Annotated in this window: 83 protein-coding genes, 1 pseudogene and 1 riboswitch; of the genes and pseudogenes, 56 read left to right on the forward strand and 28 right to left on the reverse strand. The window is 71.5% G+C overall.

All coding sequences use genetic code 11. The features are described 5' to 3' along the window. The 5 genes and pseudogenes from ACLVWQ_RS24645 to ACLVWQ_RS24665 form a co-directional block, all read left to right on the forward strand. Nucleotides 1-2,278 (forward strand): annotated as a pseudogene (locus ACLVWQ_RS24645) (hypothetical protein); the annotation flags it as partial. After that, nucleotides 2,275-4,095: a vWA domain-containing protein gene (locus tag ACLVWQ_RS24650; protein ID WP_414111342.1), complete on the forward strand. Its 1,821-nt coding sequence runs from the start codon at nt 2,275-2,277 to the stop codon at nt 4,093-4,095. The pseudogene ACLVWQ_RS24645 and the gene ACLVWQ_RS24650, both read left to right, overlap by 4 nt. 58 nt (nt 4,096-4,153) lie before the next feature. Then, nucleotides 4,154-4,834, forward strand: a complete 681-nt coding sequence (locus ACLVWQ_RS24655) for a vWA domain-containing protein (protein WP_414111343.1) — start codon at nt 4,154-4,156, stop codon at nt 4,832-4,834. A 1-nt stretch (nt 4,835) separates the two neighbouring features. Next, a complete protein-coding gene (locus ACLVWQ_RS24660; protein WP_414111344.1) occupies nt 4,836-6,179 on the forward strand; it encodes a protein phosphatase 2C domain-containing protein in 1,344 nt (447 codons plus the stop codon). Then, nucleotides 6,176-7,858: a hypothetical protein gene (locus ACLVWQ_RS24665; RefSeq protein WP_414111345.1), complete on the forward strand. Its 1,683-nt coding sequence runs from the start codon at nt 6,176-6,178 to the stop codon at nt 7,856-7,858. The genes ACLVWQ_RS24660 and ACLVWQ_RS24665 overlap by 4 nt, the downstream gene beginning before the upstream one ends. A gap of 17 nt (nt 7,859-7,875) precedes the next feature. Here ACLVWQ_RS24665 and ACLVWQ_RS24670 read toward each other — a convergent pair whose 3' ends face one another. The 5 genes from ACLVWQ_RS24670 to leuA all read right to left on the reverse strand — a co-directional run bounded on the left by ACLVWQ_RS24670 (nt 7,876) and on the right by leuA (nt 12,533). Continuing rightward, the gene (locus ACLVWQ_RS24670; RefSeq protein WP_414111346.1) at nt 7,876-8,577 is read right to left on the reverse strand and encodes a Crp/Fnr family transcriptional regulator; all 702 of its coding nucleotides are present in this window, start codon (nt 8,575-8,577) and stop codon (nt 7,876-7,878) included. Beyond that, nucleotides 8,562-9,056 carry a Pycsar system effector family protein gene (locus ACLVWQ_RS24675; RefSeq protein ID WP_414111347.1) on the reverse strand — a complete coding sequence of 165 codons (495 nt, stop codon included), beginning with the start codon at nt 9,054-9,056 and terminating at the stop codon, nt 8,562-8,564. The genes ACLVWQ_RS24670 and ACLVWQ_RS24675 overlap by 16 nt, the downstream gene beginning before the upstream one ends. 105 nt (nt 9,057-9,161) lie before the next feature. Then, nucleotides 9,162-9,719 (reverse strand): glycoside hydrolase family 25 protein, encoded by a 558-nt coding sequence (locus tag ACLVWQ_RS24680; protein ID WP_414111349.1) that lies wholly within the window; start codon nt 9,717-9,719, stop codon nt 9,162-9,164. Between the two features lie 97 nt (nt 9,720-9,816). Further along, entirely contained in the window at nt 9,817-10,695 is an 879-nt protein-coding gene (locus tag ACLVWQ_RS24685) for an ABC transporter ATP-binding protein (RefSeq protein ID WP_414111350.1), read from the reverse strand. A 2-nt stretch (nt 10,696-10,697) separates the two neighbouring features. Beyond that, the gene (gene leuA, locus ACLVWQ_RS24690) at nt 10,698-12,533 is read right to left on the reverse strand and encodes a 2-isopropylmalate synthase (RefSeq protein ID WP_414111351.1); all 1,836 of its coding nucleotides are present in this window, start codon (nt 12,531-12,533) and stop codon (nt 10,698-10,700) included. A 187-nt stretch (nt 12,534-12,720) separates the two neighbouring features. Here leuA and ACLVWQ_RS24695 point away from each other — a divergent pair, with 187 nt between their 5' ends. Beyond that, nucleotides 12,721-13,410 carry a FadR/GntR family transcriptional regulator gene (locus ACLVWQ_RS24695; RefSeq protein ID WP_414111352.1) on the forward strand — a complete coding sequence of 230 codons (690 nt, stop codon included), beginning with the start codon at nt 12,721-12,723 and terminating at the stop codon, nt 13,408-13,410. Nucleotides 13,411-13,481: 71 nt separating this feature from the next. Here ACLVWQ_RS24695 and ACLVWQ_RS24700 read toward each other — a convergent pair whose 3' ends face one another. Beyond that, the gene (locus tag ACLVWQ_RS24700) at nt 13,482-14,585 is read right to left on the reverse strand and encodes a winged helix DNA-binding domain-containing protein (RefSeq protein WP_414111353.1); all 1,104 of its coding nucleotides are present in this window, start codon (nt 14,583-14,585) and stop codon (nt 13,482-13,484) included. Between the two features lie 181 nt (nt 14,586-14,766). On the opposite strand from ACLVWQ_RS24700, the gene ACLVWQ_RS24705 reads away from it, so the two are divergent. Next, on the forward strand, nt 14,767-17,220 hold the full coding sequence (locus ACLVWQ_RS24705; protein WP_414111354.1) for a tetratricopeptide repeat protein: 2,454 nt from the start codon (nt 14,767-14,769) through the stop codon (nt 17,218-17,220). 10 nt (nt 17,221-17,230) lie between these two features. Here ACLVWQ_RS24705 and ACLVWQ_RS24710 read toward each other — a convergent pair whose 3' ends face one another. The 5 genes from ACLVWQ_RS24710 to gcvT all read right to left on the reverse strand — a co-directional run bounded on the left by ACLVWQ_RS24710 (nt 17,231) and on the right by gcvT (nt 24,085). Beyond that, nucleotides 17,231-19,048, reverse strand: a complete 1,818-nt coding sequence (locus ACLVWQ_RS24710) for a hypothetical protein (RefSeq protein WP_414111355.1) — start codon at nt 19,046-19,048, stop codon at nt 17,231-17,233. Between the two features lie 98 nt (nt 19,049-19,146). Next, the gene (locus ACLVWQ_RS24715; protein WP_414111356.1) at nt 19,147-20,529 is read right to left on the reverse strand and encodes an L-serine ammonia-lyase; all 1,383 of its coding nucleotides are present in this window, start codon (nt 20,527-20,529) and stop codon (nt 19,147-19,149) included. A 100-nt stretch (nt 20,530-20,629) separates the two neighbouring features. Further along, on the reverse strand, nt 20,630-21,892 hold the full coding sequence (glyA, locus tag ACLVWQ_RS24720; RefSeq protein WP_414111357.1) for a serine hydroxymethyltransferase: 1,263 nt from the start codon (nt 21,890-21,892) through the stop codon (nt 20,630-20,632). 47 nt (nt 21,893-21,939) lie between these two features. Beyond that, nucleotides 21,940-22,317, reverse strand: a complete 378-nt coding sequence (gcvH, locus tag ACLVWQ_RS24725) for a glycine cleavage system protein GcvH (protein ID WP_414111358.1) — start codon at nt 22,315-22,317, stop codon at nt 21,940-21,942. Between the two features lie 640 nt (nt 22,318-22,957). Next, the gene (gene gcvT, locus ACLVWQ_RS24730) at nt 22,958-24,085 is read right to left on the reverse strand and encodes a glycine cleavage system aminomethyltransferase GcvT (protein WP_414111359.1); all 1,128 of its coding nucleotides are present in this window, start codon (nt 24,083-24,085) and stop codon (nt 22,958-22,960) included. A 171-nt stretch (nt 24,086-24,256) separates the two neighbouring features. Continuing rightward, a riboswitch (glycine riboswitch) is annotated at nt 24,257-24,377 on the reverse strand. A 233-nt stretch (nt 24,378-24,610) separates the two neighbouring features. Here gcvT and ACLVWQ_RS24735 point away from each other — a divergent pair. From ACLVWQ_RS24735 to ACLVWQ_RS24780, 10 genes are all read left to right on the forward strand, one after another. Further along, nucleotides 24,611-25,279 (forward strand): AAA family ATPase, encoded by a 669-nt coding sequence (locus ACLVWQ_RS24735; protein ID WP_414111360.1) that lies wholly within the window; start codon nt 24,611-24,613, stop codon nt 25,277-25,279. Nucleotides 25,280-25,371: 92 nt separating this feature from the next. Then, nucleotides 25,372-26,193, forward strand: a complete 822-nt coding sequence (locus ACLVWQ_RS24740; protein ID WP_414111361.1) for an enhanced serine sensitivity protein SseB — start codon at nt 25,372-25,374, stop codon at nt 26,191-26,193. Between the two features lie 309 nt (nt 26,194-26,502). Beyond that, nucleotides 26,503-27,294 carry an enhanced serine sensitivity protein SseB C-terminal domain-containing protein gene (locus tag ACLVWQ_RS24745; RefSeq protein WP_414111362.1) on the forward strand — a complete coding sequence of 264 codons (792 nt, stop codon included), beginning with the start codon at nt 26,503-26,505 and terminating at the stop codon, nt 27,292-27,294. Nucleotides 27,295-27,655: 361 nt separating this feature from the next. Further along, complete coding sequence (locus ACLVWQ_RS24750) at nt 27,656-28,669, forward strand: ABC transporter permease (protein ID WP_414111363.1); 1,014 nt, start codon at nt 27,656-27,658, stop codon at nt 28,667-28,669. 60 nt (nt 28,670-28,729) lie between these two features. Then, entirely contained in the window at nt 28,730-30,520 is a 1,791-nt protein-coding gene (locus ACLVWQ_RS24755) for an ABC transporter substrate-binding protein (protein ID WP_414111364.1), read from the forward strand. 119 nt (nt 30,521-30,639) lie between these two features. Continuing rightward, complete coding sequence (locus tag ACLVWQ_RS24760; RefSeq protein ID WP_414111365.1) at nt 30,640-31,644, forward strand: ABC transporter permease; 1,005 nt, start codon at nt 30,640-30,642, stop codon at nt 31,642-31,644. Then, a complete protein-coding gene (locus tag ACLVWQ_RS24765) occupies nt 31,641-32,738 on the forward strand; it encodes an ABC transporter ATP-binding protein (RefSeq protein ID WP_414111366.1) in 1,098 nt (365 codons plus the stop codon). The genes ACLVWQ_RS24760 and ACLVWQ_RS24765 overlap by 4 nt, the downstream gene beginning before the upstream one ends. 23 nt (nt 32,739-32,761) lie before the next feature. Beyond that, nucleotides 32,762-34,009 carry an ABC transporter ATP-binding protein gene (locus ACLVWQ_RS24770; protein WP_414111367.1) on the forward strand — a complete coding sequence of 416 codons (1,248 nt, stop codon included), beginning with the start codon at nt 32,762-32,764 and terminating at the stop codon, nt 34,007-34,009. Between the two features lie 140 nt (nt 34,010-34,149). Continuing rightward, the gene (locus ACLVWQ_RS24775) at nt 34,150-34,812 is read left to right on the forward strand and encodes a trimeric intracellular cation channel family protein (RefSeq protein WP_414111368.1); all 663 of its coding nucleotides are present in this window, start codon (nt 34,150-34,152) and stop codon (nt 34,810-34,812) included. A 109-nt stretch (nt 34,813-34,921) separates the two neighbouring features. Further along, on the forward strand, nt 34,922-35,800 hold the full coding sequence (locus ACLVWQ_RS24780) for a thioesterase family protein (RefSeq protein ID WP_414111369.1): 879 nt from the start codon (nt 34,922-34,924) through the stop codon (nt 35,798-35,800). Nucleotides 35,801-35,953: 153 nt separating this feature from the next. Here ACLVWQ_RS24780 and ACLVWQ_RS24785 read toward each other — a convergent pair whose 3' ends face one another. Then, nucleotides 35,954-36,160: a hypothetical protein gene (locus ACLVWQ_RS24785; RefSeq protein ID WP_414111370.1), complete on the reverse strand. Its 207-nt coding sequence runs from the start codon at nt 36,158-36,160 to the stop codon at nt 35,954-35,956. 246 nt (nt 36,161-36,406) lie between these two features. After that, nucleotides 36,407-37,084, reverse strand: a complete 678-nt coding sequence (locus ACLVWQ_RS24790) for a TetR family transcriptional regulator (protein WP_414111371.1) — start codon at nt 37,082-37,084, stop codon at nt 36,407-36,409. A 145-nt stretch (nt 37,085-37,229) separates the two neighbouring features. On the opposite strand from ACLVWQ_RS24790, the gene ACLVWQ_RS24795 reads away from it, so the two are divergent. Genes ACLVWQ_RS24795 through ACLVWQ_RS24805 form a run of 3 tightly spaced genes read left to right on the forward strand, consistent with a single transcriptional unit; the run spans nt 37,230 to nt 38,994 of the window. Continuing rightward, nucleotides 37,230-37,394: a hypothetical protein gene (locus ACLVWQ_RS24795; RefSeq protein WP_414111372.1), complete on the forward strand. Its 165-nt coding sequence runs from the start codon at nt 37,230-37,232 to the stop codon at nt 37,392-37,394. A gap of 43 nt (nt 37,395-37,437) precedes the next feature. Then, nucleotides 37,438-37,764, forward strand: a complete 327-nt coding sequence (locus ACLVWQ_RS24800) for a DUF4190 domain-containing protein (protein ID WP_414111373.1) — start codon at nt 37,438-37,440, stop codon at nt 37,762-37,764. A gap of 60 nt (nt 37,765-37,824) precedes the next feature. Then, the gene (locus tag ACLVWQ_RS24805) at nt 37,825-38,994 is read left to right on the forward strand and encodes a cysteine desulfurase family protein (protein ID WP_414111374.1); all 1,170 of its coding nucleotides are present in this window, start codon (nt 37,825-37,827) and stop codon (nt 38,992-38,994) included. Nucleotides 38,995-39,094: 100 nt separating this feature from the next. Here the strand turns inward: ACLVWQ_RS24805 and ACLVWQ_RS24810 are convergent, their stop codons facing one another. Continuing rightward, complete coding sequence (locus tag ACLVWQ_RS24810; RefSeq protein WP_414111375.1) at nt 39,095-39,868, reverse strand: N-acetylmuramoyl-L-alanine amidase; 774 nt, start codon at nt 39,866-39,868, stop codon at nt 39,095-39,097. A gap of 69 nt (nt 39,869-39,937) precedes the next feature. Here ACLVWQ_RS24810 and mnmA point away from each other — a divergent pair, with 69 nt between their 5' ends. Then, a complete protein-coding gene (gene mnmA, locus ACLVWQ_RS24815) occupies nt 39,938-41,077 on the forward strand; it encodes a tRNA 2-thiouridine(34) synthase MnmA (RefSeq protein WP_414111376.1) in 1,140 nt (379 codons plus the stop codon). A gap of 33 nt (nt 41,078-41,110) precedes the next feature. Continuing rightward, entirely contained in the window at nt 41,111-41,515 is a 405-nt protein-coding gene (locus ACLVWQ_RS24820; RefSeq protein WP_414111570.1) for an ATP-binding protein, read from the forward strand. Nucleotides 41,516-41,525: 10 nt separating this feature from the next. On the opposite strand, the gene ACLVWQ_RS24825 is transcribed toward ACLVWQ_RS24820, so the two are convergent. Then, complete coding sequence (locus tag ACLVWQ_RS24825; RefSeq protein WP_414111377.1) at nt 41,526-42,959, reverse strand: hydrolase; 1,434 nt, start codon at nt 42,957-42,959, stop codon at nt 41,526-41,528. A 198-nt stretch (nt 42,960-43,157) separates the two neighbouring features. Further along, nucleotides 43,158-43,490, reverse strand: coding sequence for a DUF427 domain-containing protein (locus ACLVWQ_RS24830; protein ID WP_414111378.1), 333 nt, complete (start codon nt 43,488-43,490; stop codon nt 43,158-43,160). Nucleotides 43,491-43,621: 131 nt separating this feature from the next. Here ACLVWQ_RS24830 and ACLVWQ_RS24835 point away from each other — a divergent pair, with 131 nt between their 5' ends. The 9 genes from ACLVWQ_RS24835 to gatB all read left to right on the forward strand — a co-directional run bounded on the left by ACLVWQ_RS24835 (nt 43,622) and on the right by gatB (nt 55,115). Next, a complete protein-coding gene (locus ACLVWQ_RS24835; RefSeq protein ID WP_414111379.1) occupies nt 43,622-44,161 on the forward strand; it encodes a TIGR00730 family Rossman fold protein in 540 nt (179 codons plus the stop codon). A 73-nt stretch (nt 44,162-44,234) separates the two neighbouring features. Then, on the forward strand, nt 44,235-44,924 hold the full coding sequence (locus tag ACLVWQ_RS24840) for an SDR family oxidoreductase (protein ID WP_414111380.1): 690 nt from the start codon (nt 44,235-44,237) through the stop codon (nt 44,922-44,924). Nucleotides 44,925-45,072: 148 nt separating this feature from the next. Then, nucleotides 45,073-46,041 (forward strand): methionine synthase, encoded by a 969-nt coding sequence (locus tag ACLVWQ_RS24845; RefSeq protein WP_414111571.1) that lies wholly within the window; start codon nt 45,073-45,075, stop codon nt 46,039-46,041. 14 nt (nt 46,042-46,055) lie between these two features. Further along, a complete protein-coding gene (ligA, locus tag ACLVWQ_RS24850) occupies nt 46,056-48,290 on the forward strand; it encodes an NAD-dependent DNA ligase LigA (protein WP_414111572.1) in 2,235 nt (744 codons plus the stop codon). A gap of 261 nt (nt 48,291-48,551) precedes the next feature. Beyond that, entirely contained in the window at nt 48,552-50,882 is a 2,331-nt protein-coding gene (locus ACLVWQ_RS24855) for a putative bifunctional diguanylate cyclase/phosphodiesterase (protein WP_414111381.1), read from the forward strand. A gap of 667 nt (nt 50,883-51,549) precedes the next feature. After that, nucleotides 51,550-51,846: an Asp-tRNA(Asn)/Glu-tRNA(Gln) amidotransferase subunit GatC gene (gene gatC / locus ACLVWQ_RS24860; RefSeq protein ID WP_015036350.1), complete on the forward strand. Its 297-nt coding sequence runs from the start codon at nt 51,550-51,552 to the stop codon at nt 51,844-51,846. Between the two features lie 5 nt (nt 51,847-51,851). Then, nucleotides 51,852-53,345: an Asp-tRNA(Asn)/Glu-tRNA(Gln) amidotransferase subunit GatA gene (gatA, locus tag ACLVWQ_RS24865; protein WP_414111382.1), complete on the forward strand. Its 1,494-nt coding sequence runs from the start codon at nt 51,852-51,854 to the stop codon at nt 53,343-53,345. A gap of 5 nt (nt 53,346-53,350) precedes the next feature. After that, nucleotides 53,351-53,584, forward strand: coding sequence for a hypothetical protein (locus tag ACLVWQ_RS24870; protein WP_055518688.1), 234 nt, complete (start codon nt 53,351-53,353; stop codon nt 53,582-53,584). A gap of 16 nt (nt 53,585-53,600) precedes the next feature. After that, the gene (gene gatB / locus ACLVWQ_RS24875) at nt 53,601-55,115 is read left to right on the forward strand and encodes an Asp-tRNA(Asn)/Glu-tRNA(Gln) amidotransferase subunit GatB (RefSeq protein ID WP_414111383.1); all 1,515 of its coding nucleotides are present in this window, start codon (nt 53,601-53,603) and stop codon (nt 55,113-55,115) included. Nucleotides 55,116-55,318: 203 nt separating this feature from the next. Here the strand turns inward: gatB and ACLVWQ_RS24880 are convergent, their stop codons facing one another. Continuing rightward, entirely contained in the window at nt 55,319-55,924 is a 606-nt protein-coding gene (locus ACLVWQ_RS24880) for an NADPH-dependent FMN reductase (RefSeq protein WP_414111384.1), read from the reverse strand. 94 nt (nt 55,925-56,018) lie between these two features. Here ACLVWQ_RS24880 and ACLVWQ_RS24885 point away from each other — a divergent pair, with 94 nt between their 5' ends. From ACLVWQ_RS24885 to ACLVWQ_RS24910, 6 genes are all read left to right on the forward strand, one after another. Beyond that, entirely contained in the window at nt 56,019-56,642 is a 624-nt protein-coding gene (locus tag ACLVWQ_RS24885; RefSeq protein WP_414111385.1) for a TetR/AcrR family transcriptional regulator, read from the forward strand. Nucleotides 56,643-56,843: 201 nt separating this feature from the next. Beyond that, entirely contained in the window at nt 56,844-57,407 is a 564-nt protein-coding gene (locus ACLVWQ_RS24890) for a GNAT family N-acetyltransferase (RefSeq protein WP_414111386.1), read from the forward strand. A 125-nt stretch (nt 57,408-57,532) separates the two neighbouring features. Then, nucleotides 57,533-58,207, forward strand: coding sequence for a hypothetical protein (locus ACLVWQ_RS24895; protein WP_414111387.1), 675 nt, complete (start codon nt 57,533-57,535; stop codon nt 58,205-58,207). 225 nt (nt 58,208-58,432) lie between these two features. After that, nucleotides 58,433-58,627 (forward strand): hypothetical protein, encoded by a 195-nt coding sequence (locus ACLVWQ_RS24900; RefSeq protein ID WP_414111388.1) that lies wholly within the window; start codon nt 58,433-58,435, stop codon nt 58,625-58,627. A 125-nt stretch (nt 58,628-58,752) separates the two neighbouring features. Continuing rightward, nucleotides 58,753-61,824 carry a helix-turn-helix transcriptional regulator gene (locus ACLVWQ_RS24905; RefSeq protein WP_414111389.1) on the forward strand — a complete coding sequence of 1,024 codons (3,072 nt, stop codon included), beginning with the start codon at nt 58,753-58,755 and terminating at the stop codon, nt 61,822-61,824. A 48-nt stretch (nt 61,825-61,872) separates the two neighbouring features. Continuing rightward, nucleotides 61,873-62,160: a DUF6191 domain-containing protein gene (locus ACLVWQ_RS24910; RefSeq protein WP_414111573.1), complete on the forward strand. Its 288-nt coding sequence runs from the start codon at nt 61,873-61,875 to the stop codon at nt 62,158-62,160. A 204-nt stretch (nt 62,161-62,364) separates the two neighbouring features. On the opposite strand, the gene ACLVWQ_RS24915 is transcribed toward ACLVWQ_RS24910, so the two are convergent. Next, nucleotides 62,365-63,516, reverse strand: coding sequence for a PQQ-dependent sugar dehydrogenase (locus ACLVWQ_RS24915; RefSeq protein WP_414111390.1), 1,152 nt, complete (start codon nt 63,514-63,516; stop codon nt 62,365-62,367). 126 nt (nt 63,517-63,642) lie between these two features. After that, the gene (locus ACLVWQ_RS24920; protein WP_414111391.1) at nt 63,643-64,701 is read right to left on the reverse strand and encodes an aldo/keto reductase; all 1,059 of its coding nucleotides are present in this window, start codon (nt 64,699-64,701) and stop codon (nt 63,643-63,645) included. 89 nt (nt 64,702-64,790) lie between these two features. Here ACLVWQ_RS24920 and ACLVWQ_RS24925 point away from each other — a divergent pair, with 89 nt between their 5' ends. From ACLVWQ_RS24925 to serA, 6 genes are all read left to right on the forward strand, one after another. Further along, the gene (locus ACLVWQ_RS24925) at nt 64,791-65,732 is read left to right on the forward strand and encodes a 2-hydroxyacid dehydrogenase (RefSeq protein ID WP_414111392.1); all 942 of its coding nucleotides are present in this window, start codon (nt 64,791-64,793) and stop codon (nt 65,730-65,732) included. Between the two features lie 294 nt (nt 65,733-66,026). Beyond that, entirely contained in the window at nt 66,027-69,110 is a 3,084-nt protein-coding gene (locus ACLVWQ_RS24930; protein ID WP_414111574.1) for a putative bifunctional diguanylate cyclase/phosphodiesterase, read from the forward strand. Nucleotides 69,111-69,349: 239 nt separating this feature from the next. Further along, complete coding sequence (locus ACLVWQ_RS24935; protein ID WP_414111393.1) at nt 69,350-71,230, forward strand: acetolactate synthase large subunit; 1,881 nt, start codon at nt 69,350-69,352, stop codon at nt 71,228-71,230. Between the two features lie 42 nt (nt 71,231-71,272). Then, on the forward strand, nt 71,273-71,800 hold the full coding sequence (ilvN, locus tag ACLVWQ_RS24940; protein WP_414111394.1) for an acetolactate synthase small subunit: 528 nt from the start codon (nt 71,273-71,275) through the stop codon (nt 71,798-71,800). A 149-nt stretch (nt 71,801-71,949) separates the two neighbouring features. After that, entirely contained in the window at nt 71,950-72,948 is a 999-nt protein-coding gene (gene ilvC / locus ACLVWQ_RS24945; protein WP_414111395.1) for a ketol-acid reductoisomerase, read from the forward strand. Nucleotides 72,949-73,275: 327 nt separating this feature from the next. Continuing rightward, a complete protein-coding gene (gene serA, locus ACLVWQ_RS24950; RefSeq protein ID WP_414111396.1) occupies nt 73,276-74,865 on the forward strand; it encodes a phosphoglycerate dehydrogenase in 1,590 nt (529 codons plus the stop codon). Nucleotides 74,866-74,969: 104 nt separating this feature from the next. On the opposite strand, the gene ACLVWQ_RS24955 is transcribed toward serA, so the two are convergent. After that, nucleotides 74,970-76,553 (reverse strand): MFS transporter, encoded by a 1,584-nt coding sequence (locus ACLVWQ_RS24955; protein WP_414111575.1) that lies wholly within the window; start codon nt 76,551-76,553, stop codon nt 74,970-74,972. 128 nt (nt 76,554-76,681) lie between these two features. On the opposite strand from ACLVWQ_RS24955, the gene ACLVWQ_RS24960 reads away from it, so the two are divergent. Beyond that, a complete protein-coding gene (locus ACLVWQ_RS24960; protein ID WP_414111397.1) occupies nt 76,682-77,299 on the forward strand; it encodes a TetR/AcrR family transcriptional regulator in 618 nt (205 codons plus the stop codon). A gap of 7 nt (nt 77,300-77,306) precedes the next feature. Here the strand turns inward: ACLVWQ_RS24960 and ACLVWQ_RS24965 are convergent, their stop codons facing one another. Beyond that, nucleotides 77,307-78,857, reverse strand: coding sequence for an FAD-dependent oxidoreductase (locus tag ACLVWQ_RS24965; protein ID WP_414111398.1), 1,551 nt, complete (start codon nt 78,855-78,857; stop codon nt 77,307-77,309). 35 nt (nt 78,858-78,892) lie between these two features. Continuing rightward, the gene (locus ACLVWQ_RS24970; protein ID WP_414111399.1) at nt 78,893-80,119 is read right to left on the reverse strand and encodes an SGNH/GDSL hydrolase family protein; all 1,227 of its coding nucleotides are present in this window, start codon (nt 80,117-80,119) and stop codon (nt 78,893-78,895) included. Nucleotides 80,120-80,390: 271 nt separating this feature from the next. Here ACLVWQ_RS24970 and ACLVWQ_RS24975 point away from each other — a divergent pair, with 271 nt between their 5' ends. The 3 genes from ACLVWQ_RS24975 to ACLVWQ_RS24985 all read left to right on the forward strand — a co-directional run bounded on the left by ACLVWQ_RS24975 (nt 80,391) and on the right by ACLVWQ_RS24985 (nt 93,736). Next, nucleotides 80,391-83,714 carry an AfsR/SARP family transcriptional regulator gene (locus ACLVWQ_RS24975; RefSeq protein ID WP_414111400.1) on the forward strand — a complete coding sequence of 1,108 codons (3,324 nt, stop codon included), beginning with the start codon at nt 80,391-80,393 and terminating at the stop codon, nt 83,712-83,714. A gap of 254 nt (nt 83,715-83,968) precedes the next feature. Continuing rightward, entirely contained in the window at nt 83,969-93,016 is a 9,048-nt protein-coding gene (locus ACLVWQ_RS24980) for a SpvB/TcaC N-terminal domain-containing protein (protein ID WP_414111401.1), read from the forward strand. 93 nt (nt 93,017-93,109) lie between these two features. Continuing rightward, the gene (locus tag ACLVWQ_RS24985; RefSeq protein WP_414111402.1) at nt 93,110-93,736 is read left to right on the forward strand and encodes a hypothetical protein; all 627 of its coding nucleotides are present in this window, start codon (nt 93,110-93,112) and stop codon (nt 93,734-93,736) included. A gap of 29 nt (nt 93,737-93,765) precedes the next feature. On the opposite strand, the gene ACLVWQ_RS24990 is transcribed toward ACLVWQ_RS24985, so the two are convergent. Continuing rightward, complete coding sequence (locus tag ACLVWQ_RS24990) at nt 93,766-95,106, reverse strand: PucR family transcriptional regulator (protein WP_414111403.1); 1,341 nt, start codon at nt 95,104-95,106, stop codon at nt 93,766-93,768. Nucleotides 95,107-95,268: 162 nt separating this feature from the next. On the opposite strand from ACLVWQ_RS24990, the gene ACLVWQ_RS24995 reads away from it, so the two are divergent. Together ACLVWQ_RS24995 and pruA are read left to right on the forward strand one after the other, a co-directional pair. Beyond that, nucleotides 95,269-96,195: a proline dehydrogenase family protein gene (locus tag ACLVWQ_RS24995; RefSeq protein WP_414111404.1), complete on the forward strand. Its 927-nt coding sequence runs from the start codon at nt 95,269-95,271 to the stop codon at nt 96,193-96,195. Between the two features lie 45 nt (nt 96,196-96,240). Next, nucleotides 96,241-97,881, forward strand: a complete 1,641-nt coding sequence (gene pruA, locus ACLVWQ_RS25000; RefSeq protein WP_414111405.1) for an L-glutamate gamma-semialdehyde dehydrogenase — start codon at nt 96,241-96,243, stop codon at nt 97,879-97,881. Between the two features lie 114 nt (nt 97,882-97,995). Here pruA and ACLVWQ_RS25005 read toward each other — a convergent pair whose 3' ends face one another. Beyond that, nucleotides 97,996-98,997: an NADP-dependent oxidoreductase gene (locus ACLVWQ_RS25005; RefSeq protein WP_414111406.1), complete on the reverse strand. Its 1,002-nt coding sequence runs from the start codon at nt 98,995-98,997 to the stop codon at nt 97,996-97,998. A 104-nt stretch (nt 98,998-99,101) separates the two neighbouring features. Between ACLVWQ_RS25005 and ACLVWQ_RS25010 the strand changes: the two genes are divergently transcribed. Both ACLVWQ_RS25010 and ACLVWQ_RS25015 read left to right on the forward strand, forming a co-directional pair. Beyond that, complete coding sequence (locus ACLVWQ_RS25010; RefSeq protein ID WP_414111407.1) at nt 99,102-100,022, forward strand: LysR family transcriptional regulator; 921 nt, start codon at nt 99,102-99,104, stop codon at nt 100,020-100,022. 232 nt (nt 100,023-100,254) lie between these two features. Beyond that, entirely contained in the window at nt 100,255-100,383 is a 129-nt protein-coding gene (locus ACLVWQ_RS25015; protein WP_269252186.1) for a hypothetical protein, read from the forward strand. A gap of 49 nt (nt 100,384-100,432) precedes the next feature. Here ACLVWQ_RS25015 and ACLVWQ_RS25020 read toward each other — a convergent pair whose 3' ends face one another. Beyond that, complete coding sequence (locus ACLVWQ_RS25020) at nt 100,433-102,007, reverse strand: purple acid phosphatase family protein (protein WP_414111408.1); 1,575 nt, start codon at nt 102,005-102,007, stop codon at nt 100,433-100,435. A gap of 164 nt (nt 102,008-102,171) precedes the next feature. Between ACLVWQ_RS25020 and ACLVWQ_RS25025 the strand changes: the two genes are divergently transcribed. The 3 genes from ACLVWQ_RS25025 (at nt 102,172) to cimA (ending at nt 106,785) form a co-directional block, all read left to right on the forward strand. Then, nucleotides 102,172-103,212, forward strand: a complete 1,041-nt coding sequence (locus tag ACLVWQ_RS25025; RefSeq protein WP_414111409.1) for a 3-isopropylmalate dehydrogenase — start codon at nt 102,172-102,174, stop codon at nt 103,210-103,212. A gap of 277 nt (nt 103,213-103,489) precedes the next feature. Next, nucleotides 103,490-104,596, forward strand: a complete 1,107-nt coding sequence (locus tag ACLVWQ_RS25030; protein WP_414111410.1) for a branched-chain amino acid aminotransferase — start codon at nt 103,490-103,492, stop codon at nt 104,594-104,596. A 584-nt stretch (nt 104,597-105,180) separates the two neighbouring features. Continuing rightward, a complete protein-coding gene (cimA, locus tag ACLVWQ_RS25035; protein WP_414111411.1) occupies nt 105,181-106,785 on the forward strand; it encodes a citramalate synthase in 1,605 nt (534 codons plus the stop codon). 172 nt (nt 106,786-106,957) lie between these two features. On the opposite strand, the gene ACLVWQ_RS25040 is transcribed toward cimA, so the two are convergent. Further along, nucleotides 106,958-108,481 carry a glycoside hydrolase family 30 protein gene (locus ACLVWQ_RS25040; RefSeq protein WP_414111412.1) on the reverse strand — a complete coding sequence of 508 codons (1,524 nt, stop codon included), beginning with the start codon at nt 108,479-108,481 and terminating at the stop codon, nt 106,958-106,960. A 300-nt stretch (nt 108,482-108,781) separates the two neighbouring features. Between ACLVWQ_RS25040 and ACLVWQ_RS25045 the strand changes: the two genes are divergently transcribed. Continuing rightward, nucleotides 108,782-111,805, forward strand: coding sequence for a glycoside hydrolase family 3 N-terminal domain-containing protein (locus tag ACLVWQ_RS25045; RefSeq protein ID WP_414111413.1), 3,024 nt, complete (start codon nt 108,782-108,784; stop codon nt 111,803-111,805). 486 nt (nt 111,806-112,291) lie between these two features. Then, the gene (locus ACLVWQ_RS25050) at nt 112,292-113,695 is read left to right on the forward strand and encodes a hypothetical protein (RefSeq protein ID WP_414111414.1); all 1,404 of its coding nucleotides are present in this window, start codon (nt 112,292-112,294) and stop codon (nt 113,693-113,695) included. 115 nt (nt 113,696-113,810) lie between these two features. Here the strand turns inward: ACLVWQ_RS25050 and ACLVWQ_RS25055 are convergent, their stop codons facing one another. Beyond that, complete coding sequence (locus tag ACLVWQ_RS25055) at nt 113,811-114,593, reverse strand: S1 family peptidase (RefSeq protein ID WP_414111415.1); 783 nt, start codon at nt 114,591-114,593, stop codon at nt 113,811-113,813. A gap of 237 nt (nt 114,594-114,830) precedes the next feature. Then, nucleotides 114,831-115,343, reverse strand: a complete 513-nt coding sequence (locus ACLVWQ_RS25060) for an N-acetyltransferase (RefSeq protein ID WP_414111416.1) — start codon at nt 115,341-115,343, stop codon at nt 114,831-114,833.

The raw sequence follows: 115,343 nt of genomic DNA on the forward strand, positions 1-115,343 counted from the left end.
CGCCCCGGCTCCGACCTCGCCCGCGCCCGCGCCCGCCGCACAGGGCGCGGGCGGCGGACCCGGCGGGGGAGGCGCGCCCCCGCCCGGTGGCGGCGACGTACCCCCACCGGCCGGCGGGGGCGGCGCCCAGCAGGCCCAGGCGCCCGGCGGCGACAACGTCGGAGCGGGGGCGAACGCCAAGGGCGCCACCGCCCGTTCCGGGCAGGGCAGTCTGCGCGCCGGGCTGCTGCGCGAGGCCTGGACCCACATTGGCGGCGACCGGGTCCACGGCGACAAGGTCGTCGTCCAGGCCTCGGGAGAACGCGCCGTCGTCCTGCGCACCCTGTCCGCAGGGCTCGTGGAGACCGTGCGGCACGCCTTCAGGAAACCGCCGCGCTGGGACGACATCCAGACCGACGCCTGGCGGCACCGCCGCTCCGTCGTCCTGCGCGGCCCCGGCGGCGCCGGCAAGACGGCGGCGGCCGTACGGCTGCTGATCGCCCGTGACGCCAAGACCTGGTACCGGCTCGACTCCGTCGACGACCTGGCGCGCCTCACCGAGCTGAAGCAGATCGGCAGCGGAGCAGGGCTCATCCTGGACCGGCCCCGTGACCTCGGCGAGCTGCGCGGCCCGCTGCTCGAAGGCCTGGAGGACCTGCTGTACCGGGCCGACGCCCACCTGGTCCTGATCGCCGGGACCGAGGACGAACTGGGCCGCGGCGTCGGCGAGTGGGTCCAGCGCGTCATCCGTCCCGAAGCGCTGGACGCCGTACTGGAAGCCCATCTGCGGCACCGGCTGGGCGAGCCCGAGGCCGAGCGCGTGCTCGACATGGCCGGGGTGGCCGAACTGGCCCGGGAACTCCTGGAGGAGGCCGCCTGCCGTGACGCGGCCCGGCTCGCGGAAGTCCTCGCGCAGGAGTACGGCCCGGCCGGTCTCGAACCGCCCCAGGTACTGGATCTCGACCTGGACCGGGTACGGGCCCGGATGGACCAGACCGGCGGCGAGGGCCCGGAGGAGTGGTTCGAGGGACTCGGCGACACCGTGCTGCGTACCCAGGCCGTCGCCCTCGCCGTGCTCGGCGGCCTGCCGCAGGAGGAAGTGGCGCTGGCCGCGAGCACGCTCCTCGACTGGTTCCGCAGCGAGCGCGGCGTCCTCACGCCCAGCGTCGAACAGGGGCCCGTCCCGCTGCGCCAGGACCCCTTCGCGCACTCCCGCAGACTGCTCGCCGAGAAACTGCGCTCCCGGACCGTCAGCTCCGTGACCCAGGGCAGTTACGGCTGGCTGCCGTGCACCGTCGCCGAGTACCGCAACCCCGACTACCCGTCCCGCGTCATCCGGCACGTCTGGTCGGAGTACCGGATCCAGCAGGAACTCATCGGCTGGCTGGCCGAGTTGGTCGACTCGCCCGCCCAGCAGGTCCGCAGTTTCGCCGGGACGGCGCTCGGCCTGATCGCCACCGAGTCGTTCGAGTTCATCGCCCACCAGGTCTTCGCGGGCTGGATCCAGCACGAGGACAGCGGCTCACCGCGCCGGGAGGCCGTCGCCTACGCCCTGAAGGTCTGCGCCCGGGACCCCGCCCTGCGCGCGGGCGTCCGCGCGCTGGTCAACAGGTGGTACCTGAGCGGATCGTGGCAGCCGCAGGCCGCGGCCGCGCGGGCGTACGGACTGTGCCTGGGCGGCACCGATCTCGGCACCGCCGTCGAGGCCCTCACCCGGCTCGGCACGGTCGACCACATCCAGGTGGCCATCGCCATCGGTGACGGCTTCGTCGACATGCTGGCCGAGGACGTCACCCAGCACGCACCCGTGGTGCTGCGCGCCGTCGCCGAGATGGCGCACGAACCGCGGAGCCGGGCCTGCGGCCATCTAGTCCTCCTGATCCTCGCCGACTCCCTGGTGACCGACGAGGTGGTCGCGGGCGCGGTGCGGCGCAGCCGGCCCACGCTCCTGCAGCTGTCCACGACCGGGCCCCCGGACGGTGAACTGCGGCGGCTGCTCGGCTACCTGTGGGCCGAGGTCGTCGGCGGTGAGCTCTTCTCGGAGGAGGCCGCCGGCGTGCTCCACGGCTGGGCCGCCCAGGCCGAGTCGGACCCGCTGCTCCTCGACGACCTGGTCCGCGTGCTCGTCGAGGACATCGCCGCCCGCGGGCCCCGCGTGAACCTGCTCCTGCAGCGCTACGTCGCCCTCTGGAACGAGCGCGACTCCTTCCGTCCCCTGCCCCGCGCCGCGGCGGTCCTGGGCAACGCCCTGCGCCAGGGCCCGCGCGGTCTCCCCGCACAGCCAGGAGGTGCCCGGTGAACCAGCCGGTGTCGTTGATCGTCAGCCAGACGTCCGTGCCCCGCCTCACGGTGGGTCCGACCAAGGCGAAGGAACCGCACCTGGCCGTCGTGTACGCCACCGCCGCGGGCGACGTGGCGTGCTTCGACGGGCGGCCGCTGCGGACCGGGCAGCAGTTCTTCTCCAAGTACCGCATGCGCTACGAGGTCGACATGCGCCAGCAGCACCGCACCGCGGTCCTCGGCCAGCACCCGCTGATCTCCCGGGACGGAGTGCACGCCTTCGAGGTGACCCTCTCGTTCACCTTCCGCGTCGACGGCTGGCAGGGCGCCGAGAAATGGGTGAGCTCCGGCCTGCGGGACCCGCTCCCCGTGGTGCACGGCCACCTCAACAGCCGCTTCCACGCGGCCGGGCAGAACTTCGGCATCGACGACTCCTTCGGCCTCCAGCGCCACCTCAACCAGCTCAGCGCCGCGCCGGAGTCCCTGTCCGCCGGCCTGGTGATCGACAACTGCCGGGTCCTGGTGCGCCCCGACGCCAAGTCGCTGGCCTACCTGGAGACGCTGATCGAGGCGGAGTGGGAGGAGAACATCGGCGCCGCCAAGCACCGGCCGAACACCGGCGGCGCCCACCGGGAGGGCGAGCTCAAGGCGATCGGACAGACCTACGAGATCCAGGCCACCCAGCGTCAGGCCGCCGCGTTCCCCGACCTGATCTCGACCAGCGAGGGGCTGATCCGGCACTACCTGAACACCCATCCGGACGACGCCGCCGGGGCGTTCGAGATGAGCCGCCGGCTGGAGGAGGCCCGCAACGCCACCGCCGAACTGCAGAACCAGCGGGCACTCGGCCTGTTCCAGGTGATGGCGGAGAAGGGGCTCATCCAGGCCGGAGACCTCGATCTGCTGCGCCAGCAGCTCACCGGGCAGGTCGGCATGGCCACCGGCGGTCACGTCACGCTCTCGACGGCCGCTGCGTCCCAGCTGCCCGGCGCCCGGCCCTGGGACGCCGCGGCACAGCTCCCGCCCGCGCCGCCGGCCCGGCAGACCCCGGCCACGCCCGCCGCACCGGCCTCGCCCGCCGCACCGCCCACCGTCACGGCACCGGCCATGCCGACCGCGCCGACCGTCTCGGGGGCGCCGGGCACACCGGCACCGGCACCCGGCACCGCGGCGTTCTCCGGCGTCGCCCTCATCTACCTGGTCATCGACGAGTCGCTGGACGGCGACTGCGTGGACGAACTCAACCGCGGTCTCGCCGCGCTGCACTCGGCGCTCTCCGGCGCACCCGCCGTCTCGGCCGCACTGCGGCTGTGCGTCCTGGGCATGGCGGCGGGCACCGAGATGAGGCTGCCCCTGGACACCGTGCTGCCCAGCACCCGCACCCCGATCCTCGCCGGACGCCAGGGACTGTCGTACGAGGAGGCGTTCCGCATGCTGCAGGCGCTGCTCCGGCAGGACGTGGCGCTGGTCAAGACGCAGCGGACACAGGTGCTGCGGCCGATCGTCTTCTTCCTCACCGGCGGCGTCCCCGACGAGGGCGCCGGCTGGCACGACGCCTATCGGGACCTGGTCGACCAGGGCGGCAACCCGGTGGCACCGCATCTCGTCGCGCTCGGTCTCGGCCGGGCCGAGGCACGCGCGGTCCGGACCGTGGCCACCCGCCCCGAGTTCGGATTCATGGCCGCACCGCACCAGGACACGGCCTCCGCCGCGCACAGCTGCGCGGGTTTCCTGCGGGACACGATCGTCGCCTACGGGCAGCGACTGAGCTCAGGCGACCCACAGTTCTCGCTCGTTCCACCGGACGGTTTCCGGTCGGCGGAGGACGCGTTCTGACACGCGTGGCACCCACGACAGCAAGCGCACGACAAAAACAGGACAAGGACACAAGACGATGGTGGAAAGCAACAGGGGGCACTTGCTCCCCATCTACGTCCTCGCCGACGAGTCGGGTTCGATGACCAGTCACATCGACGACCTGAACGCCGGACTGAGGTCCCTGCACCAGGCGCTGCTCGGGGAACCGATGGTGGCGGCCAAGGTGCGGTTCTCCGTGCTGGGCTTCGCGGACGACGTGATCGAGCGGGTGCACCTGGTGGACCTGCGCAGCGCCGCGGAGTTCCCGCAGCTCAGCACCCGCGGCATGACCAGTTACGCGGCGGCCTTCGAGGACCTGATCACCCGGATCCCCGTCGACGTCGACAGCCTCAAGGCCGAGGGGTACCAGGTGCACAGGCCCGCCGTGTTCTTGCTCAGCGACGGGCTGCCGAACCCGTACGAGGACTGGCAGGACCCGCACCGGCGGCTCACCGACCGCGCGCAGACCCGGGTGGCGCCGAACATCATCGCCTGTGGGATCTCGGACGCCGACGCGGAGATCATCAGCCAGGTCGCCACCCAGCCGGAGTTCGGCTTCGTCGCCAACGAGGGCGTCGACGTCGGGCCGGCCATCGCGAAGTTCTGCGCGGCCCTCACCACGAGCGTGATCGCTTCCGGGCGTTCGCTCAACTCGGCCTCCCCTCATCTGGTGGTGGAGAGGCCGGACAACTTCACCCTCGCGATCGATGTGATCTGACATGCGGTGGCTGTTCGGTCGCCCCGCCGAGGACCGGCAGGGGTGGCAGGAGAAGAGGAAGGACCGTCCGCGGCCGGACGACCGGCAGCAGCCGGAGAGGCCGGCGCCCGCGCACGAGCCGCCGGAGCCCGAACCCGAACCCGAGCCGGAGCCGGAGTCGGCACCGACGCCGGACCCGGCCTCGGACTCGACGCCGGACTCGACCCCGGACCCGGCCGGGGAGCGGACGCCGGGCGTCGATCCCCGGTACGAGGTCATGAGCGCCGGGAGCACACGGCCCGAGGCACCCGCGGGAGCGGAAGGAGCCGAGCGCGCGGCGGGCCCCGAGGGCCCCGAGGGCCCCGAGGGCCCCGCGGGTGCCGCGGGTGCCGTGGATCCCGAGGTAGAACGGCCGGCCGTCACGAGGGTCCCGGAGTCTGCCGCCCCCCGCGGGCCGGAGCTGGTGACGAGCGACCTCGGCCGGCTGTGGCAGCCCCTGAAAGTAGGTGAACCGGTGGCGTTCTTCGAGCCGAAGCCCCCCTCGGGGCTGTCCTACCGGCCGGACACCGTGTGCGACGGCTGGTCCACGAAGGAACTGCACCTGCGCCTCGCCTCGGTACGCGGCTACCAGCACCGGGCCGACGGCAGCCCCCGCGAGGACGACGTGGCGGCGGCCTGGGACCGGAGCACCGGAACCGTGGTGTTCGCCGTCGCCGACGGGGTCTCCGCCGCCGAGCAGCCGCACATCGGGTCCCAGCTGGCGTGCCGCAGCGCGGTCGAGACGATGCTGGAACAGGTGCGGGCGGGCGACGGTTTCGTGGCCGACTGGGTCCATCTGCTGAAGACGGTCCACTGGCAACTGGTGGAGCAGACGCGCCGCATCCTCCACGAGCCCGGGGCGGGACTGGAGCAGGCGGCGAAACTGCTCGCCACCACGCTGGTGGCGGGTACCGCGACGCCCACCGGACAGGGTGTGTTCATCAACCTGGTCTCGATCGGGGACTCCGGGGCCTGGCTGATCAAGCACGAGAACTTCTACCAGATGGTGGGCGGCAAGATGCCGGGCGCGGACGGTCTGGTCTCCAGCGCGGTGGACCCGCTGCCGTTCTTCCCCGGGGTGATCCGCCCGCTCTCCTTCGGCCTGGAGGAGGGCACCGTCCTGTTCGTCGGCACGGACGGCTTCGGCGATCCGCTCGGGGACGGGAGGGGGGCGGTGGCCGCGTGGTTCCGCGCCCGGCTGCAACGGCCCGTACCGCCGCTGGGCCTCGCCCATCTGCTGGACTTCTCACGGGAGACGTTCGACGACGACCGGACGCTCGTCGTCCTGTGGCCGCGGAGGACCGAGCCACCCGGAGGCCGGCCATGACGGTTCCGGTCAGCTACGCCCGGCCCGATCAGCTGGGGGACTATCAGGCACACCAGTTGGGCCGGGGCGGCCAGGGCACGGTCTACCGGGTGCCCGATCCGCCGGGCAGGTTCACCGGTGCGGACATCGTCTACAAGGAGTTCCACGAACCGCAGAAGACCGACAGCGACGTGCTCTACGACATGCTCGTCTTCCGTGAGGAGCTGAGCCGGTCCCATCGCCACGACTGGGCCTTCATGGACGCGCGGCTGACCTGGCCGCTCGCGATGATCTACATGGGCAGCCGGCCCACCCGGCTGAAGCCGTCGCTCAACTCCGGTATGCAGGTGACCGGCTTCCTGATGCCCCGGATCAAGCCGGAGTACCAGATCAGCAACGCGGTACTGGGCTGCACGAAGGCGCAGGACATGGCCTTCCTGCTCAACGAGGACGCCTTCACCACCCGGATCGGCCTGCCGGTCGGCGACGAGGACCGGCTCGGCCTGCTGTTCGACCTGGCGGGGCTGCTCACCCGGCTGCACCGGCACGGGGTGATCGTCGGTGACCTCTCACCGAAGAACGTCCTGTTCACGCTCGTCCCGAAGCCCAACTGCCTGCTCATCGACTGCGATTCGATGCGGCTGCGGGGCAGGGACGTGCTGGCGCAGGTCGAGACGGACGCCTGGGAGGTGCCCGAGGCGGCGAAGGCCACGGCCGCCTCGGACTCGTACAAGTTCGGCCTGATCGCGACCAGGGTCTTCAACCGGGATCAGCACAGTACGGATCTCAGCGGGCTGCGCGCCGTCTCGTCCGGTCTGGCGAACCTCGCGGAGCGCGCCAGGAACACGGACCCGCGGAGCCGGCCCGCGCTGGAGGAGTGGCCGCGGGTGCTCAAACAGGCCCTGGCCGAGCGGAAACAGAAGGCCCCGTTCGGCCGGCCGTACGTCCCGCCCCCGGGCCGGCCCGTCGGGCAGCAGTTCCCGGCACCGCCCCCGAGGCCCCGGCCGGCGGCGGCCGCGGGCCGGACCACCGCGCCCGGGTCCACCCCGGCCGACGCCGTGCCGATGCCGCCCGCTGCGCCGCCCGCTGCGCCGTCGGCGGCCCCGCCCTCGTGGGGCGGACGCGTGCTGACGGTGCTGCTGGTGATCATCGTGCTGGCGGTCGTCATCGGCCTGCTGGCCGCGATGACCTCGGACGACTCGGCCGACGGCTCGTCGTCGGTGGACTCGACGGTGGACTCGACGGTCAGGAGCGACACCGGCACCCGGGGACGGGCCACGGCGCCCGGTGCGAGCGTCGACTACTCCCAGGTCGCCGACGAGCCGGAGGCCGACGAGGTGGCCACCCTGTTCGCCCGCTTCTACGGAGCCGTCAACCAGCGGAACTACGACAAGGCGATGACGTACTACGACCCCGCGTCGAACGTGGTCGACACCGGCTCCGCCGCGAGCCGCGAGGGCTGGACGCGTTCCATGCGTACGACCGAGGAGTCGGACATCGTCCTCGGCGCACTGTCGGTCTCCGGCCCGCACACCCTCGCCACGGTGCACTTCACCAGCCACCAGGACGCCGGCTACGGACCGGCTTCGAACCCCGACGACACCTGCGACGCGTGGACGGTGACCTACCACCTGACCCGCACGAAGGGGTACCGCATCCTCAAGGCGCCCGCGGAGGGGGTGAGCCACACCCCCTGCTGACGCCGCGCCCGCGCCGCTCAGTCGCCGAAGGCCTGTGTCTTCAGCTGGTCCACGGAGCGGATCAGCAGCGACTGGCGGCCCGTCACTATCCAGCCCCGGCCCCGCCATTGCTCCAGTACGCGGCTGACCGTGCGTCTGGAGCTGAGGACCAGGCCGGCCAGGTCGTCCTGGGACAGGGGCAGCGCGATGCGCCGGCCGGAGCCGTCCGGCTCGCTGTACCCGCAGCGTTCGGCGAGGTCGAGGAGGAGCGCGGCCAGCCGGGCGGGGACGGGCTCGGTGATGCCGGTCCGCTGGAGATCGGCCTCGCGCAGCCGCTGGGAGAGCGTCTGCTGCAGCGCCGCCGCGACCCGGACGTTGCCGTGGGCGATGGCGTGGAAGCGCGGGGCCGGCAGGTACAGCAGCTCGACCCGGGTGGCCGTGTGCAGTGAGGCGGACCGGCGCCGCCCTTCGAGTCCTGCCTGCTCGCCGAGGAGTTCGCCGGGGCCGCGCAGGGCGAGCAGGGCGCGGTAACCGGCGTGCGACTGGGCGACCACCTTGACCCAGCCGTGCAGCAGCACGATCAGGTGGTCGGAGTCCTCGCCCTGGGCCAGGAACTGCGCGGCGGCGGGGAGCGAGGAGTGCGTCGCCGCCCGGCGCAGCGTGTCCTGGTCCGAGGGGTCCAGTACTTCCCAGAAGGTGGTGGGGCGGCGGACCGTCACGGTGCTCAGCCCAGCAGCCACGCGAGGACGACGGACAGGGCGCCGACGACGGCGAGCGTCAGCGACTGCCGCACCCGCCGGTGCTTGACCCAGGCGACCTGGCTCATGGTCACCAGCTGCTGGGTCAGACTCTCCAGCGGTGAGACCTGGCCCAGCCGTTCGGCGAGGTGGTGCGGGTCCCAGTGGCGCAGATCGCCGAAGTAGATGAAGTGGTGCTCCCTGTTGAGCCCGGGTTCGCTGCGCAGTCGTGGGACGACCACGGACACGGAGGCGAGGGCGGCGAGTCCGAGCAGCGCCGAGCCCAGCCACAGCAGGACCTTGGACAAGGTGTGGTCGAGTTCGCCCAGCCGGTGGCCGGGGCCGGACACCGCGATCAGCGCGCCCAGGGTCGCCGACTCCAGGGTGAGCGCGAAGACCGCCTTGGAGTCCACCTTGCCCGTCCAGTCGGTGAGCACCGCGTGGATCCGCCACGCGGTTTCCACCGGATCGGTCTCTGCCATGGAGCCCCCCGGCATCGGCTTCTCTGTACGACCGCGCAGGGGCTCAGTGTGGCACCGGGGCCTCGGTGCCGGACCCACTCCGTCAGAAGCGCGTCCTTACGTGGATCAGGCGTCCTCGGCCCATTCGCGCAGGGCGGCCTTGCTGGAGAAATCGGCGACGTTCTTGTCCAGCGGGTCGTCCGTGTACTGGTGGAAGCGCCACTTGGCCTGGATGCGGGGTTCGCCGGCCGTGACGTAGTCGGCGATCCAGAGGGCGTCACCGGCGTACGAGGTCGTGTCCACGTTCAGCCAGTAGTTCCGGTTGCAGTACAGGATCACCCGGTTGTTCGGCCGGAGTTCCCTGACCTTGCGGATGAAGCGGTCCTTCTCGGCGTTGCTCGCGTGGGTGCCCTCGCCGGTGGTCTCCCAGTCGACGGCGAGGATGTCGCCGGCCTTCTCCGGGGCCTTGCTGACGAAGTACTCGGCCTGAGCGGTGAGGTTGCCGGGCCACAGGAAGTGGTAGAACCCGACCACACAACCGGCGTCCCTGGCCCGCTTCGTCTGCGCGCTCAGCTTCGGATTGACGTACGTACGGCCTTCGGTGGCCTTGACGAGGACGAAGGACAGGCCTTCGGTGCTGTACGAGGACGACTGATAGGCACTTACGTCGATGCCGCGCAGCATGTGTGACTCCTTGGTGCGTGGGGGGCCTGAAGTACGGATGGTCCTTCCTGATGGCTGTGGGGGCAACCTACTGTGACGTTCCCCCACTTGGTCCGCCCTACCCTCGCGCGGGGTGTTGTGCGGAATCGCAAGGAATCGCGACACGACCCACACCACCACTCGCACGCCCCCCGGCGCCCGGTCCCGCCGGACGCCCGGTCCGCACGCTCCACCGTCCGTCGGCGCGCGAGAGACGGATCGGATGACCGAAGCACTCACTGGCCTGATCGCTGGTCAGGACCTCGTCGGCCGGACCGGAGGCGAGGCACCGCCCGTCCCGCAGGAGCAGCACGTGGGTGGTGCCCGGCGGCAGCTCCTCCAGGTGATGGGTGACGAGCACCGACGCGAGATCCGGATACGTGTGCTGCAGGCCGTCGATCCGCTCGATGAGCTGCTCGCGGCCGGCCACGTCCAGGCCGGTCGCGGGCTCGTCCAGCAACAGCAGGCGCGGACTGGGCATCAGGGCACGGGCGATGAGCGTACGGCCCCGTTCCCCCTGGGACAGGGTCGGCCACCGTGCCGAGTGGCGTTCGCCCAGGCCGAGCAGGGCGATGAGTTCCTCGGCCCGAGCGACCTGCTCGGCCGCCGGGCGCCAACGGGGGAGCGGCTCGGTGGTGTTGGTCAGCCCGGTCAGTACGACCTGGCGAACCGTCAGCGGCGAACGGAGCGGATGCCTCGGGTCGACGTGCCCGACCAGGGAGCGCAGCTCCCGCAGGTCGACCCGGCCCAGCTCGTGGCCCAGCACCTCCACGGTCCCGCGAGTGGGATGCGTGAGCGCGCCGAGCAGACCGAGGAGGCTGGTCTTCCCCGCGCCGTTGGCGCCGAGCAGCGCCCAGTGTTCGCCGGCCCGGACGGTCAGGGACACCTCTCGGAGGATCGGGTTGCCGTCGCGGACGAGGTCCACGTCGTGCGCGTGGAGCACCGGAGTCCCGTTCATGGTCACGCCCGCCCGGCCCGGTTGACGGCCGCCAAGACCGCGTGCACCGACGCGGTCAGGACGGAGGTGTCCCGGCCCGCTCCCCAGCGGGTGACGCCGCTCACCCGGCACTCGGCGTAGGCGACGGCCCGGCTGTCCGGACCGGCGGCGGTGGGGTGTTCGCGGTGGCTGAGGATGTCCACGGGGACGCCGACGGTACGCAGCGCGTCGGTGAGGGCCGACAGCGGCCCGTGACCGGTTCCCACACAGGAGCGCGCCCGCCCGTCGACGCGCAGCGTGCAGGTGAACGTGTGTGTGGTGGGCTCCGTGTGCTCACCGGAGCCGGTCGCCTCGGCGACCCCGGTGGTCCAGGACTCCAGCGTGAGCGGCCCGTCCTCGGCCGGGGCGGCGTAGGTGCTGCGGAAGAGATCCCACAGCTCCTCGTGGGAGAGCTCCCGCCCACTCGCGTCGGTGACCTGCTGGACGGTGCGGGAGAAGTCGGGACGCATGCCCTGCGGCAGGTCCAGGCCGTGGTGGGTGAGGAGCAGGTGGGCGATGCCTCCCTTGCCGGACTGGGAGTTGATACGGATGACCTCCTCGTAGGTGCGGCCGAGGTCGGCCGGGTCGATCGGCAGGTACGGCACCGTCCACGGAGCCAGACCGGCGGGAACCCCCAGTTCGGCGGCGGTCCTGGCGTGTTGGGCCAGGCCCTTGGCGATGGCGTCCTGGTGGGTGCCGGAGAACGCCGTGTGGACGAGGTCGCCGACGTAGGGGTGCCGCGGATGCACCGGCAGCCGGTTGCAGTGCTCCACCACCTCGCGCACCACGTCGATGTCGGAGAAGTCGATCATCGGGTTCACGCCCTGCGCGTACAGGTTGAGGGCCAAGGTGACCAGGTCGACGTTCCCGGTGCGCTCGCCGTTGCCGAACAGGCAGCCCTCCACGCGCTGCGCCCCGGCCAGGACGGCCAGTTCGGCGCAGGCGACGCCGGTGCCGCGGTCGTTGTGCGGATGCACGGAGAGGATCACGGAGTCACGGCGGGCCAGCCGGCGGTCCATGTACTCGATCTGGTCCGCGTACACGTTGGGGGTGGCGATCTCCACCGTGGCCGGCAGGTTGTGGATCACCGGCCGGTCCGGGCTCGCGTCCCACAGCTCGGTCAGGCCGTCGCACACCTCCAGGACGAAGTCCGGCTCCGTGAGGTTGAAGACCTCGGGTGAGAACTCGAACCGGATGTCGGCGCCGGGGTGTTCCTCGGCCCGCCGCACCAGGTGGGTCGCGGCGTCCCGGATCAGCGCGTGGACCTCCGCACGGGACCGCCCCAGGACCACGTTCCGCCAGGTGGGAGCGGTGGCGGTGTAGAGGTGGACGACAACACGGTCCAGTCCTTCGACGGAGGCGACGGTCCGGTCGATCAGATCCCGGCGGGCCGCCGTGAAGACCGAGACGGTCACGTCCTCGGGCACCGCGCCGCTGTGCGCCAGATGCCGTACGAAGTCGAAGTCGGTCCGGCTGGCGGAGGGATAGCCGACCTCGATCTCCTTGAACCCCATGGTGACCATGAGGTCGAACATGCGGCGCTTGCGCTCGGTGTCCATCGGCTCGGCCAGCGCCTGATTGCCGTCCCGCAGGTCGACCGGGACCCAGAGCGGGGCCCGCTGGAGCCGCCGGGCCGGCCAGGTCCGGTCCGTCAGGGGCAGCGGGACCCGGGTGTGGGCGGGCCGGTAGCGATGGTGCGGCATCGCGCTCGGACGCTGGGGGTTCCAGAGCGGGGCATCCGCGGGGAGGGCACCGGACGGGGTGCGCAGGGTGGGAAACGCCGAGGGGACGGCGGGGGTCGTCGCAGGGGACGCAGCCATGGCGCGGGACTTCTTTCGGTCGGCCGTCGGACGACCGGCGCAGCACGGCCTCCGCTGCGGGGGGCCGGTCGTGTCAGGCCCCGCAGCGGCAGGCAAGGAGAAGGGACTCGCGCGGCGGCATGCCGGGTACAGTAACGGCAATCGAACTCCTCAGACAACCTGAGGTGTGTGGAGAGGCGGGCATCACATGTCACTGAGTGCTCTGCGACCGTCACCACTGGTCGAGCAGGCGACCGAGCGGCTGCGTGAGCAGATCGCCGACGGCGCCTGGGGCGTCGGGACGAAGCTTCCCGGTGAGACCTCCCTGGCCGCGTCGCTCGGCGTGGGGCGCTCCACGGTCCGGGAGGCGCTCCGCGCACTCGCCGGGGCGGGGCTGGTGCGGCCCCGCCAGGGCTCCGGTGTCTTCGTCATCGCCACGAGCCCCCAGGAGGACTGGTCCGCTCGGCTGCGTCGGGCCGCCCTCACCGATGTGTACGAGGTCCGGGTGCTCATCGAGGTCGAGGCCGCGCAGTTGGCCGCCCGGCGCCGTACCGACGACGACCTGCTCGCCCTCGGCTCGGCCCTGGCGGGGCGCCGCACCGCCGCGGAGGCGGGTGACGCCGAGTTCGTCGACGCCGACATCGCGCTGCACACGGCGGTGGTCGCCGCCGCGCACAATCCGGTGCTCACGGGCCTGTTCACCGAGTTCGTCCCCGTGCTGCGGCAAGGGCTGTGCGACCTGGTCGAGTTGCTCGACCTGCGTGCGGGTGACCCGAACCACGGTGACCACGGTCACGCCGCGCTCGTGGACGCCGTGATCCAGGGGGACGCGGAGGCGGCGGGGCGCACGCTCAGGGAGGAACTGGAGCGCACGCTCGACCAGCTGCGCTCTCTCTGACGCACCGATCGGACATGCCGGACGGACCCTGGGCGGGCCCGGCGGGGCGGCCGGGCGGCCAGGCGGCGGGATCAGGTTCGGAGCGTGAGAGTCACCGGGTGGCCGGGTTCGTCGGTGATGAAGGACAGGAGGCGTTCGGCCTCCGCGGCGGTGGCCTCCTTGTCGTGTGCGGTCGGCTCGGTGAAGAACTCGACGGTGAGCCGTGAGACGGAACGTTCGCGTTTCAGGCTCCACACGCCCCGGACGAAACCGTCCACCAGCACCGTCGGCAGGACTCGGGCACCCGGGCGGAACACCTTGGGGCGGTCCTCGTCCGAGATGACCCGGGTGCGGTCGTGGTGGGACAGGACGAGGTTGTCCCACTCGGGGAGCAGGCGGACCGGCGCCGGAGTGTCCGCGTCGGGCCGCGGGGCCCCGGGAAGGTCGAAGAGTTCCGTGCCGTCCTCGGTGCGCAGGACGTCCAGTTCGGGGCGCAGCCGCTTGAGGACCGCGGCCAGGCCGGTCAGCCCCGACCAGGTCTGGACGTCCTTGGCGGTCGCCGGTCCGAAGGCGGCCAGACAGCGGCGTACGAGTGCGTCGGGCCGCTGCTCGCCGTGGGGGGCGGAGCCCAGCCGGTCGTCCGCGTTCACGTACGTGGCACGGGACCCGGAGCCCCAGGTGCCACCGGGCGGCTTCTGCACCACCGGCAGCAGGCAGCGCAGTGTGATGTACGCCAGCGCCGACGCGTCGCGGTCCGGGTGGCCCTTGACGAGGGTGTCGCCCAGTTCGCCGTATCCGTAGGGGCGTTCGGCGAGGAGGGCGCGTGCCTCGTCGGCCAGGGCCGCCAGGTCGAGACCTTGAGCCCGCTTGCCCATGAAGCCGCGCATCGTCTTGACCAGGGCCGGTTCCAGCGCGGGCCGCAGCCTCAGGTAGTCGCGGGCCGTCGTCACCTGGAGCGTGGCGCGCAGCAGGCTGGCCCGCACCGCTTGGCGCGTGTCCATCAGCGCGGTGAGGTCGGCCTTGGCGAAGTTCTCCAGCCGGGACCAGAGGCCGACGTACGGGGCGTTGGGGGCCTGGGCCTGGAGCGCGACCAACTGCTCGATGGCGTCGGGAAGGGGGCGGTCGTCGCGGCGGAGCAGCAACTGCCGCTCCAGCAGAGCACGGTTGAGCGCACGGGTGCTGACGGTGTCGCTCATTCGTGTCCTCGTCCTTGTCCCTGTCCTCGTCCCGCGGGTCCGGAACGGCACCAGGGTAGGCGGCACGGACGGGAGCGGGCGGTCGTGTTCCGGCATGTCGGTCGGATCGCGTCGATACCATTGCGGCAATGGCGAGTTGGGCAGATCCATGGGGGAGTCCAGGGTGGAGCCGTTGATGGGCATGGTCCTCTCAGCTGTCGGTACGGTCGCCTCCGGCGCGCTGTCCGGAGCCGGTGGGGAGATGGGCAGGCGGACGTCCGAGAGGCTGTACGACCTGCTGCGCCGCGGCCGGACCGGGGACGGGGCGGCCGGCGCCGGGGGCGGAACGAGTGGTTCGGCGCGGGCCGTCCTGCCCGCGCTGCCCGTCACCGAGTCCGAGCGGGCGGCGGTCGCGCTGCTGCTGACCGAAGGCGCCCGCAGCTCCCCCGAGTTCGCGCGTGACGTGACGGAGTGGGTCCGCGAGGCCTCGTGGCTGGCGCCGCGCGCTGTCCCCGCGGTGGCGCAAGGTGCCTCCCGTCCGCGGATGCTGCCGCCGGCGACGGCGGTCTTCACCGACCGCGCGGACGTGCTCGCGTGGGTCACGGCGCTGTTGTCGGACGACGCGTCGCCGGACAACGCGTCGCCGGAGGCCGAGAGCCGCGTACCGGGTGCGCCGACGACCGCGGTCCTCACGGGGCCCGGTGGCATCGGCAAGACCGCAGCCGCCGTCCAGTGCGCGTTCGAGCTGGGGGAGCGGTTCCCCGACGGCGTCCTGTTCGCCGACCTGAACGGCGCGTCGGCCGGCACCGCGCTCCCGCCGTCCGACGTGCTCGCGCGGTTCCTCGAACGCCTCGGGGTGCCGCCCGGCAGGGTGCCGGGCGACGAGGCCCGGCAGCGGGATCTGTACCGCGACTGCACGGCCGACCGGCGCATGATCGTCGTCCTGGACAACGCGCACGACGACGCCCAGGTCATTCCCTTGCTGCCGGCCTCGCCGGGGTGCCTCGTCCTGGTGACGAGCCGTCATCGGCTCGGCCGCCTGGTGGCCGGGTACGGGGCGCGGCCGTTCGCCCTGGGCCCCCTGTCGACCGAGGACTCCGTCAGTCTGATCAGGCGGGTCGTCGGAGGAGACCGCCCGGCGGCGCCGGACGCGGTCGTCCGGGCCGTCGCGGAGGGCACCGGCGGGATTCCCCTCGCGGTGTGCACCACGGGCGCCGGCCTGGCCGTCCGGGAACACCTGACCTGGGAGCGCGTCGCGCGACAGCTCTCCGACCGGCTCCGCGGTCCCGACCAGGAAGGCTCCGCCATGGGGGAGGGAACCCTCGAAGGGCCTGGGGCGACCGCCGACCCCGTCCGTCTCGCCCAGGAGGTCGCCTACGGCGAGCTGACACCCGCCTGCGCCGCCTTCTACCGCGCGATCGCGGTGTGGGCCTGGCCGACCGTGACCGTGCTGTGTGCCGCGCACGCCGCCGGTGTCGGCGAGGACGAAGCCCGGGAGCTGCTGGAGCAGTTGGCCCGCGTGCATCTGCTGGAGGAGGTCGGGGAGGAGCGCTACCGCTTCCACGATCTGACCCGTGCGCACGCCCGCGAGCTCGCGGTCACCGAGGACGGCCACGTCCGGATGGCGGCCGCGGTCCGCCGGGTGGCGGTCGCACATCTGCGCTTCGCGGCGCGCGCCGACCTCAGGGTCATGCCGCTGCGCTGGCGGCTCGGCCCCGCCTACCGGGGGATCGCTCTCCCGCGGGACCGCGACCGGGCGGACGGCAAGCACGCGCTGGCGGAACTGCGCGCCGAGCGGGAGAACCTCGCGGCGGTGATCCGGGCCGCCGCTCACCACGGCCTGGACGACCTCGTGTGGCAGTTGTGCGAAGCCATGTGGGGCCTGCATCTGCTGCTCGGCTTCCACGCCCAGTGGATCGACACGCACCTGCTCGGGGTGGAGGCCGCGCGGCGCGGCGCGGCGGAGTTCGGCGACCCGCGCGCCGTCGGCCGTATGGCGGTGCAACTCGCCTTCGGCCACATGGAACTCGGCCGGGCGGCCGACGCGGAGGCCGCCCTCGTGCGGGCCAGGGCCGCGGATCAGGCCTGCGGTCACCACCGGGGCGAGGCGACCGCCGTCGAGGTGCTGGGGCTGTTGCGCCTCAGGCAGTGGGAGTTCGGGGCGGCCCAGCGGTGCTTCGAGGAGGCGCAGGAGATCCTGGGCCGTATCGGCCCGGGTGAGGACGGGTGGGAGGACGTGCCGCGGGCCACGGCGCTGCTGGAGCACCACATCGGCCGCGCCCGGACGAAGCAGGGGCAGTCCACCGCCGCCGTGGCCCGGCTCAACGACGCCCTGGCGCAGTTCCGCCGGCTGCCGGGCGGCGACCCCTACAACGAGGGCCGGGTCTACATGAGCCTGGGCGACGCGCACCTGGCCGCGGGTGACGTGGAACTCGCGCGGGTGTGCCTGGACGAGGCGGTCGAGGCCATGACCGAGGCCGGCGCGGGTCTGCAGCTCGCCGACGCCGTCCTGGCGAGGGCCCGGTGCCATCGCAGCGCCGGCCTCCCGGCACAGGAGGCGGAGGATCTCCGCACCGCCGAGGCGTGCTTCGAGGAGAACCGCGACAGCACCGGCCTCGAACAGGTGCGGGCCCGGCTGGCCGAACTGGCGGCCTGAGAGACCGCCTTCACGGCGTGGACGTGGGCGGGGACACGGACGTGGGCGGGGCCGACGCGGACAGCGGCTCGACCGTGACGCGGTGCACGGCCGCACCGGTGCGCACGCCGATCTCGGGGACGGCCTGTGCCAGGGTCCGGCCGCTCGCCGTCCAGGCGTACAGCGCGGAGGCGTAGACGGCCGGATCGCACAGGTCGGGCCGCCCGTCGGGGCCCGCGGCGGCGGACAGGCGTACGAGCTCGCCCTCTCGGGTGCGTACGACACAGCGGTCCGGCCCGTCGACATAGGCGACCAGCCCGCAGTACGGGTAGCGGTCGAGCGCCTCCGCGGCCCAGACGGCCGGCGGCCCGAGCCGTGGATCGTCCGGGGCCGCATGCCGTACGACGACGTCGGCCACGCTCAGCCGGCCGCTCTCCCGGGTCTCCTCGTCGACCACCGTGTGCGCGCTGTCGGCCCGCACCGCGGGGCCCTCCGACGGGTCGGGCCCGTCGCCGACGACGGCGTACCGGACGAGGGCGAGTTCCGGCGGCTCGGTGCCGAGGTGCCGGGCGAGGACCCGGACCGGTGCCGTGACGCGGGCGGGGAGGTACGGCGGCAGCGGCAGCGGGTCGAGCAGCGCCCGGTGTTCCTCGGGCTCGGACAGCTCCATGAGGCCGTAGAACAGGCGGCGCAGAAGGAACGCCGACTCTCCCGGCGACGAACTGGTCTGCTCCGCCAGTTCCTTGTAGAGGCCCGGCTCGTACGAGGCGATGGCCCGGTCGATCTGTGCGCGCAGGCTGCCGCGGGGGAGGAGCCGGGGAGCCGTACGGCCGAGGGCGGCCACCGGGGAGAGCGGGTCGAGGTCCTGCTGGGGGAAGGCGCCGAGGAGGACGGGAACGCCGATGGACGCCGCGTAGTAGGTGACGCTGGAGTGGTCTCCCAGGACGCAGTCGGCCGCGATCAGGGCCTGTCTCCACCCGGCGAGCGGGTCGATGGCGTCGAGCCCGGCCCGCCGCGCGCCGTCCAGCCACGCATGGACCTGTCCGGGGCCGTGGCCGTGCCAGATGTTCGGATGCAGGACGGCGACCGTGCGGTACTCGTCGGCCGGCAGCTCCGTCGCCAGCCGTGACAGCAGCCAGGGCAGCAGGTCGGCACCGCCGAACAGGGAACGCGACGCCCAGGTCGAGCTGACGACGACCAGCCGCCGGCCGGGCCCCACACCCAGGGCACGGCGGAAGCGGTCGCGCTGGGGGAGGGCGGCGAGGATACGGTCGTGGCACGGATCCCCCGCGAGCACCGCGGTGGGCGCCGCCTGTGGAGAGGCGGCGCGCAGTCTCTCCAGCTGCTCGGGGTGCGAGAGGACGGTGGCGGCCGCGAGCGGACGCCCGTCCCGCAGAGTCCAGTCGGGCGACAGCCCGAAGACCGGCTGCTCGGCGTCCGGTTGTCCGAAGCCCGATCGTCCGGTGTCCGGTGCGGCCAGCCTCTTGTTGTAGCCGACGCCGTGCGACAGAATCACCAACTTGCCGCGTATCGCGCCCAGTTCACCGCCGTAACTCGCGGCCACCGCCAGGTCGAACGTCGTGTCCTTGGCCTGTTCCCACGGCAGGACGGGCAGCCCCGCCTGGGCCAGCAGCTCGGGCACCCCCGCGAGGAACGGGGACGAACCGGTGCAGGTGGCGAACATCTGCACGCGGACATCGCTGTGGAACAGCGGGATGACGTCGAGCAGGCGGGTCGCGGACGTCACGTTGTGCACGATGAACAGGACCCGGCGGCAGCCCACCCGCGTGACCCAGCGCTCCGCGTCCTCGCCCACCGGTACCCGCAACCGTGCCGCCCCGCTTGTCACCGCTGGTCTGTTCCCCTGGCTCGGTCGAGTGGGCCGCTACCGCCGTGCCGCCCGATGCTAGCGGGGCACGGGCCCCGGAAACCATCCTCCCGGTCGGTTCAGCACTCGATGATGTTCACCGCGAGCCCGCCCCGGGCCGTCTCCTTGTACTTGACGGACATGTCGGCGCCCGTCTCCTTCATCGTCTTGATGACCTTGTCGAGGGACACCTTGTGGGAGCCGTCGCCGCGCATGGCCATCTTCGCCGCCGTCACGGCCTTCACCGCGGCCATGCCGTTGCGCTCGATGCAGGGGATCTGGACGAGGCCGCCGACCGGGTCGCAGGTGAGGCCGAGGTTGTGCTCCATGCCGATCTCCGCGGCGTTCTCCACCTGTTCGGGGCTGCCGCCGAGCACCTCGGCGAGGGCGCCGGCCGCCATCGAGCAGGCCGAGCCGACCTCGCCCTGGCAGCCGACCTCGGCGCCCGAGATGGAGGCGTTCTCCTTGAAGAGCATGCCGATGGCTCCCGCGGCGAGCAGGAAGCGTACGACGCCGTCGTCCTTCTCCTCCTCGGAGGCCGCGCCCGCTATGAAGTTGACGTAGTAGTGCAGGACCGACGGGATGATGCCCGCGGCGCCGTTGGTGGGGGCGGTCACGACGCGGCCGCCCGCCGCGTTCTCCTCGTTCACCGCCATCGCGTACAGCGTGATCCACTCCATGGCGTGCGCCGCCGGGTCGCCCTCGGCGCGCAGCTGGCGGGCCGACATGGCCGCGCGGCGGCGGACCCTGAGGCCGCCGGGCAGGATGCCCTCGCGGGACATGCCGCGCGACACGCACGCCTGCATCACGCGCCAGATGCCGAGGAGCCCCTCGCGGATCTCCTCCTCGGTGCGCCAGGCCAGCTCGTTCTCCAGCATCAGGGCCGAGATGGACAGGCCCGTCTCCCGCGCCAGCCGCAGCAGCTCGTCGCCCGTGCGGAAGGGGTACTTCAGCACCGTGTCGTCCAGCTTGATGCGGTCCTCGCCCACCGCGTCCTCGTCGACGACGAAACCGCCGCCCACCGAGTAGTACGTCTTCGACAGCAGCTCGGCGCCCGAGGCGTCGTACGCCCACAGCGTCATGCCGTTCGCGTGGTACGGCAGCGTCTTGCGGCGGTGCAGCAGCAGGTCGTCGTCGAAGGAGAAGTCGATCTCGTGCTCACCGAGCAGGTCGAGCCGGCCCGACGACTTGATCTTCTCGACCCGGTCGTCGGCGCCCTCGACGTCCACCGTGCGGGGCGAGGCGCCCTCCAGGCCGAGCAGTACCGCCTTGGGCGTTCCGTGGCCGTGCCCGGTCGCGCCCAGGGAGCCGTACAGCTCGGCGCGGACCGAGGTCACGGGGGCCAGCAGTTCCTCGGTGCGCAGGCGGTGCGCGAACATACGGGCCGCGCGCATCGGGCCGACCGTGTGGGAGCTGGACGGGCCGATGCCGATCGAGAACAGGTCGAAGACCGAGATGGCCACGGTGACTCCTCAGAACAGGGTGGAGCGAGAGGGGGCTGGGGCCGGCCGTGCGGGGTGTCGCGCACACCTTCCAGTGTGCGCGACCCCGTGCGTAACGGAACTACTTGCCCAGACCGGGGTACAACGGGTGCTTGTCCGCCAGGGCGGTCACCCGGGCCTTGAGCGCCGGCGCGTCGTAGGACGGCTTGAGGGTCTCCGCGATGACGTCCGCGACCTCGGTGAAGTCCTCGGCCGTGAAGCCGCGGGTCGCCAGGGCGGGGGTGCCGATCCGCAGGCCCGAGGTGACCATCGGGGGGCGCGGGTCGTTCGGGACGGCGTTGCGGTTGACCGTGATGCCGACCTCGTGGAGCCGGTCCTCCGCCTGCTGCCCGTCCAGCTCGGACTCGCGCAGGTCGACCAGGATCAGATGGACGTCCGTGCCGCCGGAGAGCACGTTCACCCCGGCCGCGCGGGCGTCGGCGGCGGTCAGCCGCTCGGCGAGGATCCGCGCGCCGTCGACCGTACGGTGCTGGCGCTCCTTGAACTCCGCCGAGGCGGCGACCTTGAAGGAGACCGCCTTGGCCGCGATCACGTGCTCCAGGGGGCCGCCCTGGAAGCCCGGGAAGACGGACGAGTTCAGCTTCTTGGCGAAGGCCTTCTTGGCGAGGATGATCCCGCCGCGGGGCCCGCCGAGCGTCTTGTGGGTGGTGGAGGTGACCACGTCGGCGTGCTCCACCGGGTTCGGGTGGAGACCGGCCGCGACCAGGCCCGCGAAGTGCGCCATGTCGACCCACAGGTAGGCCTCGACCGCGTCCGCGATCCGGCGGAACTCGGCGAAGTCCAGCTGCCGCGGGTACGCCGACCAGCCCGCGATGATCACCTTCGGGCGGTGCTCCTTGGCGAGCCGCTCGACCTCGGCCATGTCGACGAGCCCGGCGTCGTCCACGTGGTAGGCCACCACGTCGAACTGCTTGCCGGAGAAGTTCAGCCGCATCCCGTGGGTCAGGTGGCCGCCGTGGGCCAGGTCGAGACCGAGGATGGTGTCACCGGGCTGGGCGAGCGCGAAGAGCGCGGCCTGGTTGGCGGAGGCGCCCGAGTGCGGCTGGACGTTGGCGTACTCGGCGCCGAACAGCTCCTTGACCCGGTCGATCGCGATCTGCTCGGCGACGTCGACGTGCTCGCAGCCGCCGTAGTAGCGGCGGCCCGGGTAGCCCTCGGCGTACTTGTTGGTGAGGACCGAGCCCTGGGCCTCCATGACCGCGACCGGGGCGAAGTTCTCCGAGGCGATCATCTCGAGGGTGGACTGCTGACGGTGCAGTTCGGCGTCGAGGGCGGCGGCGACGTCCGGGTCGAGTTCGTGCAGGGGAGTGTTCAGAAGCGACATCGGTGAGGAGTCCTTGGTGTCGGTCGGCGGTCGTCTGTCGTCCGGCGTCAGGAGCCGGAGAACTCGGTGTACTCGTCGGCGGAGAGCAGGTCCTTCGGCTCGTCCGCCACCCGCACCTTGAAGAGCCAGCCGCCCTCGAAGGGGGCGGTGTTCACGAGCGCGGGGTCGTCCACGACGTCCTGGTTGATCTCGGTGATCTCACCGGTGACGGGTGAGTACAGGTCGCTCACCGACTTCGTCGACTCCAGCTCGCCGCAGGTCTCGCCCGCGGTCACGGTGGCACCGACCTCCGGGAGCTGGACGTACACCACGTCGCCGAGCGCGTTGGCCGCGTGCTCCGTGATGCCGACCGTCGAGACGCCGTCCTCGGCGCCCGACAGCCACTCGTGCTCCTTGCTGTAGCGCAGCTGCTGGGGGTTGCTCATGGCCTGAATTCTCCTTCACGAGGGGGAGTGCTGATGCAACGGGAGGGGGAGTGAGCTGGGCGGATGTGCCCGGGGTCACTTCTGCCGCGCACGGAACGGAGTCGCCTCCGCCGCTCACGGCCCGATACCGCTTCCGATACCGACCGGTGCTCCGACCGGCGCCGACCGGAGGGTACCGGCCGAAGCTTCCCGGCTGACGCCGACCGACCGACGCCTTCCGACCGACGCCTTCCGGCTGACGCCGTCCGATGTCTTCGGCCGGAGCCGTGACCGACGTCTCCGGCCGACACCCTCCGGCCGGGCGTCCGCCGGAGAGCGTCGGCCGGTGTCCACCGGCCGGAGTCGGGTGACCGATCCCGGCCGGCCGACTCCGGCCGACCGGCGTCGTCCAGCTGACGTTTTCCGGCCGGCGCCCGGTCGAAGGGTGTCGGTCGGTGGTCGTCGGCCGGGGCGGCTGACGGATTCCGGCCGAGTGGTGTCTTCCGGTTGATGCCTGACGACCGATCTCGATCGACCCGTGCATTCTGGCCGACCGTCCAACCGTCCGCCCGCCCGACGGCCGCCGGCCGGCGTCGGGCGGCCCAGGCGTCCGGCCCGAGCCCGGTCCGCCGGAGCGGCGTCCGGGGCTCGTGGGCCAGCGTCAGGCCGGGCGCCGGTAGAACGGGAGGGCCACGACCTCGTACGGCTCGTGGCTGCCCCGGATGTCCACGCCCACACCGGAGGTGCCCGGCGCGGCGTGCGCGGCGTCGACGTACGCCATCGCGATCGGCTTGCCGAGCGTCGGCGAGGGCGCGCCGGAGGTGACCTCGCCGACGACCGCGCCGTCGGCCACGACGGGGTACCCCGCGCGCGGCACCCGGCGGCCCTCGGCGACCAGGCCGACCAGCACGCGCGGCGGCTGCGACTCGGCGCGGGCGGCGGCCGCGGACAGCGCCTCGCGGCCCACGAAGTCGCCCTCCTTCTCGAACTTCACGACCCGGCCGAGCCCCGCGTCGAACGGCGTGAGCGCGGTGCTCAGCTCATGCCCGTACAGCGGCATGCCCGCCTCCAGGCGCAGCGTGTCCCGGCAGGAGAGCCCGCAGGGGATGAGCCCGGCCGCGGCCCCCGCGTCGGTCAGCGCCTGCCACAGCTTCTCCGCGTCGGCCGGGGCCACGAACAGCTCGAAGCCGTCCTCGCCGGTGTAGCCGGTGCGCGCGATCAGGGCCGGGACACCGGCGACCGTGCCGGGCAGGCCCGCGTAGTACTTCAGGCCGGCCAGGTCGGCGTCGGTGAGGGACTGCAGGATGCCGGAAGACTCCGGGCCCTGCACGGCGAGCAGCGCGTACGCGTCCCGGTCGTCGCGCACCTCGGCGTCGAAGCCCTCGGCGCGCTCCACGAGGGCGTCCAGGACCACCTGGGCGTTGGAGGCGTTCGCCACGATCAGGTACTCGGTGTCGGCGAGCCGGTAGACGATCAGGTCGTCGAGGATGCCGCCGTCGGCCCGGCAGATCATGGTGTAGCGGGCGCGGCCGGTCTTCACCCCGCCGATGTTGCCGACCAGCGCGTGGTCGAGGAGCGCGGCGGCCTGCGGCCCGCTCACGGTGATCTCGCCCATGTGGGAGAGGTCGAAGAGACCGGCGCGGCCGCGCACGGCGAGGTGTTCGTCGCGCTCGGACCCGTACCGCAGGGGCATGTCCCAGCCGGCGAAGTCGGTCATCGTCGCGCCCAGCGAACGGTGCAGGGCATCGAGCGCGGTGCGGCGCGGTTCAACGGTGGCGTTGCTGCTCACGGTAGGGCTCCCAAGGCATGACGGCGAGGTCGTTCCTCCCCATCTGTCATCGGAACCTGAGAGGTTCGCCGTGACCACGGCCGGTTACGGCGGACGTGGTGGTCACTGACTTGCACCTTGGGTGGAGCCGGCGCCCTGACTGCCAGGGGACGGCCCGCTTTTCAGATGTGCCTCGCCCGCGCGGTAACGGGGCCTGAGAGATTCAAGGGAGGGACTTGCTCCTTCGGCGCCCGGGTACTCGTACTCGTACACCTACGTGTACATGTCCCCGGAACTCTCCCGCGCGGATTCAAGCGGCCGGTATGCAGTTGGCGGGCACATCATTGCACGCTCCGGCCTCACCGGGGGGCCGCGTGGTGTCCGCACGGTGTCCGGACAGGGGGCAGGGGTGTGGCAGGGGCGTCGACGGTGATCTGTGACGGGGCTGTGGCAGGACAAGAACAGAAACAGGGGGACCAGCGCATTACCTTCTCTTTACACTCGACGGGGGATGGGTCTGCCGACCCCAAGGGGAGGACGATCAGGGTGAACAGGACCACGGCGTACGCGACCACCACGGGCATCGCGCTGCCGAAGCAGCCACCCGCCCCGGCCAGGGAGACGTGCGGTCCGCTTCCGGTGCCCGTCGTCCGCGATCTGCGGTCGCGCGCGGGGCACAGTCCGCACGGTCTGCGCTTCGGACCGGCCGACGTGGTGGTCGTCACGGGCCTGCCGGGCAGCGGGAAGTCGACCCTGATGCGCCGTGCGGTGACCGGCCGGCGCGTCGACTCCCAGGACACCCGCGACCGCTGGGACGGCCGCCTCGCCCGCTTCCTGCCGTACGCGGTCTACCGGCCCCTGGTCCGCGCCGCGCACTACGCGGGCCTGCGCCGGGCCCTGCGCTCCGGTGAGGGCGTCGTCGTGCACGACTGCGGTACGCAGGCCTGGGTGCGCAGTTGGCTCGCCCGGGACGCGCGGCGCCGCGGCGGCACCCTGCATCTGCTGCTGCTCGACGTCGACCCGGGCACGGCCCTGGACGGCCAGCGCGAGCGCGGCCGGGGGGTCTCGCGGTACGCGTTCGCGCGGCACCGCGGCGCGGTGGCCCGGCTGCTGAGGTCCGTGGAGAAGGGCGACCTCCCGGAGGGCTGCGGTTCCGCGGTGCTCGTCGACCGGGCTGCCGCGGACGTCCTGCGGCGCATCGACTTCGGCGGCTGAGCCGGGCCCGGTGCGGTGGACAGGTGCGGCGGACGGGGACGCGGGCGCGTAGCCTCGTCAACCGCACACGGCGGTTCGAGCAGGCGGTAGAGATGGACTTCCCAGCACAGGACATTCCGGCGCAGGACTTCGCGGCGCGGGACTTTCCGGCACAGGCGTACCCCCACCCGCACGCCGGCTGGCCCGGCAACGAGTTGGAGGAGGTGCTCGCCGCCTCCCTGGGGCTCCCGCCGTCGGCCTCGACGGGCGCCCGGATCGTGGAGAGCGTGGCGCGCGGCTTCCTCTGGGTGCCGCTGCCCGAGGGGGGCGGCCCGCACAGCGGTCCGCTGGACCTGCCCACGATCGAGCTGGGCGGCCAGGCGTACGTGCCGGTCTTCACCTCCGAGCAGCAGTTCCGCCAGGTCGTCGGCGACCACATGGCGTACACCGTGGCGCCCGCCGTCGAGTTCGCGCGCGGTCTGCCGCCCCAGATGGGCATCGCGCTGAACCCGGACGGCACCGTCGGGATGCCGCTGCCCCCGCCCGCCGTCGCCGAGCTGTGCCGGGCCGGCCGGACCGAGCTGGACGGGCCCGCGAGCGGCGGCCGGGTCCGGCTCTTCCAGCCCGACTGGCAGGCGGACCCGCTGGACTTCCTGGCCGCGGCCTCGGAGGAGTTCGCCGCGACCGGCCTGGTGCTGAGCGCCCGGCGCTGTCTGGCGAGCATCGAGGGCGGTGACTCGGTGATGTTCGTCGGGATCGAGGTGACCCACTGGGACGAGGGCGTGCGCGCGCCGCTGCTGGACGCCCTGGGCCGGGCGCTGGGCCGGGCCCCGGCGGCCCACCCGGTGAGCCTCGTCTTCCTCGACGTGGCCCAGGACCCGGTGACGGACTGGCTCCGGTCCCAGGTCCGCCCCTTCTACACGCGCGCCCACTGAATCCCGGGCCGGCCGCTCGCCGCCGCCCCGCCGGAACCCGCCCTGCGGGACCGCGTCCCGCTGGAACGCGTCCGGAAGGGGCGCGGGGAACGGCGCGCCCAGCCGTGCACAACCCGCAGACGACCCGTCACGCAGCGTCCCGACCACCCAACACGGAACCAAGCGGAGCGCAACCGTGCTGTCGGGAACGCCGCTTAAGCTGGTTTCATGGCTCGGTCGGGGTGGTGCGATGTTCAAGCGAACGCACGCCCCGCCGAATGGGACCCGTATGACCCGTAAGTCAGGGATGTCGCGAAGGGGCGGTAGAAGGTGAGCGCGTCGGGCACGGCCGCGGCCGGGCAGGTCGAGCACATGCTGCGCCAAGTGACGCCCGGGCGTTACGACGCCTACGAGGCGCTGTTGCGCGCGCTGGCGGCTCCGTCGTCCGGCCAGGTCTGGATGCTGCTCTGGCACGGCCAGTCGGGGTCACCCGACGCCCAGTACGGGAACATGGAGGTCGACGGCTTCGGCTACGCCCCCTGTGTGACCTCGGCCCAGGAGCTCTCGGCCAGCGGCTGGAACCGTTCGTACGAGGTGGTCGACGGGCTCGACGTCGCCCGCACCCTCTACCCCGACCACTACGGCGTGTGGCTGAATCCGCATGCGCCGGGCGGCGGGGTCGGCATCCCCTGGCTCGATCTGCGCCGTATCGCCACGGGCCTGGAGCGGCAGCCCGCGGGCCCGCTGCGGCTGTCCGAACCTGGCATCGAGATTCCGCAGTTCTACGCCCTGCTCACCCAGAACGCGCACCGGACCACCGCCGTCCGCTCGCTGCGCCGCGCCTGGGTGCAGCCCGCGCTCGGGGCGCCGTATCTCGCCATCGGGCTCGACGTGTACGACACCAGTCCGCCCGCGGTGGACTCGGTGCGCGCGATGATGCAGCAGTCCATCGGTGCGGTGCCGGACGGACTGCCGGTGTCGACCGTCGCGATGTCGGACGAGTACGACCCGGTGGCCCTGTGGCTGCGCGCCAACGCCCGGCCGTTCTACGACCGGGAGGCGCACGCGGCACCCGTCCAGGCGCCCGCGGCGGGCGGTTACGGGTTCCCCGGCGCGTACTGACCGACCGAGTACTGAGATGATCCGGGTGGACCGAGTCCACTCAGTGGCATCTCGGCCCTCACCTCTGCACCGTCGCCGGGGTGGAATGTCCCGATCTACGCGGGTAAATGGGCTGCGAGGCCCCTTTCGCCCCGAGCGTCCCGTGTCCGACCCCCGTTACCCGGCGTTCGGATAACGGAACCCTCCTGACAGCATCACGGTTACGCATCCATTCACTGTCAAGTCTGGCTACAGATCACCGAGGCGTTGAAGACTCCCCGTCCAGGGGGTTTGAAACCTCTGTGTGTACGACGGACTGATCACGCCGCTACAGCGGCAAGCGTGGGCCGGCTACCGCCGGTTGAGAGGGGTCCCTGCCACGATGACGGCACCATTGCACGAGCCGACGGCCGAAGCCGCACCGAGCGCGGCTGAGGAGGCGGCGCTCGTTGCCGGATCCGCCGAGGCGAAGGCGGTACAAGGGCGTTCCCTCGGCCGCATCGCCTGGGAGCGCCTGAAGCGGGACAAGCTGGCCCTCACGGGCGGCATCGTCGTCCTCGTGCTGATCGCGATCGCCCTGCTCGCTCCAGTGATCACGAACCTGGTCGGGCAGGACCCCGAGACGCATCACGAGGACCTGATCGACCCGCTCTTCTCGACTCCCACCGGGTCCCTCGGCGGCATCAGCGGGGACCACCTCCTCGGAGTCGAGCCCGTCAGCGGCCGCGACATCTTCGCCCGGATCGTCTACGGCGCCCGGATCTCCCTGCTGGTCGGCTTCCTGTCGGCGCTGGTCGCCGTGGTGCTCGGCACGATCCTGGGCGTACTCGCCGGCTTCTTCGGCGGCTGGGTCGACGCGGCCATCAGCCGGGTCATGGACGGCCTGCTGGCCTTCCCGCAGCTGCTCTTCATCATCGCGCTGGTCTCGGTCATGCCGAACGAGATGCTGGGCCTGACGGGCACCGGCGTACGCCTGCTCGTCATGATCCTGGTGATCGGATTCTTCGGCTGGCCCTACGTCGGCCGGGTGGTCCGCGGCCAGACGCTCTCGCTGCGCGAACGCGAGTACGTGGAGGCCGCACGCAGTCTCGGCGCCGGGCGGTTCTACATCCTGTTCAAGGAGCTGCTGCCCAACCTGGTCGCGCCGATCATCGTCTACACGACGATGATGATCCCGACCAACATCCTGACCGAGGCGGCGCTGAGCTTCCTGGGCGTGGGCGTCAAGCCGCCCACCGCCTCCTGGGGGCAGATGCTCTCCTCCGCGATCGACTACTACGACTCGGATCCCATGTACATGGTGATCCCCGGTGTGGCGATCTTCATCACCGTGCTCTCCTTCAACCTCTTCGGCGACGGCGTACGCGATGCGCTCGACCCGAAGGGTTCCCGCTGAACTGCCGTACCCCCAGGGCCCGTCATCTGTCGGCGGGCCGCTACATATCGGAGGATCCGAGTGACTACCCAACGCACCACAGGGCGGCGTAAGCAGGCCGTGGCCGCCGCAGCCGTGGCTGCTGCACTGCTGTCCACGGCGGCGTGCGGCGGCGGCAACGACGACGACGGCGGCGGTTCGAAGAGCGGCGCGGCCGGCTTCGACGCGGCGAACAACAAGGTCGCCCAGGCGGACCTCGCCAAGAAGGGCGGCACGCTGAAGTTCGCGAGCGCCCAGGACGCCGACTCGTGGGACACCACGCGTGGCTACTACGGCTTCATGTGGAACTTCTCCCGCTACTACAGCCGTCAGCTGGTGACCAACTCGACGGAGCCCGGTGCCAAGGGCGCCGGAGTCACCCCGGACCTCGCCGACAGCACGGCGAAGATCTCGGACGACGGCAAGACCTACACGTACACCCTGCGTGACGGGTCCACCTGGGAGGATGGCAAGGCCATCACCTCCAAGGACGTCAAGTACGGCATCGAGCGCGTGTGGGCGCAGGACGTGCTGTCCGGCGGTCCGATCTACCTCCAGCAGATCCTCGACCCCAAGAAGACGTACAAGGGTCCGTACAAGGACAAGTCCGCGGACAAGCTGGGTCTGAAGGCGATCGAGACGCCGGACGACAAGACGATCGTCTTCAAGCTTCCCGAGGCGAACTCGGACTTCGAGGAGATGCTCGCGCTGACCTCGGCGTCCCCGGTCCGCCAGGACAAGGACACCAAGTCCAAGTACGGCCTGAAGCCGTTCTCGTCCGGCCCGTACAAGTTCGAGTCGTACACGCCGAACAAGAACATGCTGCTGGTCCGCAACCCCGAGTGGAAGCAGTCCTCGGACCCGGTCCGCAAGGCGTACCCGGACAAGATCACGATCAACTTCTTCACCAACGCCAATGACCTGGACCAGCGTCTGATCAGCGGCGACTACGACCTGGACCTCGCCCAGACCGGTCTCTCCCCGCAGGGCCGCACCACCGCCCTGAAGCAGCACAAGGCGAACCTGGACAACCCGGTCTCCGGCTACATCCGCTACGCGGTCTTCCCGCAGAGCGTGAAGCCGTTCGACAACGAGCACTGCCGCAAGGCCGTGATCTACGGTGCCGACCACGAGTCGCTGCAGACCGCGCGTGGTGGCCCGGTCGCCGGTGGCGACATCGGCACCAACATGCTGCCGCCGGCCGTCCCGGGCTCCGAGGGTCAGAAGTACGACCCGTACGAGTCGGCCACGACGAACAAGAACGGCAACGTCGCCAAGGCCAAGGAAGAGCTCAAGGCCTGCGGTCAGCCGAACGGCTTCAAGACCACCATCGCGGTGCGTAACAACAAGCCCGTCGAGGTCGCCACGGCCGAGTCCCTCCAGGCCTCGCTGAAGAAGGTCGGCATCACCGTCGACATCGACCAGTTCGACGGTGCGCAGACCACCGGCATCATCGGTAGCCCCGACAACGTGAAGAAGAAGGGCTACGGCATCATCATCATGGGCTGGGGCCCGGACTTCCCGAGCGTCCAGGGCTACGGCCTGCCGCTGTGGAACAGCGACTACATCCTTGAGAGCGGCAACAACAACTTCGCCCTGATCAAGGACAAGACGATCGACGGCCTCTTCACCAGCTACACGAAGGAGCTCGACGACTCGAAGAAGGCCGAGATCTCCAAGGAGATCAACCACAAGGTCATGGAGGGCGGTTACTACCTGCCCTTCGTCTTCGAGAAGTTCATCAACTGGCGCTCCAGCAACCTGGCGAACGTCTACACGTCCGACGGCTACAGCGGCATGTACGACTTCGTCAACCTGGGCCTGAAGAAGTAACACCGACCGGCGCGCACCCGCCATACGGCACGAAAGGCAGGTGAAGGCCGGCGCGGCGTGACCCGCGGGCCACCGGACGACCTCCGGTGGCCCGCGGCACCGCCGCCGGGCCGAGAGCAGTGCTCGCATACCTCATCAGGCGGCTCTTCGCCGCCGCAGTGATGCTGGTGGTCATCATTCTGGTGGTCTTCGGCATCTTCTTCCTCGTCCCCCGCTGGGCGGGCGTGGACCCGGCCACGATGTTCGTCGGCAAGCAGGCCGACCCTGCGGCCATCGAGGCCGTGCGGCAGAAGCTCGGTCTGGCAGATCCGATCTTCTTCCAGGTCTGGGAGTTCTTCAAAGGCCTCTTCGTAGGCCGTACGTACTCGGGTGGCGGCGACGTCACGGAGTGCGCGGCGCCCTGCTTCGGCTACTCCTTCCGCAGCGAGCAGGCCATCTGGCCGGTGCTCACCGACCGCTTCCCAGTGACCCTGGCCCTCGCGCTCGGTGCCGCCTTCCTGTGGCTGATCTTCGGTGTCGCGGCGGGCGTGCTCTCCGCGCTCAAGCGCGGCTCCCTCTGGGACCGTGGCGCGATGATCGTCGCCCTCGGCGGCGTCTCGCTCCCCATCTACTTCACCGGTCTGCTGTCGCTGGCGATCTTCTCCTACGGCAGTGGTCTCGGCTGGATCGATGCCCAGTACGTCCCACTGGAGGACAGCTTCACCGGCTGGTTCGGCGGCATGATCCTGCCCTGGATCACCCTCGCCTTCCTCTACGCCGCGATGTACGCCCGTATCACCAGAGCCACCATGCTGGAGGTCCTGGGTGAGGACTACATCAGGACGGCCCGCGCCAAGGGCCTGACCGAACCCGTCGTCATCGGCAAGCACGCGATGCGGTCCACGATGACGCCGATCCTCACCATGCTCGGCATGGACCTCGGAGCGCTGATCGGTGGCGCGATCCTCACCGAGACCACCTTCAGCCTTCCCGGCCTCGGCCAGGCCGTCCTCAAGGCGATCAGCGACAAGGACCTGCCCGTCATCCTGGGCGTCACGCTGATCACCTCGCTCGCGGTGATCATCGCGAACCTGCTGGTGGACCTGCTGTACGCCGTGATCGACCCCCGAGTGAGGCTCTCATGACCGAACTCAGCAAGAGCGGAGCCGCGCTGGGGGAGCCCGTCAAGGACTCGTCCACGCCCTCCGCCTTCCTCGAAGTCCGCGACCTGAAGGTGCACTTCCCGACCGACGACGGACTGGTCAAGTCCGTCGACGGGCTCAGCTTCTCGCTGGAGAAGGGCAAGACCCTCGGCATCGTGGGCGAGTCGGGTTCGGGCAAGTCTGTGACCTCGCTCGGCATCATGGGCCTGCACACGACCGGCCAGTACGGCAAGCGCAAGGCGCAGCTCTCCGGCGAGATCTGGCTGGACGGCACGGAACTGCTCTCCGCCGACCCCGACCACGTGCGCAAGCTGCGTGGCCGCGAGATGGCGATGATCTTCCAGGACCCGCTGTCCGCACTGCACCCGTACTACACGATCGGCCAGCAGATCGTGGAGGCGTACCAGATCCACAACAAGGTCAGCAAGAAGGTGGCCCGCAGGCGGGCCATCGAGATGCTCGACCGGGTCGGTATCCCCCAGCCGGACAAGCGGGCGGACAGCTACCCGCACGAGTTCTCCGGCGGTATGCGCCAGCGCGCGATGATCGCGATGTCGCTGGTCAACAACCCCGAGCTGTTGATCGCGGACGAGCCGACGACCGCCCTGGACGTGACCGTCCAGGCGCAGATCCTCGACCTGATCCGGGACCTGCAGAAGGAGTTCGGCTCCGCGGTCATCGTCATCACCCACGACCTGGGCGTCGTCGCCGAACTCTCCGACGACATCCTGGTGATGTACGGCGGCCGCTGCATCGAGCGGGGTCCGGCCGAGAAGGTCTTCTACGAACCTAAGCACCCCTACACCTGGGGTCTGCTGGGTTCCATGCCGCGGCTCGACCGTGAGCAGACCGAGCGGCTGATCCCGGTCAAGGGCTCCCCGCCCTCGCTGATCAACCTGCCGACGGGCTGCGCCTTCAACCCGCGCTGCTCGTACGCGGACGTCCCCAAGGACAACGTCACCCGCACGGTCCGCCCCGAGCTGGCCGAGGTCGGCAGTCAGCACTGGGCCGCCTGCCACATGACGCAGGAGCAGCGGGACCGGATCTGGACCGAAGAGATTGCGCCGAAGCTGTGAGTGACAAAGCAGAGGACAAACCAGTGGCCAACCCCGCACAGCGTGACGGCGCGGCCTCGGGTGCGACCCTCGTCAAGGACGCCGCTCCCGGCGAGACGCTCCTGAAGGTGACCGGGCTGCAGAAGCACTTCCCGATCCGCAAGGGCCTGCTCCAGCGGCAGGTCGGCGCGGTGCGGGCGGTGGACGGCCTCGACTTCGAGGTCAAGTCCGGCGAGACCCTGGGTGTCGTGGGCGAGTCCGGCTGCGGCAAGTCGACGATGGGCCGGCTGATCACGCGGCTGCTCGAACCGACCGCGGGCACCGTGGAGTTCGAGGGCAAGGACATCACGCACCTCGGGGTCGGCGCGATGCGCCCGATGCGCCGTGACGTCCAGATGATCTTCCAGGACCCGTACTCGTCGCTGAACCCGCGCCACACCATCGGCACGATCGTCAGCGCCCCCTTCAAGCTCCAGGGCGTGTCGCCCGAGGGCGGCATCAAGAAGGAGGTCCAGCGGCTGTTGTCGGTGGTCGGCCTCAACCCCGAGCACTACAACCGCTACCCGCACGAGTTCTCCGGCGGCCAGCGCCAGCGCATCGGCATCGCCCGCGCGCTCGCGCTCAACCCGAAGATGGTCGTGGCCGACGAGCCGGTCTCCGCGCTCGACGTGTCGATCCAGGCGCAGGTGGTGAACCTGCTGGACGACCTCCAGCAGGAGCTCGGCCTCACGTACGTGATCATCGCGCACGACCTGTCCGTCGTACGCCATGTCTCGGACCGTATCGCCGTGATGTACCTCGGCAAGATCGTGGAGCTGGCCGACCGGGAGTCGCTGTACAAGGCGCCGATGCACCCGTACACCAAGGCTCTGATGTCGGCCGTGCCGATCCCGGACCCGAGGCGCAAGTCGGCCAAGAGCGAGCGCATCCTGCTCCAGGGCGACGTGCCCTCGCCGATCTCGCCGCCGAGCGGCTGCCGCTTCCACACGCGGTGCTGGAAGGCCACGCAGATCTGCACGACCACCGAGCCGCCGCTCCTGGAGCTGAAGCCCGGTCAGCAGGTGGCCTGCCACCACCCGGAGAACTTCGCGGACCAGGCCCCGCAGGACACCGTGCTGCTGACCGTCGCCAAGCAGGCGGCGGAGCTGGTGGCCGACGAGGTCCTCGCGGAGTCCGCGGCGACGTCGGCGGCGGTCGCGGCGGAGGTGCAGACGGCCCCGGCCGACGTGACTCCGGACGCCACGGAGCCGGTGACCTCCTCCGAGGGTGAGACCCCCGCCGAGGAGAAGTAGCGGCACCACGAGCGAGCAGCGCCGGGACGTAGGTCGGCATCTACGTCAGCACCTATGTCATCAGCGCTAAGACGCAAGTAACACCGAGCCCCTGCCTTGCAATGTGAGGTGGGGGCTCCGTGCTGGGTGAGAATGTAGAGGTGCTTCAGCAACTCTTCACCCCCTCCGTTCAGCACACGCTGGAACTGGTCGGCATCTTCTTCTTCGCGATCTCCGGCGCGCTGCTGGCCGTGCGCAAGAACTTCGACGTCTTCGGCATGGCCGTCCTCGCGGAGGTCACCGCCCTGGGCGGCGGGCTCTTCCGGGACCTGGTCATCGGGGCCGTGCCGCCGGCGGCCTTCACCGACCTCGGGTACTTCCTCACCCCGCTCCTCGCCACCCTGCTCGTCTTCTTCCTCCACCCGGAGGTGGAGCGGATCCAGCTCGGCGTGAACGTCTTCGACGCGGCGGGCCTGGGTCTCTTCTGCGTCGCGGGCACCACCAAGGCGTACGAGTACGGTCTCGGCCTCACCGCGTCCGTGACCCTCGGTCTGGCCACGGCCGTCGGCGGCGGTGTGGTGCGGGACGTCCTGGCCAACGAGGTGCCGTCGCTGCTGCGCTGGGACCGCGACCTGTACGCGGTGCCCGCCCTCGTCGGCGCCACGATGGTCGTCCTGTGCATCCGCTACGAGGCGCTGAACCCCTTCACCTCGGCGATCGCCGCCCTCACCGCCTTCGTGCTGCGGCTGCTCGCGATGCGGTACCACTGGCGCGCGCCCCGGGCGTGGCACCGGCGCTCGACGGCGGTGGAGGTACCGGAGTGAGCGGCAGGTGGCAGGTCGTAGGTGGTGGCAGGTAGGCGCCGGCCGGTGGTTCATGTGATCGAAACAGAAAAAGCTACTGCTTAGTAATCGACTGTTGTACCGTTCAGGCATGCCAGAAGCAGCTTCCCTGCACGCGACACGGACCGCGACACAGGCCACGATCGGCGACAGCGAGTTCGACCGCGACACCGCGGTCACCCGGCGCGAGCCCGGCGTCTACGACACCGACCTGTCCGCCGGGTGGACGATCCTGGGCGCCGTCAACGGCGGCTACCTCCTCGCCGTCCTGGGCCGCGCGCTCGGCGACGCCCTGCCGCACTCCGACCCGTTCACGATCTCCGCGCACTACCTGACGGCGTCCAGGCCCGGCCCCGCGGTGGTGCGCACCGGCGTCGTACGTGACGGACGCTCGCTGTCCACCGGCCAGGCGTCCCTGTTCCAGTACGACGACGAGGGCCGCGAGGTCGAGCGGATCCGCGTACTCGCCTCGTACGGCGACCTCGACGCCCTGCCCGACGACGTCCGTACGACCGCGACGCCGCCCGCGATCCCGTCGATCGACCAGTGCTTCGGACCCGAGGACAGCCCCACCCCCAGCCCCATCCCCGGCGGTTCCGCCATCGCCGAGCGGCTGCTGCTCAAGCTCGACCCCGACACGCTCGGCTGGGCGCTGGGGGCGCCGTCCGGCAGGGGCGAGATGCGGTCCTGGTTCGGCCTCGCCGACGGCCGTGACGCGGACCCCCTCTCGCTGCTCCTCGCGGTGGACGCGCTGCCGCCGACCGCCTTCGAGCTCGGCCTGTCCGGCTGGGTGCCCACCGTCGAGCTGACCGTGCATGTGCGGGCCCGTCCGGCGCCGGGTCTCCTGCGGGTCGCCATCACCACCCGCAACCTCGCCGGCGGCTTCCTGGAGGAGGACGCCGAGGTCTGGGACAGCGCGGACCGGCTCGTCGCGCAGTCGCGGCAACTGGCCCGCGCGCGGCTCGGCTGAGCCTGTCTTTGCCTCAATCACAGCTGGGGCACAGCGGGGGCCCAAGCGGGGCCCAAGGGCGGTTGGTTTCATGCGCTTCTCAGGTTGTTCGGCGCACGAAGCCGGCTCATCGCCCGGCTCAGCAGACGGAGTTGCCCTCATGAAGCGTGTACGTCACATCCCCGCTGTCGCCCTGCTGGCCCTGTCGCCGCTGCTGCTGACGGCCTGCGGCTCGGGGGACTCCTCGTCGGGCGGTGGCAGCGGCAGCGGCAACGGCACGTCGGGGCAGCAGAGTTGCGGGCGTCCGTCGGGCGCGCCGAGCGGGAACCCTTCGGGGCGGCCGAGCGGGGCACCGTCGGGGATGCCGTCGGGCGCCGCCACGGGCAAGGCTCCCTCGGGGGCGCCGTCCGGAAGTCCGTCCGGAATGCCGTCGGGGATGCCGTCAGGGGCGCCCAGCGGCGGCCCCGGTGGCCAAGGTGGCGGTCCGGGCGGCGGAGGTTGTGGCCCTGGCGGCCGGCAGGGTTAGGCGAGGGTACGAGGGGCGCGTACGAGGCTGTCGTACGCGCCCCTCGCGCTTCGCGCCGGTGAGGGGACGGCGGGCGCGGCGGTCGGGCGGCCGACGGGGTGTCAGTCCAGCCAGTGGCGGCGGCCGATGCCGATGAGCAGCATCCGGCGCGTGGCCGCCAGTGCTACCCGGTCCTCTTCCTCCGGGCCCGCCTCCAGGAAGGTGCTGGCGGTCATCAGCATCTGGTCGACGTACAGCCCGGCGAGCATCAGCAGATCGTCGTCGCTCCAGCCGGCCGACTCGGGCCGCTTGGCCAGTTCGACCCGCACCTCGTCGGCGAACAGGGCCATCTGTTCCGCGATGGCCGCCCGGACCTTCTGCACACCGCCGTTGCGCTCGCGGGCGATGAAGCGGACGTGCGCCGGATACTCGCGCACGTGACGGGCGATCAGGGCGACGGCATGGTCGATGCGTCGCTCGCCCCCGTCCTTGCCCCCGCCTCCGCCCCCGCCCCCGCCTTCACCCTCGCGCTCACTCTCGTCCTCGGCGGACGCGGACACCGTCTCCGAGATCATCGGGTGCAGGCTGCCCAACGCCTCCTCGACGAGGGCGACGCCGAGATCCGCGGTCGAGTGGAAGTGCCGGTAGAAGGCGGTCGGGGCGACTCCGACGGCCCGGGTGACCTCGCGCAGTCCCAGGCTGCTGAGGCTCTGCTCCTCCAGCAGGCCCAACGCGGCGTCCAGGAACGCCTGTCGGGTCTTCTGCTTCTGGGCCTGCCGGACGCCGGGACTGTGACTCATGCCATGCAGTTAACAACTGTTCTCCGTAATTGGAAAGCCGCCGAACGCGCTAGACTGTGGAGTCAGTGAACAACTGTTACCACAATCGTTCACTGAATCGTCGAGTCCCTGAAACATTCGGGGACGCTTCCACGAGAGGCATCGCATGTTGTTCCTCGTCGCAGCACTCCTGTTGCTGGGCGTCGTGCTGGGCACCGTGGCCCACGCACCGCTCCCCTTCACCGTCGTCGCCGCCGCGGTCATCGGCGTCTGGCTGCTCGTCTTCGCGATCCGCGAGCGGCACGGCCGCCGCCGCGAGACCTCCAACTGAGACCTGACCCGTCCACGTACGACCTCACGTCGGGAGCAGACACATGGAACTCACCACCACCAGCACGGGCACGACCACTACGGCCACCACCAGTACGGCCGCCACCGGCACGGCCGGCACCCCGCGCCGCCGGAGCGCCGCCCGTGACGCCGACGGCATGGCCGTCGCGTCGTTCATCCTCGGCCTCGTCGGCCTGCTCGCCCTCAACATCGTCCTGGGCCCGGTGTCCATCGTGCTCGCCACGACGGCCCTCCTGAAGGGCACCACCCGCCGCGGGCGCGCCTTCCTCGGACTCGGCCTGGGCATCGCCGATCTGCTGGTCCTGGCGGCCTTCATGGCGGCGGACAGCACCGTGTCCTGGAGCTTCTGAGACCACCGGGGACCCGCCCTGCCGAGCGACCCACCGGCGGGCTCTAGAATCGGGCCCACCATGGCATACCTCGACCACGCCGCGACCACTCCCATGCTTCCGGAGGCGGCCAGGGCGATGACCGCCCAGTTCGCCGTCACCGGGAACGCCTCGTCCCTGCACGCCGCGGGCCGCCGCGCCCGCCGGACGGTCGAGGAATCCCGCGAGAACCTGGCGGACGCCCTGGGCGCCCGGCCCAGCGAGGTGGTCTTCACCTCCGGCGGCACCGAGGCCGACAACCTCGCCGTGAAGGGCCTGTACTGGTCCCGCCGCGACGCCGACCCGGCCCGCACCCGGGTCCTGGCGAGCCCCGTCGAACACCACGCCGTCCTCGACGCCGTCCACTGGCTCGGCGAGCACGAGGGCGCCACGGTCGAGTACCTCCCCGTGGACCGGTACGGCCGCGTCCACCCCGAGGCCCTGCGCGAGGCCGTCGCCCGCAACCCCGACGACGTCGCCCTGGTGACCGTCATGTGGGCGAACAACGAGATCGGCACGGTCATGCCGGTCCGCGAACTGGCGGACGTGGCAGGCGAGTTCGGTATCCCGCTGCACGCCGACGCGGTCCAGGCCTTCGGCCAGATCCCGGTCGACTTCGGCGCCTCCGGGCTCGCCGCGATGACCGTCTCGGCCCACAAGATCGGCGGCCCGTACGGCATCGGAGCGCTGCTGCTCGGCCGTGAGTACACCCCCGTACCCGTCCTGCACGGCGGTGGCCAGGAGCGGCATGTGCGCTCCGGCACCCTGGACGTGCCCGCCGTCGCCGCGTTCGCCGTGGCGGGCCGGACCGCCGTCGAACAGCGGGAGTGGTTCGCCCGGGAGATCGGCGGGCTGCGCGACGACCTGGTCGCCGCGGTGCGCGAGGCCGCGCCCGACGCGATCCTCGGCGGTGACCCGGCGGCCGGGGGCCGCCTTCCGGCCAACGCCCACTTCACGTTCCCCGGCTGCGAGGGCGACTCGCTGCTCCTGCTGCTCGACGCGCAGGGCATCGAGTGCTCCACCGGCTCCGCGTGCACGGCGGGCGTGGCCCAGCCCAGTCATGTCCTGCTCGCCACCGGCACCGCCCCCGACCTGGCGCGCGGCACCCTGCGCTTCTCCCTCGGCCACACCTCGACGGAGGCGGACGTGGCGGCGGTCGCGAAGGCGATCGGCCCGGCGGTGGAACGAGCGAGGACGGCGGGGCTCAGCTAGCGGCCGGGGACGCCACCCGCTGGGGGCGGGGCGCCGCAGGCGCTACGACGCCGCCCGTGGCCCGTCCTGGTCCGTCCCTAATCCGTCCCTGGTCCGTCGGCTACGCGCCGCGCGTGGACGGGCCTGTGGTCGCTTCGGAGGTCGGCTCGGTGGAGGCCCCCGAGGACGGCTCGGCCGTCTTCCGCTTCCGGGCGGCTTCCCGCGCCGCGTCCTTCGCGGCCTTGCGCACCAGGGGTATGTACCGGTCCCAGTCCCAGTGCGGACCGGGATCGGTGTGATCCGTGCCCGGCACCTCGACATGGCCGATGATGTGCTTCCGGTCGACGGGCACGTCGTACCGCGCGCAGATCCGGGCGGTGAGGCGGGCCGAGGCCGCGTACATCGCGTCCGTGAAGTCCTGCGGGCGGTCGACGTAGCCGGCGTGCTCGATGCCGACGCTGCGCTCGTTGTAATCGCGGTTGCCCGCGTGGAAGGCCACGTCCAGCTCGCGGATCATCTGGGTGATACGGCCGTCCTGCCCGACGATGTAGTGCGCGGCGGCGCCGTGGCCGGGGTCCTGGAAGACCTGCACGGCGCTCTTGAAGCTGCCCTGCGTGACATGGATGATCACGCGGTCTATGCGGAAGTCGTCGGGCCGGTCCGCGCGCCGCCAGTTCGCCGAGGACGCCGCCACCCAGCGCGCACCCCGGAAGTCGACCGCACCCTCTTCGCGCGGCTTGTCCACGCCGGGCGCGCGCCACCACAGGCGCCCGAGCTCGTCCCGGGCCAGCACGGCGGTGCCCACGGCGGCCGCGGCGCCGCCGATGAGCAGCGCGCGGCGCCCGATGCGCCGGTCGGAGTCGCCACCGTGGGTACCGCCCGAGTCGTTCGTCATCTCCCCCATGTGATCGAGAACGGATACCCGCGGGCTTCGGTTCCCGCCGACCCGTACCCTGGAACGGTTATGACTGAGATCTCACAGCAGCGCCCCCGCCCCCTCCGCGTACTGGCAGCCATGTCCGGTGGCGTGGATTCCGCCGTCGCCGCGGCCCGTGCCGCGGAAGCCGGGCACGACGTGACCGGTGTGCACCTCGCCCTCTCGGCGAACCCGCAATCGTTCCGTACGGGCGCGCGCGGCTGTTGCACCATCGAGGACTCCCGCGACGCCCGCCGTGCCGCGGACGTCATCGGCATCCCGTTCTACGTGTGGGATCTGGCCGAGCGCTTCCGCGAGGACGTGGTGGACGACTTCGTGGCGGAGTACGAGGCGGGGCGCACCCCGAACCCCTGCCTGCGCTGCAACGAGAAGATCAAGTTCGCTGCCCTGCTGGACAAGGCGCTCGCTCTCGGCTTCGACGCGGTCTGCACGGGCCACTACGCCAAGGTGCTGGTGAACGAGGACGGCACGCGCGAGCTGCACCGCGCCTCCGACATGGCCAAGGACCAGTCGTACGTCCTCGGTGTGCTGGACGACCGCCAGCTCGCCCACGCGATGTTCCCCCTCGGTGACACGCTCACGACGAAGGACGAGATCCGCGCCGAGGCCGAGCGCCGGGACCTGGCCGTCGCCAAGAAGCCGGACTCGCACGACATCTGCTTCATCGCCGACGGCGACACCCAGGGCTTCCTGTCGAAGCGGCTCGGCAAGGCGGAGGGCGACATCGTCGACGAGTCGGGCGCTGTCGTCGGCAGCCACGAGGGCGCGTACGGCTTCACGATCGGCCAGCGCAAGGGCCTGCGCATCGGCACCCCGGCCCCGGACGGCAAGCCGAGGTACGTCCTGGACATCTCGCCGGTGGACAACAGGGTGACGGTGGGCCCGGTCGCCGCACTGGACGTCTCCGCCCTGACGGCCATCAAGCCCCGCTGGTGCGGAGCGCCCCCGGCGGGCCCCGGCACCTACACGGCCCAGCTCCGCGCCCACGGCGGCGAGACCGAGGTCAGGGCAGAACTGGTCGACGGCACCCTGGAGGTCACCTTCACGGAGCCGGTCCGCGGGGTGGCCCCCGGCCAGGCGATCGTGCTGTACGACGCCACGCGGGTGGTGGGCTCGGCGACGATCGCGACGACACGACGGGCGGCGGAGGTCGCCAACGCGCGCTGACCGACGCCTTCTTGGCCGCTCCGGCGCCGTTCGCTGCGCTGGCTCACGGCGCGCTGGCTCACGGCGCACGGGCTCACCGAACTCGACGACCGAGGCGAGCTGTTGACGTCGGAGCTCGCGACCAACTCCGTACGGCACGCCAAGGGGCCCGCCTCCGTACGGCTCCAGTGGCTGCACCCCGTACCGCGGGTCAGCGTCTGGGACATGGGGCCAGATCTGCCCGCGCTGCCCCGCTGCCCGCTGAAAGCGCAGGTCGAGACGGCCGAGGAGCACGCCTACGGAGGGCGGGGGATGGTGATCCTCAGTACGGTCGCCGACCGCTGGGGCGGCTGCGCAGAATCGGACCACGAAACCGGTCCGCAGCCGCACCCCCAGCCAGGCGACCGTGCTCCACGAGGGCGACACGCAGACGGCGGGAAGGCGTGCGGCCGTCCGTGAACGGTTCAGGTCACACCTTGAGTTCGAACGCTTCGATCCAGGAGTCGTTCTTGTGGGCGCCGGCGTAGGTGAAGTCATACCCGGCGCCTGGCTCGTCGCATTGCAGGCCGAGCCAGGCGTCGTTGTGGACGTGGGCGTTCTGGCAGACGCTGCCGGCGCCCCCGTCGACGCTGATGCTGAACCCCAGCAGGTTCGGGGCGTCCTTCTTGGTGCTGCCGACGTAGTTGTCGACGCCGTCGGCGGCGCTCGAGAACGGATCGGGGTAGTGCCCCTCGCCGTTGGCCGACCCGGGGTCGGGGAGGAAGGCGCGACTGGTTGTGCCCTTGGTGCCTGATACGGCGATGTTGACGGCCTTGAGCGGCGTCTCCTGGCCCACCGTGCCGGCCATTTCGCCGTCGCACACCGCGTCCGTCCAGCCCTTGCCCGACACGAAGGCCCGGTAGCAGATGTGCCGCCCGCCCGGGTCCTGCGTGGCGAGCTTCTTGACGGCGGTCGCCGCGGTCTTCTCCGGAGCCTTGGTCTCCTTCTCCTCGGAACCGCCGCCCCCTGCCCCGCCTCCGCCCGCGGCCTTCGTCCCGTCCGCGGCCGGGACCGAGGGGGCTGCGGCTTCGGCGGAGGGCGCCTTCGGTGCCTCGGGGGACAGTGAGGGGGAGGGCGCCAGGGTGCTGATGCCCGCCTCGTCCAGCTTCTCCGTGGCAGCGCTGCGGACCTGCGGCTTGTAGGCGATCCACAGCATCACGAACGTGATCGCCAGGGCCATGAAGATGCCGAGGAAGGTCGCCAGCCAGCGCGGCAGGAACCCCCGCTGCACATAGGTGCCTTCGACGTCCAGGGGTGTCACTCCGGACCGCTGGACGGCCAGGGTGTAGGGCCGCTGCTCCTTCGACCCGAACCAGATGATCTGCCGCGGCTTCAGCGTCGTCTTCACGAACGCCGCACGGCCCGGCTCGATCTGCACACTGGCCGGATGGATGTCGTACGACAGTTGGTCGCCGTTGTCGCTTCCGCTGACGGAGGCGGTGATCTTCGTGTTGCCGAGGTTGTCCACCGCCAGCTTCGGACGCCCACGAAAACGCCCCTTCACGGTCGGCGGCACCAACTCCGCCCGCACCTCCGTGAACGGAGTGATGGTGAGGTTGCCCTCCGGAACCGTCGTCGCCTCCGGATGCTCGGTCGGCGTGATCCGCACCGCGAACGCGTTGGGGCCCGCCGTCGCGTCCGGTGTCCGCGGCGGAGCGAACGTCAGGCCGACCGACCCCGTCGTCCCCGGATACAACCGCAGCGACTGCGGCTCCACCACCGTCCAGGGCGCAAGGGACCCGACCGCCTCGAAGCGGTACTCGTCCACCACGTCACCGGTGTTACGCAGACGCAGCCGCACGGTCGTACTGCCACCCGGGTCCACAGTGGCGGAGGCGGGTTCCAGAGAAGTCCAAAGGCTCACTCCCGGACGTTAAACGCAGCAGAGGTACAAGGTCAGTAAGCCCCGGGGCACGATGGGTGCCCGAAGAGGCGGGACCGGCTGCCCCGGCAACGGTTCCCCGATCGTCATGGACACCGCGGTGTCCGGGAACGGGCCGACGGGACGCGGCACGATCACGAGTACCGCGCCGTACGCTCCCTCCGGCCCGCCCAGGTGGGATCAGCCCGCGGTGACGGTCTCCACCTCGTAGAAGCAGAAGTGGTCCTTGATCTCCGCGACCTCCGGCTTCGGGTCCGGGTACGCCCAGACCAGGTCCGGGGCGTCCGGGAGCGACCAGTACGACGCGTCGCCCTTGAACGGGCAGTGCGTGCTGGTGTCCGACGCGGTCAGGAGGTCTACGCGTACGTCCTCCACGGGGAGGTAGTAGCGCACGGGCAGGCCCGTCTCGTGCAGCAACAGGGGGCGCCTGCTCTCCGCGAGCACCTGCCCTCCGTGTACGACGCGTACGTGCTCGGTGCCCTGCTCTACGGTGATGCGGTGGCCTGCGGTCACGGCTTCTCGCCCTCCTTCGACGGATGGTCTCTGTCGGTACAGCGCGGGGCGTCGGTCCGTTCTTCCCTCGGCAGCCCGTCCATTTGCCGATCTTCGCCGTCCTCGCGCGGCGGCTGTCCTAGCGTGGAGCCATGAACATCTGTGTCTTCCTCTCCGCCGCCGACCTCGACGAGCGTTACACCCGGCCCGCCCGCGAGTTCGCCGAGCTGCTCGGCAAGGGCGGGCACACGCTCGTGTGGGGCGGTTCCGACGTCGGGCTGATGAAGGTCGTCGCCGACGGGGTCCAGGAGGCGGGCGGGCGGCTCGTGGGTGTCTCCGTCGAGTTCCTCGTCGGCAAGGCGCGCAAGGGCGCCGACGCGATGGTCGTCGCCCGCGACCTCGCCGAGCGCAAGGCGCTGCTCCTGGAGAAGGCCGACGCCGTCGTCGTCATGGTCGGCGGGACCGGCACGCTCGACGAGGCGACCGACATCCTGGAGCTGAAGAAGCACGGGCACACGGACAAGCCCGTCGTCCTGCTCAACACCGCCGGTTTCTACGACGGGCTCAAGGAGCAGTTCCTGCGGATGGAGGCCGAGGGTTTCCTGCCCGTGCCGCTCACCGATCTGGTCTTCTTCGCGGAGGAGCCCGTGGGGGCCCTTGCCCATCTGGAGGAGAGCCGCGGCACGCGGTGAGCACCCAGAGAGCACCCGGTGAGCGCGAGGGGCGGGGTCGAACGCGGCGCGCAGGTGCTGGGAACATGGCGGCATGCCTACTCATGTGATCACCGGAGCCGGCTCCGGCATCGGCGCGGCCGTCGCCCGCCGCCTCCACGCGCGCGGGGACGAACTCGTGCTCCACGCGCGCGACGCGGGGCGCGCGAAGGAGCTGGCCGCCGAGTTCCCCGGCGCCGGGACCCTCGTCGGCGACCTCGCGGACCCGGGCCGGCTCTCCTGGGCGTTCTCCCACCAGGCGCTGCCCGACCGAGTGGACTCGCTCCTGCACATCGCGGGCGTCGTCGACCTAGGCCGGGTCGGTGACCTCACCCCCAAGCTCTGGCGCCATCAGCTCGACGTCAATCTGCTCTCGCCCGCCGAGCTGACCCGCCACCTCCTGCCGCAACTGCGGCTCGCCCAGGGGCATGTGCTCTTCGTCAACTCCGGCGCCGGGCTCAACGCCAGCGCCGAGTGGTCCGCGTACGCGGCGTCCAAGCACGGGCTCAAGGCCCTCGCCGACTCCCTGCGCCACGAGGAGCACGCGAACGGCGTCCGCGTCACCTCGGTCTACCCGGGCCGCACCGCCAGCGCCATGCAGGCCAAGGTCCACCACCAGGAGGGCAAGGAGTACGACCCCTCGCAGTGGATCGACCCCGAGTCCGTCGCGACGACCATCGTCATGGCGCTCGACCTGCCGAAGGACGCCGAGGTCAACGACCTCACCGTGCGCCCCGGCCGCTGATCGGCCGCTGATCGGCCACTCATCGGCGGCTCATCGGCCGCTGACCGGGCACCGGCCGTGGCGCGGCCCAGGGCCGCCGATTCCGTAGGCTGCCCGGGTGAGCGAAAACAGCGAGTTCAGGCCCGGCCCCGCCACCGGCATCGGGTCGATGCCGGGCGGGGACGCCCGGGAGGCCGCCAAGTCCGTGACCGGGACCTTCGAAGGCCCCGAGACGGGCATGCCGTACCTGGCGGAACTGCCCGCCCGCGGCCCCGGCGCGGACATGATCGGCCGCACCGCCGGGATGCTCGCCGAGATGTACGCGCGCGTGGAGCCCAGCGGCTGGCGGCTCGGGGACCGGCCGGGCCGGGACACCAAGCGGGCCAGGTCCTGGCTCGGCGAGGACCTCGACGCCCTGGAGGAGTTCACCCAGGGCTACGAGGGACCGCTGAAGGTCCAGGCGGTCGGCCCCTGGACCCTCGCGGCCGCCCTCGAACTGCGCAACGGCGAGGTGGCGCTCTCCGACGCCGGAGCCTGCCGGGACCTCGCCGGATCGCTCGCCGAGGGACTGCGCGAGCACCTCGCCGACGTACGGCGCCGCGTACCCGGCGCGCAGATCGTCCTGCAGCTCGACGAACCCTCGCTGATCGGCGTACTGCGCGGCCAGGTGAAGTCCGCGAGCGGCTACCGCACCCACCGGGCCGTCGACCGGCAGGTCGTCGAGGCGACCCTGCGGGACGTCGTCGGAGCGGGGGAGGGCGGGCCCGTCGTCGTGCACTCGTGCGCCCCCGACGTGCCGTTCGCGCTGCTGCGCAGGGCCGGTGCGAGCGCGGTCTCCTTCGACTTCGCGCTGCTCACCGAGCGTGACGACGATGTGATCGGGGAAGCGGTGGAAGGGGGGACCAGGCTCTTCGCCGGTGTCGTGCCGGGTACGGACGACCCGTTGTCAGACCCTGCCGGTAGCGTCATGGGGGTCAGGACGCTGTGGCGCAGGCTGGGGCTGAGTCCGGGGCTTCTCACGGACGCGGTCACGCTCACCCCGTCGTGCGGACTCGCGGGCGCCTCCCCCGAGTACGCGCGCAGGGCGCTCGCCCACTGCGTCCGGGCGGCGAGATCCCTCGCGGACAACCCAGAGTGACGGAGGACGACACGGTGGCCGGCGACAAGGACGCACAGACCGCCTCGGCTGAGACCGAGGCCGCGGCTGCGGGGCCCGCGCCCAGCGAGGCACGGGAGCGGCACGCGCAGCTCGCTGAGCAGATCGAGGAGCACCGCTTCCGGTACTACGTGAAGGACGCGCCGGTCGTCAGCGACGCGGACTTCGACAGACTGCTGCGCGCCCTGGAGGCCCTGGAGGAGGAGTACCCCGAGCTGCGCACCCCGGACTCCCCGACCCAGAAGGTCGCGGGGGCGTACGCGACGGAGTTCACGGCCGTCCAGCACCGCGAGCGCATGCTCTCCCTGGACAACGCCTTCGACGACGAGGAGCTGGCCGCCTGGGCCGACCGCGTCGCCAAGGACGTCGGCACGTCCGCGTACCACTTCCTGTGCGAGCTGAAGGTCGACGGCCTCGCGGTCAACCTCACGTACGAGCACGGGCGCCTCACCCGCGCGGCGACCCGCGGCGACGGCCGCACGGGCGAGGACATCACGCCCAACGTCCGTACGATCGCGGAGATCCCCGACCGCCTGCACGGCGAGCGCATCCCCGACCTCGTGGAGATCCGCGGCGAGGTCTACTTCCCGATGGAGAAGTTCGAGGAGCTCAACGCCCGCCTGGTGGAGGCCGGCGACAAGCCCTTCGCCAACCCGAGGAACGCGGCGGCGGGTTCCCTGCGCCAGAAGGACCCCCGCGTCACGGCGACCCGTCCGCTGCACATGGTCGTGCACGGCATCGGCGCGCGGGAGGGCTTCGACATCGACTGCCTCTCGCACGCGTACGACCTGCTGCGCGAGTGGGGCCTGCCGACGACCCGCTACGGCAAGGTCGTCGAAGGACTCGACGGGGTGCGGGAGTTCATCGCCTTCTACGGGGAGAACCGCCACTCCGTGGAGCACGAGATCGACGGCGTCGTCGTCAAGCTCGACGAGATCCCCCTCCAGGGCCGCCTCGGCTCGACCTCCCGTGCCCCCCGCTGGGCCATCGCGTGGAAGTACGCGCCGGAGGAGGTCAACACCAAGCTGATCAACATCCGGGTGGGCGTGGGCCGCACCGGCCGCGTCACTCCGTACGCGCAGGTGGAGCCCGTCACGGTGGCCGGCTCCGAGGTCGAGTTCGCGACGCTGCACAACCAGGACGTGGTCAAGGCCAAGGGCGTCCTCATCGGCGACACGGTGGTGCTGCGCAAGGCCGGTGACGTCATCCCGGAGATCCTCGGCCCGGTCGTCGACCTGCGCGACGGCAGCGAGCGGGAGTTCGTGATGCCCGCCGAGTGCCCCGAGTGCGGTACGCCGCTCGCGCCCGCCAAGGAGGGCGACATCGACCTGCGCTGCCCCAACGGCCGCACCTGCCCGGCCCAGTTGCGCGAGCGCCTCTTCTACCTCGGCGGCCGCAAGTCCCTGGACATCGAGAACTTCGGGTACGTGGCCGCCGCCGCGCTCACCAAGCCCCTGGAGCCGTCGCAGCCGCCGCTGGGGGACGAGGGCGACCTCTTCGACCTGACCATCGAGCAGCTGCTGCCCATCCGGGCGTACGTCCTCGACCAGGACAGCGGACTGCCCAAGCGGGACCCGGAGACGGGCGAGGAGAAGATCGCCACGGTCTTCGCCAACCAGGAGGGCGCGCCCAGGAAGAACGCGGTCGCGATGCTGGAGCACATCGCCGCGGCCAAGGAGCGCCCGCTGGCCCGGATCATCACCGGCCTCTCCATCCGGCACGTGGGCCCGGTCGCGGCCGAGGCGCTGGCCCGTGAGTTCCGCTCGATCGACCGTATCGAGCAGGCCACGGAGGAGGAGCTCGCCGCCGTCGAGGGCGTCGGGCCCACCATCGCCGCCTCGCTGAAGCGGTGGTTCGCGGTGGACTGGCACCAGGAGATCCTGCGCAAGTGGAAGGCCGCCGGGGTCCGGATGGAGGAGGAGGGCTCCGGGGAGGACGAGGGGCCCCGTCCGCTCGAAGGGCTCACCGTTGTCGTGACCGGCACGTTGGACCGTCACACACGGGACGGGGCGAAGGAGGCACTGCAGAGCCGGGGAGCGAAAGTGACCGGTTCTGTTTCGAAGAAGACCTCTTTTGTCGTAGTGGGTGACAATCCTGGATCGAAGTACGACAAGGCCATGCAGCTCAAAGTGCCGGTCCTGAACGAGGACGGTTTCGCCGTGCTCCTCGAACAAGGACCGGAGGCAGCCGCCGAAGTCGCCCTTCCGGCCGCGCTCCCGACCGAGGAGTAGTGGTTGAAGACCACCCGTTCGGCGCATACCAGATGCATAGGGGTGGCCGGGTCGTATTCGGGCAACCGTAGACGACCGCTGCCCCTGGAAGCCTTCTGCGGCCTACTGTTGAGGCGTGCGCCTGCCGTGCCCAGCTGCGGTTGGGGCAGTCCCCTGCTCCTCGGGAGCCGGGGAAAGGGTTTTCAGACGCGGTGCCGTTGAGGGACTAGTCATGCATCGGGCCGCGTGGCGTGGGCACCGCCGGCTGTGAGAGGGACGGGAATGGAACCGACCGAGAGCGCCGCCCCGGACTCACGGCTGCGCCCACGCTGGATGGCCGGCGTGCGGCGATGGGGGCATCCCCTGCTGGCGCGGGGCCGGGAGTTCGGTGCGGGTCTCGGGGCGGGCCTCGGGGTCGCCCGGCCCGCGCGGCGACCCGGCGCGTCGGGACACAGCGCGGGACAGCGCGTCGTGGCGGACAGGCCAGGACAGGGGCGCCGATACGGGCAGGGGCGCCGGAGCCGGACCGCCGTCCCCGGCTCCCATGTCCCGCTGCCGGGCCAGGAGACCGAGCGGAAGAGGTCCTGGCCCGCGCTGCCCGTGGTGGTCGTCGCGTCCGCCGCGGTCGTACTGGGCGCGGGTTTCTACCGCTCCTTCTCCGGCCGCCACGCGCTCTTCCCCTCCGAGTCCGCAGGATGGGCGCTGGCCGTCCTGGTCGGGGTCATCGTCGGGCACCTGGTGGCGCTCGGCCGGTCCCGCTGGTGGGGCGGCACGGGCTCCGGAGCGGCCCTGACCCTCGCCGTCCTGCTGCTGTACGGGTGGGTGCCGGCCGGGATGGTCAGCCTCACCGTCGTCGTGCTCGTCGGGATAGCCCGCCGGCACCGCTGGCGCCAGGGCATCCTGCACGGCGCGGTCGACATCCTCGGCATCGGCGCCGGGGCGCTGACGCTGGCCGCGTTCGGCCGGGTGCCGTCCGTCGAGACGCCCTGGAAACCGGAGACCTGGACGGTTTACACCGTGCCGCAGGTGGTGCTGGCGGCCGGGGCGTATCTCGTCGTGAGCCGCGCGCTGCTCTGGTACCTCCACACGCCGCGCAGGGCGGGACTGCCGACCGTGGCCCGTACGGCGATGGTCCGGCACGGCCTGGTCGCCGTCGCGCTGCTCGGCATCGCCCCGTTGATCTGTGTCGTCGCCATCGCCCTCCCCGCGCTCCTGCCGCTCTTCTCCGTGCCGCTCATCGCTCTCGACTCCACGCTCTGGATAGCGCGTGCCCGCGCCGAGGAGCAACTGCGTGATCCCCTCACGGGACTGCCCAACCGGCAGTGGCTTCTCGAACGCACCTGGCGGGCGCTGGACGACGCCGAGCGCATCGGTGCCCGTTCCGCTCTGATGCTGATCGACCTGGACCGTTTCCGGTCGGTGAACGACACGCTGGGGCATCTCGCGGGGGACCGGCTGCTGTTGCAGATAGCGGACCGGCTGCGGGTCGCCCTGCCGCGCGGGGCGGAGGCCGCGCGGCTCGGCGGGGACGAGTTCGCGGTGCTGCTGCCCGTCGCCGACTCGACGACGTCCGCGAAGCGGGTCGCCCGCAATCTCGTGACCGCGCTCGGCTCGCCGCTCGACCTCGACGGGCTGACGCTGGTCCTGGAGGCCAGCGCCGGACTCGCCGTCTTCCCCGACCACGCGCTGGACGCGGAGGGGCTGCTGCGGCGGGCGGACGTCGCGATGTACCAGGCGAAGCGGGACCGTACGGGGGTGGAGGTCTACGAGTCCAAGCGGGACTCCAACACCCCGGACCGGCTCGGACTGCTGGGAGACCTGCGGCGGGCGCTCGACGCGGGGGACGTGGAACTGCACTACCAGCCGAAGGTGCGGTTCGACGGGCAGGTGGCCGGGCTCGAGGCGCTCGTGCGGTGGGTGCATCCCGAGCGCGGGAAGGTACCGCCGGACGAGTTCATAGCCATCGCCGAGTCCTCCGGTCTGATGCCGCACCTCACCGAGTACGTGCTGGAGGCGGCCCTCGCGCAGGTCGCGCGCTGGCGGGCCCAGGGGCTTCGGGTCCCCGTCGCCGTGAACGTGTCGCCCCGGGACGTGCACACCCCCGGGTTCGCGGGATCGGTGGCCGCGCGGCTGGCCCGGCACGGGGTCCCGGCGGGAGCGCTTCAGCTGGAGATCACGGAGCATGTGCTGCTGGAGGATCCGCAGCGGGCCGCGGACACGCTGGCCGCGTTGACCGGGCACGGCGTGAAGATGTCGCTCGACGACTTCGGGACGGGGTACTCGTCGCTGGTGCATCTGCGGCGGCTGCCGGTGAGCGAGCTGAAGATCGACCGCTCGTTCGTGGCGCGGCTCGCCGTGGACACGGAGGACGCGGAGATCGTGCGGTGCACGGTCGATCTCGCCCACTCGCTGGGGCTGCTGGTCGTCGCGGAGGGTGTCGAGGACGACGAGACGTGGGAGCGGTTGCGGGACCTGGGGTGTGACGCGGTCCAGGGGTGGCTGGTGGCCGCGGCGATGCCTCCGGAGGAGGCGACGGCGTGGTTGTTGGCGCGGGGGTCTCGGGGGTGGCAGCGGCCGGCTGCGGCGTTGCCTGCGGTGGCGGGGGACGAGTAGGGCTTTTCTTTCCCACCCGCACCGCCCGTGACGGGCATCTCGACAGGTGAACGTGTCCCGTGACCCGCACCCGCCGTCGGCGCCCGCCCGTTCGTTTGTTCGTCGCACGCACGCTCATTCGCCGCACAGCCCGCACAGCCCGGTCGGGCCGGGCGGGCCGTACGGTCCGGAGGACGTCCGGGCAGGCTGCGCAGCCCGGAGGCCTCCCGGCCTGCCCGGCGGGAGGGGCTCGTGTCGCTCGGGCGGCGCGACACGAGCCCGTCCGGGCGGCGAGGCGCCCCGCTTGCCGACCGACGCGCACGAACGGGCACAACCCCTCTGCGGGCCCGTGCGATACGGCCTGTGCACGCCCATGTGACGAACAACCCGGGCCCCGCCCGAGAGGCCCCGAGGCACCCCGAGCCGCACCACGCGCCGCCCGACACACGCAGGCTGGCAACCTGCCGCGGGCGCCGCCCGAGCGGTACGAGCCCCTCCGGCGGGGCAAGGCGCGAGGCGCCCCGGGCTGCACGACTTGCCGCAGGCGCGTCGCGGCTGCTTGGTTCGCGTGTGTCGGGCGGCGCGTGGGGGCGGTCTCGGGTGGGTGGGGGGAAACCCATGTACGGGGAATCTCGCGGGCCCCATAGGATTGGGCCACACCACACGCACTCACCCTGAGGATCGCCGCATGCCTGGCATCACGCGCGAGGAGGTCGCCCACCTCGCCCGACTGGCGCGTCTGGAGCTGAAGGGCGAAGAGCTCGACCACTTCGCCGGTCAGCTCGACGACATCATCGGCGCGGTCGCCCGCGTCAGTGAGGTCGCCGACCAAGACGTACCGCCGACCTCCCACCCGCTGCCGCTGACGAACGTCATGCGCGCGGACGAGGTCCGTCCGTCGCTCACCCCCGAGCAGGCGCTCTCCGGCGCCCCGGCCCAGGAACAGCAGCGTTTCAAGGTGCCGCAGATCCTGGGGGAGGACTAATCACCATGACGGACATCATCAAGCTCACCGCCGCCGAGATCGCCTCGCGGATCGCCGCCGGCGAGCTCACCGCCGTCGCGGTCACCGAGGCGCACCTCGCCCGGATCGAGGCCGTCGACGAGAAGGTGCACGCCTTCCTGCACGTAGACCGGGAAGGGGCGCTCGCCCAGGCCCGTGCCGTCGACGAGAAGCGGGAGCGGGGGGAGAAGCTCGGACCGCTCGCCGGCGTGCCTCTCGCCCTCAAGGACATCTTCACCACCGAGGGGATCCCGACCACCGTCGGGTCCAAGATGCTCGAAGGCTGGATCCCGCCCTACGACGCCACGGTCACCAAGCGGCTGAAGGCCGCCGACGTGATCATCCTCGGCAAGACCAACATGGACGAGTTCGCCATGGGGTCCAGCACCGAGAACAGCGCGTACGGGCCCACCGGCAACCCCTGGGACCTGACCCGCATCCCCGGCGGCTCCGGCGGCGGCTCGTCCGCGGCCCTCGCCTCCTACCAGGCGCCCCTCGCCATCGGCACCGACACCGGCGGTTCCATCCGCCAGCCCGCCGCCGTCACCGGCACGGTCGGTGTGAAGCCGACGTACGGCGCGGTGTCGCGGTACGGCATGGTGGCGTTCTCGTCCTCGCTCGACCAGGGCGGGCCCTGCGCCCGTACGGTCCTCGACGCGGCCCTGCTGCACGAGGTCATCGCCGGGCACGACCCCCTCGACTCCACCTCCGTCGACGAGCCGGTCCCGTCCGTCGTCGAGGCCGCCCGCAACGGCAGCGTGGACGGCCTGCGCGTCGGCGTCGTCAAGCAGTTCCGCGGCGAGGGCTACCAGGCCGGTGTCGTCCAGCGCTTCGACGAGTCGGTCTCGCTCCTCAAGGAGCTGGGCGCCGAGATCGTCGAGCTGGACTGCCCGTCCTTCGACCTGGCCCTGTCGGCGTACTACCTCATCGCCCCGTCCGAGTGTTCGAGCAACCTCGCCCGGTTCGACGGCCTGCGCTACGGCCTGCGCGTCGGCGACGACGGCACGCACTCCGCCGAGGAGGTCACCGCCCTCACCCGTGAGGCGGGCTTCGGCGACGAGGTCAAGCGCCGCATCATGCTCGGCACGTACGCCCTCAGCTCCGGCTACTACGACGCGTACTACGGCAGCGCGCAGAAGGTACGCACGCTCATCGTGCGGGACTTCGAGAAGGCGTTCGAGCAGGTCGACGTGATCGTCTCCCCGACGACCCCGACCACCGCCTTCCCGATCGGCGAGCGTGCCGACGACCCGATGGCGATGTACCTCGCGGACCTGTGCACCATCCCGACGAACCTCGCGGGCAACGCCGCGATGTCGCTGCCCTGCGGTCTCGCGCCGGAGGACAACCTGCCCGTCGGCCTCCAGATCATCGCGCCGGCCCTCAAGGACGACCGCCTGTACAAGGTGGGTGCCGCCGTCGAGGCCGCGTTCGTGGAACGCTGGGGCCACCCGTTGATCGAGGAGGCTCCGTCGTTGTGAGTGCCATGGCCAAGAAGGCAAAGAACTTCAAGAAGTCGAAGACCGGCGTCTACGTGTCGCTCGGCAGTACCGCGTTCGGCGCGATCAGTGTCGCCAAGCAGGTCAAGCTGGCCCGCGCCGACGGGGACACCCTGAGGCTGATCGACGCCGCCGTGTCCGCCGCCGCCATCGTCACCGGCCTCGCCATCCTCTACCGGGAGCTCAAGCGCCTGGGCGACGACGACGTCCTGCTGGGCTGAGAGGGAATGTTTCACCGTGACTGTCACGACTGACGACCTGGTGTCGTACGAGGACGCGCTGGCGTCGTACGACCCCGTCATGGGCCTGGAGGTCCATGTCGAACTCGGCACGAAGACCAAGATGTTCTGCGGCTGCTCCACCGAGCTGGGCGCCGAGCCCAACTCGCAGGCCTGCCCGACCTGCCTCGGCATGCCCGGCGCGCTGCCGGTCGTCAACGCGATCGGCGTGGAGTCCGCGATCAAGATCGGTCTCGCGCTGCACTGCGAGATCGCCGAGTGGTGCCGCTTCGCCCGGAAGAACTACTTCTATCCGGACATGCCGAAGAACTTCCAGACCTCCCAGTACGACGAGCCGATCGCCTTCAACGGCTACCTCGACGTCCAGCTGGACGACGGCGAGGTCTTCCGCGTGGAGATCGAGCGCGCCCACATGGAGGAGGACACCGGCAAGTCGCTGCACGTCGGCGGCGCGACGGGCCGTATCCACGGCGCCTCGCACTCGCTGCTCGACTACAACCGCGCCGGCATCCCCCTCATCGAGATCGTCACCAAGCCGATCGAGGGCGCGGGCGAGCGAGCTCCCGAGGTCGCCAAGGCGTACGTCGCCGAGCTGCGCGAGCTCATCAAGGCGCTCGGCGTCTCGGAGGCCCGGATGGAACAGGGCCAGATGCGCTGCGACGTGAACCTGTCGCTGCGCCCGTACGGCCGGGAGAAGTTCGGCACGCGCAGCGAGACGAAGAACGTGAACTCGCTGCGGTCCGTGGAGCGCGCGGCCCGTTTCGAGATCCAGCGGCACGCCGCCGTGCTGAACGACGGCGGCACGATCATCCAGGAGACCCGCCACTTCCACGAGGACACCGGGTCCACGACCTCGGGCCGAGTGAAGGAGGAGGCCGAGGACTACCGGTACTTCCCGGAGCCCGACCTCGTGCCGGTCGCGCCGTCCCGCGCGTGGGTCGAGGAGCTGCGGGCGACCCTGCCCGAGCAGCCGCTGGCCCGGCGCAACCGGCTGCGCGAGGAGTGGGGCGTCAACGCCCACGACATGCAGTCGATGCTCAACGCCGGTGCCATCGACCCCATCGTCGCCACCATCGAGGCGGGCGCGGACGCGGCGTCCGCCCGTAAGTGGTGGATGGGTGAGCTGGCGCGTGCGGCCAACGAGTCGCAGGTGTCGCTGGACGCCCTGGCCATCACGCCCGAGCAGGTCGCCCGGGTGGCCGCGCTGGTCAAGGAGGGCTCGCTCAACGACAAGCTGGCCCGCCAGGTCATCGAGGGTGTCGTCAAGGGTGAGGGCACTCCGGACGAGGTCGTCGAGAAGCGCGGTCTGAAGGTCGTCTCCGACGAGGGCGCGCTGACGGCCGCCGTCGAGGAGGCCATCGCCGGGAACCCGGGCGTCGCGGACAAGATCCGTGGCGGCAAGGTGGCGGCGGTGGGTGCGCTGGTGGGTGCGGTCATGAAGGCCACGCGGGGGCAGGCCGACGCGGCCCGCGTCAAGGAGCTGATTATGGAGAAGCTGGGCGTCGAGGGCTAGCCGCCGGTTTCCTGCCCGAAGGGGCGGTACCCCCGATTTGGACTTGGGGTGTGCCGCCCCTTCGGCGTTCCGCGGTCAGGCGTTGGTCAGGCGTTGTACGGCGGCAGCGGCGGTGTCGTCGTCGTACGTCGGCTGCGGGCCGGCCGTGGCTGGTCGCGCAGTTCCTCGCGCCCCTTTGGGGCGTCTGCCCGTACGTCGTTCCGTCAGGCGCCGTATGCCGCCTGGGCTCGGCCGGCCCGCAGCGTGCGGCCCCACCAGGTCAGCTGGTCCAGCATCGCCTTGGCCGCGCCCTCGGGGATCTCGGGGCGCAGCAGTGAACCGTCCTCGGCGAAGTTCTCCGTCGTCCGGTGGAAGCTCACCGTGTCCCGCACCGTCACGGCGTGCAGTTCGGCGAAGACGAGCCGCAGTTGCTCGACCGCGCGCAGACCGCCGCCGAGGCCCCCGTAGGACACGAAACCGACCGGCTTGGCCTGCCACTGGGCGAAATGCAGGTCGATGGCGTTCTTCAGGGGCCCGGGGAAGCTGTGGTTGTACTCAGGGGTGACGACGACGAAGGCATCGGCCGCGGCGAGACGCGCCGTGACCTCGGCGGCCTCCGGGTGCGGCGCGGTGGACGCCACCTCGGGCAGGCGGTGGTCGGCCAGGTCGAGCGGGTCCAGTTCGAGATCGTCGCGCCGGGCGGCGAACCGCAGGAACCAGTCGGCGGCGACGGGACCGAAGCGGCCCTCGCGGGTCGAGCCCGTCAGGACGACGAGGCGCAGCGGGGCGTTCGAGGGGTTAGAGGGGTTCGACAAGGGTGAGTTCGGCATGACGGGAAAGTACAACGACCATGGCAATGAGTGCAACGAGCGTTGTACTGTTCCTGCTCCGGATACCTTGGCGGGCGACGGGAAGGGGCAGTGCGTGAGGCAAGGGCTCGTGGAGAAGCGGCAGGCCATCGTGCGGGGGGCCCGCCGGGTCTTCGGGCGCGACGGTTACACCCGCGCCGGCATCGACTCCATCGCGAAGGAGGCCGGGGTCTCCTCCCGCACGATCTACAACCACTTCCCGCAGGGCAAGGCGCAGCTCTTCCGGGTCGTCGTCGTGGAGGGCTCGGAGGACGTCGTACAGGCTCATCTCGACGCCGTCGACCGACGGTTGTACAAGGTCACGGACCTGGAGGCCGACCTCGTCGACTTCGCGCACGCCTGGATGGCGCCGATGTACCGCTACCGCGACCACTTCGCCGTCGTACGGCAGCTGCGGGCCGAGGTCGGCCACATCCCGCAGGAGTTCCTGGACGCGTGGCGCGCCGCCGGTCCCGAGCGAGCCCTCGAGGAGGTGGCCGCCCGCTTCCGGGAACTGGCCGCGGAGGGGCTCCTGGACGCCGCCGACCCGGCGCGAGCGGCGACCCACTTCCTGCAGCTCACCGGCGCCGAGATCAGCGACCGTACGTACCAGGGAGCGATCCCCATCGCGGACGAGGAGCGGGACGAGCTGATCGCGTCCGGGGTGCGGGCGTTCCTGCGGGGTTACGAGGGGCGCTGAGGCCGCACCCGGACGCACCCCGGACGCGCTGCGGGGCGACAGGGCTCATCGGGGTGGCGCGTGAACTGCCTCGAACTGCCCCGAAGCGCCTCAGCGGCGGGCCGCCGGAAATCCTCAGCACCGGCGAAGGCCCCCGTGCGAGGATCCCGGGAGCGCGGGACGACGCGCTGGTGGACGCGGGAGTGAAGGAGCGGCGACAGGATGTACGCGATATCCCTGGGTGACGACGGAGCCGAACTGCGGGCTCTGGAACCGTGGCACGCGGAGGAGTTCCTCGCCCATCTCGACCGGGGACGCGAGTTCGTCCAGCAGTACATCGGCTTCGGGGCGGGCGCCACGGATGTCGACTCAGCGCGCGAGCTGCTCACGTCGTACGCCGACAAGAAGACCGCCGACGCGGGCAGCCTGCACGGGCTGTGGCTGGACGGGAAACTCGTCGGCGGAGTGCTCTTCCGGACCTTCGACGCGCGGCAGGGCGTCTGCGAGGTCGGCTGCTGGCTGGAGCCCGGCGCGGCCGGCCGTGGCCTGGTCACGCGCGCCGTACGCGTCCTCATCGACTGGGCGGTCGACGAGCGCGGCATCCACCGCGTGGAGTGGTACGCCGCCGCGGGCAACGAGCCCAGCCTGAACGTGGCACGACGGCTCGGCATGAGCCGCGAGGGCGTCCTCAGGGAGAGCCACCTCCACCGGGGCGTACGGCAGGACACCGAGGTGTGGTCGGTCCTCGCGGGGGAGTGGCGGGCCGCACGCGCGCGTACGGAGTGAGGTGAACGGAGCGATCCGGGGCTTCGGTGGGACTCCGGGCGACAAATGCGGTGATGTGCCGACCCACGCGTGACGATCCTGGGATCTTAAAGAAATTCTCAGACAGCGTCCGTACGGTGCGAAGCATGGGAACCAAGACAGAGAACGAGGCCGGGATCGAGACCGGCACCGAGGCAAGGCGCGACGAGGAGAACGACGAGAAGGGCGCGGCCGGGAAGGCCGGAGAGGCCGGAGAGATCGGTGAGGTGGAGGCGGCCGGCGAGGCCGCGGACGCCGGGGCGGCCGACGACCGTTCCGCTTCCGGCTCCGCTTCCGATTCCGTTTCCGGCTCCGAGGACCTGGACGAGGAAGAGAACGACGGCGAGGACGCGCACGGCGTCGCCGCGACGGCGGGAGCCGGTTCGGGCGTGGCCATGGGCGCCGCCGCGGTCGTCTCCGCCGGACTCGGCATCGTCTCGCTGACGGGCAGCTGGATCGGCACCGTCGCACAGGCCCGCGACTCGCTCTACGGCCAGCTGGAGACCGCGCAGGGCTCGCCCGTCGCCACCCAGATCAAGCAGGTGTACGCCGACTCCTGGAACGCCAACGCGCTGGTCGCCGGCTTCTTCGCGCTCGCCGCGCTGATCGTCGGCGTGGTGGTGCTGGTGAGGCCCGCGTTCGGCAACCCGGACCGGATCCCGGCCCAGTTCCCGTGGGTCAAGTCCGTCGCCTGGGCCGGTGTCGCGCTCGGCGTCATCGGTCTGCTGCTGGCCGCCCTCAAGTACTCCGACGTCCTCCTCGGCATGCCGACCACGAGCTGAACAACCGCACGTCCCCAGGGGCCTTAGTCCCGCCGTGAGCGACTTACGGCGGGACTAAGGCCCCTCGTGCGTGCAAGATGCGGAACTCTCCCGATGCGGCGCACCCCCCTTGGAGCCGAAGGTGGAGTCATCGCCGACGAGCGAGGCCGGCGGCCAGCGAGGCCGGCGGCCACTCGGCACCGCCGGCTGTGACCCACCACGCATGACTCTTCAGAGGGGTACGGGATGTTCGCGTACGAGCTTCAGCAGATCCGTTCCGCGGAGATGATCCGCGACGCCGACAACTACCGCATGGCGCGTGAGGCCGCCCGCAGCCGTCGTGCCGCCCGGCGCGAGGCCGCGCGATCAGCGCGCCACGACGGCGAGGGGCGGGTGAGCGACCAACGGCACCGCCGGCTCCGATTCACCCGCGCCGCATGAGCGCCGGGCCACCGGAAGCCGGCCGTGAGGGGGCCGGCCGCCCCGGGCGGGGCGGGGGCACCGTGACCGCTCTCCCGGCCACGGTGCCCCCGATAACCAGTGCCGCGGTGTCGGACCCCTGTGCGATGCTCGGCCCTGTGGAGACCAGGTCCGTCAGTCCGGTCTTCGTCGGCCGGACCGACGAACTGGGCGTACTGAACGACGCGCTCGCCCGCGCCGCCGCGGGCGAGCCACAGGCATTGCTGCTCGGCGGCGAGGCCGGCGTCGGAAAGACCCGGCTCATCGAGGAGTTCGCCGCCGGCGCCTGCCGCGAGGGCGCCGTCGTGGCCGTCGGCGGCTGTGTCGAGATCGGCGCCGACGGACTGCCCTTCGCCCCGTTCTCCACCGCCCTGCGGGCCCTGCGCCGCCGCCTCCCCGACGAACTGGCCGCCGCGGCGGGCGGCCAGGAGGAGGACCTGGCCCGGCTCCTGCCCGAACTGGGCGAGAGCGCGCGCGGGCGCCACGACGAGGACGGCATGGCCCGCCTCTTCGAACTCACCGTCCGCCTGCTGGAGCGGGTCGCCGCCGACCGCACGGTCGTCGTCCTCCTGGAGGACCTGCACTGGGCGGACGCCTCGACCCGCCACCTCCTCGCCTACCTCTTCCGGACCCTGCGCAGCGGCCGCCTCCTCGTCGTCGCCACCTATCGCGCCGACGACATCCACCGCCGGCACCCGCTGCGCCCCCTGCTCGCCGAACTCGACCGGCTGCGCACCGTCCGCCGGATCGAACTCGGCCGCTTCAGCCGCGGTGAGGTCGGCCGCCAGATGGCCGGGATCCTCGCCGCCGAGCCCGATCCGGCCCAGGTCGACGACATCTTCGCCCGCTCCGACGGGAACGCGTTCTTCGTCGAGGAACTGGCCGTGGCCGCCCGCGCGGGCTGCGGCTGCGGCGGCCTCACCGACTCGCTGCGCGACCTGCTCCTCGTGCGGGTCGAGAGCCTGCCCGAGAGCTCCCAGCGGGTCGCCAGGATCGTCGCCGAGGGCGGCTCGACCGTGGAGTACCGGCTGCTCGCCGCCGTGGCCCGGCTCTCCGAGGACGACCTCATCGAGGCGCTGCGGGCCGCCGTCGGCGCCAACATCCTGCTCGCGACGCCGGACGGGGACGGCTACCGCTTCCGCCACTCCCTGGTGCGCGAGGCCGTCGGCGACGACCTGCTGCCCGGCGAGCGCTCCCGCCTCAACCGCCGGTACGCGGAAGTCCTGGAGGCGGACCCCTCGCTCGTCCCGGCCGGGGAGCGGGCCGCCCGGCTGGCCAGCCACTGGTACCACGCACACGACGCCGCCAAGGCCCTGCCCGCCGTCCTCGACGCCTCCGTGGCGGCCCGCCGCCGGCACGCCTACTCGGAGCAACTACGGCTCCTGGAGCGGGCGATGGAGCTGTGGGACACGGCCCCCAAGTCCGTACGCGCCGAACTGCGGCCCATCGACTACACCGAGGTTTATCCCCCGTGCGGCTGCGACCCGGCCACCGCGCCGCTGCGCTACCTCGACCTGATGGCCGAGGCGGCGGTGGCGGGCCGGCTCTGCGGGGAGCGCAAACGCGCGCTGAAGATCACCAAGCGCGCACTGCACCTCCTGGAGGACGAGCAGGACCCCCTGCGCGCCGCCTGGTTCTGGATCCAGCGCTCCCGCCTCACCGAGGCCCAGGGCCTGGGCGACGGATGGCAGGAGCTCGGCACCGCGCAGGACCTGGTCCGCGGGCTGCCGCCGTCCGAGGTGCACGCCGACGTCCTCGCCAACGTCGCCCACTGGTCGATGACGCACCGGCCGGGACCGGACGCGCTCCGGGCCGCCGAGCGCGCCGTGCAGTACGCCCGCATGGTGGGGGCCCGCGACATCGAGCTGAACGCCCGGCTCACCCTGGGCGGACTCCTGGTCGAGTCGGGCGACATCGACGCGGGGCTCGCCGAGGTGCACGAGGTCAAGGAACAGGCCACGGAGCTCGGCGCCGCCTATGTGATGGGCCGCGCCCATGTGAACCTGCCGTCCCAGCTCGAAGGCGTCGGCCGCTCCCTGGAAGCCGTCCGCGTCCTCCACGAGGGCGTCGAACTGACCCGGCGGTTCGGCCTGCTGGACAGCGAGGCCTGGGTCTGGGGCAACCTCGGCGACTCCCTCTTCTCGCTGGGCCGCTGGGACGAGGCCGCCGAAGCCGGCTACCAGGCGGAGCGGGTCGGGCAGAGCTCCAAGCCCCGGGGCTTCCGCAGCACGCTGCACGCCCGGCTCGCCCTCGCCAGGGGCGAGCCGGCCACCGCGCGCGAACAACTGGCACTCGCCCGCGGCCACTTCGGGACGCATGACGTCGTGCCGCAGGACGCGCTGCCGCTGACCGCCCTCGCGATCGGCATCGCCGCCGGGGAGGGCCGGCTCCTCGACGCCCGCGCCGAGCTGGACCAGGCCCTGCGGCTCGGCTTCCCGCCGGGCACCCAGCGCTACGGCTGGCCCCTGCTGCTCGCCGCGGCGAGCGCGGAGGCGGACGCGCGCGGACTGCCCGCCGCCGAACAGGGCCGCGCCGAACTCGTCGAGCGGCTCCGTGAGACCGCCAAGTCCCTCGCCACGAACGTGCCCGTCTGGCAGGCGTACGAGCTCTGGGTACGGGCCGAACTGCTGCGCGCCGAGGGCCGGGACGCCCCGGACGACTGGTCCGAGGCGGTCGCCGCGTTCGAGCCGCTGGAGCGTCCGTACGACCTGGCCCGCGTCCGGTACAGGACCGCGGAGGCGCTGCTGGTCTCCGGCGGTACGGAGGAGGAGCGGGGCCGCGCCACCGAACTGCTGAGGCTGGCGCGCGCCGTCGCCGACCACCTCGGCGCGCGCCCGCTCGCCGACGCCGTCTCGCTGCTCGCGCAGCGGGCCCGCCTCACCCTCGCGAGGGTGCCCGCACGGACCTCCCTCGCTCCCGTGGACCCGGCCCAGGCGCTCGGCCTCACCAGCCGGGAGCGTGACGTCCTGCGGCTGGTGGCCGTGGGCCGCAGCAACCGGCAGATCGCCGAGGAGCTCTTCATCTCCCCGAAGACGGCCAGCGTCCATGTCTCGAACATCCTGGCCAAGCTCGGGGTCTCCGGCCGGGGCGAGGCGGCGGCGGTGGCCCACCGGATGCGGCTGTTCCCGCCGGAGGCGGAGCCGGAGACGCAGACCGCCACCTCGGGTTCCGGGCGGTGAGGTTTACGCTGTAAGAGACGCTGGGCCGAGGGAGGCGCCGTGTTCAACATGATCGAGGATCTCTTCGCACCGGGCCGCAAGCACACCGAGGAGGAGCGCAAGCGGCTCGAACTGACCCGGGTGGACCTGAACGACGGCGACCCCGGACGGGGCCCGATAGACCTGGCCTCGGGCAAGGTGACCGTCCGCGCACCGACACCCCCCACGAACAGCTCCGCCGATCCGACTGCCCCCGACGCCCGGACGGAGGAGAGCGACCCGAGCGGGCCCCGCGTCCGAGCCGACGGTGACGCCCCGGCGGGCGAGAACACCCCGCCCGCTGAGCGCGCGACCTGAGCGGTCGCGGCGGGCGGACCGCCGAGAGCGGTTCGAGCCGGCCGCGCGTCCGGGTGGATCGGGCCCCCCGAACGGCGAGAACACTCCGACCGCTGAGCGGTCCAGGCGGTCGGGCCGACGAGAGTGGCCCGAGTGGGCCCCATGGCCGGATCGGTGAGCAGGGTCGTTCCGGCGGCCCCGTGCGGGGGTGTCGTCGGTGGCTTGCTACGTCACCTTCAGTTCCAGGATGCGGTCGTCCCCGTCGCCCGGGGTGCCCCGGCCGTCCGTCTCGCTCGTGACCAGCCACAGCTTGTCGCCGCCCGCCGCGACCACCGTGCGCAGCCGTCCGTAGTCGCCCTCCAGGAAGGCCTGCGGGTCCGCCGACTCCTCGGTGCCCTTGAGCGGGACGCGCCACAGCCGCTTGCCGCGCAGGCCCGCCATCCAGACCGAGCCCTTCGCGTAGGCGATACCGCTGGGGGAGGCCTCGTCGGTGCCCCACTGGTCGATCGGGCTCTGGTACTTGGAGTCGTCGGACTCGCCCTCCACCTCCGGCCAGCCGTAGTTGCCGCCCGGCTTGATGTGGTTCAGCTCGTCCCAGGTGTCCTGGCCGAACTCCGAGGCGAACAGCCGCTGCTCGGGGTCCCAGGCCAGCCCCTGCACATTGCGGTGGCCGTACGAGTAGACCGGTGAGTCGAACGGGTTGCCCGGCGCCGGTTCGCCCTCCGGGGTCAGCCGGAGGATCTTGCCGCCCGTCGACTTCTTGTCCTGGGCCAGCTCGGTGACGTAGGTCTCGCCCGTGCCCACGTACAGCATCTTGTCCGGGCCGAAGGCGATCCGGCCGCCGTTGTGGTTCGTGCCCTTGGGGATGCCCCTGAACACCGTGTCGGGCGCGCCCAGCCGCTCACCGGCCGACCTCTTCGGGTCGTACTGCATGCGCACGATGCGGTTGTCCGAGTCCGACGTGAAGTACGCGTACACCATGTGGTCCGACGCGTACGAAGGCGAGAGGGCCAGGCCCATCAGGCCGCCCTCGCCGCCGGGGGCGACGCCGGGCACCGAACCCACCTCGGTCTTCTTGCCGGTCTTCTCGTCGACCAGGGTGATCGTCCCCTCGTCCCGGGAGGACACCAGGAGCCCGCCCTCGGGCAGGGGCGCCAGACCCCAGGGCGTCTTCAGGCCCTCGGTGACGGTCCGTACGACCTTCACCGAACCCTTGGCGGGCGGGGTCGCCTCGGCCGCGGGACCGGAGGACGGGGCCGAGGCGCCGGACTTCGAGCTGCCCGGAGACGCACTTCTCGCGCCGCCCCAGTCCTCCCCGTCGTCAGAGGAGCACCCTGCCGTCAGCAGAAGCGTGGTCGCGGCCAACACGGCCGTCACAGCTCGACGTTGCACGATGCGGGATCCCTTCGACGCGGCAGGCTCTCCTTTTCATACACTGCCAGGGCCCCGAGGGTTCCCGATCACGGACACCGAATCGCCGGACCCCCGCGCGAACCGGCCGGTTCAGTCCCAGGACCCCAGCGCCGAAGGCAGTCCCGCGACCTCGGCCAGATCCTCCGCCGTCAGGCGCAGCCCGGCCGCCGCCGCGTTCTCCGCGGCCCAGCACTCCCGCTTGGTCCCGGGCACCGGGACCACGTGCCGCCCGCGCGACAGCACCCAGGCGAGCGCCACCTGCGCGGGCGTGACGCCGGTCCCGTCCGCCGTTCCGTCCGTCGCTCCGTCCGCCCTTCCCTCCGGTTGCTCCGCCGCGGCCGAGTGGCGGGCCGCTATCCGGCGCAGGCCGGCGACGATCGGCTGGTTCGCGGCCATCATCTCGGCGGTGAAGCGGGGATGCCGGGCCCGCAGGTCGTCGGGTTCGAAGCCCTCGCCGGGCGTGAGCGTCCCGGTCAGGAAGCCGTTGCCCAGCGGCATCGCCGCGAGGAAGCCGACGCCCCGCGCCTCGCACCACGGCAGCAGGGCCTCCAGCGCCTCCGGCGACCACACGGACAGCTCGGCCTGCACCGCGCTCACCGGGAAGACCTGCTGAATCCGCTCCAGTTTCCGGATCGTTCCGTCGTGCAGCCGCGCGCCCGGCTTGCGCCCGGAGCGCGCGCCCACCGCGCACAGCCCCAGCGCCCGTACCTTGCCCGCCGCGACGAGTTCCGCCATCGCGCCCCAGGTCTCCTCGACCGGCACCTCGGGGTCCTCGCGGTGCAGCTGGTAGAGGTCTATGACGTCCGTCTGCAACCGGCGCAGCGAGGCGTCGCAGGCCCGTTTCACATAACCGGGGCGGCCGTTGGCCACGATGTGCTGCTCACCCACCAGCAGCCCGACCTTGGTCGACACGAAGGCCTCCGAGCGCCGGCCCCGCAACGCGCGCCCCACCAGCAGCTCGTTGGTGAAGGGCCCGTACATGTCGGCGGTGTCCAGGAGCGTCGCGCCCCGGTCGAGGGCCGCGTGCACGGTCCGCAGCGCCTCGGCACCCCGCTGCCGCGAACCCGAGTACGCCCAGTTCATCGGCATGCACCCGAGACCGACAGCCCCTACTTCGAGCGCCGCCGCCCCGATCGTCCTGCGCTCCACCTGGCCGCGCCCTCCCTGTTCCTGGCACCCCAAACTAACCCCGCGAACAGCCCTCTGCGTCCACGGGCGCTTCGCATAGCCTCCTGCACATGACGTACGAAGTGTGGCTCCCGTTTCCCACCGAGGAACTCGACGGCCTTCCCGAGGGCCCCGACTACCGCTTCTGGGACGGCGGAGGGGACTTCCCCGCCGATCCCGCCGACTGCGACTTCTATGTCGTGCCCTACATGAAGGGCGCCGACGTCTCGGTGCGGCCCATGGCCGAAATGACCTCCGTGAAGGTCGTGCAGACCCTGTCGGCCGGCATCGACCACGTCCAGCCGGGCCTCGGACTGCTGCCCGACGGCGTGCAGTTGTGCAACGCCCGCGGTGTGCACGACGCCAGCACCGCCGAACTCACCCTCACCCTGATCCTCGCCTCGCTGCGCGGCATCCCCGACTTCGTCCGAGGCCAGGACAGCGAGGAATGGCGGTCGGGTTTCCGCCCCGCGCTCGCGGACAAGAGCGTCCTGATCGTCGGCTACGGAGCCGTCGGTTCCGCCATCGAGGACCGGCTCGCGCCGTTTGAGCTCGCGCGGGTGGCGCGCGTCGCGCGCTCCGCACGCACCACGGCGCGCGGCCCCGTGCATCCGATCTCCGCCCTGCCCGCGCTCCTGCCGGAAGCCGATGTGGTGGTGCTCATCACGCCCCTCACCGAGCAGACGAAAGGCCTGGCCGGTGCCGATTTCCTGGCCCGTATGAAGGACGGGGCGCTCCTCGTCAACGTGGCCCGCGGCGGGGTCGTGGACACCAAGGCGCTCCTCGCCGAACTGGAGAGCGGCCGGCTCCGGGCGGCCCTGGACGTCACCGACCCCGAGCCGCTTCCCCCGGGGCACCCCCTGTGGCACGCGCCCGGCGTGCTCATCAGCCCCCATGTGGGCGGTCCGACCTCCGCGTTCTTCCCACGGGCCCAGCGGCTTCTCGTGGACCAGTTGAACCGTTTCGTGAACCGGGAGCCACTGCACAACGTGGTCCTTACGACGGGCTCGTAGTCCTCTCCGCTCCCGGCCGCGGGCGAGCGGAGCAGCTCCATGGGCACCCTCCGCAGTCCCCCGCATGCGGGCCGTGGCCACATCCCCGCTGGTCGTCACGGAGCGTAGAGGAACTATGTCCCTGAGTGACGAGATTGGTGTATCGTCCCGTCAGGGGCTGCGCCGCGCACCGTTCGGCGCCGGGGATCGAGAGACAGAACAGCGAGGGGGGCGACGGGCGATGCACGGCCTATGGACCAACGATCCGACGCGGCGGGGACGTCGACGGCGACCCTGGTGTCCACCCACGCGCAGATGCGGTCACGGCGGCCACGGCGGTCACCACCGGCGGCCGGCCGGCCGCAGGCGGCACCCGCATCCGGCCCACCGGGACCAGAGGGACTCGGGGGCGGCTCGGACCGGAGGAGTACGGTGAGCGCCCCGGGGGCGTCGGCGGCTCGTACGCCGGCCGCCGGGAGCGCCACGGGCATGGTCCAGCAGCTGGTGCTCGCCCTCCTGTGCGCGGGATACGCCGTCGGTTCCGCGCTCGGCTGGGGGTCGCACAAGTTCGCCCTGATCATGGGTGACTTCGGGCTGAGCGCGGCAGCCGCCACCGCGGCCGTCTCCTGCTTCTTCTGCGCCCGCACCCGCCGCAGCCGCTTTCGACCCGCGTGGCTCCTCTTCTCGCTCTCCTCCGCGATGGCGGCGGCGGGCAACTTCGTCTGGGGCTGGTACGAGGTCGTCCTGGACACCCCGATGCCCAGCCCGAGCTACGCCGACCTGTTCTTCCTGTGCTTCGCGCCACCGGCCATCGTGGGACTGCTCGTGCTCGCCAAACGGCCGGTGAGCAAGGCCGGCTGGGTCTGTCTCGGCCTCGACTCCTGGCTGATCGGCGGCTCGCTGCTCACGCTCTCCTGGAGCCTCGCGCTCGCCCAGGCGGCGAAGGCGGAGGGGCCGAGCGTCCCGCACACCGCGCTCTCGCTCGCGTATCCGCTGCTGGACATCGCCCTCGTGAGCATGGTGCTCGCCCTGCACTTCAGGCGCTCGGCGGTGAACCGCTCGGCGGTGAACACCGCGATCGGGGCCCTGGCCCTGACGGTGATGTGCGACGCCCTGTTCACCTCACCGCTGTTGCACAACCACTACCGCTCCGGGCAGCTGCTCGACGCCGGCTGGTTCGCCGGATCACTGCTGCTCGCCTACGCCCCCTGGGTGGGGCACCGACACGGTCACCCGGAAGAAGAGGGACACACGCGCGTGGTGTACGGCTACGTGCCCGGACCCCGGCGGGGACAGCCGGCACATGTGCCCCTCCAGGAAGGAGGTCACAGTCGGTATAGCCGGCCCATCACCAGTTCACTGGCGGCACTCACCCCCTACCTGGCCGCCGCGGTCTGCACGCTGGGGATTCTCTACAACGTGCTCAACGGCCGCAGCGTCGACCGCGTAGTGCTCGTCACCGGAGGCACGGTCGTGCTCGCGCTCGTCGTGCGCCAGGGCATCATGCTCATCGACAACATCACCCTCACCCAGGAACTGGCCCAGAAGGAGAACCACTTCCGCTCCCTGGTGCAGGGTTCGAGCGACGTCATCATGATCGCCGCTCCGAACGGCATCCTCCGGTACGTCAGCCCGGCCGCGGCCGGTGTCTACGGCCGGCCCGCCGAGGAGCTGGTCGGCTCCGAACTCGCCTCGCTGATCCACCCGGAGGACCTGGGCTGCGTGGTGCACGAAGTGCGCCGCTTCCTCGCCGCCAGCCCCACCGAGGAACGCACCACCCGCATGGAGTGCCGCTTCAGGTCCGGCGACGGCGGCTGGCTCAACGTCGAGTCGACCGTCAACCGCCACCACGGCGGCCTCATCTTCAACAGCCGTGACGTGACCGAACGGGTCCGCCTGCAGGCCCAGTTACAGCACAACGCCGAGCACGACCCGCTGACCGACCTGCCCAACCGCGCCCTGTTCACCAAGCGCGTCGGACAGGCGCTCTCCGGCCGCCGCTCCTCCGACCACGGCACCGCCGTGCTCTTCATCGACCTCGACGGATTCAAAGCGGTCAACGACACCATCGGCCACCAGGCCGGTGACGAGCTCCTCGTGCAGGCCGCCCGCAGACTCCAGGACGCGGTCCGCAAGGGGGACACCGCCTCCCGGCTCGGCGGCGACGAGTTCGCCGCCCTGATCGTCGGCGACGGCTCCCGGGACCGCACCGCGCGCGAGCGCCACATCTTCGAGCTCGCCGACCGGCTGCGTGCGACCCTCTCGCAGCCGTACCTCATCGACGGGAACGACGTCCGTGTCGCCGCCTCCATCGGGGTGGCCTTCTCCGAGCCGGGCCTGGGCGCCGGCGAGCTGCTGCGCAACGCCGACCTGGCGATGTACCGCGCGAAGGCGGCGGGCAAGGGCCGCGTCGAGCTGTACGCGCCACAGATGCAGCAGGACGTCGTGCGCAAGGCGGAGCTGGCCACCAGACTCCGTGCCGCCCTGCACGACGGCGAGTTCGCGCTGCTGCACCAGCCCGTGGTCTCCCTGGAGACCGGCCGGATCACCGCGGTCGCCGCACAGGCGCGCTGGCGCTCGGCACAGGGCGTGCTGTTCACCCCCGCCGAGTTCCTGCGGGTCTCCGAGGACGGCGACCGCACCGCCGAACTCGGCCGCTGGATGCTGGAGGAGGCCGTCGAACAGGCCGCCGAGCGCGCCGCCACCGGGAACGCCGTGCCCGTCTCCGTCCGGATGACCGCCCGCAGACTCCTCGACCGCTCCATGCCGCTGAGCTCCGTGGAGGCCCTGCTGACCCGGCACGGGCTGCCCTCCGGCGCCCTGATCGTGGAACTGGCCGAGATGGACCCCAAGGTCTCCCTGGACGAGCTGGAGCGCCGGCTGAAGGCGCTCAGGCGGCTCGGCGTCCGGATCGCCCTGGAGGGCTTCGGCAGCGGGTACGCCACGATCGCGGCCCTGCGCCGGCTCCCCGTCGACGTACTGAAACTGGACCGCTCCCTGGTCGAGGGCGTCGTCGAGTCGGCCCGGCTCCACAAGATCACCAGCGGGCTGCTGCGCATCGCCGACGACCTCGGGCTGCAGTCCGTGGCCGACGGCGTGGACCTGCCCGAGCAGGTCATCGCCCTGCGCTCGATGGGCTGCACCCACGGACAGGGCGTGGCCTTCTCCGGACCGCTGGACGAGTACCGGCTGCGCCGCGCCCTCGCGACGAGCGCCTACCCCATGCCCCACGCTCCCGCCGAGCCCGTCTTCGTGGGCGGCTCGGGCAGCGTGGGCGGCGTCTACGCAGGTGGCGGCACCAGCGCCTACACGGCAGGAGCGGCCACCGGAGGATCAGGAGGATACGGAACCGGAACAGCCCTGCGCTCACATGATGAGACCCCCGTCCCACCCACTTGACACGCACTGCGTGCCGGGGAGAGGGTCTGTGCCATGCGCACCCGAATTCTCGTACTTGGAAAGCGCGTCGGCTGAGCTGGGAAGCACCGGATCGATGACCCGGAACTTCCAGCGACCGCACCCGACGCGCTCCCCTCGCCTGCCTCACGGCACGAGGGGTTTTTTGTTGCACCAGTGACTGTCGATCAGTAACCGCACACCGCTCAAAACTCGCAAAAACCCTCAGCATCGAGAAGAGAATGCCGATGACCGAGCAGGCCACCGGGGCCCACCACCCGCAGCCGCGGCCCCGTTCCGGAGGACAAGTCTCCGCCCCCGAGCAGGTGACGGGAGCGCAGTCCCTCATCCGCTCTCTCGAGGAGGTCGGGGCCGAGACGGTATTCGGCATTCCCGGCGGCACCATCCTTCCGGCGTACGACCCCCTGATGGACTCCGAGCGGGTGCGTCACGTGCTGGTCCGCCACGAGCAGGGCGCAGGCCACGCGGCCACCGGGTACGCGCAGGCCACCGGCAAGGTCGGGGTGTGCATGGCGACGTCGGGGCCGGGCGCCACCAACCTGGTCACCCCGATCGCGGACGCCCACATGGACTCCGTGCCGCTGGTCGCGATCACCGGGCAGGTCGTCTCCAAGGCGATCGGTACGGACGCCTTCCAGGAGGCGGACATCGTCGGCATCACCATGCCGATCACCAAGCACAGCTTCCTGGTCACCAAGGCGGAGGACATCCCCCAGGCCATCGCGCAGGCGTTCCACATCGCCTCCAGCGGCCGCCCGGGGCCGGTCCTGGTCGACATCCCCAAGGACATCCTCCAGGCCAGGACCACCTTCTCCTGGCCGCCGGTCATGGACCTGCCCGGCTACCGCCCGGTGACCAAGCCGCACGCCAAGCAGATCCGCGAGGCCGCCCGGCTCATCACCCAGGCCTCACGGCCCGTCCTCTACGTCGGCGGCGGCGTCCTCAAGGCCGGTGCCACCGCCGAACTGAAGGTCCTCGCGGAACTCACCGGAGCGCCCGTCACCACCACCCTGATGGCGCTCGGCGCATTCCCCGACAGCCACCCGCTGCACGTGGGAATGCCGGGCATGCACGGTGCGGTCACCGCCGTCACCGCGCTGCAGAAGGCCGACCTGATCGTCGCCCTCGGAGCCCGCTTCGACGACCGCGTCACCGGCAAGCTGGACAGCTTCGCCCCGCACGCGAAGATCGTCCACGCCGACATCGACCCGGCCGAGATCGGCAAGAACCGCGCCGCCGACGTGCCGATCGTCGGTGACGCCCGCGAGGTCATCGCCGACATGGTCCAGGCCGTGCAGAAGGAGCACAGCGAGGGCCACGCGGGCGACTACACCGCCTGGTGGAAGGACCTCGACCGCTGGCGCGAGGCGTACCCGCTGGGTTACGAGCAGCCCGACAACGGCTCGCTCTCGCCGCAGCAGGTCATCCAGCGCGTCGGCGAACTCGCCCCGCCGGGAACGATCTTCGCCGCGGGTGTCGGCCAGCACCAGATGTGGGCCGCGCACTACATCCAGTACGAGCAGCCCTCGACCTGGCTGAACTCGGGCGGCGCCGGGACGATGGGCTACGCGGTGCCGGCCGCGATGGGCGCCAAGGCCGGCGCTCCTGACCGTACGGTCTGGGCGATCGACGGCGACGGCTGCTTCCAGATGACCAATCAGGAACTCACCACCTGCGCCCTGAACAACATCCCGATCAAGGTCGCCATCATCAACAACGGCGCCCTCGGCATGGTCCGCCAGTGGCAGACCCTCTTCTACAACCAGCGGTACTCCAACACGGTGCTGCACTCCGGCCCCGCGACCTCGACGAACGGCTCCGACACCGGTGCCGACGGCCGGCCGAGCGCCGGCACCCGCGTCCCCGACTTCGTGAAGCTGTCGGAGGCCATGGGCTGCTACGCGATCCGCTGCGAGTCCCCGGACGACCTCGACAAGGTCATCGAAGAGGCGAACTCGGTCAACGACCGGCCTGTCGTGATCGACTTCATCGTCCACGAGGACGCCATGGTGTGGCCGATGGTCGCCGCCGGCGCCTCGAACGACGAGATCATGGCCGCGCGGGAAGTCCGCCCCGACTTCGGCGACAACGAAGACGACTGAGAGCCGTAGGCAAAGGAAGCCGTAGGTAAAGGAAACAGACCCATGTCCAAGCACACGCTCTCCGTCCTGGTGGAGAACAAGCCCGGTGTCCTCGCCCGGATCACCGCCCTGTTCTCCCGTCGCGGCTTCAACATCGACTCGCTGGCGGTCGGTGTCACCGAGCACCCCGACATCTCGCGCATCACCATCGTGGTGAACGTGGTCGAGGCACTCCCGCTCGAACAGGTCACCAAACAGCTCAACAAACTCGTCAACGTGCTGAAGATCGTCGAACTGGAACCCGGCTCGGCCGTCCAGCGTGAACTCGTTCTGGTGAAGGTGCGCGCCGACAACGAGACGCGTTCCCAGATCGTCGAGATCGTCCAGCTGTTCCGCGCCAAGACCGTCGACGTCTCACCCGAGGCCGTCACCATCGAGGCCACCGGCGGCAGCGACAAGCTGGAGGCCATGCTCAAGATGCTGGAGCCGTACGGCATCAAGGAGCTCGTCCAGTCCGGCACGATCGCCGTCGGCCGCGGCGCACGCTCGATCACCGACCGGTCGCTGCGCGCCCTCGACCGGTCCGCCTAGGCCCCGCAAGGCCTCGTAAGAGACGAACGTACGACCGGAAACGGGCGGTCGGCGGCTGCCGACCGCCCGCATTCCGAGACCCCGGAACGTCCCCTCACCCCACCGGCATACGGTGGGAGGCAACACCGCACACAAGGAGAGAACCCAAAGTGGCCGAGCTGTTCTACGACGCTGACGCCGACCTGTCCATCATCCAGGGCCGCAAGGTCGCGGTCATCGGTTACGGCAGTCAGGGCCACGCCCATGCGCTGTCGCTCCGTGACTCGGGCGTCGACGTCCGGGTCGGTCTGCACGAGGGCTCCAAGTCCAAGGCGAAGGCCGAGGAGCAGGGCCTGCGTGTGGTGACCCCCTCGGAGGCCGCCGCCGAGGCCGACGTCATCATGATCCTGGTGCCGGACCCGATCCAGGGCCAGGTCTACGAGGAGTCCATCAAGGACAACCTGAACGACGGCGACGCGCTGTTCTTCGGCCACGGCCTGAACATCCGCTTCGGCTTCATCAAGCCCCCGGCCGGCGTCGACGTCTGCATGGTCGCCCCCAAGGGCCCCGGCCACCTGGTCCGTCGCCAGTACGAGGAGGGCCGCGGCGTCCCGTGTATCGCGGCCGTCGAGCAGGACGCCACCGGCAACGGCTTCGAGCTGGCCCTGTCGTACGCGAAGGGGATCGGCGGCACCCGCGCCGGCGTCATCAAGACGACCTTCACCGAGGAGACCGAGACCGACCTGTTCGGTGAGCAGGCCGTCCTCTGCGGCGGTACGGCCGCGCTGGTCAAGGCCGGCTTCGAGACGCTGACCGAGGCCGGCTACCAGCCGGAGATCGCGTACTTCGAGTGCCTGCACGAGCTGAAGCTCATCGTCGACCTCATGTACGAGGGCGGCCTGGAGAAGATGCGCTGGTCCATCTCGGAGACCGCCGAGTGGGGCGACTACGTCAGCGGCCCGCGGATCATCACCGACGCCACCAAGGCCGAGATGAAGAAGATCCTCGGCGAGATCCAGGACGGCACCTTCGCCCAGGCCTGGATGGACGAGTACCACGGCGGTCTGAAGAAGTACAACGAGTACAAGACCCAGGACGAGAACCACCTCCTGGAGACCACCGGCAAGGAGCTGCGCAAGCTCATGTCGTGGGTCAACGACGACGAGTGACTTCGTCGGTTCGGCCGTGGTACCGGGGTGCCGCCCCGGTGCCACGGCCGTGCCTGTCCGCCTGAGGTGCTGCCACGGGGCTCCGCCCCGGACCCCGCTCCTCGAACTCCCCCACAGCCTCAAGGACGTGGGGGGACCCCCAGGGGGGCTGAAGTCCGCACGTGCGGGTGATCCTTCTGCTGAGGCGCGAGAACGTCGGCGCGCCGCCACTAGACTGCTGCACTACATACGCGTCGGGCCCACAGCGTCGTGCGTCTTTTACGCGCCTACCCTCCACCGCCTGCGGCCGTCGGGACGGCCGTCCGCATTGGACTTGTGAGGATTCACGTGAGCTCGAAACCTGTCGTACTCATCGCTGAAGAGCTGTCGCCCGCCACCGTCGACGCCCTGGGCCCGGACTTCGAGATCCGGCACTGCAACGGCGGAGACCGCGCCGAACTGCTGCCCGCCATCGCCGACGTCGACGCGATCCTGATCCGTTCCGCGACGAAGGTCGACGCCGAGGCCGTCGCCGCCGCCCGGAAACTGAAGGTCGTCGCACGAGCCGGCGTCGGCCTGGACAACGTCGACGTCGCCGCCGCCACCAAGGCGGGCGTGATGGTCGTCAACGCCCCCACCTCGAACATCGTGACCGCCGCCGAGCTGGCGTGCGGTCTGCTGCTCGCCACCGCACGCCACATTCCGCAGGCCAACACGGCCCTGAAGAACGGCGAGTGGAAGCGCAGCAAGTACACGGGCGTCGAGCTCGCGGAGAAGACCCTCGGTGTCGTGGGCCTGGGCCGCATCGGCGCGCTCGTCGCCCAGCGGATGTCGGCCTTCGGTATGAAGGTCGTCGCCTACGACCCCTACGTACAGCCCGCGCGAGCCGCGCAGATGGGCGTCAAGGTCCTCTCCCTCGACGAGCTGCTCGAAGTCTCCGACTTCATCACCGTGCACCTGCCGAAGACGCCCGAGACCCTCGGTCTCATCGGCGACGAGGCGCTGCACAAGGTCAAGCCGTCGGTCCGCATCGTCAACGCCGCGCGCGGCGGGATCGTCGACGAGGTCGCGCTGTACTCGGCGCTCAAGGAGGGCCGGGTCGCCGGCGCCGGACTCGACGTGTACGCGAAGGAGCCCTGCACGGACTCCCCGCTCTTCGAGCTCGACCAGGTCGTGTGCACCCCGCACCTCGGCGCCTCCACGGACGAGGCGCAGGAGAAGGCCGGCATCGCCGTCGCCCGCTCGGTGCGCCTGGCCCTCGCCGGTGAGCTGGTCCCCGACGCGGTGAACGTCCAGGGCGGGGTCATCGCCGAGGACGTCAAGCCGGGCCTGCCGCTCGCCGAGAAGCTCGGCCGCATCTTCACCGCGCTCGCGGGCGAGGTCGCGGTCCGCCTCGACGTCGAGGTGTACGGCGAGATCACCCAGCACGACGTCAAGGTGCTCGAACTCTCCGCGCTCAAGGGCGTGTTCGAGGACGTGGTCGACGAGACCGTCAGTTACGTCAACGCCCCGCTGTTCGCGCAGGAGCGCGGTGTCGAGGTACGGCTGACCACCAGCTCGGAGTCCACGGACCACCGGAACGTGGTCACCGTGCGCGGCACCCTCAGCGACGGCCAGGAGGTCTCGGTCTCCGGCACGCTCGCCGGGCCCAAGCACCACCAGAAGATCGTGGCCGTCGGTGAGTACGACGTGGACCTGGCACTCGCCGACCACATGGTCGTCCTCAACTACACCGACCGCCCCGGTGTCGTCGGCGCGCTCGGCCGGATCCTCGGCGAGGCGGGCATCAACATCGCGGGGATGCAGGTCGCGCGTGCGGACGTCGGTGGCGAGGCGCTCGCCGTCCTCACGGTGGACGACACGGTGCCGCAGCCGGTCCTGACGGAGCTGACGGACGAGATCGGAGCCACCCAGGCCCGCTCGGTCAACCTGGTCTGAGGCTGCCCGTCCCTGGGGGCTGCCGCCCCCAGACCCCGCTAAAGGATTGCGCAGTTCCCCGCGCCCCCAGGTACCTGGGGGCGCGGGGAACTGCGCAGCGGGGGTCAGGGGGCGCAGCCCCCAGGGACGGGACGGGTAGGGGCGGCGGGGGCGAGATCAGCGCATTCCGGTGTGCGGACCCGCACCTGGCGGAGGGTCGTCACCGCCAGGACGGCCGCGGCCAGCAGAAGCACCGCCCCGGCGACCGCTGCCGCCTGCATACCGGCGGTGAACGCCTCGCGGGCCGCGACCGCGACCGCCTCACCCGCCCGCCCAGGCAACCCCCGCGCCACCGCGAGCGCCGCGCCGAGCGTCTCGTGGGCCGCTGCCGGCGCCGAGTCCGGCATCTCGTGCCGGTACACCGCCGTGCCGATCGACCCCAGCACCGCCATCCCCAGCGCCCCGCCGAACTCCGCGCCGGTCTCCAGCACCGAGGACGCGGTCCCCGCCTGCCGAGCGGGCACGCTGCCCAGCGCCAGGTCCATCATCTGGGACATCACGGTGACGATCCCGGACGCGATGACCCCGGCCCCGGCCAGCACCAGCCACATCGAGTCCGTACCGGCCGCCGTCAGCAGCCCGTAACCGCAGGCCGCGAGTACGAAGCCGCCGGAGACGACGTACGCCCTGCGCGCTCCCCGCCGCACCAGCCCGGCCGCGGCCGGAGCGGCGACACCGACCAGCAGGGTGGGCAGCAGCGCCCACAGCGCGGCCTCCATGGAGCTCTTGCCGAGCACCGACTGGAGGTACTGCGTGGTGAAGAACGCCGAGCCCAACATGGCGAACGACGACAGCAGGTTCAGCGTGACGGCGGGCGCGAAGCCGCGGCTGCGGAAGAGCGCGGGCGGGATCATGGGCGACTCGACGGTCCGCTGGCGGTGGACGAAGAGCGTGGCGAAGAGCAGGCCGGCGGTCACCGAGACGACGTAGCGGACGTTCCAGCCCTCCGAGGGGATCTCCTTGACCCCGTAGATCACGGGCAGCACGGCCGCCAGTGACAGCGGCACGCTCAGCAGGTCGAAGCGGCCGGGCGCGGGGTCCCTGGACTCCGGGAGCAGGAACGGGCCGAGGACCAGCAGCAGCACCATCGCGGGCAGGTTCACCAGGAACACCGAGCCCCACCAGAAGTGCTCGACGAGGACGCCGCTCATCACCGAGCCGAGCGCGACACCGCCCGTCATCACCGCGGACCACAGACCGATCGCCTTGGACCGCTGGCCCGGGTCCGTGAAGAGCGTGCGGATCATCGCCAGGGTGGACGGCATCAGGGTCGCGCCGCCGATGCCGAGCACCGCGCGGGCCGCGATCAGCGTCTCGGCGCTGTTCGCGTACGCCGCGGCCAGCGAGGCCGCGCCGAAGGCGACCGCGCCGGCCAGCAGGAGCCTGCGGCGCCCGACGCGGTCGCCGAGCGAGCCCATCGTCATCAGCAGCCCGGCGAGCACGAACGCGTACATGTCGAAGATCCACAGCTGCTGGGTGCCGCTCGGTTCCAGGTCGGCGCTGATCTGGGGGATCGCGAAGTAGAGGACCGAGACGTCCATCGAGACCAGGAGCAGCGGCAGCATCAGGACGCCGAGCGCGGTCCATTCGCGCCGTCCGGCCAGGCGGCCGACAGAGGATCCGGGGTCCGGGTCCGGGTGCGGGCCCATCGAGCTCGTCGGGTGCTTCGGGTTCGTCATGACGCCAGACTGTACAAGCGTATTAAACGCACGTCTAGAACAACCGTGTAAGACACTGGTCTAGGACAGTTGTCTGTCGCGGCGGTACGCTGCTCCGCATGGGACACCGTGAGGATCTGCTCGAAGGCGCCAGGCGCTGTCTGCTGGAGAAGGGCTTCGCCCGGACGACCGCGCGCGACATCGTCAAGGAGTCGGGGACGAACCTGGCCTCGATCGGCTACCACTACGGTTCGAAGGACGCGCTGCTCGCGGAGGCGTACATCTCCATCGTCGAGGTGGTCTCGGACGACTTCGACGCGGGCGGGCGGATCGCGAGCGGCACCGAGCCGGGCTCGCTGGAGCGGTTCCACGAGGTCTGGAAGAACATCATCGGGACCATGCGCACGCCCGGCTCGCCCTGGCACCTCAGCATGGAGATCGTGGCCATGGGCGACAAACTGCCGGGCGTGCGCGACCACTTGGCGAAGGCCCAGCGCGAAGGGGCGCGCGGCATCATCCCGATGCTGATGGGCGGCCTGGAGGAGGACGTCCCGGAGGCGGACGTCGACACCCTGGGCAAGTTCTACATGACCCTGATGATGGGGCTCATCGCACAGTGGACCTTCGACCCCGACACCGCGACCGACGCCGCCGAACTCACCGAAGGACTGCGCCGGGTCGTCGAGGCGGCGGGCGGGACGGCGGGCGGGACGGCGGGGCCGCAGGACAGCGCCTGAGCAGCGGTCAGATCTTCGGAGCGCCGAACCAATGACCGGCGGCCTCCTCGAACGCCGCACGGTCGGGGACGCGATCACCTGCCCAGGCGACCGTGCCGTCGGGTCGGACGAGGACGGCACCCAGACCGAGGTCGTTCCTCGCCGGACCGGCCGCGTACCGTATCCGGCCCGCCCAGCCCTTCGCCGCCTCGTGCAGGGACCGGTCCACGCTGAAATCGAGCGCGACGCCCAGACCGTCCCGCATCAGGTCGCCGAGGCGTGTGCCGTCCGCAAGGCGCAGGTCCGGGGCGTTGCGGCCGACCAGCGGGTGCTCGGCGCCGAGGTCGTAGCGGTTCGACGACCCCGAAGTCCGCTGGAACACGTAGGTCGTTCCGTCCCGGGTCCGGAGCAGGTCGCGCAGCACCCCTTGGACCGCCTGGGCATGCGGGTCGGGCTTCATGGCCGCGGCCTGCGCGCGCGTCCAGTCGAGCGCCCGGGCGCCGATCGGATGCCGCTCGCGGGTGTAGGTGTCGAGCAGCTCGTCCGGCGCGGACCCGTGCACGGTCGCCGCGAGCTTCCAGCCCAGGTTCATGGCGTCGCCGAGGCCGAGGTTGAGTCCCTGCGCGCCGAGGGGGGAGTGGATGTGGGCGGCGTCGCCCGCGAGCAGGACGCGCCCCTGCCGGTACGTCGTCGTCTGCTTCGCCCGGTCGGTGAAGGCCGAGACGAGCTGGACGGCGCTCAACGTCACGTCGGTGCCGGACACTCGGCGCAGCACCGCCTGGAGATGTTCGCGAGTCGGTCGCCGCGAGCGGTCGAACGCGCCGCCGTCGCAGTCCAGCATGCCGATGTGCCCCTCCGCGCGCATCCGCAGGTACATGCCGGTCGGGGTCAGGGTGAACCCGGGGCGCAGCTTCTCCGGGTCGTCGACGGTGGCGAGCATGGTGTAGCCGGTGAACTGCGGTTCGGTGCCGATGAACGCGAAGTCCGCGAGTCCACGTACCGCGCTGCGTCCGCCGTCGCAGCCGACGAGCCAGCGCGCCGCGAACTCCTGCTCGTCGACTCCTGCTCGCGCGACCACCCTCTCGTCGTCCTGGTCGACGGCCGAGACCGTGACACCGCGCCTGATCTCCACGCCCAGCTCGGACGCCCGCTCGGACAGCACCGTCTCGACGGCTTCGAGGTTCGTCATCACGCCTTCCGTCACCGGGCTGGGGAGCCGGAACGGCAGGGTGGCGACGTCGATCCTGGCCGGATCGAGCATCATGCCGGCGAAGTGGCCCACAGAACGAGGGGGTGACGGGTCATCGGCGTCAGCGTCAGCGTCAGCGTCGGGGGCCGGGTTCGCGCCGGGATAGTCGTGGACGTCCGATGCCTTCAGCAGCGGGTGCAGCATCCCGCGGCGGTGGAACGCCTCGACCGACGCGGCGGACAGGCCCCGCATCCCGAGCGGGTCCGCCTTCCACGCGGAGCCGGGCGCCGGCTCCCGTTCGAGGACCAGGACGGAACAGCCGGCGAGGCCGAGTTCGCAGGCGAGGAACAGGCCGACCGGGCCGGCGCCCACGATCACTACGTCATGCATGAGAACTCTCTTTCCGAAGGGCGGGAGGGTGCGCGTCACTTGAACAGCGACAGGTCGATGGAGTCCGCCAGCGCCCGGTAGCCCGCGTCGTTGCCGTGGATGTGGTCGCCCTCGTGGAAGCCGTCCCGGATCCGGTCGGGGCGGTGCGGGTCGCGCCACACGGCGTCGAAGTCCAGCACCGCGTCGAAGGCGCCGCCGGTGCGGATCCAGGAGTTGACGGTCTGGCGCGCCTTCTCACCCTCCGCCGAGAAGACGTCCGAGCCCCCATACGGCATGAGCGTGGCGGCGTAGATCCGCGCGCCGCGCCCGTGGGCCCGCGCGATCAACTGGCGGTGGCCCGCGATGATGTCGTCCGCCGTCACCGGCGTACCGGCGAACGCTTCGAAGAACTCGGCCATGGGACCGTCGACCTCAGGCGAGGCGAACGAGAGGGCGATGTCGTTCATGCCTTCGAGCACCACCACATGGCCGAGGCCCGGTGTCGCGAGGACGTCGCGGTCGAAGCGGGCCAGGGCCGAGGCGCCGAAGCCGTCGTTCAGCACCCGGTTGCCGCCGATGCCCTGGTTGGAGACGTGGACGGTGGGTCCACCGTGCCGGACAAGACGCTCGGCCAGGAGATCCGGCCAGCGGCGGTCGGCGCCCGGAGTGGAGCCGACGCCGTCGGTGAGGGAGTCGCCGAGCGCGACGACGGCCGTGGCCGGGGTGTCGGGAAGGACCTCCACCGCCGAGATCAGGGCCTGCGCAGGCAGGGGTACCGCACCGGCGGGCAGGGCGGGCGCGGCCACGGCGTCACCCGGGATCCGCCAGCCGGTCTGCACGTCCGTGCCGTGGCAGGTGCAGGTCTCCACATAGCCCGGCACGTAGAGACTGACGGCCAGCCTGGAGAGGGCGGCCAGGGGCAGATCCACGGGATCACTGAGGACCGGCGCGCCCGCCGGGACGGTGGCGGTCGGTTCACCGGCGAAGGTCAGCCTCCGATCGCTGCCCGCCTGAACACCGCCGCCGGGCGCCGCGAGGCCCACCCGCGCGGCGCCGATCGTGAGAGGCGTGGTCCCGTACTCGTTGGTGAAGCGGACGCGCAGTTGCCGTCCGCCGCCGCTGACACGCACCACCTGCCGCAGTGTCGCGTCGGCGAAGGGCTCGACCGCGACGGTCGCCGCGTCGGGAGCCTGGGGCGAGGCACCCCAGGTCCGGACCCAGCCACCGGGTACCGGAAGAGATACGGGAAGAGGTACGGGTACGGGTACGAAGTCGTCGGTCACGGTGTGGCCCTTCGGGTCGGAGTGCGAGTGCGAGTGCGAGTTCCGGGATCCGGGATCCGGGATCCGGGATTCGGGATCCGGCACCCTGCATCCGGGATCGGATGAGGCAGCCGAAGACTGACGCGGGCCGCTCACACGGCGCGCACGCGGCGCTGACAGCGGCACACAGGGCGCCGACGCCCACGCCGCCGACATCCACGCCCGACCCCCACGGCGTGCCGGGCACCGCCCGGGTTTGGGGACTTGAGCGGGCGCGGGCGAAGATGGGCGGATGGATGGGGACGCGCGGCTGCGCATCACGCTGCTCGGCGTCCTTGAAACGTCCGTGTCCCGCGGTGACGCCGCGCTGCCCGTTCCGGGAGCGCGGTTGCGGGCCCTGGTCGTACGGCTGGCGCTCGCCGGCGGTCGCGCGGTCGCCCCGGGTGTCCTTGTCGACGCGATCTGGGTCGAGGACCCGCCGGCCGGCCCCGCCCACGCCCTCCAGGCCCTTGTCTCACGGCTGCGCCGGACCCTCGGCTCGGCCGGCGACGTCACGCAGATCGCGGGCGGCTACCGGCTGGACGTGGACGCGGCCGACGTGGACGCGCTGCGGTTCGAGCAACTCGCCGCCACCGGCCGTGACCGACTGCGCGCCGGCGACCCGCAGGCCGCGGCGGCGGTGCTGGGGGAGGCCGTCGCGCTGTGGGGCGACCGCCCCGGCGCCGCGCCCGCCGTCGTCGCCGCGGTGGCGCCCGCCGTCGCGACCCGGCTGGCCCACGTCTCGGTGGAGGCCGTCACCGACCTCGCCGAGGCCGAGCTGTCCCTGGGCCGTGCCGACACGGCCGCCACCCGGCTGACCGTCCTGACCGACCTGTTCGCCCTGTCCGCCGAGCACCCCGTGCACGAACGGACGGCCGCGCTCCTCATGGACGCGCTCGCCGCCCAGGGGCGTCAGGCCGAGGCCCTGGCCCTGTACGAGCGGGTCCGCGCGAGGCTGGCCGACGACCTCGGCGCCGACCCGGGCGCCGCCCTGCGCGAACGCCATCTGCGGCTGCTGCGCGGCGAACGGCCTGCCCCGGCCGACGACACCCGCACCGATACCCACACCGACACCGCCCGGATCGCGCGGACCGGGCCGAGCAACGGGTCGAGCAACCTGCCCGCGCCGCTGACCAGCTTCGTCGGGCGCGACGACGACCTCGCCCGGATCGACGCGCTGCTCGCCGCCGGGCGCCTGGTCACCGTGCTCGGGCCCGGCGGCGCCGGCAAGACCCGGCTCGCCGTCGAGGCCGCCCGCCGCCACCGGCACGCCTACCGCGACGGCGCCCGGATGATCGACCTGGCCTCGGTCACCGAGCCGGCCAAGGTCGGCGCGGCCCTGCTCGCCGGGACCGGGCTGCGCGGCGGCGCGGTGTTCGAGGCCCGGATGCGGGTCGAGGGCGACGACGTGGACGTACTCGTCGACCGGCTCGGCGGCCGGGAGAGCCTGCTGCTCGTCGACAACTGCGAGCACCTGATCGACGCCGTGGCCCACCTGGTCGCGGCCCTGCTGTCCCGCTGCGCCGGGCTGCGCGTCCTCGCCACCAGCCGCGAACCCCTCGCGGTCGACGGCGAGGCGCTCGTGCCGCTCGGCCCGCTCACGCTGCCCGGCCCCGACGACGGCGTCGAGCGGACCCGCCGGGCCGCCTCGGTACGCCTGTTCGCCGAGCGGGCCGCGGCCGTGCGCCCCGGCTTCGAGGTCGACGCCACGACACTGCCCGAGGTCCGACAGGTGGTCCGCGGCCTGGACGGCATGCCGCTGGCCCTCGAACTGGCCGCGGCCCGGCTGCGTACGCTGTCGCTGCCCGAGCTCGCCGCCGGGCTCTCCGACCGGTTCGGGCTGCTCACCACCGGCAGCCGTACCGCGCTGCCCCGGCACCGTACGCTGCGCGCGGTCATCGCCTGGAGCTGGGACCTGCTGAGCGCGGACGAGCGTACGGTCGCCGAACGCGTCGCGATCCTGCCCGGCGGCGTCACCCCGGCCTCGGCCACCGCGGTCCGCGCCGGCACCGCGGTCCCGGCCGCCGACGTCCCCGAACTGCTTGCCGCGCTGGTCGACCGGTCGCTGCTGCAGCTCGCGCCCGAACCGGGCCGCTACCGCATGCTGGAGACACTGCGCGAGTACGGCACCGACCGCCTGGCCGGGACGGGAGAGCTCGGCGCCGTCCGTGACCTGGCCGCCGGCCACTTCGCGGAGCTGATGGCGCGGCAGGACCCGGAGCTGCGAGGGCCCGGCCAGGCCGCGGCCCTGCGTGTCATCGGCGCCGAGTACGACAACACGCTCGCCGCCCTGCGCAGGCGCTGCGACACCGGTGACGCCCCGGGTGCCCTTTCTCTCGCGCTGGACCTGAGCTGGTACTGGCAGATGCTCGGCCGGCACCACGACGCGGCCCACTGGCTGGGTGAGGCACTGGCGGTGCCCGGCGGCGGGGCGACGCCCGACCGCGACTGCGCCCGGGTGATCCACCTGCTCAACCGGGTCGGCACCCGGCCGGGGGCGACCGCCGAGGAGACCGCGGCCGACCGGGCCGAGATCCGCGCGCTCGCCGAGCGGCTGCTCGTGTACCCGGAGCTGCCCGGCCCCTACGGCGCGCTCACCGCGCTCCCGCTCACGTTTCTGGAGGGGGAGACGACCTTGCCCGCGCTTGTCGGGCGCCTGGCGGCCGGCGGCGACGATGTGTGGCCGTCCGACGGCGACGGCCGGTGGCTCTCCGGGCATGCGCGCATGTTCCGGGCCGAGTTCGCCGAGAACGCGGGCCGGCTCGACGAGGCACGCGTCGACGTGGAGGCGGCCCTGGCCTGTTTCCGGCAGGTCGGCGACCGCTGGGGGCAGGCCAACGCACTGCCGGTGCGCGCCCAGGCGCGCGGCTACGACGGCGACCTGGACGGCGCGCTGGCCGATCTGCGCGAGGCCCGGTCGGCGGCGGCCGAGTTCGGTTCGCTCAGCCTCGGCGACGAGGTGTTCGGCCGGCTGCGCTGGGTCGACCTGTATCTGCGGCGCGGTGACATCGACCTGGCGGTCGCGACGGTCGGCTCGGCCCGGGAGCGGGCGCTGCGCGCGAACGCGCCGCCCATGCTGTTCCTGGTCGACGCGTGGGAGGCCGTCGTCCGGCTGCGGCTCGGCGATCTGGACCGGGCGGGGGAACTGCTCGACGAAGCCGAACGGGGTCTGCGTGACGACGCCCCGTTCCCCGGTGACCACGCGCGCACGCTGGCCGGCAGCACCCGGGCCGCGCTCTGCCTGGAGAGGGGAGACCTGGCCGGCGCGCGCGATGCGCTGACGACGGCGTACACGGCGGCCCTGGCGAGCCGGGACCTGCCGAGCATGTCGACGGTGGCGGTGACCGTGGCCGCGCTCGCCGAGGCGCACGGGCGGCAGCACGAGGCGGCCGTCCTGCTCGGCGCCGCCGCCCGGCTGCGCGGCACACACGACCGCACCGACCGGCAGGTGCGCGACCTCACCCGCCGGGGGCGGGCCGCGCTGGGCGAGGAGGCCTTCGACGTGGCGTACGGGACGGGCTGGGAGCTGGACGGCCGGACGGCCGCACTCGAAGCCGACCCGTCCCGGCTGCCCTGACTTTCTCGACTGCCCCCGTGGCCGGAATCCGTCGAACGGGCGGCGGAATTCCTACTAGTGACGTGTGCATGCCGATCCCACTATGTGGGTGATGTGTGTTCGGTGTGTGTTTTCTGTGCACTGACAATCTGATGTGAAACCCACCGGATGTGCCTCCAGAACAGCTCAACTACCGGGTTAGCTGATGCTGAAGGGTCGCGCTCATGGCCGGTCGGGTGTGGGGACATAGACGAGGACACAGACGCTTTCTGCCGATGCTGTCAGGGTTCGCCCTGCTCGTGTCGCTGCTCTCCGGCAGCGTCTGGCAGGCCGAGCGGACAGCGCCCGCGGCGGCGGTCCAGCCGCTGGGCGGCTGCGTTCCGGGGTCCCAGGCGTCGGAGAAGGGGCCGATCGCCGCGGAGTCCGCTCCGGTCACGAAGGAGTGGGTCCTCCCGGACACCGGGGTGACCAGGAGCGTCGCACGCGACGGCGCCGAGGCGGCGCTGGCGCCGGAGGCGGTGGACCGGCCGACGGAGGTCGGCGTCCAGCCGCTGAGCGAGAGCAGCATGCCGGGTCTCGGCTCCGGCATGGACAACGTGACCGAGGGGCCGCGCGGTTACCGGTTCACGCCGACCCCGCACACGTTCGAGACCGACATCACGGTGACCCTGCCGTACGACCCGGACGCGGTGAAGGCGGTCGGGCTGACCCCCGACGACGTGCGGACCTTCTACTTCGACGAGGCGGCCGGCTGCTGGCAGCCCCTGGACCGGATCGCGGTCGACCAGGACAAGCAGGTCGTCGTCTCGCGCACCGACCACTTCACCGACATGGTGAACGCCACCGTCACGGCACCCGAGGGCCCCGAGCAGGTCAGTCACGACCCCAACCAGATCAAGGGCATCCAGGCCGCCGACCCCTCCTCCGGCGTCAACCAGATCGACGCCCCGGTCGCCAACAGCCAGGGCGACGCCCGGCTCGCGTACCCGCTGGAGCTTCCGCCGGGCCGGGCCGGAGTCGCGCCCTCGCTCTCCCTCGGCTACTCCTCGGCCTCCGCCGACGGCTGGCTGGGCAGCGGCTGGGAGCTGACGACACCCTCGGTCTCCATCGACACCCGCTGGGGTGTGCCGCGCTACGACGCGGACAAGGAGACCGAGACGTACACACTCAGCGGCGAACAGCTCACCCCTGTCGCGCACCGCACCGAACCCCAGCCGCGCGCCGAGGGCGACAAGGTCTTCCACACCCGCGTCGAGGGCGGCTTCGCCCGCATCGTCCGCACCGGTGACTCGCCGAAGTCGTACGGCTGGGAGGTCACCGACAAGTCCGGGGTCCGCTACGTCTACGGCGGCGAGGGCGCCGTGCTCACCGACGACAAGGGCAGCATCTTCTCCTGGGCGCTGCGCGAGGTGCGCGACCCGCACGGCAACACGGTGCGCTACAGCTACACGCCGGTCGAGGACGCGGGCGTGGCGGGCGGCACGGTCGCCGGCCGCGCACTGTATGTGAAGAAGATCGCCTACACCGGGCACGGGGACAGCGACGGCCCCTACACCGTGACCTTCGTGCGCGACCGCGAACTGGACGAGCCGCGCCGCGCGGACGTGTCCATCGACGCGCGCGGCGGCTTCAAGCGGGTGACCGCGGACCTGCTGCGCCGCGTCGAGGTGCGGTACCACGACGAGTTCGTACGGGGCTATGAACTCGCCTACCGCGAGGGCGCGTTCCACAAGACGCTGCTGAAGTCGGTCGCGCAGCTCGACGCCGAGGGCAAGGTCTTCAACGAGCACGCGTTCTCGTACTACGACGACATCCGAGACGCCGACGGCGCGTACGACGCGTTCGCCAGGGTCGACTGGTCCTCGCCGGACGACAACGTGCGCAACGGCCGGGTCGACGGCGTGCGGTCGGGGGCCGGCGAGGCCGGAGCGCTCAACGGCAACACCTCCACCGGCGCCGGCGGACACCTGTACGTCGGCTTCGGCACGAACCCCTCGAAGAGCGGCTCCGCCGGGGTCAAGGCGGGCTACAACCGGTCCACCGACGAGGGTCTCCTCGCCCTCCTCGACGTGGACGGCGACAACCTGCCCGACAAGGTCTTCGAGCGCGGCGACGGGTACGTCTTCCGCAAGAACCTCTCCCGGCCGGGCGGTGAGCCGAAGTTCGCCGGGACGACGACCGCGCTGCACAACCTCCCCGGCATCTTCCGCGAGTCCTCCAGCAGCCGCACCGCCGGCATCGAGAGCTATCTGGCGGGCGCCCAGCAACTCGACCACGTCAGCACCGTCTCGACCACCCAGCGGTACTTCACCGACGCCAACGCCGACGGCGTGGTGGACCTCGTCGACGGTGCCGCCGTGCTGTTCGGCCGGGTCGGCGCGGACGGCGAGGTGACCTACGGGTCGGCCGCGGACACCCCCGCGCCGATCGGCACGGGCACCGCCGACGTGGCGGGAGCGCTGCCCGACCTGACCGCCGAGCGTGAGCGCCGTATCGCCTCCTTCCCGCTGGTGGACTCGGTGCGCACCTGGACCGCGCCGTACGACGGCACGGTGGCCGTCACCGGCACCGTGGCCCTCCAGGAGGTCGACGGCCCGCTCCCGGAGTTCGCCGACCCCGACGGCGTACGGGTCGCCGTCCAGCACGAGGACCGGGAGCTGTGGTCGGCCCGCGTCCAGGAGGACGACCACGCCCCCCGCACACCCGAGGGCGTCGGCGCGATCGAGGTGGAGCGGGGCGACCAGCTGTACTTCCGGGTCGGCTCGGTCTTCGACGGCGCCGCCGACCAGGTCGCCTGGGACCCCGCGATCGTCTACGCCGGGTTCGAGGCCACCGACGCGAACGGCCTGCCCCTGCACTCCTACAAGGCGTCCGAGGACTTCACCCTCGCCGGACGCGCCGGGAGCGTCGACGTGCCGGCGGCGGGCACCCTGCGCCTGACCGGCGACCTGAAGAAGATGGCGGCGACCACCGACGACGTCACCGTCCTGGTCACCCGGGACGGCGACCCCGTGGTGGAGCGGACCATCGGCGCCGCCGAGACCGGGACCTTCGACCTCGACACGTCGGTCACCGTCACCAAGGGACAGAAACTGTCCTGGCGGATCAAGACGGACTCACCGGTCGACGTCACCCGGCTGGAATGGGCGCCGAAGGCCGAGTACACCGAGGCCGAGGGCGCGGAGGGCGACGCGACGTTCAGCCCGCCCTACGACATCGACACCTATACGACCGGGGGAGCGGTACAGCGCGCGTACACCTCACCCGGCGGCACGCTCACCGTCACCCCGCGCGTCGAGGGCTCCGGCGGCAGCGTGGTCCTCACCGTGAAGAAGCGCGGCGCGCTGCTCGCGAAGCGGACCGTCGAACCGGGCTCCGAACCGCAGTCGCTGCAGGTCGACACGGAGGCGGGCGACGCCCTGTACTTCGACGTCACCGGCTCCCGCGTCAGCGAGGCACAGGTGACCGTGGGGGACGACACCGTCGCCGCCACCGTGCACACCCGCGCCACCGAGGGCACCTTCGCCCGCCCGTACCGCGGCTGGGCCGCCGTCGGCTACAACGGCAACGGCGACCGCGCCGAACGGCCCGTCGAGCAGGGCGACCTGACCGGCGAGGCCATCCCCGCGCGGCTGCCCGACGACGTCGACGCGGACCGGGACCGGGAGGAGTTCGAGAAGGACCCGCGGATCGCCCCGCCCGACGTGGTGCCCCTCACCCCCGACCCGGAGCGGGGCCGCTGGGCCTCCGGTGACGTCTGGGTCGCCGCGGGACAGGTCGCCGGGTCGCGTTACGGCGGCCAGACCATCGGGCTGCCCACCGCAGGATCCCTGGCCTCCGTGCAGGCGGTGCCCCGGATCTCGGAGTCGGAGCAGCTCTCGCTGACCGGCTCGCTCGGCGGTGGCGTGGGCGGCAGCATCGCCCGCGGCACCTCGCAGGGCGTCCTCGACTACCTCGACATGAACGGCGACGGCTACCCCGACGTCGTCGGCTCCTCCGGTGTGCAGTACACCGAACCGACCGGTGTGCTCGGCGCCACCAGGGGCGGTGTCCCCGGCGGCGCGGTGCGCGAGTCGGACACCGTCAGCGGCAACGCCAACGCGGGCAGCGCCGCCCGCACCGTCACCACCGGCCGGGGCCACGCCGCGCCGCCCGCCTCGGGCACCGCCAACACGGCGACGTCCGGCAACGACATGCCCCCGCTGGGCGTCGGCGGCAACCTCGGCACCGGTTCGTCCGACGCCCGCTTCGACCTGCTGGACATCAACGGCGACACCCTGCCCGACCGGGTCTACGAGGACGGCCGCGCCGCCCTCAACCTCGGCTACAGCTTCGCCGCCGCCGAACCCTGGCCCGGCGGGAAGCTCAACGAGGGCGCCAGCTCCAGCGCGGGCGTCAACATCGGCTTCGAGACCGACTTCTACGGCTTCGGCGGCGGTGCCTCCTTCGAGCAGACCTCGTCGTCGACCAAGAACTCCCTGGTCGACGTCAACGGCGACGGCCGCGCCGACCGCGTCCTGGCCGGCGAGCCGATCAGGGTCGCGCTCAACACCGGCTCCGGCTTCGCCGCCCCGGTGCCCTTCAACGGCAGCCTGGAGGGGATCAACGAGGACTCCAACGCCCGGCTCGGCGGCGGCGCCTACTTCACCGTCTCCTTCTGCACGCTGTTCGTGACCGGCTGCGTCATCACCAACCCGGGCGCGAACGTCTCCACCGGCGCCTCGCGCGCCGAGCAGATGCTGCGCGACATCGACGGTGACGGGCTCGCCGACCACCTGGCCTCCACGAAGGACAGCGAGCTGACCGTCGCCGCCAACCGCACGGGCCGCACCAACCTCCTCAAGTCCGTGTCCAGGCCGCTGGGTTCGCGCATCGACCTCGACTACACCCGCGACGGGAACACCTACGACCAGCCGGGCACCCGCTGGCTCCTCAGCGGCGCGAAGGTGCACGACAACCTGCCGGGCGACGGCGCCGACACCCAGTCGCTGGCCTTCACCTACCAGGACGGTGTGTACGACCGTCTGGAGCGCGAGTTCCGGGGCTACGGCAGCGTCGCCACCGTCCAGGACGGGCAGCGCACCTCCACCACGCGGTACGAGACCGGCAGCCACTACACGCGCGGTCTCGTCGAGCGGCAGACGGTGGCGGACAGTTCGGGCGCCCTGTTCACCGAGACGGCCAACACCTACGAGCTGCGGGACATCGCCACCGGCGAGCCCGCCGACGGCCGCTCGACCCGCGCCACGCTCTTCCCGCAGCTGACGAAGACGCAGTCGCGCTGGTACGAGGGCGAGGCGGAACCCGGCGAGAGCACGTCGAGCGTGCTGTCGTACGACGATCTCGGCAACGTCGTCCGCACGATCGACTTCGGCGAACCGGGCGCCTCGGACGACGTGGAGACGCGAACCCGGTACACCGAGTGCGCCGACACCCACATCGTCGGTGTGGCACGCGCGGTCGAGGTGTACGGCGGCGGTACGAAGACGCGGTCGCGCGAGTCGGAGGTGGACTGCGCGACGGGTGACGTCACCCGCCACACGGCCCGGCTCGCCGACGGCACGAAGGCGGTCACCGACCTGGAGTACGACGACACCGGCACCCTGAAGTCGGTGCGGGAGCCGGAGAACCACCGGGGTGAGCGCTACCGGCTGGAGTACGAGTACGACGGCCCGACGGGCACCCATGTGACGAAGACGAAGGACAGCTTCGGCTACCGCTCGACGGGTGCGTACGACCTGAGGTTCGGCGCGCAGACCGAGTCCGTGGACATCAACGACCAGAAGGTCGTGACCACGTACGACCAGGTCGGCCGGGTGGCCTCGGTGACCGGCCCGCACGACCACAAGGCGGACCGTCCGACGATCGCCTTCGAGTACAGCCCCGGGGCGAAGGTCCCGTTCGCGGTCACCCGTCATCTGGACCGCGCCTCGGACGGCAAGGTGAAGGACGACACGATCGACACCGTCACCTTCGTCGACGGTCTGGGCCGCGTCGTCCAGACGAAGAAGGACGCGGAGGTCGCGGGCAAGGACGTGATGACGGTCTCCGGCCGCACCGTCTACGACGCGCTGGGCCGGGCGGTGAAGCAGTACTACCCGGTCACCGAGCCGAAGGGCGACGCGAACACCGACTTCAACCCGGCCGTCGACACGGTCAGGCCGACCACGATCACGTACGACATCATGGACCGCCCGCTGCGCACGGAGCTGCCGGACGACACGGTCACCAGCCTGGAGTACGGCTTCGGCAAGGACCGGTCCGGCGCGACACGGTTCGAGACGGTGGCGACCGACGCGAAGGAGAACCGGACCCGCGCCTACACGGACGCACGGCAGCGGAAGACCGCCGTACGGGAACCGGGCGCGAAGGCGGACGACGCGCCGATCTGGACGTCGTACGAGTACGACGCCCTGGGCCAGCTGACGAAGGTCGGGGACGACCGGCGCAACACGACGAGGAGCGAGTACGACGACTTCGGCCGGCGCACGGTCGTCGACAGCCCGGACACGGGCCGCACCACGACGGCCTACGACCCGGCGGGCAACGTGGTCCGCACGGTCACGGCGAACCTGGCCAAGAAGAACAAGGCGATCGAGTACAAGTACGACTTCAACCGTCTGGAAGAGGTGAAGTACCCGGTCTTCAAGGACAACGGCGTCCGCTACACGTACGGCGATCCGGGCGCCAAGGACAACGCCGCCGGCCGGGTGACGAAGATCGAGGACGCGGCGGGAACGGTGAAGCGGGAGTACGGCCCCCTCGGCGAGGTCGTCCAGGAGACCCGCACGTTGCCGGGCCCCCTCCACACGACCAGCGTCTTCACGACGGGCTACCGCTACGACAGCTTCGGCAGGGTCCTGTCGCTGACGTACCCCGACGGCGAGGAACTGAAGTACACCTACGACAGCGGCGGCCAGGTCACCGCGGCGACGGGCACCAAGAAGCACTACGACTACGACTATCTGAAGTCCCTGGACTACGACAAGTTCGGCCGGCGGACGAGCGTCGAGCTGGGCAACGGCACGGCGACGACCTACGCGTACGACGCCGAGGACCGCCGCCTGGCGACGCTGAACTCGACGCTGCCGAAGGGCGACTCCTTCCAGAACCTGACCTACACGTACGACGCGGTGGGCAACCTCACCCGTCAGGAGAACGCGCCCGACCCCGCCACGAACAGCTCGGAGCCGGGCGGTCCGACCGTCCAGACCTACGAGTACGACAACCTGTACCGCTTGACGAAGGCGACCGGTTCGTACTCCTTCGCGAAGAAGCAGACCGACACGTACGCGGTGTCGACGACGTACGACACGATCCACAACATCACCGGCAAGTCCCAGCGCCACGCGATCGTGCTCGGCGGCGGCGGCGACGACGACGGCGGCGGTGGCGGCTACGAGCACGTGCAGAAGGCCACGACCTACACGCACGGCTACGCGTACAAGGGCCCGAGCCCGCACGCACCCTCACAGGTCGGCTCGGAGGCCCTGTCGTACGACGCGGGCGGCAACCTGGTCGACACCGAGTCCGACACCTTCGGCCACCCGCGCCGCCAGCAGGTCTGGGACGAGGAGAACCGCCTGGCGTGTGTCCTGGACGTGTGGAAGTTCGAGACGGTGGACCAGGAACCGTCGTCCTGCAACAAGCTGCCGACGGCCCGCTTCACGTACGACGCGGACGGTGAGCGGGTCGTCAAGGACGGCGCGCAGACGAACCTCTACCCGAACCAGAACTACTCGACGCGGGGCCTGCAGGAGTTCAAGCACGTCTTCGTCGGTACGACGCGCATCGCGACGAAGACCGCCAAGCCCCTCGGGCTCTACGAGAAGGACCAGTTCTACTACCACTCCGACCAGCTGGGCTCGACGTCGTTCGGCACGGACGAGAAGGGCCGGGTCGCGGAACACCTCGACTACTTCCCGTCGGGAGAGATCTGGGTCGACGAGAACAAGGGGGCTGACAACCCGTACCGGTTCACGGGCAAGGAACTGGACAAGGAGACGGGCTACACGTACCACGGCGACCGCTACTACGACGCGCGGTCGGGCCTGTGGCAGTCCGCCGACCCGGCGCTCGGGGATTACCTGGGCGGCTCGCCGAACGGCGGTGTGTACACGCCGGCGAACCTCTCCTCGTACACCTACGGGGGCAACAACCCGCTGAAGTTCACGGACGGTTCGGGGGCCTATCTCGACCTGGCCATCGAGGTCGTCAGCATCGGTATGGGCGCCGCGAGCTTCGTCAGCAACGTCCGGGAAGGCAACTACTGGTCCGCGGCGGCGGACGCGCTGGGTGTGGTGGCCGACGTGGGGCTGGCCGTCGTACCGGGTGTACCCGGCGGCGTGGGCCTGGCCCGGCAGGCTGTCACCAAGGGCGGTGACGTGGTCGGCGCGGTCGCGACCAAGATCGACGACATCAAGGACGCGGCGCAGGCGGGGAAGGGGACGGCGACCAAGGCGGACGAACTGGCGGGCGGTGCGAAAGCGGACCCGGCGCCGTCCGCGCCCTGCCCGGTGAACAGCTTCGTACCCGGTACCGAGGTCGCGATGGCCGACGGTTCCACCAAGCCGGTCGAGGAGGTCGAGACCGGCGACCTGGTCCTGGCCACGGACCCGGAGACCGGCCGCACACAGGCCGAGCCGGTCACCCACCTGATCACCGGACAGGGTGAGAAGGACCTGGTCAGGGTCACGCTCGATGTGGACGGCGACAAGGGAGAGCGGACGGCCTCGGTCACCGCGACCGACGAGCACCCCTTCTGGGTCGAGGCGCTGGGGCGCTGGCTGGACGCGGAGGACCTGGAACCGGGCATGTGGCTCCGCACGAGCGCGGGCACCCACGTCCAGATCACAGCGGTGAAGGCATGGACGGCCCGCGACGAACAGGTCCACAACCTCACGGTCGCCGACCTGCACACGTTCTACGTGGTGGCCGGGACGGAGCAGCTCCTCGTCCACAACTCGTGTGTCAACGGCGACGCGCCCAACGTGAAGGGGAAGCAGGGCGTCGACCGGGCCGAGGCGGAACTCGTCGACAGCGGGCACACGGTCGTCGGCCGGGAGGTGCATGTGCAGGTGCCCGGTACGGAGCGTGGAGCCAAGGGGACGTACCGCAAGTACGACCTGGCCACCAAGAAGGACGACGTCCTCTTCTTCCACGAGGTCAAGAACGGACCCAGGGCTCAGTACGGCTGGCGCCAGCGGGACGTCGACGATGTGCTCATGGAGGTGGGAGGCACCCCCTACGGGTCGGGTGCCGGTCCGCTCGCCGAGAAGTGGCTGGATCCCGGTGAGTTCGTGATCAACGTCACCTGGTTCTAGTCCCGGAACCCCCGTTCTGGTCCCGGCGTACGGAGGCGGTGCCGCGGAATCCCTCCGCGGCACCGCCTCGCACCGGCCCTAGGATCGCAAACCATGACGGCAGCGGACCTCAGACGCGCTCTGTACCGGGCACTCCGACCCGAACTGCTGACGTCGGGCTTCACGAAAGCCGCCCGCCGCCAGCGGTACGACCTGCCCCTGGGGGACGGGGTCTCCGGTTTCGTGGAGTTCGCCGACGCGACGAAGAGGACCCGTGACCACGTCTGGGTGAGTCTCGCGGTGGGGCTGGTCTTCCGCGACATGGAAGAGCTGATCTCTGGGTGGTGCGGCGATTCCATGGAGCATCTGATGTCGGCGCACTCCAACATCGGGTACACCCGCCCGGCCGGCGGCTGGTTCGAGGTCGTCTTCAGCGACGCCGAGCCGGTCGACCGGGGTGTCGCGGCCCTCAGCGCCGCAGTCCGGGACGAGGCGGTTCCCTTCCTCAGGAGGAACTCCGGCTTCCTGGACATCGCACGCCTCTACGAGGAGGGCCTGCCCATGCTGCCCCTGTCCGTGGAGGAACGGCTGCCGCTCGCCTACGCCCTGGGCGGGGAGCTGGACAGGGCGTACGAGGCGCTGCTCCCGATCCAGGGAAAGGCCGACTCGGGAGAGCAGCCCGCGCGACTCCTCAGAAGGCTCGCCTATCTCGACGGATTCCGGTCGCGCTTCCCCCGCTGAACGGCTGACGCACGACCAGTGCGGCGGTGTCACAGGCGCCGTGCCTTCAGCGCCATGTGCAGCAACAGCCTGTCCTCGCCGTCGTCCAGGTCGAGGCCCGTGAGCTGTTCGATGCGGGACAGGCGGTAGTAGAGGGTCTGGCGGTGGATGCCCAGCTCGGCGGCGGTGCGGCTCGCCTGGCCCGCGCAGTCCAGGAACACCTCGGCGGTGCGGGCCAGTTCGCGGTGGGCCGGGGTGAGCAGCGGGCGCACGGCCGGGTCGTGGGCGCCGGCCGGGGGCAGCGCCGTCAGCAGGCGGTACGGGCCGATCGACGCCCAGTGTGCGACCGGCCCCAGCCGGGGCTCGGCCAGTGCCGCGCGGGCACCGGCCGAGGCCTCCTGCCAGGCGCCGGCGAGGTCGGCGAGACCGGTACGGGGCACGGCGATCCCGGCGGCGGCCCTACCGGGCGAGGCGTGACCGGCGGTGGCCCGGCTTGGCTCTTGACCGGCGGTGGTCCTACCGAGTGGGGCGTGACCGGCCGCGGTCCGATCGGGCGAGCCCTGACCGGCCGTGATTCCTCCCGCCGCGGCCTGGCCGAGCGACGCGGGCTTCCGTACCTCCTCAGCCCGTTCCAGCAGGCGGGAGGCCGCCGTCGTCGCCGGGGTCAGGGTCTCCGGGGAGCGCAGCCGGACCAGGAGGGCCAGGCTCTGGTCGGCCGTGGTCGTCGTCGTGGTGGCCCAGGGGAGGGTGCACAGGGCGGTGGCGCCCGGGATGGTGCGTACGGACGGGGCGTCGTCGGGGTCCGCCGAGGGCCAGGGCGCCACGCAGACCAGCACGAACAAGCCGTCGCCGCGCGGCCCGAGGGCGTCGCGCAGTTCCGTCACCGCCATCTCGTGCTGCCAGCCGCTCCCGGCGGTGAGGACGGCCCGCAGCTCGCGGCTCAGGTCCGCCCCCGCCTGCGCCTCGTCCGCGAGCAGCGCGCCGATGCGCGGCGTCACCTCCATGGCCGCCGCGAGCTGTCGCTCGGTGGGGCCCGGCTCGTCGGCCAGGAGCCACACATAGCCGAGGGCGACACCCCGATGGCGTACCGGCAGGCAGACGCGTCCCCGGTTGACGCCCGCCTCCGGGGTCGGCGGGATCCGGACCGGCCCACTCGCCCGCGCGATGCCGAAACTCTCGAACCAGGTGCGGACCGTCGCCGTGGAGCGGCGCGTGAGGATGGAGCGGGCCCGCACCGGGTCAAGGGTGGAGGCGTCCAGCTCGCCCTCGCTGTCGTACGCGCCGAAGGCGATCAGCTCGAAATCGCGGTTCTCCAGCGTCGCGGGGGCGCCGAGCAGCTCCGAGATCTCGTCGACCAGCTCCTGGTAGTCACCCTTGAATTCCGACGTCACCCGGGCAGTCTCCCTCATCTCCCGAGGCACTCACCCGCAGCTTCATACATCTGTCTGAGATCCAGGGCACGGATGCGTGACAGCTGTCGATGGCCGACGATCGGAACGATCCTTAGGTTTCACGGTGGTTCTCCGTTGTCCGGCCATGTGTGGAGGTGCCCCGTGCTGGGTCCCGTGATTCTCGCCGCCTCGCGCAGCGACCGGATCCGCCGTCTCGTCTCGGCGGCCCCGGTGACGAAGCAGGTCGTCGACCGCTTCATCCCCGGCGAGAGCGTCGAGCAGGTCGTGCCGATCATCCAGGACCTCACGGCCAAGGGCCTTGAGCTGACCATGGACGTGGTCGGCGAGGACATCACCACCCCTGAGCAGGCCGGGGCCGCCCGCGACGCCTACCTGGAGCTGGTCGCCCGCCTCGCGGAGCTGGACCTCGGGACGCGCGCCGAGATGTCGGTGAAGCTGTCCCTGTTCGGGCAGGCGCTGGACGGCGGCCACGAGCTGGCCCTCGCCAACGTCCGCCCCGTCGTCGAGGCCGCCGCCGCCATCGGCACCACGGTCACGCTCGACGCCGAGGACCACACCACCCTCGACTCGATGTTCGCGATCCACGAGGAGCTGCGGAAGGACTTCCCGCAGACCGGCTGCGTCATCCAGGCGTACCTCTTCCGCACCGAGGCGGACGCCCGCCGCCTCGCCGCGAACGGCAGCCGCGTACGGCTCGTGAAGGGCGCGTACAAGGAGCCCGCCGAGGTCGCGCACCAGCAGAAGCCGGAGATCGACAAGGCGTACGTCCGGGTGCTGCGCATCCTGATGGAGGGCGACGGGTACCCGATGATCGGGTCCCACGACCCGCGCCTGATCTCCATCGCGCAGGAACTGGGGCGGCGCGCCGGGCGCAAGCCGGGCGAGTACGAGTTCCAGATGCTGTACGGGATCAGGAGCGACGAGCACCTGCGGCTCGCCGCCGAAGGCCACCGCATGCGGGTCTACACCGCCTACGGCACCGACTGGTACGGCTATTTCATGCGCCGCCTCGCGGAGAAGCCCGCCAACCTGCTGTTCTTCGCCCGCTCGGTCCTCACCAAGGACTGACCCCCGGCCGTCACCACCACCCGCTCATTAAGGAGTACGGAACTCATGGACGCTGTGACCCAGGTCCCCACCCCCGTCAACGAGCCGGTGCACGGCTATGCCCCCGGCTCGCCCGAGCGTGCCCGGCTGGAGGCCAAGCTCAAGGAGCTGGCCGAGAACCCGATCGACCTGCCGATGACCATCGGCGGCGAGCAGCGCATGGGCGGCGGCGAGCCCTTCCAGGTCGTGCAGCCGCACAACCACAAGGCCGTCATCGGCACCCTGCGCAACGCGACGCAGGCCGACGCCCAGGACGCCGTCGACGCGGCCCTCGCCGCCGCGCCCGCCTGGCGCGCCATGTCCTTCGACGACCGGGCCGCGATCATCCTGCGCGCCGCCGAACTGCTCTCGGGACCCTGGCGCGAGACCCTCGCCGCCTCCACCATGCTGGGCCAGTCCAAGACCGCCCAGCAGGCCGAGATCGACTGTCCCTGCGAACTGGTCGACTTCTGGCGCTTCAACGTCAGCTACGCCCGCGACCTGCTCGCCGAGCAGCCGCCGGCGAACTCGCCCGGCGTCTGGAACCGGCTCGACCACCGCCCGCTCGAAGGCTTCGTCTACGCGATCACGCCGTTCAACTTCACGGCCATCGCGGGCAACCTGCCCACGGCCCCGGCGCTCATGGGCAACGTCGTCGTCTGGAAGCCGTCCCCGACGCAGACCCACGCCGCCGTGCTGCTGATGCGGCTCCTGGCGGAGGCGGGCCTGCCCAAGGGCGTCATCAACCTTGTCACCGGCGACGGCGTCGCGGTCTCCGAGGTCGCCCTGGAACACCGCGACCTGGCCGGCGTCCACTTCACCGGCTCGACCAAGACCTTCCAGTACCTGTGGAAGACGGTCGGCAACAACATCGAGAAGTACCGCACCTACCCGCGCATGGTCGGCGAGACCGGCGGCAAGGACTTCGTCGTGGCGCACCCGAGCGCCGACCGCGCTGTCCTGAAGACCGCGCTGACCCGCGGCTCCTTCGAGTACCAGGGCCAGAAGTGCAGCGCCTCCTCGCGCGCCTACGTCCCGGCCTCGATCTGGAACTCCGGCTTCAAGGAGGAGTTCGCGGCGGAGGTCGACGGCATCACCATGGGTGACGTCACCGACCTGTCGAACTTCGTCGGCGCCGTCATCGACGAGCGGTCCTTCGCCAAGAACAAGGCCGCGATCGACCGGGCCGCCGCGGACCCGACCTGCACGATCGTCGCGGGCGGCACGTACGACGACTCGGTGGGCTACTTTGTGCGCCCGACCGTCGTCGAGTGCTCCGACCCGGCCAACGAGGTCTTCACGACGGAGTACTTCGGTCCGTTCCTCGCCGTGCACGTCTACGACGACAGCGCCCCGGACGCGTACGAGGCGATGCTGACCCAGATGGAGTCGGTGTCGGACTACGCGCTCACCGGCTCGGTCGTCGCGGGCGACCGTGCCGCCGCCGCGTACACGATGGAAAAGCTCCGCTACGCGGCGGGCAACTTCTACATCAACGACAAGTCGACCGGTGCCGTCGTCGGCCAGCAGCCCTTCGGCGGCGGCCGCGCGTCCGGCACGAACGACAAGGCGGGTGCCCCGCAGAACCTGATGCGCTGGACGCTGACCCGTGCCATCAAGGAGACGCTGGTCCCGCCGACCGACTACCCGTACCCGCACATGGGCTGAGACCTGCCCGCACCTGGACCGGGACGCCCCCGCACCCGGGCCGGCGTCCCACTGAACCGCCCCCGCCCCGGAAGCATCCCCTCCGGGCCGGGGGCGGCGTGCGTGGAGACCCGGTCAGGCCCGGCGGACGATCATCTTGCCCGTGTTGCCGCCTCGCAGCATCGACAGGAACGCCGCCACGATGTTCCCGAACCCGTCGACGACCGTCTCGTCAAGCGCGAGCCGGCCGGCGAGCAGATGCGGTACGGCGAACTCGTACAACTCCTCCTGCGCGTCGTGGTGGTCGCGCACCAGGAAGCCCTCGATGCGCAGGCTCTTCTCGACGACGTCGGCGTGGTCGAAGAGCGCGGCCGTCGGGTCCGGGGTGTTGTACTGGCCGACCGTGCCGATCCGCACCACCCGGCCGCGCTCGCGCAGGGCGCCGATCGCCGCGCCGAGCTGGTCGCCGCCGACGTTGTCGACGAACAGGTCGATGCCGTCCGGAGCCGCCTTCGCCAACTGCCCGGCGACCGGGCCCTCGTGGTAGTCGAAGGCCGCGTCGTAGCCGACCTCCCGCGTCAGGTACGCGACCTTCGCCGCCGAGCCCGCGCTGCCCACCAGGCGCCCCGCGCCCAGGAGCCGGGCGAAGCGCCCGGTGGCGGTGCCGACCCCGCCGGCCGCCGCCGACACGAACAGGTCGTCCCCCGCCCGCAGCCGCGCGATCCGGGTGAGCCCGACGTACGCGGTCAGGCCCGTGCCGCCGAAGAGGCTCAGATGCGCGGAGAGCGGTACGCCTTCGTGGCGGGGCAGCCGCCTGGTCTCCTCGGGGCGTACGACGGAGTGGGTGCGCCAGCCCAGCCGGTGGAACACGATCTCGCCCTCGGGCAGCGCCGGAGCACGGGAGGCGACGACCCGGCCCAGGGCACGGCCCTCCAGCGGGGCGTCCAGCTCGAAGTCCCCGTCCATCATTTCGCGGTGGTACGGGTCGACGGACCAGTAGAGGTTCTCCACCAGGGCCGTGCCCGGCGCCGGTTCGGGCACGGGCGACTCGGCGAAGCGGAAGTGCTCAGGGGTGGGGAACCCGGTCGGGCGGGAGGTCTGCTGCACGGTGAGCGCGAGATCGGTCGAGGAGGTCATGGAAGGGACCGTAGGAAGGAATGGCCGGGGTGGGCAGACGGTTGCGCTCATGGAACGGCCGCATCCATGAGCCGTCCGCATAGCACCAGGTGGGAGCCCCTCTCATGAGCACAGCTGATCTCGCACCCCAGGAACTGCGCACCCTGGTGGCCGTCGCGGGCGAGGGCGGCTTCTCCGCGGCGGCCGTGGCGCTCGGCACGACCCAGTCCGCCATGTCCCACGCGGTGCGCGGCATCGAGCGCAAACTCGGTGTCGTCCTCTTCGAGCGGGGCCGCCACGGCGCCCGCCCCACCCCCGCCGGCACCCGGGCCGTGGCCCACGCGCGGCGCGTCCTGCGCATGCTGGACATGCTCGCCGCCGAGACCCGGGGCGTGGGCGCGGGCCCCGGCGGCACCGACACCGTCGCCGGACCGCTGCGCGTCGCCGCGTTCCGCAGCGCCGCCCTGCATCTGCTGCCGCCCGCGCTGGAACGGCTGACGGCACGGCACCCGGGCATCGAGCCGACGGTCCGGGTCGTACGGGAGGTCGGACCCGGCACCGCGGGGGAGGTGGCCGAGGGCCGGGCGGACCTCGGCATCGCCACCCTGGGCACGGGTGCGCCCGTGCCCCCGGGACTGGTCGGCGACGTCCTCCTGGAGGAGCCGTACTCCCTGGTCCACCCGGCGGGGCATCCCCGGCCGCGCACCCTGCCGCTGGTCGACTGGCGGGAGAACTGCTCGGCGTACACCCGCGGCTGGTGGGCCGAGCAGGACTGGATCCCGGGCGCGACGGTCCGCGCGGAGGACGACGGGGCGGTGCTCTCGATGGTGACCAGCGGTCTCGGCATGGCCATCATGCCCGCGCTGTCCCTGACGGGCGCCCCGCCGTCCCTGGAGATCACCGACCTGGGACCGGACCGCCCGACCCGGTCCGTCGGCTACGTCACCACACCCGAGCTCGCCACGACGGTCGCGGTGCGCGCGCTGATCAGGGAGCTGAGGGCGCTCGCGCCGCGAAAAGCAAAAGCGCAGGTCAGCGCGGTGTGACTCGATCGGCCGTCTCAGATAGTAGGAAGTCCGAGTAATTATGGGACAGATTCCCGGTCCTCATTTAGCTTTATAGGAGCCGAACGTCTCGCTAGACCCAGCGAATGGCGGTCGTGAGCCGGAGCCCCTGGCAGGCAACCCCTGCGGCGCCGCTCGCCGCCTCTTCCGGCGTCTCGTAATCCCCTCACCGCACTTCCGGCGGTCGCTGCCGGAGGCAAGGAGTCGATTCATCATGGCCGAGACGACCGTCCGCCGAGTCCGTCACGTCTCCCGTACGAGCGAGTCCGACCGCAAGAACGCCGCCGCCGCGCTCCAGCGCGCCCTCGACCGCAGGGACAACGGCGGCTCGACGGGCCACTGAGACCCGCAGCAGCCGGGAGCCGCGCCCGCTCGGGGTGCGGTGCGGGGCCTCACGCTCCGCGCCGCACCTCGAAATGGTCGATGCGCCTGCCGCTCTCGGCGAGCGCCGACACCTTCAGCCGGGGCGCCGGACCGGTCTCCACCTCCACCGAGAGGAAGGAGTAGCCGGTGTACCGCACCCGCGACCACTCCACGGTGTCGGGGTTCTGGTCCCGCGACTTCGTCCAGTGGTACGTCTCCACCGACTCGCGGTCGACGACCTTGCCCTCGTAGCTGTCCTTCACCCCGGACGGGAAGCTGTACAGGCTCTTGCCCGCGCCGCCGGCCGTGACGTACACGATCCCGTCCCGCTTCGGGTCGGTCGACGCGCCGATCGGCACCGGCTTGCCCACCGCGCCGTTCTTGACGGCGTCGGTCCGCTCGTACACGTGATTGTGGCCGTTGATCACGAGATCCACCTCGTGCTTGCTGAACAGCGGCAGCCAGGCGGCCCGTACCCCGCCGTCCGAGGCGTGGGTCGACGTCGAGTAGGCGCAGTGGTGGAAGAAGACCACGACGAAGTCGGCCTCCTCGCGCAGCTCCCCGAGCCGTTTGTCGAGCCAGGCCGTCTGACGGCCCTCCGTGTAGCCCTTGTTGGCGGGGATCTCGTACGACACGTCGTTCGCGTCCAGGGCCACGATCGCGACGTTGCCGTAGGTGAAGGAGTAGACGCCCGGGGCGTTCTTCGCGTCGAAGCCGTTGTCCGGGAGGGAGAAGCGTGCCGACTGTCCGCCGTATCCGTTCGGTGAGTACCAGGCCTCCATGTCGTGGTTGCCGGTGGTCACCATCCACGGCACGGTCCTCGCGACCGTCTCCGTCTGCTTGAGGAACAGGTCCCAGGCGGTGGGGTCGTAGATGTCCGACTCCTTGCCGTGGCCCGTCACGTCCGCGTAGCAGATGTCGCCCGCGTGCAGATGGAAGGCCGGCTCGCGGCCGAGGATCAGCTTGTCGTTGGCGAGCGCGTCGGGGGTGACGCCCTGGTCGCCGAACGCCGTGAACACGAACCTCTCCGGAGCGGCGGGCGCCGTCGTGAACGAGCCGACCGTGGCACGCCGTTCCGCGGACGCGGGATCGAACCCCTCGTGGCCGACCCCGTAGTAGTACGTCGTGCCGGGGCGCAGCCCGTCCAGCGCCGCGTGCAGGTAGTACTGGTCGAGAGCGAGCCGCACGCCGTCGAGCCCGGGGGTGTGCAGCTCGCGGACCTCGGCCTCGATCTTCCGGCTCAGGTCCCCGGGCCCCGGCCCCACCCGCACGTACGGCTTCCTGACGGCGAGCGGCACCTGCCAGGAGATCCGCATCTGGGTCTTCGGGTCCGCGCCGAACGCGAGATGGCGGCCGAAGGGGGTGACGACCGCGCCGTCCACCCGCTCGGTGGGGGAGCCGCCGGCCAGGGGCGAGGCGGACCGGCTCGGCCCGTCCGTGCCGGAGCCCGAGCCGGAGCAGCCGGTCAGCAGGCCGCCGGCCACCGCGCCCGCGCTCACCAGGGCGCGTCGGCGGGTGAACTTCGTCCGCAGGTACTCGTACTGCTCCGCCATGCTCATCCGGCCTGCGAGCTCCGGCGGGATGCCGACGTCGGGAGTGTCCATGGGTGCGAACTTCCCATCAAGGGCCAACAATCGCCATACGTACAGGTGAACGGCGGTTGACGGCTTGCTGCTCGGGCCGACGGTCCGCCCACCCGCTCTCTCCCGCCCTGTCCGCATGACGGACACCCCATGTCATCCCCTGGGACGGGGAGTAGGGTGCCGACATGTCTCGCAGCATCGATCTCGCAGTGATCCCCGGTGACGGCATCGGCCAGGAAGTCGTGGCCCAAGGCCTGAAGGTCCTCCTCGCCGTCCTTCCGCAGGATGTGAAGCTGGAGACCAAGGAGTTCGACTTCGGCGCCCGGCGCTACCACGCCACCGGTGAGACGCTCACCGACGCCGACCTGGACGCCCTGAAGCAGCACGACGCCATCCTGCTCGGCGCGATCGGTGACCCGTCCGTGCCGTCCGGTGTCCTGGAGCGCGGCTTCCTGCTCAAGCTCCGCTTCGCCTTCGACCACCACGTCAACCTGCGTCCGTCGAAGCTCCTCCCGGGTGTCGCCACCCCGCTCGCGGGCCAGCCGGAGATCGACTTCGTCGTCGTCCGCGAGGGCACCGAGGGCCCGTACACCGGCAACGGCGGCACGATCCGCAAGGGCACCCCGCACGAGGTCGCCACCGAGGTCTCCGTGAACACGGCCTTCGGTGTCGAGCGTGTCGTGCGCGACGCCTTCGCCCGCGCCCAGGCCCGCCCCCGCAAGAAGCTCACGCTGGTCCACAAGAACAACGTGCTGACCTTCGCGGGCCACCTGTGGACGAACACCTTCAACAAGGTGGCCGAGGAGTTCCCCGAGGTCACCACGGACTACATCCACGTGGACGCCGCGACGATCTACCTCGTCACGGACCCGGCACGCTTCGACGTGATCGTCACCGACAACCTCTTCGGCGACATCATCACCGACCTCGCCGCGGCCGTCTCCGGCGGCATCGGCGTCGCCGCCTCGGGCAACATCAACCCGAGCGGTGAGTTCCCGTCCATGTTCGAGCCGGTGCACGGCTCGGCCCCGGACATCGCGGGCCAGGGCAAGGCCGACCCCAGCGCCACCGTCCTGTCCGTCGCGCTCCTGCTGCGTCACCTCGGCTACGAGACCGAGGCCGCGCGCATCGAGGACGCCGTCTCCGCCGACCTCGCGGAGCGCGGCACCACGACCCGTACCACCGAGGAGATCGGCGACGCTCTCGCGGGCCGAGTATCCGGCTGACCCGCCGGTACCACCCAAGCCGCCGGGTCGCTTCCAGCACCCGGCGGCTTTTCGTATGCCTCGCCGGGTGTCACCATCAATCCCTGGGCCGCATTCACACCGTTTTCGCCCCCCATGGCCTTCCTGGCACGGGTGGTGCCCCATTCGGCTCATCTCGCGCGATAATCGAACGCGGAGCCGCGAAATGAGGGAATGCTCGGACGTCCTAACACTGGCCACTGGCAGTAGAGGCGTGAGCGCGGCCCGTCACACACAACCGGTGAAGGACTAACCACTCATGACGACGCCCACGATCGAGCTCAAGCCGTCCTCGGCCCCGCTGTCCGAAGCGGAGCGCGAGGCGATCCTGGCCAACCCCGGGTTCGGCCGCCACTTCACCGACCACATGGTGACCATCAAGTGGACCGAGGGCCGCGGCTGGCACGACGGCCAGCTCACGCCGTACGGCCCGCTCTCGCTGGACCCCGCGACCAACGTCCTGCACTACGCGCAGGAGATCTTCGAGGGTCTGAAGGCATACCGGCAGCCCGACGGCTCCGTCGCCACGTTCCGCCCGGACAAGAACGCCCTGCGCTTCCAGTCCTCCGCCCGCCGTCTCGCCATGCCCGAGCTGCCCGTCGAGACCTTCGTCGAGGCCTGCGACGCGCTCGTCCAGCAGGACAAGGCATGGGTGCCGGCGCACGGCGGCGAGGAGTCGCTCTATCTGCGCCCGTTCATGATTGCGACCGAGGTCGGCCTGGGCGTCCGGCCCGCGAACGAGTACCTCTTCCTGGTCATCGCGTCCCCGGCCGGTGCCTACTTCACCGGCGGTGTGCAGCCCGTCTCCATCTGGCTCTCCGAGGACCGCGTGCGCGCCGTCCCGGGCGGCATGGGCGACGCCAAGACCGGCGGCAACTACGCCGCGTCCCTGCTCGCCCAGGCCGAGGCCGCCGCGAAGGGCTGCGACCAGGTCTGCTACCTCGACGCCGTCGAGCACAAGTGGGTCGAGGAACTGGGCGGCATGAACCTGTACTTCGTGTACGGGGGCGAGCCCGGTGAACAGCCGCGGATCGTCACGCCCACCCTGTCCGGGTCCATCCTGGAGGGCGTCACCCGCGACTCGCTCCTCTCCGTCGCCCGTGACCTCGGCTACCGGTCCGAGGAGGCCCGGGTCTCCAGCGAGCAGTGGAAGCGCGACGCCGAGAACGGCAGCCTCACCGAGGTCTTCGCCTGCGGCACCGCGGCCGTCATCACCCCCGTCGGCACGGTGAAGAGCCCCGCGGGCGAGTGGCGGCAGGGCGACGGCGGCCCCGGCGAGGTCACGCTCAAGCTCCGCGAGGCACTCCTGGACATCCAGCGCGGCGTCGGCGAGGACAAGCACGGCTGGATGCACAACCTGGGCTGAGCCCGGTCGTGCTGCGGGCTGAGTCCGGGTGATACCTGGGCTGATCCCCGGGCCGGGCTCCGGGCTCGGGCTCCGGGTCGAGCCCGGGTCGGGTGCCGGGCTGAGGCTCCGTGCCATACCTGGGTCGTGCCGTGGGCCGGGTTCACGGGTCGTACCTGGTCCGAGTCCCCGGGCCGAGGCTCCGGGCCAACCCGTGGCTGACTCGCCCGTTCACGCGCCGCGCCGCGCCGGGCCGGCCCGGGGCCCAGCCCGTACCCGTACCCTGCTCGCCATGATCAGCGCAGTGCTCGCATCCTGAGACGGACAGTGAGCACGGGGGTGGTCTGTGCCAGACTGCTCCCGTGCTCTCGTTCGCCACGATTATTGGCAGCAGGCGCGCCGGTCCGCAGTGACCACCACGTACGACCAGGTACGGGTGGACACCGTCGTCTCGACCCGCGCGCAGACCTCTCGCACCCGCGAGGGGTTTTTCGCTTTTCTGGCCCACCTTCAGCCGGAGACGAGAGCGCGAGGGACCATGTGGGGGCGGCGGAGCCGGTCATTCCGGTACCGACCGAGATCCAATCCTCAGGAGTCTGGACACCATGACCGAAACCAGCGAGCTCGACGACTCGTTCCACGTCTTCGACACCACCCTGCGCGACGGCGCGCAGCGGGAGGGCATCAACCTCACCGTCGCGGACAAGCTGGCCATCGCACGGCACCTGGACGACTTCGGCGTGGGCTTCATCGAGGGCGGGTGGCCCGGTGCGAACCCGCGCGACACCGAGTTCTTCGCCCGCGCCCAGCAGGAGATCGACTTCAAGCACGCCCAGCTCGTCGCCTTCGGGGCCACACGCAGGGCGGGAGCCAAGGCGAGTGAGGATCCGCAGGTCAAGGCACTCGTCGAGGCCGGCGCGCCGGTCGTCACGATCGTCGCCAAGTCCCATGACCGGCACGTCGAGCTGGCGCTGCGCACGACCCTCGAAGAGAACCTGGAGATGGTCCGCGACACCGTCGCCCACCTGCGCGAGCAGGGCCGCCGCGTCTTCGTCGACTGCGAGCACTTCTTCGACGGCTACCGGGCGAACCCGCAGTACGCGAAGGCCGTCGTCCGGGCCGCCGCGGAGGCCGGCGCCGACGTCGTCGTCCTGTGCGACACCAACGGCGGCATGCTGCCCGCCCAGGTCCAGGCCGTCGTGGCCACCGTCCTCGCCGACACCGGGGCGCGCCTGGGCATCCACGCCCAGGACGACACGGGCTGCGCCGTCGCGAACACCCTCGCCGCCGTGGACGCGGGCGCGACCCACGTCCAGTGCACGGCGAACGGCTACGGCGAGCGCGTCGGCAACTCCAACCTCTTCCCGGTCGTCGCGGCCCTGGAGCTCAAGTACGGCAAGAAGGTCCTCCCCGAGGGCGCGCTGTCCGAGATGACCCGCATCTCGCACGCGATCGCCGAGGTGGTGAACCTCACCCCGTCCACGCACCAGCCGTACGTCGGTGTCTCGGCCTTCGCCCACAAGGCGGGCCTGCACGCCTCGGCGATCAAGGTCGACCCGGACCTGTACCAGCACATTGACCCCGAGCAGGTCGGCAACACGATGCGGATGCTCGTCTCCGACATGGCCGGCCGTGCCTCCATCGAGCTCAAGGGCAAGGAACTCGGCGTCGACCTGCGCGGCGACCGCGAGCTGGTCGGCCGGGTGGTGGACCGGGTCAAGGAGCGCGAGCTCCAGGGCTACACGTACGAGGCCGCGGACGCCTCCTTCGAGCTGCTCCTGCGGGAGGAGGCCGAGGGGAAGGCCCGCACGTACTTCGCCGTCGAGTCCTGGCGGGCGATCGTCGAGGACCGCCCCGACGGCAGCCACGCCAACGAGGCCACGGTCAAGCTCTTCGCCAAGGGCGAGCGGATCGTCGCCACGGCGGAGGGCAACGGACCGGTCAACGCGCTGGACAGAGCCCTGCGGGTGGCCCTGGAGACGATCTACCCGCAGCTCGCCAAGCTGGAACTCGTCGACTACAAGGTCCGCATCCTGGAGGGCAAGCACGGCACGCAGTCCACGACGCGGGTCCTGATCTCGACGTCGGACGGTTCCGGGGAGTGGTCGACGGTAGGCGTGGCGGAGAACGTGATCGCGGCGTCGTGGCAGGCCCTGGAGGACGCGTACACCTTCGGCCTGCTCCGGGCGGGGGTCGAGCCGGCGGAGTAGTCCCACCGCTCTGGGTTCTCGCCCCTGCCGCCCCTTCCCTTCCCGTCCCTGGGGGCTGCGCCCCCCAGACCCCCGCGAAAAGATTGCGCAGTTCCCCGCGCCCCTGAGGTAGGCATGCCTAGGGGCGCGGGGAACCGCGCAACGGGGTTCGGGGGCGGAGCCCCCGGGTCCCCTACGGCGTGCCGGACCAGGTGAACGTCGCCGACGTCTTCCCCGGCAGGGAGTACGTCGCGTGCTGCGAACCCCAGTTCACCGTCACCGTCCTCGCCGCGGCCCCGTCGTTGTACGCGATCAGCGCCTTCGACCCGTCAGGATTGCGCCACGCCACATTCGGCACCGCCGAACTCCCCGTGGAGGCGATCCGGTGCGCCCCCGGCCGGACGAACTTCGTCAGATGCCCCATCGTGTAGTACTCGACCGTGTAGTCGACCTGCCCATGCCGCGCGTCCCCGTTGTGCACGGTCACCAGCCCGTCACACGTGCCGCACCCCCCGTTGTGCGGCCCGCGGTTCTGGTCCACGGCCAGCGACCACTTGGTCACGGACTTCGCCCAGTTGCGGGTGTAGTCGATGATGTTGCTCATGTCCTCGCGCTGCTGGTTGGCGATCCAGGTACCGCCCGAGTGCTCGGTACCGAAGGCGTCCAGCTGCGGATACCGGTCGTGCACCGAGGTCTGCTTGCCGACGTCACCGCCGTACCCGTGCCAGGCGATCCCGCCGAAGTTCGGATGCGAGCGCACCGCCGCGTCGTCGACCGTCTGCGCCGCGTACGCGTCGTACGTGTCCCAGTTCCAGTCGTGGGCCAGCACCTTCGTGGACAGCCCAGCGCCCTGGAGCTTGGGCAGCAGCTCGCTCTTGGTGAAGTAGGCGAGGCCGGAGCCGTTCCAGCTCATGGAGGGGTAGCCGGAGCAGCAGGTCGGCTCGTTCTGGGCGGTGACGTAGTCCACGGGGACGCCCTGGTCGCGCCAGGCCTGGAGGTACTTCACGAAGTAGTTGGCGTACGTCCCGTAGTACTCGGCCTTCAGCCAGCCGCCGTTCAGCTGCCCGTTGTCCTTCATCCAGGCCGGCGCGGTCCACGGCGAGGCGACCAGGGTGAGGGCGGGGTTGAGCTGCCGCGCCTGCCGGGTGAGCGGCAGTACGTCCGCCAGGTCGTGCGCGATCGAGAACTCGGAGAGGTCGGGGTCGCTCTGCCCGGCCGCCACGTCGTCGTACGTGTACCCGAACCGGGCCAGGTCGGAGCCGCCCATCGGGTTGCGGACGAAGGAGAGGCCGATTCCGTCGGTGGGGGAGAACAGCTTGCGCATGGTCGCGTCACGGGTCGCCTGGCTCAGCGCGCCGCTGCCGTCCATCAGCCAGGCCGCCGTGTCCGTGAAGGAGGCGCCGCCGCCGGAGAAGGTCTGGTAGCGGGTGTTCTCGTCCACGGTGATGTTCTCACCGCCGCCACCGGTGCCGGCCTGGAACGCGAACGGGGTCTGCGCCTCCAGGCCCCGTACGACATGCCGGCCGCCGGAGTCGTCCGTCGTGGTGAGCCAGGCCGTGACCTGCTCGCCCGCGGCCTGTGTCTCGCCGGCGGCCTGCGTGGGCCCGGTGCCGACCGCGGTCAGCCCGGCGGTGGTGAGCAGCCCGGCCAGGAGGAGCCGGGCCACCCGGAGAGGCTTGTGGAGAGGCCTGCGGAGGGTCTTTCTGCGGGTGTTCATGGTGCGCCGCCCTTCTCGAAGTGGGGGGATGGGGCGTGCGAGCCGTGAGTAAATGACGGCTTCGGGTCGGCGTCAAGGGGGCGCGCGTTCACTTTCCGAACGGCCAACGCCCCTGATCCGGCCGGGGATTTCGGTCTGTACCGGCTTTGGTGTGAAGTCTTGACGGCTCTGCGGTGCGTCAGTTAACTCACGGCGTGATTTAAGTCGTACGAGGTTACGCGGTGTCGTACGAGGTCACGTCGTGGCAGCTCCGCCAGAGCCGCCCGAGCCGAGAGCGCCGAGAGAGCCGAGGGAAGGTCCATGCGAAGAACCGCCCTGCTCGTGTCCGCCGCACTGCTGACCGGTCTGCTGCCGTTCGCCGCGGCGGGCACCGCCTCCGGAGCGGACGATCCCGTCCCCGTCCCCGTCGACGGCTTCGAGGGCGAGGTCCCGTTCGCGAGCCCGCCCGCCGAGGGCATCTTCACCTGGGGCAGCGACACGGACGACCCGCCCACGCTGGAGCTCGCCGCCCGCGACGACGCCCCGCAGGGGGAGAAGGTCCTCGCCGGCACGTACGAGATCAGCGGCTACGGAGGCTTCACCCACGACTTCGCCTTCGACCAGCCAGCCCACGACTGGTCCGCGCACCAGGGCATCCGCTTCTGGTGGGACGGCCGCGACAACGGCAAGAAGGTCAACTTCGAGCTGAAGGACGGCGGCGCCAACGGCGAGGCCTCCGAGCTGTGGACGACGTCGTTCACCGACGACTTCACCGGCTGGAAGCAGCTGGAGATCCCCTTCACCGACTTCACCTACCGCACGGACTACCAGCCCGTCGGCGGTATCGATCAGGTCCTCGGCCTCACCGAGATGTGGGGTTACGCGCTCACCCTCCCGGTCGGCGTCAGGGACCGGTTCGCCATGGACGGCGTGGAGTTGTACGGCAAGGCCGACCAGTCGCTGCGGGCAAGCGTCGTCACCGACGCCGCCGTCCACCCGGTGAAGGAGGGCCGCTCCGCCGCCGTCGAGGTCACGGTCGCCACCACCGGCTCCGCCCCGATCGAGGAGCCGGTCACCGTCGCGTACGAGACGGCGGGCGGCACCGCCGAAGCGGGCAAGGACTACAAGGCGGTCAAGGGGGAGCTGACCTTCCCGGCGGGCACGGCCTCCGGCACCTCGCGGACCGTCACGGTGCCGACCCTGCGTGACAAGGCGGCCGAGAACGCCGAGACGATCCCGCTGAAACTCACGGTCACCGGCGCCAAGGCACCCGCGGAGAACCCGCAGATCGTGATCGACGCCCACGGACTCCCGTACCTGGACGCGAAGTTGCCGGTGAAGAAGCGGGTCGCCGATCTGCTGTCCCGGCTGTCGCTCGCCGAGAAGGCCGGGCAGATGACCCAGGCGGAGCGCGGCGCGCTCACCGCGCCGGGCGACATCGCCGGGTACGACCTCGGCTCGCTGCTCTCCGGCGGCGGCTCCACACCGACGCCCAACACGCCCGAGGCCTGGGCGAAGATGATCGACGGCTTCCAGCTCCGGGCGCAGGCGACCCGATTCCAGATCCCGCTCATCTACGGCGTGGACGCCGTGCACGGCCACAACAACCTCGTCGGCGCCACGATCATGCCGCACAACATCGGCATCGGTGCCACCCGTGACCCCCAAGTCGCCCAGGACGCGGGCAAGGTGACCGCCGCCGAGGTACGGGCCACCGGCATCCCGTGGGACTTCGCGCCCTGCCTGTGCGTGGCGCGCGACGAGCGCTGGGGCCGCACCTACGAGTCGTTCGGCGAGGACCCGGCACTCGTCGAGTCCATGGAGACCGTCATCCAGGGCCTCCAAGGAGCCGCCAGCGGCAAGGACTTGAAGCGGAACGACAAGGTGCTCGCCACCGCCAAGCACTTCGTCGGCGACGGCGGCACGGAGTTCGGCTCGTCCACGACCGGCACGTACACGATCGACCAGGGCATCACCAAGGTCACCCGGCAGGAGCTGGAAGCCGTGCACCTGGCCCCGTACCAGGACGCGGTGGACCGGGGAGTCGGCACGGTCATGCCGTCGTACTCGTCGCTGGACGTCCTCGGCGACTCCGAGGGCCCGGTGAAGATGCACGCGAACGCGGCGATGATCAACGGCGTCCTGAAGGACCGCATGGGCTTCGACGGCTTCGTCATCAGCGACTGGCAGGCCATCGACCAGATCCCCGGCGACTACGCGAGCGACGTCCGTACGTCGGTCAACGCGGGCCTCGACATGATCATGGTCCCGTACGCGTACAAGGACTTCCACGCCACGCTCCTCGACGAGGTGCGGGCCGGCCGGGTGAGCGAACAGCGGATCGACGACGCCGTCTCACGCATCCTCACGCAGAAGTTCAAGCTGGGGCTCTTCGAGAAGCCGTACGCCGACACGAGCGGGGCCGCGGAGATCGGCTCGGCGAAGCACCGGGCCGTGGCCCGCGCGGCGGCGGCCGAGTCGCAGGTCCTGCTGAAGAACGCGGGCGGTGTGCTGCCGCTGAGGAAGTCGCAGAAGGTGTACGTGGCCGGGTCCGACGCGGACGACATCGGCAACCAGACCGGCGGCTGGACCGTCACCTGGCAGGGCTCGTCCGGGGACATCACGGACGGGACGACGATCCTGGAGGGCATACGGAAGGCAGGCGGCGGCGCGGTCACGTACTCCGAGGACGCGTCGGCGCCCACCGGTGGCCATGACGTGGGTGTCGTGGTCGTCGGCGAGACCCCGTACGCGGAGGGCGTCGGCGACGTGGGCAACGGCCACGACCTGGCGCTGTCCGCCGCGGACAAGGCCGCCGTGGACACGGTGTGCGCGGCCATGAAGTGCGCGGTCCTGGTGGTCTCCGGGCGTCCACAGCTGATCGGCGACCAGCTCGGCGACATCGACGCGCTGGTCGCGTCCTGGCTGCCGGGCACCGAGGGCGACGGGGTCGCGGACGTGCTCTACGGGAAGCGGGCCTTCACCGGACAACTCCCCGTCACCTGGCCGAAGTCGGAGGCCCAGCTGCCGATCAACGTCGGCGACGCGTCGTACGATCCGCAGTTTCCGTACGGCTGGGGTCTGACGACGCTGACCAAGGTGCCGGAGGGCGGACGGGCCACGCTCAAGGCCCTCGCGGTGGCCGCGGCGCTGGCCGAGCGGACCGGCTCGGAGGAGTCGGGCCGGGCGATCGTAGGCAGGGCCAGGCTGCTGGTCCAGCAGAAGGTGGGGGAGGCCATGACAGCGGCGGTCGCCAAACCGTTCGCGGCAGCGGACCACCTCCTGCTGACCGGCCACTACACCCAGGCCCTGGCACAACTGACAACGGCCTACAAGGCGACCTGACCCCCACCACACCGGCCTCTCGGCGGGTGGTGCGCCCCGCGCGGCGACGCACCACCCCCGAGACGCCCCACCTTCTCCGACCCCACGCTGAGCCCCCACGCTTCGACACAGAGCAGCACGACCACCGCTTTCCGGGGTCACGCTGAGCCCTCACGCTCTGGCACAGGCCAGCACGACCGGCCGCTTTTGAGGGGCGCGGGGAACGGCGCGACAAGCCCCCACGGGGCCGCACATTCCGACACCGCCTTGCACGACCGCCCGCTTTTCAGGGGCGCGAGGAACGGCGCGCTGAGCCCTCACGGGGCGCACGCTCTGGCACAGGGCGGCACGACCGCCGCTTTTCAGGGGCGCGGGGAACTGCGCGACAAGCCCCCACCGAGCCGCACACGAACGACACCCCCACCCCACCCCCACCCCACCCCTCCAAGCCCCCGGCCAGGAATCCCGCGGCGGCCGAAACCCGCGGCCCGGAGTAGCGTCGAACACATGAGAGGCGCACTAGGACGAGGACTCTCCGTCCTGCTGATCGCGTTCGCGGCCCTGACGACGCTGACCGTCGGGGCCCCCACCGCCCTCCCCTACACCCCCACCCACGCCCTCGCCGCCACAGACATCTCGACGATCGCCGACGCCCTCCGCAAGCACCCCGTCTACGTCGACCCGTCCATGTCCGGACAACTGTCCGACCCCGACGCCGACACCCTGGCCGAGAAGATCGAGAACGCGGACAAGCCCGTCTTCGTCGCCGTCCTCCCCGCGGACTTCCCCACGGAGAACCTCTTCCAGAACCTGCGCACCGCCACCGGCGTCACCGGCCTGTACGCGATCCGCCTCGGCGACCGCTTCGACGCGCGGGCCGACTCCGCCGTCCTCACGAACAGCGCCGTACGGAACCTCGTGACCAGCGTCCAGAGCGAGAAGAACACCAAGACACAGCTCACCGACTTCACCGACCGGGCCCTCGCCAACATCCACGGCTCCGCCCCCAGCGGCTGGGGCGGCGGCCAGGGCGGCGGCGACACCGTCGGCAGCGGCGCCCTGATCGGCGTCGGCGCGGTGATCGTGGCGGGCGGCGCGGGCGCGTACGCACTCGTTCGGCGTAACCGTCGCCGACAGGAAGCACAGCAGCGGGCCGCGCTCGACCGCCTGCGCGTCGTCGTGGACGAGGACATCACCGCCTTCGGCGAGGAACTCGACCGGCTGGACTTCCACCCCGCGGAGGCCGGCGCGGACGACGCGATGCGCGCCGACTACACGCGCTCCCTCGACGCGTACGAGAAGGCCAAGTCCTATATGGCCGCGGCCACCGGCCCCGAGGACGTGCGCCCCGTCACCCAGACCCTGGAGGACGGACGCTTCGCCCTCGCCGTGCTCGCCGCGCGCCGCGAGGGCCGGCCCCTCCCCGAGCGCCGGGCCCCCTGCTTCTTCGACCCGCGCCACGGACCGTCGGTCGCCGACGCCGCCTGGTCACCGGCGGGCGGCGCACCCCGTGAGGTGCCCGTCTGCGCCGCCGACAAGGTCCGGCTGGCCGAGGGCCGCGACCCCGCCGTCCGCGAGGTCGACACCGACTCGGGTCGCCGCCCCTACTGGGACGCGGGCCCGGCGTACGGCCCCTGGGCGGGCGGCTACTTCGGCGGCGGCATGCTGCCCGGCCTGCTCGTCGGCACGATGCTCGGCTCCATGATGGCCGGTCCGGGGTACGGGGGTTATGGCTACGGCTCCGGGTACGGGGACTCCGGCGGTGGCGGCGGGTACGAGGGCGGGGACATGTCCGGCTCCGACTTCGACTCGAACGACTTCGGCGGCGGTTTCGGCGACGGAGGCGGCTTCGGAGGCGGCGGAGACTTCGGCGGTGGCGGCGGAGGAGGGGACTTCGGCGGGGGCCCCTGAGCCCGCCCGGGTACGACCGAGGCGCTGGGACGCGTACGGGCCCGGCGCGACTCGGCGCCGGGCCCGCGGACGTCGTACGGGAACCCGTGGGTGAGGGCTTGGGGGTACGGGTGCGTCAGAGAGTCGAGGCCGCCGAGGCGATGGCGGTGGCGAAGGTCGAGACCTCGCTGTAGACACCGGGCGCCTTGGCTCCGGCGCAGCCTATGCCCCAGCTGACGATGCCGACCTGGACCCACGCGTCACTGGCGTCCTTGCGGAACATCGGGCCGCCGGAGTCGCCCTGGCAGGTGTCGACGCCGCCCGCGGCGTAGCCCGCGCAGATCTCGTCACTGGCGACGAGGCCGCTGTAACCGCTGTAGCTGCGGCAGGTGGCGTCGCTGATGAACGGCACGCTCGCCTTGAGCAGGTAGCGCTGCTGAGCGCCGCCGACGACGGCCGCGCCCCAGCCGGCGACGGTGAAGGTGCCGGTGTTGTACTGCGTGGTCGTGGCGATCTTCAGCGTGGGCTGGTTGATGGGCGTGGCGAGCTTGATGAGCGCCCAGTCCTTGCCGTTGCCGTTGTAGCCGGGGGCCTGGTAGACCTTCGTCGACTTGACCTGGACCCGGCCGCTGGTGGACTGGAGGTCCACGACGCCCGCGGTGGCGGTGATGCTGGTGTTGTTACCGCTGCCGTCCACACAGTGCGCGGCGGTGAGCACGATCTGCTGGGTGTACAGCGCGCCGCCACAGCCCATGGAGAGCCGGACCATGAAGGGGAACTCGCCCTGCGCGGCGCGGGTTCCGCCGACGACGGGCGCGGGGGCCGCCTGCGCGGTGGAGAGGGGCTGGAGGCTGATGACCGCGAGGGCGGCGGCGCCCGCGACGGCACATCTCTTGAGCACCTTGATGAGGTTCTTCAACGTGATGCCTTCCGTGGGGGGTGGAAGTGACAGGCGCATGCCAAGTCTGGCGAGAAGGTGTCCGGTGGCGTCTGGCATGGGCCGGTCATTTTCTGTTGAAGGATTATGGGAACGCTGTGAGCGCGGCCACAAGGGGCGAAAACCAGCCGCGCACATCCGGTCAGCGAACCGTCCCCGTACGTGGTCCCGCTCTCGGCGGCGTACGCGCTGGGGTTCCCCTCTTCGCGGCGGCGGCGTTCAGGGTGAGGGGCGCGTGGGGGTGTGGTCCGGCAGGGCCAGCCACTCCTGCCACGACAGGTCCCGCCCGATGAACCGGGGCCGCTCGAAGGGCCACGCGTCCGCGATCCAGCGCGGCACGAACGCGTCCAGTGCCCGCTCCAGTTCGGTCCCCACCTGGTCGTCGACCACCCACCAGGAGACCTCGGCGTCGGCACCGGCCTTCTCCGGCGGATCGATGTAGACGCACCCGTACTCGGTGGTCTCCGCCGCGTCGAACAGCACGTAGTTGAAGGACTCGTGCGCCTCGATCTCGGCCGCGTGCCGCTCCAGGTCCGCCCGGTTGGCCTCGTGCGTGATCGTGGCGGCGGGCCAGCCCCAGGCCTCCCCGAAGACGGACCACAGCCGCTCCCGCGACCCCATCACCGCCGGGTAGTCGATCGCGGCGTCCGCCCCGGTGACCGGCCGGAGGTGCGGCCCGCCGGGTACGTCGACACGCAGGGGATGGACGAAGTCAGCGGGCAGCCAGGTCAT

The organism is Streptomyces sp. CWNU-52B, from assembly GCF_047444975.1.
Classification (GTDB): Bacteria; Actinomycetota; Actinomycetes; order Streptomycetales; family Streptomycetaceae; genus Streptomyces.

Bases quoted from the DNA above. Each gene is read 5' to 3' on its own strand.
- ACLVWQ_RS24655 (WP_414111343.1), top strand. From the start codon at position 4,154: ATGGTGGAAAGCAACAGGGGGCACTTGCTCCCCATCTACGTCCTCGCC.
- ACLVWQ_RS24660 (WP_414111344.1), top strand. From the start codon at position 4,836: ATGCGGTGGCTGTTCGGTCGCCCCGCCGAGGACCGGCAGGGGTGGCAG.
- ACLVWQ_RS24665 (WP_414111345.1), top strand. From the start codon at position 6,176: ATGACGGTTCCGGTCAGCTACGCCCGGCCCGATCAGCTGGGGGACTAT.
- ACLVWQ_RS24675 (WP_414111347.1), bottom strand. From the start codon at position 9,056: ATGGCAGAGACCGATCCGGTGGAAACCGCGTGGCGGATCCACGCGGTG.
- ACLVWQ_RS24680 (WP_414111349.1), bottom strand. From the start codon at position 9,719: ATGCTGCGCGGCATCGACGTAAGTGCCTATCAGTCGTCCTCGTACAGC.
- ACLVWQ_RS24685 (WP_414111350.1), bottom strand. From the start codon at position 10,695: ATGAACGGGACTCCGGTGCTCCACGCGCACGACGTGGACCTCGTCCGC.
- leuA (WP_414111351.1), bottom strand. From the start codon at position 12,533: ATGGCTGCGTCCCCTGCGACGACCCCCGCCGTCCCCTCGGCGTTTCCC.
- ACLVWQ_RS24695 (WP_414111352.1), top strand. From the start codon at position 12,721: ATGTCACTGAGTGCTCTGCGACCGTCACCACTGGTCGAGCAGGCGACC.
- ACLVWQ_RS24700 (WP_414111353.1), bottom strand. From the start codon at position 14,585: ATGAGCGACACCGTCAGCACCCGTGCGCTCAACCGTGCTCTGCTGGAG.
- ACLVWQ_RS24705 (WP_414111354.1), top strand. From the start codon at position 14,767: ATGGTCCTCTCAGCTGTCGGTACGGTCGCCTCCGGCGCGCTGTCCGGA.
- glyA (WP_414111357.1), bottom strand. From the start codon at position 21,892: ATGTCGCTTCTGAACACTCCCCTGCACGAACTCGACCCGGACGTCGCC.
- gcvH (WP_414111358.1), bottom strand. From the start codon at position 22,317: ATGAGCAACCCCCAGCAGCTGCGCTACAGCAAGGAGCACGAGTGGCTG.
- ACLVWQ_RS24740 (WP_414111361.1), top strand. From the start codon at position 25,372: ATGGACTTCCCAGCACAGGACATTCCGGCGCAGGACTTCGCGGCGCGG.
- ACLVWQ_RS24750 (WP_414111363.1), top strand. From the start codon at position 27,656: ATGACGGCACCATTGCACGAGCCGACGGCCGAAGCCGCACCGAGCGCG.
- ACLVWQ_RS24765 (WP_414111366.1), top strand. From the start codon at position 31,641: ATGACCGAACTCAGCAAGAGCGGAGCCGCGCTGGGGGAGCCCGTCAAG.
- ACLVWQ_RS24780 (WP_414111369.1), top strand. From the start codon at position 34,922: ATGCCAGAAGCAGCTTCCCTGCACGCGACACGGACCGCGACACAGGCC.
- ACLVWQ_RS24790 (WP_414111371.1), bottom strand. From the start codon at position 37,084: ATGAGTCACAGTCCCGGCGTCCGGCAGGCCCAGAAGCAGAAGACCCGA.
- ACLVWQ_RS24795 (WP_414111372.1), top strand. From the start codon at position 37,230: ATGTTGTTCCTCGTCGCAGCACTCCTGTTGCTGGGCGTCGTGCTGGGC.
- ACLVWQ_RS24800 (WP_414111373.1), top strand. From the start codon at position 37,438: ATGGAACTCACCACCACCAGCACGGGCACGACCACTACGGCCACCACC.
- ACLVWQ_RS24805 (WP_414111374.1), top strand. From the start codon at position 37,825: ATGGCATACCTCGACCACGCCGCGACCACTCCCATGCTTCCGGAGGCG.
- ACLVWQ_RS24810 (WP_414111375.1), bottom strand. From the start codon at position 39,868: ATGACGAACGACTCGGGCGGTACCCACGGTGGCGACTCCGACCGGCGC.
- mnmA (WP_414111376.1), top strand. From the start codon at position 39,938: ATGACTGAGATCTCACAGCAGCGCCCCCGCCCCCTCCGCGTACTGGCA.
- ACLVWQ_RS24835 (WP_414111379.1), top strand. From the start codon at position 43,622: ATGAACATCTGTGTCTTCCTCTCCGCCGCCGACCTCGACGAGCGTTAC.
- ACLVWQ_RS24840 (WP_414111380.1), top strand. From the start codon at position 44,235: ATGCCTACTCATGTGATCACCGGAGCCGGCTCCGGCATCGGCGCGGCC.
- ACLVWQ_RS24845 (WP_414111571.1), top strand. From the start codon at position 45,073: ATGCCGGGCGGGGACGCCCGGGAGGCCGCCAAGTCCGTGACCGGGACC.
- ACLVWQ_RS24855 (WP_414111381.1), top strand. From the start codon at position 48,552: ATGGAACCGACCGAGAGCGCCGCCCCGGACTCACGGCTGCGCCCACGC.
- gatC (WP_015036350.1), top strand. From the start codon at position 51,550: ATGCCTGGCATCACGCGCGAGGAGGTCGCCCACCTCGCCCGACTGGCG.
- gatA (WP_414111382.1), top strand. From the start codon at position 51,852: ATGACGGACATCATCAAGCTCACCGCCGCCGAGATCGCCTCGCGGATC.
- ACLVWQ_RS24870 (WP_055518688.1), top strand. From the start codon at position 53,351: ATGGCCAAGAAGGCAAAGAACTTCAAGAAGTCGAAGACCGGCGTCTAC.
- ACLVWQ_RS24880 (WP_414111384.1), bottom strand. From the start codon at position 55,924: ATGCCGAACTCACCCTTGTCGAACCCCTCTAACCCCTCGAACGCCCCG.
- ACLVWQ_RS24890 (WP_414111386.1), top strand. From the start codon at position 56,844: ATGTACGCGATATCCCTGGGTGACGACGGAGCCGAACTGCGGGCTCTG.
- ACLVWQ_RS24895 (WP_414111387.1), top strand. From the start codon at position 57,533: ATGGGAACCAAGACAGAGAACGAGGCCGGGATCGAGACCGGCACCGAG.
- ACLVWQ_RS24900 (WP_414111388.1), top strand. From the start codon at position 58,433: ATGTTCGCGTACGAGCTTCAGCAGATCCGTTCCGCGGAGATGATCCGC.
- ACLVWQ_RS24905 (WP_414111389.1), top strand. From the start codon at position 58,753: ATGCTCGGCCCTGTGGAGACCAGGTCCGTCAGTCCGGTCTTCGTCGGC.
- ACLVWQ_RS24910 (WP_414111573.1), top strand. From the start codon at position 61,873: ATGATCGAGGATCTCTTCGCACCGGGCCGCAAGCACACCGAGGAGGAG.
- ACLVWQ_RS24925 (WP_414111392.1), top strand. From the start codon at position 64,791: ATGACGTACGAAGTGTGGCTCCCGTTTCCCACCGAGGAACTCGACGGC.
- ACLVWQ_RS24930 (WP_414111574.1), top strand. From the start codon at position 66,027: ATGCGGTCACGGCGGCCACGGCGGTCACCACCGGCGGCCGGCCGGCCG.
- ACLVWQ_RS24935 (WP_414111393.1), top strand. From the start codon at position 69,350: ATGCCGATGACCGAGCAGGCCACCGGGGCCCACCACCCGCAGCCGCGG.
- ilvN (WP_414111394.1), top strand. From the start codon at position 71,273: ATGTCCAAGCACACGCTCTCCGTCCTGGTGGAGAACAAGCCCGGTGTC.
- ACLVWQ_RS24955 (WP_414111575.1), bottom strand. From the start codon at position 76,553: ATGGGCCCGCACCCGGACCCGGACCCCGGATCCTCTGTCGGCCGCCTG.
- ACLVWQ_RS24960 (WP_414111397.1), top strand. From the start codon at position 76,682: ATGGGACACCGTGAGGATCTGCTCGAAGGCGCCAGGCGCTGTCTGCTG.
- ACLVWQ_RS24965 (WP_414111398.1), bottom strand. From the start codon at position 78,857: ATGCATGACGTAGTGATCGTGGGCGCCGGCCCGGTCGGCCTGTTCCTC.
- ACLVWQ_RS24975 (WP_414111400.1), top strand. From the start codon at position 80,391: ATGGATGGGGACGCGCGGCTGCGCATCACGCTGCTCGGCGTCCTTGAA.
- ACLVWQ_RS24980 (WP_414111401.1), top strand. From the start codon at position 83,969: ATGCTGTCAGGGTTCGCCCTGCTCGTGTCGCTGCTCTCCGGCAGCGTC.
- ACLVWQ_RS24985 (WP_414111402.1), top strand. From the start codon at position 93,110: ATGACGGCAGCGGACCTCAGACGCGCTCTGTACCGGGCACTCCGACCC.
- pruA (WP_414111405.1), top strand. From the start codon at position 96,241: ATGGACGCTGTGACCCAGGTCCCCACCCCCGTCAACGAGCCGGTGCAC.
- ACLVWQ_RS25005 (WP_414111406.1), bottom strand. From the start codon at position 98,997: ATGACCTCCTCGACCGATCTCGCGCTCACCGTGCAGCAGACCTCCCGC.
- ACLVWQ_RS25010 (WP_414111407.1), top strand. From the start codon at position 99,102: ATGAGCACAGCTGATCTCGCACCCCAGGAACTGCGCACCCTGGTGGCC.
- ACLVWQ_RS25015 (WP_269252186.1), top strand. From the start codon at position 100,255: ATGGCCGAGACGACCGTCCGCCGAGTCCGTCACGTCTCCCGTACGAGC.
- ACLVWQ_RS25020 (WP_414111408.1), bottom strand. From the start codon at position 102,007: ATGGACACTCCCGACGTCGGCATCCCGCCGGAGCTCGCAGGCCGGATG.
- ACLVWQ_RS25025 (WP_414111409.1), top strand. From the start codon at position 102,172: ATGTCTCGCAGCATCGATCTCGCAGTGATCCCCGGTGACGGCATCGGC.
- ACLVWQ_RS25030 (WP_414111410.1), top strand. From the start codon at position 103,490: ATGACGACGCCCACGATCGAGCTCAAGCCGTCCTCGGCCCCGCTGTCC.
- cimA (WP_414111411.1), top strand. From the start codon at position 105,181: ATGACCGAAACCAGCGAGCTCGACGACTCGTTCCACGTCTTCGACACC.
- ACLVWQ_RS25040 (WP_414111412.1), bottom strand. From the start codon at position 108,481: ATGAACACCCGCAGAAAGACCCTCCGCAGGCCTCTCCACAAGCCTCTC.
- ACLVWQ_RS25045 (WP_414111413.1), top strand. From the start codon at position 108,782: ATGCGAAGAACCGCCCTGCTCGTGTCCGCCGCACTGCTGACCGGTCTG.
- ACLVWQ_RS25050 (WP_414111414.1), top strand. From the start codon at position 112,292: ATGAGAGGCGCACTAGGACGAGGACTCTCCGTCCTGCTGATCGCGTTC.
- ACLVWQ_RS25060 (WP_414111416.1), bottom strand. From the start codon at position 115,343: ATGACCTGGCTGCCCGCTGACTTCGTCCATCCCCTGCGTGTCGACGTA.